We start from the raw sequence: 90,432 nt of genomic DNA, 5'->3' as shown, positions 1-90,432 counted from the left end.
CGCTATTATCTCGCTCGTTCGGAGGGGTGGCAGAGTGGTTTAATGCACCGGTCTTGAAAACCGGCGTGGGTTTATAGCCCACCTAGGGTTCAAATCCCTACTCCTCCGCCATATTTAGTCAAAAACGCCGCTAATTTATTAGCGGCGTTTTTGCATTTGTGCAGTTTGAACCCTAGGTTCCTGATTCGAGGCACAACTCCTCCACCATATTTCACGGAAAAGCCATCTGCATCGATGGCTTTTTTGCTTATCTTGAAGAAATAACAACCGATTTGCTAAATACTTTACTATCGATTCAACAAGGATTTTAGGCTGATAATGCTTGGGTTATTGCTTCGTTTTTAAACGCTTTTTATGAGTATGCTATTCTGGAATCCTTTCTTTAAATATCATCTAGTTAACAATGTTGAATTTATGCTTTGCGAAATGGGGTTGTTGGGCTAAATTAGCCTTATGAACTCGTTATCCGTCTGCTGTGTTGCTTTGTTTAACGCGCGGATCGAGCTGTAAATTGTAAAAGGTGGGTTAAGTTGATTTCGATATATTTGGTTGACGATCATGAGCTTGTGAGAACTGGGATCCGCCGCATCTTGGAAGATGAACGTGGGATCAAAGTGGTGGGCGAAGCCCCTGATGGTGAGACTGCGGTGCAGTGGGCTCGCCAAAACGAAGCTGATGTGATCTTAATGGACATGAATATGCCTGGGATGGGCGGACTGGAAGCCACTCGAAAAATTCTGCGTTATCAACCCCATGCTAAAATTATTGTGTTGACTGTGCACACGGAAGATCCATTCCCGAGCAAGGTCATGCAGGCTGGCGCTTCGGGTTATTTGACGAAAGGGGCGACGCCGCCGGAAGTATTGCAGGCAATACGTCAGGTGTCTCGCGGCCAGCGTTATTTATCCCCTGAAATTGCCCAACAGATGGCGCTGAGTCAGTTTAATCCCGCCGATGAAAACCCGTTTAAGTCTTTGTCTGAACGTGAGTTACAGATCATGTTGATGATCACCAACGGCGAGAAGGTAAACGATATTTCTGAGCAGCTGAACTTAAGCCCTAAAACCGTTAACAGCTACCGTTACCGCCTATTTGCCAAACTGGGGATCAGTGGTGATGTCGAGCTAACGCGGTTAGCTATTCGCTATAAAATGTTGGATGCTGGCCATTTTTAATAGTAAGTGAATTTCGTTGGTCGATGGCTTGAGTCGAGTGAGTTCGTGGGTTAAATGTTGCTATGTTGTCTGTGTTAAGTCTGCAAAACTGTGGGTGTAAATGATGTCGAATGAATTTAACGCCCAAAGTTTTTTACGTACGGTTTCATCCTCCGCTGGGGTTTATCGCATGTATGACGTCAAGAATGACGTCATTTATGTGGGTAAAGCCAAAGATCTCAAAAAACGGCTTACCTCGTATTTTCGTAAAAACCTCGCTAATGTTAAGACCCAAGCCTTAGTCTCGCATATTCACCATATTGATGTGACGCTGACCCACAGCGAAACCGATGCTCTGTTGCTTGAGAATGATTACATCAAGCAATACATGCCAAAATACAATGTGTTATTGCGTGATGACAAATCTTATCCTTACATACTGTTAAGCCAGCACGAACACCCAAGGCTTGCTTATCATCGTGGTCCGCAGCGGGAAAAAGGCCACTATTTTGGCCCTTATCCTAACGGCGGCGCCGTGCGTGAAAGCCTGCATTTAATGCAGAAGCTGTTTCCAATTCGTCAATGTGACGACCTTTACTACAAGTCTCGCTCACGCCCCTGTTTGCAATATCAACTTTCCCGTTGCAGCGCGCCCTGTGTGGGTAAAGTCAGCAACGCCGATTACGACGAGCAAGTGAAACTCGCCAGCCTGTTTTTAAAGGGCAAAGATCAGCAAGTGATCAGCGCCTTGGTTGACAAAATGGAGCTTGCGGCTGAGCGACAAGCTTATGAGCAAGCTGCACGATTTCGCGATCAGATCATGGCGCTGCGTAAAGTCGCCGAACAACAGGAAGTATCGAATAATAAAGGCGATATGGATGTCATCGGTGTGCATTATTCGTCGGGCATCGCCTGTTTCCATTTGCTGTTTATCCGCGAGGGTAAAATCTTTGGCAGTCGCAGCTATTATCCTTCCGTGCCCGCCCAAACCGATATGGACGAAGTGCTGCGCTCTTTCATCTTGCAGTTTTATTTAAATGCGGATATTCAACGCACGATCCCAAAGGAAGTGGTGATTAGCCACAACTTTGAAGAATTACATGAACTTGAAGCGGCGGTTTCTGAGGCGCTAGATAAAAAGTTTTCGATTAAGACCAATGTGCGCGCCGACAGGGCAAGCTTCTTGCGGTTAGCCGTGACCAATGCGACGAATGCTGTGGTTACGCGCTTGTCCCATAAAAATACGGTCGAACAGCGATTTGTGTTACTTGAGGAAATCCTAGAATTGAGTGCGCCTATTCAACGGATGGAATGTTTTGATATCAGTCATACCATGGGGGAGAGCACCGTTGCCTCTTGTGTGGTATTCAATCGGGAAGGGCCGCATAAAGGTGAATATCGTCGCTATAATATCGAGGGAATTACACCGGGCGATGATTACGCGGCAATGAAGCAAGCGGTAAGTCGCCGTTTCGATAAGATTGAGGCGGGCGGTAAAATCCCTGACATTCTGTTTATCGATGGTGGGCTTGGGCAGTTGCGTATCGCCCAGAAGATAGTGGATGAAAAGTTTGTCCATTTAGATAAAGCACCGCAGCTCATTGGGGTGGCGAAAGGTGAGGGCCGTAAACCTGGGCTCGAAACCTTGATTTTAGGGGATACAGAAACCAGCTTTTCCCTCGAAGGTGATTCGCCCGCGTTGCACCTGATTCAACATATTCGCGATGAGTCCCATCGATTCGCGATAGCTGGCCATCGTAATCGTCGCCAGAAAACCCGCAATACTTCCACATTGGAATCTATTCCAGGAATAGGCCCTAAACGCCGTAAAGCTTTGTTACAGCATTTAGGTGGGTTGCAAGAAGTGAAAGGGGCAAGTGTGGCGGAATTAGTCAAAGTACCAGGGATCAGCATAGAAATGGCACAAACCATTCATGATGCATTGCGAGGGTGATAAAATTAAGGCAAGATTGGCGCTGCTTTTGACTAACTGGTTTGATCATGCCGTTTAACTTACCTATAGCATTAACTCTTTTCAGGCTTTTTTTACTGCCCATCTTTGTGGTGCTGTTTTATTTACCCTACGACTGGACCCCTTTTGTTGCCGCCTTTACCTTTTGGCTCGCGGCGTTAACGGATGCATTAGATGGTTATGCTGCCCGTAAATTGAAGCAATTAACCCGTTTTGGTGCTTTCCTCGATCCAGTCGCTGACAAGTTGATGGTGATCACAGCCTTAGTGCTGTTAGTCGATCAATACGCCAATATCTGGCTGACGATGCCAGCACTGTTTATGATAGGCCGCGAGATTGTCATTTCAGCGTTGAGAGAATGGATGGCTGAAATTGGTAAACGTGGCACTGTCGCCGTGTCTTGGATTGGTAAATATAAGACTGCCGCGCAAATGGTGGCGATTATTGGCCTAATTTGGCAATACAATCCTTTAATGACCAATGCTGCGTTTGTGCTGTTATATATCGCTGCAGTATTAACTTTTTGGTCAATGATGAGTTACATTTTAGCCGCTTGGAAAGATCTGACTGCTGAATAGTGCAATAAAAAATCAAAGAGATTATTTAGTGTGCAAGCAGTAAGTTATCGATAAAACAGCGGTTGACACTGGGTGGTAAATCGGTAGAATGCCACCCCGTAGACAAGAGGCGATGTGAAAACAAAATCTTAACGCTACTGAATATTGAAATGTGATATTCGCTCAGTTGATAAGGTGAAATACGATACCTTATTTACTTGAGTAAATAGTAAAGCAAAATGCGACATTAGCTCAGTTGGTAGAGCGATACCTTGCCAAGGTATAGGTCATCGGTTCGAACCCGATATGTCGCTCCAATATTCTTGAAGTCTGATTCTGGTTAATCCGAGTTAGCAACTATGGCGCGATGGCAGAATGGCTATGCTGCGGATTGCAAATCCGTCGATCTCGGTTCGACTCCGGGTCGCGCCTCCATAGATTAGCGTATTAATGACACGATTCCCGTCGTTAATATAAAGAGTTTGCCCGAGTGGTGGAATCGGTAGACACAAGGGATTTAAAATCCCTCGCTGGTAACAGCGTGCCAGTTCAAGTCTGGCCTCGGGTACCATTATTTTTGATGATAATGGTAAAAATAAAATCCTAAGCTTCAATAGGCTTTTATTAAAGATTTGATTGTTGTATTAAGCGTTAGCTACATAGAGTTAATAATATTTTTGACATGATTCCCGTCATTGATATTCAGAGTTTGCCCGAGTGGTGGAATCGGTAGACACAAGGGATTTAAAATCCCTCGCTGGTAACAGCGTGCCAGTTCAAGTCTGGCCTCGGGTACCAAAAAAGAAAAAGCCTCAACGAAAGTTGAGGCTTTTTTGCATCTGGATTCCCACATTTAGTCAGTATTGTTCGCGAGAGGTTTAAGGCCAAACTTGACTGACACGCTGGGTGCGCCGTTTCCGATATAAGAGATGGTCATCAATGTGTTGGACTAATATCGCTAGCTTTAGTTAGCAGGGCTTCTTGCTGCGTTCCTCGTCAGGGGAGTGCTGAAAACCATTGCATCACGTAACAGCGGTATGTTTGAAGCTGATAGCAAGCCAGTAACTATGCTGATGTAACTCTTTGTGCAGAGAAGTCAGAGCGATAAGGCGTGAGATTATTTCGGCTGAAACGCAGGTCGTGAGTTTTTTGCCTTGGTTTAACCTATTTATGCTTGAGATAAACATAGGAATATAAAACCTATCAATAAAAATCTATCGATAAAATCCTAGGCATAAAAAAGCGCCAGTAAAGACTGACGCTTTTATTAACCCTACCTTTTTATTAACGCTATAGGGTCGGTTTATGCTCGCTAAGCAAGGGAACTAATTAAGGTCTATTGCCAATCGTCGCTATTCCAGCGGTATAACCAAGTCGCTGCGAGGGGTTTATCGTCTTTCTTCAGCTGTAATCTCAGTTCGGCTACATTGGTACTTTCTGGCTCGAAGTTGACAAATACCCGTGCACCATTGATGTCAGGGTGGGCAACAATCCGAGTAGATAGGATTTTGCCTTTGCTGATGCTGGCATCGATACTAATTTTATCAATATCTTGTGGCTTGATATTGCTGAAGTCGACGAGTAACTCTTTACCCTTGCTGAGCACTTGCCCCTTCGAACTGCGGACCACTCGAGCCTTTGACGCGATCGAAGGGCTGTCGTTTGACGCTGTCATACGATAGGAATATTTATAGGGTTGATCTTTCTTTAGGCCGCCTTGCGGCTCCCAATAGGCAACTATGTTGTCGTTGGTTTCTGCATTCGATGGGATTTCAATCAACACCAGCTGACCCTTGCCCCAATCATTGAGTGGCTCAATCCATGCGGAAGGACGAAGTTGATAGTTTGCACTCAGATCTTGATAGTCTTCGAACTTACGGTGGCGCTGGATCAGACCAAAACCTTTAATATCTTCATCGGCAAAGGCGCTGACTTGCAGTTTGTTTGGATTGTTTAATGGGCGCCATAGACGTTCGCCATTGCCGCGATCGATTTGCAAGCCGTCTGAGTTGTGTACTTCAGGGCGGTAATCGGGTTTATCCGAGTTATCTAATCCACCAAATAGGAACATAGAGGTCAGCGGTGCAAGGCCAACATGTTGAATATCTTTGCGTGGGAACAGGGTTACATCCACTTCGACACGTGATGGTGCGCCAGGGTAAATACCAAAACGATAGGCACCTGTCACACTTTGGCTGTCGAGCAGGGCATGCACCACAATCGCCGTTTGGTATTTGGATGGTCGTTCAACCCAAAAACGCTTAAACAATGGATATTCTTCGCCTTTAGGCTGGGCGACATCTATCGCTAAACCGCGATTCGACAGGCCATAGGTTTGCCCTTTAGACAGAACGCGAAAATAGCTTGCGCCTTGAAACATGATGAATTCATCTTTCACTTCATCGTCATTAATGGGGTAATGCAAACGCACGCCAGCATATTGACCCAATTGGGTGATGAGTTTTTCGATGGCGTCACTGGGTACATCGAACGAGGCCTCAGTGAGTTCAATCGGTATCGCTTTGCTATTTTCGACCACATCGATGTCGACGAGGTTTTTATAGAGAAAACCCGGAGCAAAAAGCTGTACTGAAAATTTAGTGGGTGTACCGCCCCAAATCGCGGCATTTTCTTGATAATTGATTTTGCCATAGGTGGCAAAATCAAGATCGATTAGTTCTTGAGGCGCTTTCTTGGCTTCTTTAAATGGTTTTTGCGACAGTTGTTGCGCGAGTTCGACTACAGTATCGTGGGTAAAATTTTTAGATTTTTTTTCTGGGACAGGCGCAGGTGCTGCGGTTGTCTCTGCCGCTGCGGCATTGACGTTATTCATGCCGACGACGTAGACGATGGCGGTCAAGATGAAAAAAGGTAGTTTTTTGAGTAATGCCGGATAACCGGTAGGGTAATTCATCGTATGATTCATTCGCAAAATGGAAACTCCTTACTAAAATGACGCTGATTCATAGGCACAATATATGCTTCAGTCTATCTAATCCCTAAATATTAATAACTTGTCTGCTACAAAATCCTCAGTTGTGGGATCTGACTCGCTGAGGTGAGCGGTAATTTTACCTGTGTAGCAGGATATTTGTAACATAAATTATGATTTGCGCTATTTAGGTGCTGCTCTGGATACTTTGCTGCATGGTTTAGCCATTAATAACAGTAATTGCGAATGTGCTCGGCGGTAGTAATTGCTCAGTGGTAATAAATAGCTCAGTGGTAATAAAGAGTGTGGTGAAAACGCGCTTGGCTAAGTTAACTTAGCACTGATTCAATCGAGTGGCGTTGCTACAGAGTCGAGTCACCGTTAACGTTAGGATTTGAAGAAAACAGATAAGCGTATTAGGGCTCAAGCGATAGGAAGTAATAACTTAGGCTCACCGTTTTTCCTGTGAGCCTATTTAGATGCGCTATACGGCTGCTAGCTTGAATATTAGGACTTGAGTAAATTAGGCCTTGAGTAAGTGCGACAGATCGCTGCCCACAGGGATAGGGATTTCTTGCTGTTCTCCGCAGAACAAATACGCCGGTTGGTCACCTAAGAGTGAGAGTTTGTCTCCCTGACGCCACAGGGCTGAGCCTTCAACGATGCCGACCACTGGGGTTAATGGGTCGACTTTAGTGAACTCTAATAACCGCTGGGCACGGGTTTCACCATTGTGGCCCGGTGCTTGGTAATTGGAATAATGCGGATTTAGCTGGAACGGCACTAAGTTTAATGCGTTGAACGACGGCGGCTCGATGATGGGCATATCATTCGTGGTGCGAATGCTCAGTCCCGATACGTTAGAACCCGCACTCCAGCCGATATAAGGTTTACCAAGGGCGACTTGTTCACCAATCAGCGTTACCAGATCATAGCGATATAGTTGGTGCAACAAATGAAAAGTGTTACCGCCGCCGATTAAAATCCCATCGGCATCTTTTATCGCTTGTTGAGGATCGGGATGCTGATGAATGCCACTGATATCGAGTTCAAGCTCACTTAATCCTGTCACTACAGACGCTAAATAAGTGTCATAACTCATGCTGACGCCAGCATAGGGGATAAAAATCCACTTTTGCGCGTTGGTGGTAAGCGGTTTAATAAAGGGGATCGCGTGGGCAAGATAAGGTGTATCACCGACACGAGAGCTGCTCAGTAGTAGGGCATTGATTGTCATTTTGTATCCTGAAATCTCGGAGTGTGCAGGCATGTTAACAAAGATTAATCCCGATAAACATAGAGAAATAAAGCAGAATTGCGCTGTAGCGCCGATAGCCGCTAGATTTAAGTTTCGATTAATATAGTGACCCTAGACTCTCGAACCATGAAAGACAGCGCCTTTATACGAGAAAGATAACCTAATTTAAAAACTCTTTTCTTTTACCACTTGAATTTCGATTATTTGGACATATTATGTCTTTGAACAAAGTTAAATGGCACATTCTTGCCCTAAAGGAGCTGAAATGAAGCGTATATTTTTATTGATTGCGACTAACCTAGCTGTGTTGCTAGTAGCCTCAATTGTAATGTCTATTCTAGGCGTGAACACGTCTACTATGGGTGGACTGCTGGTGTTCGCTGCCATTTTTGGATTCGGTGGGGCCTTTATCAGCTTAGCCATTTCAAAATGGATGGCGAAAAAGACCATGGGTTGTGAAGTGATCACTACCCCACGTGACAGTACCGAACGTTGGTTAGTAGAGACGGTTGCCCGTCAAGCTAAGCAAGCGGGAATTAAAATGCCAGAAGTGGCGATTTATCAATCACCCGACATGAACGCGTTCGCTACAGGCCCAAGCAAAGACAATTCATTAGTGGCTGTGAGTACGGGTCTGTTATATGGCATGAGCCAAGATGAAATCGAAGGCGTATTGGCCCACGAAGTGAGCCACGTTGCTAACGGTGACATGGTGACCTTGACACTGATCCAAGGGGTAGTTAACACCTTCGTGATCTTCGCGGCTCGTGTGGTTGCTGGCATTATTAACAACTTTGTGTCGAGCAATGATGAAGAAGGCGAAGGTTTAGGCATGTTCGCTTACATGGCCGTGGTTTTCGTGCTGGATATGTTATTCGGTATCTTGGCTTCAATCATCGTCGCTTACTTCTCACGTATTCGTGAGTACAAAGCCGATGAAGGCGCGGCCCGTTTAGCGGGTAAAGGCAAGATGATTGCTGCGCTTGAACGTTTACGCCAAGGTCCAGAAAGCACGGCAATGCCTGCACAAATGTCTGCCTTTGGTATTAACGGCAAACGTTCTATGGCGGAAATGATGATGAGTCATCCTCCATTAGAAAAACGTATTGCAGCGTTAAGAGCAAGCTAATAAAGAGTGAGTTAGTTTTAAGACTCACTTGAAATTAGATCTATGACTCTCAATATCGGGCTCAAACTTTGGTTTGAGCCCGATTTTTTTATGCCTGCCATTTAACTCACATTTGATGAAGCAAAAAGGCGCCGCTATGAGAATCATCACTCCGCGTTAAACACCATCGCGGGTAAATCGCTGAAGATTCATGCGGGTTGTGCGTTCATTCTTGATGCAACAAATCATACCTGCAGTAAATTGTGTTGCGCGGTTGCTGCAAGGGCGCGATAGACCAGTGTCGTTTGCTTCGCCTTGATATTCCAATGCTGCCAAAACAGTGGCACACGCATGCGCCGCTCTGGCGTGAGCTCAATCAGTATTCCTTGATCGATTAATGGCTTAGCTTGCAGATGACCGACGAGTCCATAACCTAAGCTCAAGTTAATCGCTTCTAAAAAGCTTTCTGAAGAGGGGATAGTATGTTGCCACCATTGCCCTGGCGTCATATTGAAATATTGGGCGAGAAACTTCTCGTGCAGCTTATCTTTGGTGGAGAACACCACTGCTGGCGCCTTCGCTAACTGGGCTTGGCTAATGCCGTTAAATGGCCGAGTGTCGCTAAGCGATAGCGAGTCTCTTGGCTCACCAAAATAGCGCGCGGCAAATTCGGGCGTGGCCACACACAAATATTCCATGGTGCCTAAAAACTCACTGCTGCAACCTGCCATCGGGACCTCAGTTGTGGTGACGCAGCCGACCGCTTCACCGTTTTTCAATAGATGATGGGTGTAAGACTCGTCATCGACAATCAATTCCAATAACCAAGCATGGCGACTGAACATGCCTGCCAGCGCAGGTAAAAACCAAGTGGCTAAACTGTCGGCATTCACAGCAATACGCACTGTGGTTGGATGGTTGGGATCGTCAGCGTCCATCTCGGCTCTTAATTCACTCTCAAGTAATTGCACCTGTGAATAGTGGCGCAGCAGGCGTTTGCCTGTGGGGGTGGCGACCACGGGATTTGAGCGAATAAGTAATGACTGACCGACTTTTTCCTCAAGCTGCCGAATGCGTTGCGATACCGCCGACTGGGTGATGTGCAGTACTTTGGCGGCGCGATCGAAACCGCCTTCCGAGACGACAACGGCGAGGGCTTTGAGATTGGCGTATTCCAGCATAATCATCCTTAATCGATGTGCATTTGATGGTTATTAATTTTACTTATGATACATAAAAAACATTAGTTATATTAATTTTGTTGTTTTGACTATGCTAGCGCCTTCTTCGAACATGAGAGGTGGTTATGCAAGCGGCATTTATACAAGGTATGGGAATTGGTGGCAGTTTGATTATTGCTGTAGGCGCGCAAAATGCCTTTGTGCTCAAGCAAGGCATTAAGCGCTCGTACACGTTACCGATTGCCTTGCTCTGCTCTATGATTGATGCGCTGATGATCACTGCGGGTGTGGCGGGGCTGGGGCACATTATTGAATCTTTCCCGACCATTAAGCATGTGGCGAGTTTCGGTGGCGCCGCGTTTCTACTCTGGTACGGTGCAAATGCGCTCAAGGCGTCGTTTGTGGCCAAGGGCATTGAGATGGAGCAGGCTGATAATGCCGATACCTTCAAAAAGGCCGTGTTGACTACGCTTGGGATCAGTCTGCTTAATCCGCATTTGTACCTCGACACTGTGGTGTTGCTCGGCAGTATCAGCACTCAATTTGATGATTTACATCGACCTTGGTTTGGCGCCGGTGCCGTATTGGCATCGTTTATTTGGTTCTTCGGCTTAAGTTTTGGTGCGCGTTTGCTGGCGCCAATTTTTACTCGCCCAGCAGCATGGCGTTATCTTGACCGTTTTATATGGCTAACCATGTGGAGTATTGCCGCCGCGATTATTTGGCCCTATGTGGCAGGATAAACCGACGCTGAGATGCCATGACATGTGGGCATGGCTGAATGGTTTTGCGGATTTTTTGCTCGGTTAGACAGTATGTTGTGATATGAAAGTGAAAATTTTTCATGAAAAAGGTCCTGATTTCAGGACCTTTTCGTTATCGATTGCCGATTATTTATTCAGCCTACCGACATCAACTGACGACGTTTACACTTTACTGCCGATTAAAGCAGCAGCTTGACGTGTCTTATTCGTCGTCATATCAGCCATTAACCCGCGATTTGCGCGAGTACGACTTCATGGTGATCTTTGGTTTTAAACTTATCGAACACGTGGGCGATAGTGCAGTCGGTATTGATAAGGAAGCTTAATCTGTGGATGCCATCATAGGTTTTACCCATGAATTTTTTCTCACCCCAGACCCCAAAAGCGTCGGCGACACTGTGGTCTTCATCGCTCAATAAGGTAAAGTTGAGCGCTTGTTTTTCAGCAAATTTGGCCAGCTTAGCCACAGGATCTGGGCTAATGCCAAATACCGTCACATTATGGCTATCGAGCGCGGTTTTGCTGTCACGTAGACCGCAGGCTTGCACTGTGCAACCCGGGGTTGCTGCCTTAGGGTAAAAGTACACTAAAACAGGACCTTGCTTAAGGCTATCCGCCAGTGAAACTGACGTGCCATGTTGATCCTGCAGGGTAAATTGAGGCGCTTTTGCCCCAGCCGTTAAGGTATTCATCTATTATCCTCTGTCCTCTAAAATGGCTGTGCCTTCCATACGACGAATAGTGCAATCTAAGGTCATATCTTGGGCGAGTTGATAGATACTCTGTTCGAGCTTTTCTAGTTCAACTTTTTCAGGAATATTAATGGTCAGCGACACGTTTTGCGTCTGCTCACTGTCAGGTAATTCTTCGGAGAAAGAGCGCACTGCAGCCAGATCTAATGACCTGTCGGCAAGGAACTGAGTAATGCGTTTTATCGTGCCACGCTGGTCTTTACCCGTGAAGCGAACTTCAAGGCGAGAAAGGTAATTTTGTGGTGTGTGTTTAGAGGTACGTTTCATCACTGTCATCAGTTCTAACTCGACACAGAGACTGGGGAGCATGCTTTCAATTTTCGTTATTGATGCCCACGAGCCTGACAACATCATTATAAGGGTAAATTCGTTACCAAATAATGCCATACGGCTGTCGACGATATCGCAGTCACAGTCACTGGCAAGACGAGCTAGTTTACTTACGAGTCCAGGACGGTCGAGACCCATCGCTGTTACGACCAGGAAATTGGTCATGAATTTTCCTCACTTTTTCGATATCATAGAGCGAAAACTCAGGGTTGAAGCTGAGTTTTTGTGCGGGATGTAATGCTACCATAACTAATTCAATTTGAGAGCCCCGTTAATGCTTGTCATTAGTGGTTGGCATCAGTACCATAGCGAATCCTGAAATCTTGGGGAAAGTCAGATGATAAACGGAAGCATCGTAGCCTTAATCACGCCAATGAACAGTGATGGCTCAGTAGATTTTGCAAGTCTTGAAAGGTTAGTCGAATTCCATATTGACCAAGGCACAGATGCCATTGTGGCCGTTGGTACTACTGGCGAGTCAGCAACTCTGCCTATGTCTGAGCATGTAACGGTCGTTTCACAAACCGTTAAATTTGCTGCGGGCCGCGTTCCTGTCATTGGTGGCAATGGTGCCAATGCCACATCTGAAGCCGTTGAGCTCACCAAGTCCTTATCTAAGGTGGGTGTTGCCGCTATGCTTGGCGTAACGCCATATTATAATAAGCCAACTCCTAAGGGATTGATTGCGCATTATAAAGCCGTGGCTGCCAGCACAGATATTCCACAAATTCTTTATAATGTCCCTGGCCGTACTGCCGTTGATATGTTGCCAGAAACCGTTGCCGAGTTAGTCAGCGTTAGCAACATTATTGGCGTAAAAGAAGCGACCGGTGACTTATCCCGTGTAAAACGTCTGCGCGAACTGTGCGGCGACGATTTCCTTTTGTATAGCGGCGATGATGCCACTGCCAGAGAGTTCTTACTCTTAGGCGGCAATGGTGTCATTTCAGTGGCGAACAACATAGTGCCACAAGCCTTTAAAGCTATGTGTGATGCGGCGCTTGCCGGCAATGCTGAGCTTGCGCTGAGCATAGACACACCGCTGCGCGGTTTATACAGCACACTCTTTTGTGAAGCCAATCCTATCCCTGTTAAATGGGCTGCCCATCGCATGGGTTTGATTGAATGTGGCCATATTCGTTTACCTTTGACTGAACTTTCTGAGCAATGTCATGGTCTGTTGATAGAAGCAATGACTCGTGCCCAGATAGAGGTTAAATAATTAATGTTAAAGAAAGTCACCCCACTGATCTTAGTTGCTGCCGTTGCAGCCTGTAGTTCGCCACTCGATCGCCGTCAAGCGAATGGTACTGAAGACTATGTTCAGGCTGAGCAAGCGCCTTTGCTTAAAATCCCTGCTGGATTAAAAACACCGCCCTACAATAAAGAATTTGATGTGCCAGCATTGGGCCCTAAAGCCAATGCGACAGTCTACGGTAAAAATTTGGATATCCGCCCGCCACTGCAAGTACTGCCTATGGCTGAAGGTACTCACGTGGAAGAGGGCAGCGACAACATTAAAATCGTGGTCGAATCTATCGATAATACGGTGGACTTGAAACAAGAAATCTTTAGCAACTTAGATGGTTTCTTGGCCCAAAAAGGTATCGCTGTTCGTAGCCGTGATTTTGATAAAGGCAACATAGAAACCGATTGGATCGAAAGTCGCGAAGTGATCGAATCAAACATGTGGGGTTCAGATAAAGTTTATCTGTTGCGCCAACGTTACCGTTTCGATGTGGAAACACGTCCACATGGCCGCACTGCCAATATCGTTATTCACTTAGTTGAACACGAAGAGTTTTACGACGATAAAGCACAAGACGTGTTATTAAGCGGCGAAGATAAGCAAAGATACACGATTGATATGCTGAACAGTGCGATTGCCTACATCAGTGTTAAACGTGACCAATCTATTCAAGCGAACCGTTTGAAGCAAACCTTAGGTATCAATGTCGATTTAGTTACACCAGAAGAAGGCAAAGCCTACTGGTCTGCTAAAGCCCCTTACAAACAAGTGTGGGATCGTCTGCGTATCGTGCTGCCAGAAATGGGCTTCGAAATTGCCGATATGGATAGCGCGAAAGGATTGTACTTTATCAAGTTTGACGATAACTCAGGTTTCTGGAGTTCATTGTGGGGCGAAGATAAGTTGGCGCTAAAAGAAGGCAGCTACCGTTTACTGCTTGAAGATGGCGATACGCCTGAAGACACTAAGATCTTCCTCCGCGATGCTGAAGATCAGCCATTGAGCGATGAAGTCGTTACCAATGTGTATCAGTCACTGTCAAACCTGATGAAAGAAGAACGCAAACTGCGTTAATTTCAACGGTTGATGAGAGAAGGGCGAATTATCGCCCTTTTTTATTGGCTGCGATTTATGGATCGGGGTTTAGCTCTGAGATGGATCAGGTTTTGATGATTATCTAAGCAAACGGTGTTTTAGGATTTAATTGTCTAGATATCAATATTTTTTGAATGGTTTTAGCAATAAGCTCCGCTATATTTATTATTTTCAGAGATAATCACTAGTAACCCTCGTTATCGTACTGCATTCTGGTCACTCCGCCATGTATATCGCCAAAGACACTTAATCACACATATTTTGCGCTATTGGCGTAATTTGTAAGAAAAAGTAAAACGTATTGATGCGATGATGTGAGTGAGTAAACTAGCCGTCATTAATGCGAGTCATCCCTTGGAAGCCCGATGAAAAAAATTATTCTAATAATCGCCCTATTGGCCGCGGCATGGTTTGGATATCAAGCCATGCAACCGCAAGAGATTGCCACTGCGCAAATGAAACTCATGCCTAACGTGGTGATTGCCACCGCCGCCATGGCACCTATTCGCGATGAAGTGGAAGCCATTGGCACCAACAAAGCCGCAGAATCTGTAACCATAACCCCTAAAGTCACTGACATGGTGATAGCGCTGAAGTTTGATGATGGCGACATAGTGAAAAAGGGTGACTTGCTAGTCCAACTGCAAAATGCCGAGCAGATCGCTAAGGTTAAAGCCGCGCAAGTTAAAGTCAGTGATAATCAACGTGAATTCAACCGTATCAGTTCGTTAGTCACCAGCCGCACTGTGGCAGAGTTAGAACGCGACAGATTACAAACCCTTATCGATACCACCCGCGCAGAGCTTGAGCAGGCGCAAGCATCACTCAATGATCGCAGTATTCTGGCGCCTTTTAATGGCCGTTTAGGTTTACGCCAAATCAGTGTCGGCAGCCTAGTATCGCCCGGCACTGCGATCACTACCTTGGATGATATCTCTAAGATTAAACTCGATTTTTCAGTGCCTGAGCGTTTTATTCAAGATTTAGCCCCAGGTAAGAAAGTTGAAGCCAAAGCTGTGGCCTTTCCTGATTTTACCTTCAAAGGCGTAGTGACCTCGATTGACAGCCGCGTAAACCCAACGACGCGCACTGTGATTGTCCGCGCCGAAATCCCTAATCCTGAGCTGCGTTTATTACCGGGCATGTTGATGAAGGTCAAACTCATCAAACGTAGCCGCGAAGCCTTGATGTTGCCAGAATCTGCCATTATCCCAATCCAAAATGATCACTTTGTTTACAGCGTTAATGCCGACAATGTGATTGAGCGTAAACAAGTCACTATCGGGATTCGTACCCGTGGTTGGGTGGAAATTTTAGACGGTTTAGCCTTGGGCGAAAACGTGGTGATCCGTGGCTTATTGAAAGTCCATCCTGGGGATAAAGTGCAAACGGAGTTCGCGGAAAAGTTTAGTTATCTTGCGGATACGAGCGCGGAGCCAAGTGTATGATCCTGACTGATCTCTCGGTAAAACGTCCCGTATTTGCCTCAGTGATCAGCTTGCTGCTGGTCGCCTTCGGGCTTGTCTCCTTTGATAAATTGCCCCTGCGTGAATACCCAAACATCGATCCGCCTGTGGTGTCTATCGACACTAACTACCGCGGCGCCAGTGCCGCCGTGGTGGAAAGCCGCATTACCCAATTGATTGAAGACAGGATCAGCGGCGTCGAAGGCATTCGGCACGTGAGCTCATCGAGCAGCGATGGCCGTTCATCCGTCACCTTAGAGTTTGATATTAGCCGTAATATTGAAGATGCGGCTAACGATGTGCGCGACCGTATTTCTGGCTTACTCGACAATTTACCCGAGGAAGCCGATCCCCCAGAAGTGCAAAAAGCCAATGGCGGCGATGAAGTGATCATGTGGCTCAATTTGGTGTCGGATCAAATGACGACCCTCGAATTGACCGATTACACTAACCGTTATTTAGCCGACCGCTTTTCTGTGGTCGATGGTGTGGCGCGGATGCGTATCGGTGGCGGTAAAGTGTATGCGATGCGGATATGGCTCGACAGACAAGCCTTGGCATCGCGCAGTTTAACGGTGGCCGATGTAGAGGCTGCGCTTAGAGCCGAAAACGTCGAGTTACCCGCAGGTTCGATTGAATCTAAGGAGCGGCACTTTACGGTGAGGCTCGAGCGGGGTTATCGCACCGCAGAAGATTTCGCGAACTTAGTGATCACCCAAGGGGAAGACGGTTATTTAGTTAAACTGGGGGATGTCGCGCGGGTGGAAATAGGCTCTGAAGAAGAGCGGATTATGTTCCGTGGTAACAAAGAGGCGATGATAGGTTTAGGCGTGTCTAAGCAGTCAACCGCCAATACCTTGGAAGTGGCACGCGCGGTGAATGCGCTGGTTGATAAAATTAACCCAACCTTGCCAGCGGGCATGTCCATTAAACGCAGCTACGATAGTTCAGTGTTTATCGAAGCCTCGATTAAAGAAGTGTACCAAACCCTGTTCACTGCGATGGTCTTAGTGATTATCGTGATTTATCTGTTCCTTGGCAGTGTGCGCGCCATGTTGATCCCCGCGATCACTGTGCCCGTGTCTTTGCTTGGCACCTTTATTGTGCTGTATGCGCTTGGCTATACCATTAACCTCTTGACCTTATTGGCGATGATCCTCGCTATTGGCATGGTGGTGGATGATGCGATTGTGATGCTGGAAAACATCCATAGACGTATCGAAGAAGGGGACTCACCGCTCAAAGCCGCTTTTCTCGGTGCGCGTGAAGTGGCCTTCGCGGTCATCGCCACCACCTTAGTCTTGGTGGCAGTGTTTATGCCAATCACTTTCCTTGAGGGCGACTTAGGTAAACTATTCAAAGAGTTTGCTGTGACCATGAGTGCAGCGGTGCTGTTTTCAAGCATAGTCGCGCTAACGCTCACGCCTATGATGTGTTCTAAGTTACTCAAGCCGAGCTCGCAGGATTCTTGGTTGGTGCGTAAGGTCGACGGCATCATGACCAAAGTGTCAAACCGCTATCAATTGTCGTTAAAATCCGCCATGGCTCACCCGTTATTGATGTCGGTTTTGGTGTTGATCGCGTTAGGCTCTAGCGCTTATTTGGTCCAAAAAGTGCCGCAGGAATTTGCGCCGCAGGAAGACCGAGGCTCGTTATTCTTGATGGTCAACGGACCGCAAGGCGCGAGTTACGAATACATAGAATCCTACATGAATGAGGTGGAAAACCGTTTGATGCCGCTGGTCGACACGGGTGATATCAAACGTCTGCTGATCCGTGCTCCCCGTGGCTTTGGCCGCGCGGCGGATTTCTCTAACGGTATGGCCATTGTCGTGCTGGAAGATTGGGGTAAACGTCGCCCGGTGAAAGAAGTGATCGCAGACATTAACAAACGTCTTGCCGATCTTGCTGGGGTGCAAGCGTTTCCTGTGATGCGCCAAGCCTTTGGGCGTGGCGTCGGTAAACCTGTGCAATTTGTGATTGGCGGCCCAAGCTACGAAGAGCTGGCCCGCTGGCGCGATATCATGATGCAAAAGGCGGCACAGAATCCTAAATTACTCGGCTTAGATCACGACTATAAAGAGACTAAGCCGCAGCTTCGTGTTGTCATCGACAGAGACAGAGCGGCAAGCCTTGGGGTGTCGATTTCAAATATTGGCCGTACGCTGGAATCCATGCTGGGCTCACGCTTAGTCACGACCTTTATGCGTGACGGTGAAGAATACGATGTGATCATTGAAGGCGAGCGCGGTAATCAAAATACCGCAGCGGATCTGCAAAACATCTACGTGCGTTCCGAGCGGACTCAAGAACTTATCCCGCTGTCGAACTTAGTGACGGTGGAAGAGTTTGCCGACGCCAGTTCGCTTAACCGTTACAACCGTATGCGCGCTATCACCATAGAAGCCAGTTTAGAAGATGGTTATAGTCTAGGTGAGGCCCTTGATTATATGAATCAATTGGCGCGTGCTTATTTGCCAGCAGAAGCGGTCATCAGCTACAAGGGCCAATCCCTGGATTATCAAGAGTCGGGTAGCTCTATGTACTTCGTGTTCTTGCTCGCGCTGGGGATTGTGTTCCTCGTGCTCGCGGCGCAGTTCGAGAGTTACATTCATCCTATGGTGATCATGCTGACTGTACCGCTGGCGACCGTGGGCGCGTTAATTGGTTTGTGGCTCACGGGGCAGAGTCTTAATATTTACAGTCAGATAGGTATTATTATGCTGGTCGGGTTGGCGGCGAAAAACGGCATCTTGATTGTCGAGTTTGCTAACCAATTGCGGGATAAAGGCGTTGATTTTGACAAGGCGATTATCCAAGCCTCAGCGCAGCGTTTACGACCCATTCTCATGACTGGCATAACTACCGCCGCTGGCGCTGTGCCTTTGGTTATGGCCGCAGGAGCGGGCGCAGAAACCCGTTTCGTGATTGGTGTAGTGGTGTTGTCGGGGATTTTACTAGCAACCCTATTCACTATCTTCGTGATCCCAGCCGCCTACGGACTGTTCGCCCGTAACAGCGGATCGCCCGAAGCCATAGCCCAACAGTTAGAAAAAGAATTAGCCGAAGACTAACGCCTCACTTAGGCTGATGTTGAAAGTACACTAAAGTCCACATATAGGCGCTTGGTATTCATCAAGCGCCTTATTTTTCGCCATTCGAACCTCGTTTTAGCCCTTGCCCTTGAAAAGCAAATTTGGAGCCCCATTTAAGTAAACACTAAGCGTTACTTTTACCAAATTGCGTAACAAATAAAGGAAAATTTCATGTCACAACAAGAAACTCATGGTTTTCAAACAGAAGTCAAACAGCTGTTGCATTTGATGATCCATTCTTTGTATTCCAACAAAGAAATTTTCTTGCGTGAACTGGTCTCCAACGCTGCGGATGCAGCGGACAAGCTGCGTTATCTGGCGTTGACCAATGACGCTCTGTATGAAGGCGACGGTGAACTGCGAGTCCGTATCAGTGCTGATAAAGAAAAAGGCACTGTGACCATCGAAGACAACGGCGTGGGTATGACCCGCGACGGCGTGATTGAGCATTTAGGCACAATTGCTAAGTCGGGCACCGCTGATTTCTTTAAGAATCTATCGGGCGAATCCTCAAAGGATTCACAGTTAATCGGCCAGTTCGGTGTCGGTTTCTATTCAGCCTTTATCGTGGCCAAGAAAGTCACGGTTCGCACTCGCGCTGCCGGTCATAAGGCCGATGAAGCCGTATTGTGGGAATCAGAAGGCGAGGGTAACTTCACCGTTGATACCATCACTAAGGCGAGCCGTGGTACTGAAATCACCCTGCACCTGCGTGATGAAGAAAAAGAATTTGCCGATGATTGGCGCCTGCGCTCGATCATCACTAAATACTCAGATCATATTTCTGTGCCGGTCGAAATGTGGCAAGAGGGTACGCCAGAAAGTGATGGTGCTGATGGCGAAAAAATTCCTGCGACCGAAGGTCAATGGAAAGTCATGAACAAAGCGACTGCTTTGTGGATGCGCAGCAAAGCTGACATCAGTGACGAAGAGTATCAAGAGTTTTACAAACACATTTCCCACGATTATACCGACGCACTACTGTGGAGTCATAATCGGGTAGAAGGTAAGCAAGAATACACTAACTTATTGTATATTCCTGCCAAAGCGCCTTGGGATATGTGGAACCGCGACCGTAAGCACGGCTTGAAACTGTTTGTGCAACGTGTGTTCATCATGGATGACGCTGAGCAATTTATGCCATCTTATCTGCGCTTCGTGCAGGGCTTAATTGACTCAAACGATTTGCCGCTGAACGTATCCCGCGAAATTCTGCAGGATAACCATGTGACCAAAGCGATGCGTACTGGTATCACCAAACGTGTGCTTGGCATGCTGGAAAAACTGGCGAAAGACGATGCGGAAAAATATCAACAGTTCTGGGCTGAATTTGGCCAAGTGTTGAAAGAAGGGCCTGCGGAAGATTTCGCCAACCGTGAACGTATCGCAGGCTTATTACGTTTTGCCTCGACCCATACGGGCAGTGCTGCGCCGACTGTGTCACTCGATGACTACATCAGCCGCATGAAAGAAGGCCAAACTAAGATTTATTATATCGTTGCCGACAGCCATGAAGCCGCCGCTAACAGCCCACATTTAGAGTTGTTACGTAAGAAAGGCATCGAAGTCTTACTGATGTCAGAGCGTATCGACGAGTGGCTAATCAACCACTTAACTGAGTACAAAGAGAAACAACTGCACTCAGTGACCCGTGGTGATTTAGAACTTGGCGAGCTGGAAGATGCCTCTGAAAAAGAAGCGCAAGAAAAGCTTGAGCAAGAATCGGTAGCTTTAGTTGAACGCATTAAAGCGGCATTAGGCTCGACGGTTGCTGATGTGAAAGTCACGTCACGCTTAACCGACACCCCAGCCTGTGTAGTGGCGGGTGAAGGCGAAATGTCGACTCAGATGATCAAGCTGATGCAAGCTGCCGGTCAACCTGTACCAGAAGTGAAGCCAACATTTGAGATCAACCCAGCGCACCCATTAGTGTCGCGCTTAAATGATCTTCAAGATGAAGCCGCCTTCGCGGATTGGTCAAATCTGCTGCTGCAACAGGCGCAATTGTCTGAAAAAGGTAGCCTTGCGGACCCATCGGCCTTTATCAAGCTGATGAACCAAATGTTACTGGCTAACATGAAGTAAATGACTATCGGGGCCCTTCTTTGAACGGCCCCGATATTGTTTCTAGTGCAGGAAGAGTGGTTTGTGCCTAGAGCACTCCACTTCCGTGTTGCATCAATTCAAAAGGTGGTCGACATTCTGACATTGATGCGCCTTGAATTGAAGCACCCTAGGCGCTCTGAAACTCGACTCTTCAGGTTGCTTGGGTATACAAGCTGTAAGACAACGATTTTAAAATAGCGCGTTGAAACTGAGTGCTAACACTTAGTTTTAAAAGCATAAGGCCTCCTATGTTTGAGGCCTTAAACGTTAAGGGAATACTATGGACAATATCCTCAGCCTGACTAAAGACAATATTCAGCAAGTGGTTGATGCCTCGATGCAGCAGATCGTGGTATTAGCATTTTGGGCACAGCCGCAGGAACAAAGTGTGGCTATGCTGCACACCTTAGAGCAAATTGCCGCGCAAAATGCGGGTCGATTCGTGCTCGCTAAAGTTGACTGTGAAGCAGAATTAGAAATTGCCAATTACTTTCGCATTCAAAGTCTACCGACCACGTTAGTATTGGATAAAGGTCAGCCTGTCGATGGTTTTGCTGGCCTGCAAGATGCGGCGCAAGTCACAGCCATGCTGGATAAACATTTACCGCCTATGTGGCAGTTACAGTTAGCACAGGCCAAAGCATTACTCGCCCTTAGTCAAGTGAGCGCAGAGGATCTTGCCACTGCTGCCGTGTTGCTTAAAGACGCGCATGCAGGCTCAAATCAAGCGGGTGAGGTGAGTTTAGTGCTCGCCGATGTGTATCTGATGCAGGGCGAATTAGTGCTAGCGCAAGCCATGCTTGAGAAAGTCGGGCTTGCCGACCAAGATGGTTACTACCAGAGTTTAAAAGCTAAGCTCGCACTTGCTCTAGATGCAGCGGATACCCCTGAAATTCGCGATTTACAGCAAAAGTTTGAGCAAAATCCAACAGATTTAGTGTTATTACTCGAGCTGAGTAAGGCATTGCATGCCGCCCACCGCGATGATGAAGCATTAGATCTGTTATTCGGTGTGCTCAGTAAAGATTTAGGTGCTGAAAATGGCACAGTAAAACAAGTATTTATGGAAGTATTAACGGCACTTGGTCAAGGTAATCCCATAGCTAATCAATACCGCCGTAAACTCTATACTTTGCTTTATTAATCATAAAAATGCCTAAGGAACGGCAGTTTATTTGCGGTTTCTGAGGCTAAAGTCGAAGCTAAAAGCCTTCTCAATGGCGGCCAGATGTGCGAAGATCGCCGCCCTAAGAAGAATATCAATGCGAAAAGAGGACTCTTGAGATGCGCATTATCCTATTGGGCGCCCCAGGTGCCGGTAAAGGTACCCAGGCCCAGTTCATTATGGAACAGTATGGTATCCCACAAATTTCCACTGGTGATATGTTACGTGCCGCGGTAAAAGCCGGCACTCCACTGGGTTTGGAAGCGAAGAAAGTGATGGATGCTGGTCAACTGGTTTCTGATGATCTGATCATCGGTCTGGTTAAAGAGCGTATCGCACAGGAAGACTGTGTTAAAGGTTTCTTGTTAGACGGTTTCCCACGTACTATTCCACAAGCGGATGCGATGGCGGCAAACGGTATTAGCATTGATCACGTGATTGAAATCGATGTGCCAGACGAAGAAATCGTTAAGCGCATGAGTGGTCGCCGTGTTCACCCAGGTTCTGGCCGTGTTTACCATGTGGTTTTCAATCCACCTAAAGTGGAAGGTAAAGACGACGTAACTGGCGAAGATTTAGCTATTCGTCCAGACGACGAAGAAAGCACAGTGCGTAAACGCCTCGCGATTTACCACGAGCAAACTAAGCCGCTGGTTGAATACTACGGTAAAGTGGCTGCAGCTGGTCAAACTCAATACAACAAGTTTGACGGTACTCAATCGGTTGCGGCCGTGAGTGAGCAGCTTGCCAGCGTGTTGAAATAACCGAAATAGCTTAATTTACGAGAACGAGTTCTCATATTAGAAAAAAGCCTGCCGATGCAGGCTTTTTTTATGGGTATCGCAATGTTAGCCTCCAAGTGAACTCCATTAACCATGAGCCTAACGTTGAATCCTTCCCCTGCTTTTGGTGTGTTATTGGTTAACCTCGGCACGCCTGATGAACCTAGCCCTAAGGCTGTAAAACGATTTTTAAGGCAGTTTTTAAGTGATCCCCGTGTCGTCGATTTATCGCCGTGGATTTGGCAACCGCTGCTGAACGGCATTATTCTCAACACCCGTCCGGCTAAAGTCGCCAAACTCTACCAAAGCGTGTGGACGCCGGAAGGCTCGCCCTTGATGGTGATAAGTGCACGCCAAGCACAAAAGCTGGCGGTGGACTTAAGCGCCACGTTTAACCAGACCATTCCTGTTGAACTGGGTATGAGTTACGGCAATCCCTCCATCGATGCGGGATTTGAACGCTTGAAAGACCAAGGGGCAGAGCGCATTATTGTGCTGCCTTTGTATCCCCAATATTCCTGCTCGACGGTGGCAAGTGTGTTCGATGCCGTTGCCAGTTATCTTAAAACCGTGCGTGACATACCTCAGGTTCGCTTTAATAAAGAATATTTCGATCATGATGCTTATATAGCGGCGCTGGCGAATTCAGTGACACGTCACTGGAAAACCCATGGGCAGGCCGACAAGTTACTCTTGTCATTTCACGGTATTCCACTGCGTTATGTGAAAGAGGGCGATCCATACCGTGAGCAGTGTTTTGTCACGGCGAAACTGTTAGCGCAAAAACTTGAGCTGAGCGAGTCGCAATGGCAAGTGTGCTTCCAATCGCGCTTTGGCCGTGAAGAGTGGCTCACGCCCTACGCCGAAAAATTATTGGCCGAGTTACCAGCGCAAGGAATCAAAAGTGTCGATGTGATTTGCCCAGCGTTTGCGACTGACTGCCTCGAAACCTTAGAAGAAATCTCCATTGGCGCTAAGGAAACCTTTTTACATGCAGGTGGCAGCGACTATCGGTTTATCCCTTGTTTGAACGACGATGAGTTACACATTGAATTATTACGGCAATTAATCCAAGAACAAGCGGTATCTTGGGCCCATACCCAAGCCACCTGAAGAGTCGAGTTTCAGAGCGCCTAGGGTGATTCAATTCTAGGCGCATCAATGACAGAATGTCGGTCACCTTTTGAATTGATGCAACACGGAAGTGAAGTGCCCTAGGCGCTCCGTCCCGGGGGCAGATGTTAAACACGAGGTAATGCACTTTATACTGTGTTGACTATTTTTAACTTAGCCCACTAGGTCTGCAAATAGCCGCAATCGCCATGGATGGCGTGAATGCCATTTATGCAGGAGCAATAAATGGCCTTGTCTGAACCATTCCGTTAAATTCCCGCTGAATCCTACATCTTCAGGTTGTTTGGGTATTGGAGCACTGGCTTCGAACTGATTTTGTGATAGAATCTGCGCCCTTCCGGCTAAGGGGTGGTTTTTTTGTCTCGCTAGCCTAGACTCAATATTTTTAGGATGCTGCTTGGCTTGACCGCCTCGGCAGACGCCAATTAGCATGGATGCCAGGAAAAGAGAGCCACTATGAAGTTTCCCGGTCAGCGTAAATCAAAACATTATTTTCCGGTTAAAACCCGAGATCCGCTGCTTGAACAGCTGACTCAACAGCCTCAGCCGTTTGCGACCTATATCAGCGGTATTGATCAAACCTTAGTGGATATCGAAGCGAAAGTGGAGGACGAATTGCTGAGCCGTTATGGCTTACCAAAAGGCAACTCGACCCTGATCAATGATGAACAGGCCCACAGACTCTACACTGAGTTAAAAATTCATGGCTTGATTAGCGATGAATTTGCTGGTGGCACGATTGGCAACACAGTGCACAATTATTCTATTCTGGCCGATGACCGTTCAGTGTTATTCGGGGTGATGAGTCAGAATATCGAAGTGGGCAGTTACGCTTATCGCTATTTATGTAATACCTCTTCTAAAGTCGACCTTAACTTTCTACAGCCTGTAGATGGCCCTATCGGTCGCTGTTTTACCTTGATTTCTGAGTGTGGCGAGCGGACATTTGCGATTAGCAAAGGCTCGATGGATAAACTCACGCCTGAATATATTGATAAAGATGTAATACAGGGCAGCTCTGCCTTAGTGCTGACCGCGTACTTGATGCGCGCCAGCGATGGCGACCGTATTACCGATGCGGCCATGTGCGCTATCGAATACGCCAAAGCCGCCGAGGTGCCCGTAGTATTGACCTTAGGCACGCGTTTTTTGATTGAAGAAGACCCGCAATGGTGGCAAAACTTCATCAAAGAACATGTCACCATTTTGGCGATGAATGAAGATGAAGGTGAAGCCTTAACCGGTTCACGGGATCCTCTGCTCGCCAGTGAAAAAGCTTTGGAATGGTGCGACATGGTATTAACCACAGCGGGTCCAATCGGGCTTTATACTGCGGGTTATACTGAAGATTCTGAAAAGCGCGAAACCGTACATACCCTGTTGCCGGGCGCGATCCCAGAATTTAACCGTTATGAGTTCTCCCGTCCAAAGCTTAAGAATGACTGTGAAACACCGATTAAAGTGTTTGCCCACATTTCACCTTATATGGGCGGTCCAGAGAAAATCGGTAACACCAATGGCGCTGGCGATGGCGCATTATCGGCGTTATTACACGATCTGGCGGCCAATACTTTCCATAAGACGAACGTGCCGGGTTCGAGTAAACATAAGCGCGATGGCCTGTGTTATTCCTCGTTTTCTCAAGTATGTAAGTACGCTAACCGCGTCGCCTATGAAGTATTAGCCCAGCATAGTCCGCGTTTATCCCGTGGTTTACCTGAGCGCGAAGACAGCTTAGAAGAATCCTACTGGGAAAGATAAGCCAGTACCTGTATTGGTATTAAGCTGACTGATTTACGCTAGGGCAATAACGGCAAACCGTTGTTGCCCTTATTTTTATGGCGTTTATCAACAATCAATCGGCCAAGCGCTAATTTTAACTACAGGCAGTTGCGAATAAATGTTAACGTTAGTCGGGTTCAGATAGTCCAAATACAGCGATTATTTAAGGTGGAATTTTCGGTGAAAGCGCAAATCTTAAGAGAAATGAAGGTACTCACGGCCATAGAGCCAGAGTTCGAAGTGCAACGTCGGGTCGCGTTTATTAAAACCAAACTAAAAGAAGCGCGCAGTAAGGCATTGGTATTAGGGATCAGCGGTGGGGTGGATTCTTCTACCGCAGGGCGTTTGTGTCAGTTGGCGGTGGACAGTTTAAACCACGAAAATAGCCAAGGCGGTTACCAGTTTATCGCCGTCCGCTTACCCTATCAGATCCAAAAAGATGAGCATGAGGCGCAATTAGCCTGTCAGTTTATTCAACCTTCTAAATTGGTCACAGTGAATGTGCATCAAGGCGTTGATGGCGTGCACAGCGCTACTGTTGCCGCGTTAGCCGAGGCTGGATTGCCTTTACCCGATGTGGCGAAAGTAGATTTTGTGAAGGGTAACGTTAAAGCCCGTATGCGGATGATAGCCCAGTATGAACTCGCTGGACTCGTGGGCGGGCTTGTGGTTGGGACAGATCACAGCGCCGAAAACATCACAGGCTTTTACACTAAGTGGGGCGATGGCGCCTGCGATTTAGCGCCATTATTTGGTCTTAACAAGCGCCAAGTTCGTCAACTTGCCGCGTATCTTGGTGCGCCAGAGTCTTTAGTGCATAAAGCGCCAACTGCGGATCTAGAAGACAATAAACCGCTACTCGAAGATGAAGTCGCACTGGGGCTAACCTATGCGCAAATCGATGATTTCCTTGAGGGAAAAGACGTCGGTAAGGCAGTTGAAGATAAGTTGATTGGTATTTATAAGGCGACGCAGCATAAGCGTCAACCTATCCCAACTATCTACGACTAACGCTAAACCGTTCTCGAATAAGCACTCGTTGAAACTCTGTTCACGAGTGCTTTTTTATGCCTTTTCTTACCTAGTGACTGAGCTTGCGGCAGCCTTTACTGCTGTTGGCGTCGCTGTAGCTCGGAAACTAGCAGCGATTGTTAATTGAAGCTGGTTATCTTGCTGAGTCATCTCACTGGAGGATGTTGCAAAGGAATGTTGCAGAGGCCTGTGACAGTGGCATCTGGTCGCGACATTTAGCTGCGGCATCTTGTTGTAGGGATTATGGAACGGCTAAGTGTTGGCGTGTCAGGGCGATCAGTTGGTTTGGGTATTGGCGATAATCCAAATAGGGCGTGAGTAAACAATGCTGCCCCTGCGAAGGTAGAAGCGTCATCGCGGTTATGGATTTGTTTTGGGCGGTTAAATGCTGCGCACGGATATCGCTTGCAGACATGGTGAGTCCTAAACACTTTGCAGCCACTTGCCCCGCGATGAGATGGACCTTCGCGTTTGCCATTAACTCAGTGCCGCCTATGCAGATCAGTTCATTTTGCTTGAGTAACACTTGGTCACGATAGCTGCGCCAATCCTCTCCGACCGCGCTGATTTTTGCCATAATAGTGAAGATCTTACGCCAATGATTGCCATTTAACGCTATCAGAGTCGCGACAGCGTCTGGTTGAGTGTAATGCCAGTTGTCAGGTATCAGCGGCGCAGTAGGAAGATAGTAGGCGAAGCTAGCGTGTGGATTACCGATTATCATCGAGAGCGTATAAGTTTCGTTGGAATAAGGCGCTTTCGATCCTAACCCAATTAGGGCTTATGCAGTTAATAAAATGGCGCGGTTTATGGCTGTGGATGTTATTACGGTAAAAAATTTGAAGGATGTTTTTATCTAACCGTATAATTGGCTTGCTCATTTTATCTTATTGTTATGTAGGAACAGCCATGAAGGCCATCATCATAGGTTCGACAAAACACCTATTCTTAGCCGCAGTGTATGCGAGCATTGGCATAGCGCTGGCGTTACTCGCGACCGGGATTTACTTTCTCAATGCGCGTCCAGAATTGTCACTTTGGCATACGGTCGAGCTAGAAAATGAGTTCCATTACAATACTAAACTCGCTAATTTTAATGAGTACTTAGCGCTAGAAGAGCGCCTATTCGCCGAAGTTGAGCGCAAAGTCGTCCAAAAGATTCCCGCCAATGAGTTTTCTCCAGTTAACCGCTATGTCAAAAATAGCTTATCCGATCCTGCACATTGGCCCCAAAATTGGAATCGCAGTTATGAATGGCCCGTAGTCGACGCCGAGTTTGGAGTATTGCTGCTCCATGGCATGTCAGACTCGCCCTATGCCTTATCCAATGTGGCAGCGCATTTTAAAGGTAAAGCCCATGTGCTGGGTTTAAGACTACCAGGACATGGCACGATTCCGAGTGGCTTGACTGAGGTTTATTGGCAAGATCTCGCCGCTGCAGTGAACTTAGCCACAGCGCATATGCGGCAATCTCTGAAGGGTAAACCGCTATTTGTTGTAGGCTTTTCGACCGGTGCCGCCGTAGCGCTTAACCATGAATTAGAACGTATTAGCCAAGATAAAAAACCAGATTATGCTGGGATGATTTTTATCTCTCCCGCCATAGGGTTAGCGCCATTAGCGGCGGCCGCGCGCTGGCAGAGTTGGATAGGCCGGTTGCTGGAACTGGATAAACTGCAGTGGAACAGCATTCAAGTGGAGTACGATCCGTTTAAATACACTTCTTTTGCGGTCAATGCGGGCGATGTGGTGTATCAATTAGCGCTACGTAACCAAGGTTTATTGGCTGGATTAACTTTGCCGCAAAGGGCGCAAGTTCCGTCGATACTCACTTTTCAGTCGGTAGTGGATGCAACCGTTTCAACCTCGGCTGTGGTGAATCATCTTTATCAGACATTGCCTGAAAATGGTCACGAACTCGTGCTGTTCGACATGAACCGACTCGATGTGAATGCTAAAATGGTGTCCAATGATCCGCTGGCGGGCTTGTTGGCGAGCATCAATAGTCCTGCGCTGCATTATCGCGGCACTGTGGTGGAAAATATCAGTCATGAAACCACGCAAGTTCAAGCGCGCAGCTTTGGTTTAGCTGCACAGGGTAAAGTGGTCACAGAAGGCAATGAACAAGTGCGTGCATTAGATCTGTATTGGCCCGCTGGCGTGTATTCCTTGTCCCATGTTGCGCTACCCTTTGGTGTGGATGATGGCCTCTATGGCGCGATCATTGAGCCTGATTTACATCGGATCCAAATCGGTGCGACGGCTTCACGGGGGGAGCGCGGTTTGTATAGTGTGTCGGCATCGGAAATGTTGCGCCAGAAATGGAATCCCTTCTTCCCGTATCTACTTGAGCGCATGGATGAGTATCGACTCGCCCATATGCACTAGGATTTTGTGATTGATTAACCGCTCAGTGTCATAACGCCTGAGCTTTCAATGATGATCACGCCATGTAAATGTGCGCTCAGGATCAAGCAGAGCCGTGCAACTTAGCCCGCTAGCATTCAGTACAATCCTGCGCAATCTAATAGTGATTGAATGCCACTCAGTTAATCTGACCTAAACCTTCTACCTTTGAACGACTGTCTCCTCAGCGGCTTTCTCTTAACCAAGTTCCAGTTAAACAATCAGGCTGCAAACAACCCGATCACGTCCCTGTTCCTTTGCCAGATACAAGTTATTGTCGGCCTGTTTAAGCCAGTACTCTAAGGAGTCGCTATAGGTGGCATTGGCAATCACAGCGCCGATACTCGCCGTGACCTTGAAGCTTCGATGATCCTGCGGATTGATGATCACTGTACCTGCGAGCTGCCGTTTAAACTCATTGAGATGTGCTTCAACTTTCAAGGCATTACACATAGGTAAAATCAGCAAAAATTCCTCGCCGCCGTAGCGGGAGATCAAATCAATATCTCGCTTGAAGAGCGAGGTTAAGAGTTCAGCAACCACTTTTAAACACTCGTCGCCGCCCAAATGGCCATAAGTATCATTGATTTGCTTAAAATGGTCTAAGTCCAATATGGCAAGTGTCATGGCATCTTGACCCCGTTCGCACATCTGTTGGATAAGTGGGAATTGGTGTTCGGTATAGCGGCGATTATAGAGATTCGTCAGCGGATCGCGCTCGGCTAAATCCTTTAATTTCACATTAGCGGCCTCTAAATCTTGGGTGCGCTGTTGTACTTTTTGTTCAAGTTCTTGTTGGTGTTCGAGTAAGGCTTGTTGGTTCGAGGCCAAACTTTCATACAAGCTATAGATTTCTTTAGGGGTGCTTTTATCGAGTAGATCATGCTCAAACTTCTCGTCACTGGCTTTTTCTTGCTTAGCGGGACCGAAATGCTGCGCTAAAAGCGACAGAGGTTCGGTCAGTAACTTACTGATGGCTTTAGTAATAAAAAAGGCACCGACTAAGGAGCAAAACAGCAAAATTACCGTGTTGACATATTGGCGTTCAGCCAGTTTTAAAAGCGGCACAAAAGGTTCTAAAACATAGAGTTGCCAACCATTGTTTAACTTATGCTGGGCATAGATGTACTCAGGAGTATTTGAATCTAGGTTATGCAGGTTCATCAGTTGAAGCCGGGCGCGATAAATCTCACTGCCTTTGCTGAATGACAAGGGGGTGAGCGGTGCTAGTCCTAACCCTTCGGAGGCATAAATCAGATTATTGTTCTCATCTGTCAGCAAAATAGATTGCTGCTCATGGTGCAGGTTTTGTTTATCTATGCTGGAAAAATAGCGTAAATCTAAGCTGCCTTCGACTATCCCTCTGGCTTGATTGGGATCAATTTGACTAAAAATCGGGGCACTAATGGCAACGATCACGTCATTACCAAAACCTCTGCCGATAAACGCGGGTGATACAAAGGTTTTATGGTTATAAAACGCTTGGACAAAATATTCCCTATCCATCACAGAAGGGATTTCTGCTAGGCGATCTAACTCAACTATATTGGCCATTGGACTGGCAGCGAGTAAGTTGCCTTGTTCATTTGCAATCAGCATTGTTTTAAAGCCTTGATTACTATCGTGTATGCTCGACAGTAATGCCTGCCACTCATTGATATCTGCATTCGACAGGCTCAAAAACTTGGCCGTGCTAGCGATGACTTGGGTGTTGTAAGCGAGATAGTTGTCGGTTGCATGGCTTAAATGGGTTGCCGTATCGTCCAGATTGCGATTAATCAACACCTGTTGTTTATCAATGAAAAAGTGATTAAAGGCTAAGGACGAAACTAATAAACTCACAGTAATGATTAAGGTAAACAAGTAACTGAGCTGCGAGCTAAAAGTGCGCCGGTTAAGATTGGTCAGCTTGCCTTTAAAATGCCATAGGCTTGGAATAGCAACCACACAGAGTTCACCAATTGCAGCGTAAATCATGCCATTAACGGCTTGTTTTATCGCAGTAAAAGGAATGTGGCTGGTGGGCATTTTAGCAATGACAGCCACATAAATGGCTAACAGCGGGATCCCCAATAACACCCAATAACTCACACTGGCATAGAGTATTTGAATATCTCGGCGCCTTGCAAAACCAAGCCATAATGCTTCGAGTAAAAACAGTAAATACACATGCGGGCTCGACCACACGATCATGAGTCCCGTTGCGGTAAATAGGGCGGTGATCAATGCATACCAAGGCCCTAAGAGTATTGCCACTATCACAACGGCCACGTTGCCGAGAATCAATTGCACATTAGCGAATAAAGGGATGGGAAAAAGATTCAGGACTAAGCCGAATACACCCAGAATAATGGCCAGTCTGAGATGGGCGGTTTGGAAGGCGGGTAAATGCAAAGAAAAGTCCCTTTGAAAATTTGCTTGTGTTAACTGTCTGTGATTATGGCACAAATAAACCCAATGCCTCTATCCCAGAGCTTCAATTGGAGCCCCCAATATAAAGCCATAACAGAAATGAATTTGTAGAAACTGATTCTGGGAACGGATTAAAGAAACTAGTTATTGGGATGAATTATTGAGACGAATAGTGCCACTGCTTTATCTAGGTAAACATAGGCTGAATTACTGGTCAGTAACAGACTGATGATTAGCAGAGTCAATGTATGAGGCCATTTCCGAACGGTTATCGACGAAAATTGTGTCATTCAGAACATAAACTAAGCAGTCGATCAAAGAGATGTAATGAAGCCCTTGCGCAGTTGCAAGGCAATTGCTACAGTTCTGGCTCACTTAAGATAAACCCCATAAACAGTATCTTAGGTGATGAGTGATTAAAAAAATTAGCTTGAAATGGCCACTAAGTTATAACGGACTAAATCAGCGCTGATAATGCTTCACTTAAAAAATTTCGGTATGTAGCGCAGCCCGGTAGCGCACTGTCATGGGGTGTCAGGGGTCGGAGGTTCGAATCCTCTCATACCGACCAAATTAAATGCTTAATTGTTAGGCTGTTTTAATTATTAAGATAAGTGACAGTTAAGTAAAAACAAAACCCCGTGGTAGCATTGCTATACGGGGTTTTGTTTTTTTATATCTTTTTTGTGGTCATGAGGACTAACGATAATCGTTTAAGCTCCAGTAGTCGACTTCATTGGTACAGTTAAGACAAAAATTCTTAACGTGAAATGACACGTTTCACATCGATATTTGCATTCGCCATTTAGCATTTAAGACATTATTGAGTAGGACATTTACCTATGCGCGCGTTTGTTTTACGAGCAAGATCAGCACCTACTGACAGTCAGTTGTTTTTGGCTTCTGTCGGCCAAGAGGCGCACACCGAGATTTTGGCTCATACCCTGATGAACACTATCTTTGTGGCTCAGTCCCATCGAAACGATGTTGTCGTTTATCTAGTGTTAGAAAGTACCCATGATTTTTCCCGCACTATTTGCTTCGATACTCGAAATATTTGCCATATTGGCGGTTTTCACGAACAAGCTTTGCTGACGAAAATTGCCAAGGCCTTAGATATTTCTCGGGGCATGACGAAAGAGCAAACTCGCGTTGTGGATGAGGGCATTACTGTGAGCACCATCAGTTTTGAAAAGCTGGTGCAGGACCTCGCGGTGGATTATCAATTGTTTATGATGGATAAGAAGGGCACCTCTATCCGTGAGCAGGAGTTTGTGGGGAATCCGTGCTTTTTGCTGACCGATCATATTCCTATGCCGAAGAAAAGTTTTAATACTTTGAAACGACTCGGCGCGCAAAAGATCAGCCTTGGGCCTAAGATGCTGTTTGCTTCCCAGTGCGTGGTGTTGATCCATAATGAATTGGATATCAATCAGTAGCCGCTGAGCCTTATGTCTCGCCGCTAACGCTGACGATTCTCGTGTTGCAGCTCGTGTAAAGCCCCATTTTAAATGGGGCTTTTTTGTTTTTAGCTACAGGTAACACCTTGGCATCGCGTTTTTAATGAGTTGCTTCAAATTGCGACACTGACACTGACACTGACACAGGCTTGGGTTTTATAAGGACTTTATCCATACAAGGAGGAGAGTAATAAATAAGCTTTTATATCTTCCCCTTTAAAAACGCGATCGCTTTTTGGGCTCTGCGTGACAAGGGCCATTCCGCGCGGTGGATAAGCCAAATGGTGTCTACAACTTGGCTGCCACATTCAACGACATAGATATCTTGTTGTCGTTCAAAGGCTTTGCGGGCGTATTGTGGTATAACTGTAAATCCTAGTCCTTTCGCGACAGGTTCGAGGATCAGGCTGATTTGGTTGGTAAATCCTTTACAGGGAATGTCTTGAATACCGGGATTACTTGGATATTTTCGGCTAAGTAACCGAGTTGCCATGGCCTCGCCATCGGGATGGGAGATAAACCCTAGCCGTTGTAAATCAACCCATTCATTTTGTTTGTGGCACGCAGGTACGACGAGCTCAAGCGGCTCTTCGGTGAAATGCGTGCTGTGAATGCGAGGATCGGAAGGTTTTAAGGTCACCATGCCGATTTCATGTTCATTGGCTAATACCGAGGCGACTATTTCACTGTCAGGGGCAAAACGGTGGCGAATGTTTAATGCCGGAAAGGCTTGTTGAAGTTCGATTAACAACGGAAAGAGTGTTAAACCAATGCTTCCCGGAGTGATGATGCTAATGTCGCCGACCTCAGCATCATCATGGATCAGTTTCTGCTGTAAGCGTTTGTGCGCGCATTCGACGTCTTTAACGTAGGTCAGCAGGTTTTCGCCAATCGGAGTGATTTCAAGTTGACGGGGGCGGCGTAAAAACAGTGTGCCGTATTCCTCTTCTAAGCGACTGATATGTTGGCTCACGGCCGCTTGGGTAATACCAATGGCTTCGGCGGTTCGGGTGAAGTTACCTTTCTCGACCAGAACAGCAAAGGTGTGTAACCACTGTGGATTTATCATAAGCAAACTTTATCAACTCTATAATCTGTGCGTGCTTTTAATTATGACACGATAAGGCTAGTCTGTCGTCATTCAGTATTCCATTCCTTTTTGATTCTATTTGACACAGGAAACACCCATGGCCGATCTATTTTCATCCTTCAAACTTAAAGACATCACCCTCAAAAATCGTATTGCCGTTGCGCCCATGTGCCAATATCAAGCCACGGACGGACTCATCAACGACTGGCATCAGGTGCATTACACTAGCCTTGCCCGTGGCGGAGCGGGTTTAGTTGTGGTTGAAGCTACCGCGGTTTCTCCTGAAGGACGCATTACCCCAAAATGCCTTGGGTTATGGAATGACGAACAAGCTCAAGGTCTCGCAAAGGTGGCTAGCGCTATTAAAAATGCCGGCGCTGTCGCTGGTATTCAGATTGGTCATGCGGGCCGTAAAGCGAGTGCCAATATCCCATGGGAAGGTGATGATCATATTCCCAATGGTGAAGGACAAGGCTGGCAACCAATTGCGCCGTCTGCTGTTGCTTTTGGCGCAAACTTACCTAAAGTACCAACTGCTATGACGATTGAGGACATTGAGCGCGTTAAAGCAGACTTTGTTGCTGCGGCAAAACGGGCTTTAGCGGCAGGATTTGAATGGTTGGAGCTGCATTTCGCCCACGGTTATTTAGCCCAAAGTTTCTTTTCAACCTATGCCAATGAACGCACCGACCAATATGGTGGCAGTGCAGAAGGGCGGGGACGCTTTTTGTTAGAAACGGTTGCGGCAGTTAGAGAAGTTTGGCCACAGCATTTGCCCTTAACGGCGCGATTTGGTGTGATTGAATTCGACCATAAAGATGAAGAAACGCTAACTGAATCAATCGCCTTGGTGAAGCAATTTAAGCAAGCGGGGCTCGATATGTTAAACGTCAGCATTTGTTTTTCAACGCCGACGGCAAATATTCCATGGAGCCCGGCATTCTTAGCGCCTATTGCTGCGCGGGTTCGCCAAGAAGTGGGTTTCCCTGTTGCGACGTCGTGGGGCATGGATAATCCGCAGCACGCCAATGCGGCCATTGAAGATGAACAAATGGATTTAGTGATGATAGGTAAAGCCTTTTTAGCGAATCCACATTGGCCATATCAAGCGGCACAAACCTTAAAGATTGCGCGCCCATCTTGGGTATTACCCGCTTCCTACGCCCATTGGTTGGAGCGTTACTCCACGGTTAAAGCCGATTGATTACGAATAGACTTGATCGTGAGTGAGTTCATTGCGAGCTAATTTTATGGTTGATTGGTTTGATTGTGACTTAGTTTTATTGTGGATTGGCGTAAGTTAAGTTCTTAATATTTAGCCCTAGTCTAAAAAGCCGTTATCTCTGGATAGCGGCTTTTTGTTTTGGGGATACGCAAACTCAGGTGGAAGGGGAATCGGTTAATCATCTTGTGATGAACTCTGATTTCTAAGCATTTCTTCTGTCGCTAGGGGAATAAAAAAAGCCCCAATCCGCAGGGCTTCTTCGGGAAGAGGATGAAGATTAGTGATTATAGAAACGTCGACCTTCGCGCATTACTTCAATCAACTCAGGCGCACTCATTTTCTTATTGAGCCTATGTTCATAGTTTTCATCGTAAATACGGTATTTGCCGTGGCGGTCAATCACTGTCACTTCCGCTTCTTGGTAGATAGCGAAGATGCGGCTATCACCAATATAGATCCACGTTTCTTTACTCGGCTGCAATAGACTGCGGCCAGCGCTGTATTCAGTGGTGTTATTGGTACAACCGAGCACATGGGTCATCAGGGTCGGCGCGATGCCGTAATGGCTAGTGCGGTATTTGACCTTAGACGCGCCCGTATTGGGCCAGTGGATTACCAAGGGTACTTTGACACTTTGTGGTGACAGATTGCGATTCGCTTCGTCACTATTACTGGTGAACATCTTGCCATTTACCCCTGTGATAATCACTAAGGTATCCTTGGGCACATTGGCCAGCATTGCCTTAAGTTGTTGATCGACAAAATACAGTGATTGGCGATATTGATTAAACAGTACCTTTTGCGCTGGCATCAGGGCGGGATCGGCTTTTACCGTTTCAATGCCAAGGAAACCCACGGGAGTATCGAAATTCTCTGGTGCTTTTAAGTTAACAAGTGCAAACCAAGGTTTATTTTGGATGCTGTGCCACTCGTTAAAACTGGCCACAGTGTGCAAGTCGGCATCGGCGCTGCCATTGGTTTCTTTAGCAATCACAGGATTAAAATCATTAAACATTGCCTGTGACGAACGCAAATTAAGATTGGTTTCAGGCAGGAAAAGCCCCAGTTCATAACCCGCTTGCTGGAAGCTTCTGGTCATTAGCGGACTGGTGCTATTAAAAATTCGCGCATCGCCATAACTGCCTTGCAGGCCGTAGAGTAGCGAAAACATACCGGTTCTAAATTGGTTGCCGCCGCTGAAATGCTGGGTAAAAGACTGATTACTTTCAGTGTATTGCTGCAAGAATGGCATGCTTTTGCCATCGACCATATCGGCACGCAAACTATCGATGGTGATCATCAACACATTGATTTTAGTGTCAGCTTGGCAGGTCAGTGGTTGCTCTGGATAATTGAGTACACTGGTATTGTGATTGACATCGTCACCTTGTGACGAGCCATCAATACCGTGACTTTCCATAAAGGAGCGCGCAGTCGCAGGGTATGATAAAGGATAAGTATCATCGAAACGGGTAATTTCAGTGATGTCGGCGGCATCAGCCCAAATGTGGATCAAGTGGCTGCTGACAAAACAGATACCCACTAAGGTGATGACTTTATTGCCTAAATTCAGCTTTTGGATTTTCTCTATTCGCTTCCACAAAAAGTTCGCTGCCGTAAGCTCAATAGCAATAATGGCGAGTGGCGTGACGATATAGGAAGTACCGTGGAGCAGGGCATTGAGATCCGCCCAGGCCAAATCGAAGGCGAAGGGGCTCAAGTGCATGCCGTAATCGGCGTAAACAATAGTATCGTACAATAAGATACAGAGACTTAGGGTCGCAATCACCGCCGCGACGCCTCTTAATATCTTCGAATAAGGCAATATCAAGGTCAGTGGGAACAGACAGATCAAATAGGCGATAAAGGCGAGAAAGCTAAACTGACCAATAGTGCTGACGCTTAGATAAACCCAGCCATACCAAGTTTCTGGATAACCCACGCTGCCAAGATATCGGCTGCCGACTATCATGGCTAATAGGCCATTGAAGAAGGCGAACCAATGTCCCCAGTTGATGAGCCGGGAAACCCGATCGCGGCTCATTTGCTTTTTTCGCTCGACCATAGTGATCCGCTTATTCCTAAAAGACCTTGTATCTTATATTCTTTTGACGATTATTACCCAGTTAACTTACTGGGATTTAACCGATTGTGCGAGTGCTTTTGCAAATTGTTCGGCCACGGCTTGGCGCGATTCGCTTGGCACTTTACGTTCTAGCAGGTTTGTCACGCAGTTACCCAATGCCATCAGGCTCAGGTCAGTCGGTGCTTTATGCTTTTCTAACACAGCCAATATTTCGGCGATTAATGATTCAACTTGGGTGTTTGAGTATTTCGATTGGATTGCCATAATCAAAAAATGTTTCACTTTGGAATGGATTAGCGGCATATAATAGCGGATTTATCCCAGTATCACTATCAGGGCTTATGAGTATTAACATCGAACACGCAATTATTCACGAGATTTCTCAGGACAGTCAGGGGCAATTACGCTGCCGTTTGCGTCCTCAACCTCTGCTGAACGGTCAGGCGGTCGAGGTGATGCTCGACGAGTTACACCAGACTTATACGGGAAAGGCCGGTAAAGGTTTTGGCTATTTTGGGATTCATGGCGACGACGGTGAGGCCAATCCTGCTTTTGCCAATGCGCTAACTCAATACCGTGGCGGCGATTTAGGATTTGTGGAATTTTCTGGCCAAGCCAGTAAATTACTGCAAGAAGAATTGTCGAAATACGATTTCAGCCAAGGCGGTTTTTTGCTGATGTCTTGCTACACCAGCATCACCAGCGATTATCTGTTTGTCGCCTTATTAAGTGCTAAGTCATCGATGACTGTGCTGGACGATATGGAACTGTCGCAAAATAATCATTTGGATTTAAACAATATCCAACTGGCGGCACGCATCGATTTAACCGAGTGGCAAGCCGATAAAGACTCGCGTAAATACATTTCCTTTATCCGTGGCCGTGCTGGACGCAAAGTTGCTGACTTTTTCCTCGACTTTATGGGCTGCGTTGAAGGCGTTAACACTAAGGCGCAAAACAAAACCTTAATGAATGCGGTTGAAGATTTTGTTGCCAGCAGTGAGTTGACGAAAGACGAGCGTCAGCAGTGCCGCAATAAAGTGTTTGAATACTGTAGTGAGCGTTTCGATGAAGGCGCTGACATTGAGATCAAAGACTTGGCCGATGAGTTAGCCGATCAAGGTATGGATTCTTTCTACGATTTTGCCCGTGGCGGCAGTTATGATCTCGACGAAGAGTTTCCGGCCGATAAATCGACCCTGCGCCAATTGAAGAAGTTTTCAGGTACTGGCGGCGGCGTAACGTTAAGTTTTGATGGCGGCCACTTAGGTCAACGGGTGATTTACGATCCCATCTCGGATACGATTTTAATCAAAGGTGTGCCAGCAAACTTAAAAGATCAGCTCGACCGTCGTCTTAAAGGCGAATAAGCCACGATAAACCTGTTGGTTTAATCAAGGTAACGAACGTGAAAAGGCCGAGAGTGTTTACTCTCGGCCTTTTTGTTGGGTCTGTTCCGTCCTAAATAGCGTTGTCGATTTAGTGACTGTTACTACTTTAATAGCTCACTGCTAACTGGCTTACTACTCATTGGATCATGGCTAAAAGGCACTGGTCGCGGTGTGTTCTTGTTGGATGGCGGCAAAATCGGCAAGGTGATCTGAGGTTGATCTCCCGTCAACGAGACGAGAAAGGCGACCATTTCTAGATTTTCTTTGTCCGACAGTTTTTGGCCTAATTGAATATCGGCCATAGTGTTCACCGCTTCTTCTAAGGTCCAGACACTGCCGTCGTGGAAGTAGGGATAGGTGAGTTCAATATTGCGCAGTGTCGGCACTTTAAAGACAAACTTATCGGCTTCTTTACCTGTGACTGCGATACGGCCTTCGGCGGGATTATTGGTGTGGAAAGGTTTAATCAATCCCATCTTCATATACATAGTGCCACCGACGGCTGGACCGTTATGGCAGCTTACACACCCTTTGCTCTTAAAGAGTTGGTAACCCGCTTTGGCATCCACACTGATCGCATCTTGCTTACCCAATAAATATTGATCGAACGGACTATTTGGCGTGACTAAGGTTTTTTCAAAGGTGGAAATCGCATCGGTTAAGCGATCAATCGTGACGTTTTCATCGCCATAGACTTTGGCAAAATGCGCCCGATAGGCAGGCATAGAGGCAATAGTTTGTGTCGCGAGTGCATGGCTATAGCCCATTTCCTTAGGATTCTCGATAGGGCCAGCGGCTTGCGCTTGTAAATCACTGGCGCGGCCATCCCAAAATTGCGCCAGCATATAATTGGCATTGAGCACTGTGGGCGAGTTAATCGGGCCTTGTTGCCAATTATGGCCAACAGAGGTTGGTAGGGCATCGACTCCGCCAGTGGCTAAATTGTGGCAAGAGTTACAGGAGATGTAGCCCGATTTGGATAGCCTTGGTTCGAAGAACAGCATTTTACCGAGTTCAACTTTCTCCGGTTCGGTAACTTTCACCGCTTTTATCACTTCGATGGGTTCAGCACTGATGGCATGGGCACTGGCGAAAATACCCGCAATGAAAATAGCAATAGATGTGAGTTTGGTCATCTTGTTTTCCCTGTATAACCTTAATTAAATTGTGGTTTACAAAGGGATGGTAGAGGTTAATGTTAATAATTGATAACACCTTGTTTCGATTGGGTCTATCGCTGTTGCGGATTAAGCTTTTGCGATCTCATTCGCTGTTTTGACTGTGTTATTTTGCTAGGTTGAATCCTGTTTCGGTTAGGGTTTTATCTGTTAATCGGCAAGGTCGATGCATAGTGACTTTTTTGTCTATCAATATCTGATGATTACCCTTTTTTCTCGATTAACATATCGCACGATTAGAGTATTGATAAACCCAAACAAGCAAAATCCTGGACGCGGGCGTGTTAAGGCGTGGGATATTGGCACCGTTAGCGTTGAAAATGGTGGACTCATTTTTGGGCAAATGCACTTTTTGTTAGAGTTAATGCAATACTTGGCTTGAGTGCGGGGCAAAAGTTTTAATGCGTTTTAATACACTGTGGGGTCTTAATAAAACGGGATCCCAATACAGCTCTGGGTTGAATACTACTCTGGGGTCGAAGAAGCTCTGGCCTTGAATGTTTATCTGGGTCTGAGCCTAGAAAGGGGCCCTAAACTAAGCATTAAGTATCATTGCTGGATTTTTGCGTACCTGATACAAAAATAGAGACTCAACCCAATACAAATTTGCGGCAGAGCTGATTCATTTGTCGCGACAAGCGGCGGAATTGATTAGAATCTCCATTCATGTTGAGTTTACTCGTTTTGGGTACTCAAGTTAGCACGCTCGGCCATCGCTAAGTGGTGCTTTCAAATTAAGTAGGTGGACTGTTTTTCTGCCGAGGAGCGTTAATGCAACTGTTTGTCAAAGATTTAACTGTGATCGATTTTTCCTATTTGTGCCCAAAGCGCGGCATGGTGGGAGAGAGTTGGATTGTCGATGTTCTGCTTGAGGGCGGATTAGACGAGCAAAACATGGTGCTCGATTTTGCTAAGGTGAAACGCACCATCAAGCAGACCATAGATGCGGTGGCCGATCATCGTTTACTTGTGCCTACGGCGTGCAGCAGTGTGCGTTGGCAGCAACAGGGCGATAGAGTGTGGATGGATTTTGATAGCCAGTTAGGTGAAATCCATTTGGCCTGTCCTTCCCAAGCCTTTGCCTTAGTGCCGACCGAACAAATTGATATTCCAAGCGTGAATGCTTTTTTACAGAAAGCGTTACGCGAAGCCTTACCTAAGAATGTCGAAGGGATCACGCTCACCTTGAGACATGAAATCCTCGATACGCCTTATTATCATTACAGCCATGGTTTACGTAAACATGATGGTAATTGCCAGCGTATCGCCCATGGACATCGTAGCCCAATTCATGTGTTTGAAAATGGCAGCCCAGCACCAAAGTGGGATGAGTATTGGGCCAAGCGCTGGCACGATATTTATTTAGGCAGTGAAGAGGATTTGGTTTCTGTTGACACCCTGAATTTATCGTCTCAGACGCGGATCACCGATGACAGTCATTATGGTTTCCATTACCAAGCGCCCCAAGGGGATTTCCAATTGGCGATGCCAAAGGAAGGCTGTGATTTAATTCCCCATGACACGACGGTTGAGTTGTTAGCCGACTATATTGCCACGACACTCGTTGCTAAAGTGCCCGGAAGTCAGTTTAAAGTGGTGGCATTTGAAGGTGTGGGTAAAGGCGCGATTGTTTCTAAGGGATAAGCGCTAAGTTTGGGTAAATAGAGTCGAGTAAATATAAATTACTTGCTGAAAGAGCCTCGGCAGATTGTCGGGGCTTTTTTGTGTCTTCATCGTATTAGAAGAATAGTGAGTGTTAGTATCTGCAATACATGAGCTATTTAACATGAGGGATTTGCGCCGCTGTAGATCGATTTTTATGACGTGTTAGGTTAACGTGGCACACATGTTTAATCGGTCAGAGTTTAGTGATTCAGTGTTAGCGATGAGTTAGTGGTGTGCTGGTGATGCGTTAGTGTCGTGCAGAACGCATTCAATGGGCCTTGGACCAAGTTGACCATCGATAAGGATTTTTGTGAAGATGTCTAAGAGTAGAATATTAGAAACTCAGATTTTGGAAACTACTGTTTTGAGAAATGTTTTGTGAAGATGTCTAAGAGTAGAATATTAGGAACTCAGATTTTGGAAACTATTGGTTTGGGAAACGTTTTGGGAAGAAATAAGATGTTGGGACATCGTTTAACGGCATGGTTAACCTTGGGCTTAGTGCTTATGGCGCCTCATGTACAAGCAGCGGTAAGTTTGCAAGGTAAGCTAGAGCAAGGTGCATTAGTGCGTGGTCAAGCGCCAGCGGGCACTCAGATTAGCTTAAATGGTGCAGCCATTAAGGTCACGCCTGACGGTCATTTTGCCTTTGGTTTTGATCGCGATGGTGAACTGAGTCAGCAGCTAACCTTAGTTTATCCCGATGGTTTGACTGAGGTTAAGCCTTTAACGTTAACCAAGCGTGAGTACAAGATTCAAAGTGTGAAGGGCATTAGCTCGAAGATTATGAAGCCCGATCCCGTCGCGCAGGAAAGAGCGGCGAAAGACACGGCGCAGGTCAAAGCGGCACGGGCCACATTTAGCGAGCAAACGGCCTTTTTACAAGAGTTTATTTGGCCTCTGACGGGGCGTATTTCAGGGGTTTATGGAAGCCAACGTATTTATAACGACGTACCCGGTAATCCACACTTTGGTGTGGATGTGGCAGCGAAAACGGGCACTGTAGTGGTGGCGCCCGCCGATGGTGTGATAAGTCTGTCTGTGCCCGACATGTTTTATTCGGGTGGGACTATGGTGATCGATCATGGTTACGGCGTGAGTTCAAGCTTTTTGCACTTGAGTAAGCTGTACGTCAACGCGGGTGAAGTGGTTAAGCAAGGTCAAGCCGTGGCTGAGGTGGGCGCAACAGGCCGTGCTAATGGCCCGCACTTAGATTGGCGAGTGAACTGGTATCAAATGCGCCTCGATCCCACGACCATAGTACCACCAATGGCAACTGTGCTGGCGAATGAGAAAGCTAACAAAGCGGCTAAAAAGGGCTAGGTACGATATACAGTTCATGCTCACTAAAATGGCGCAATGATGCGCCATTTTTTATGATTCTTATCCTTAGCACTCAGTGAGTTGGATTTTTCTAGACTCGTTTGAACTGTCCGCTTGCAGATAATGAGTTTCAATCGATTAGCTTAAAAAGATTACTTCAACAATGGATGATCGGCGGGTAGCTGGCGGGTGATCCACAAAATCAGTTTGTGTTTCATGTTTGGCCCATCTTCTTTATCTTTGGCCAGTGGCTGGATCAAGTTGTCTGTGACCAATAAACGGTAAATACATTCCACTTTGTCTTTGGGCGAGATGCCCTTGTCGAAGTCCGCATATCCGCGTTTTTTGGCATATCCAACACCGATTTCCATGGCGAACTTCAATATTTGCGCTTCGTTCTTGTGTGGCTTCATTGGCGATCCTCTGTTTGCACATCGAATCCATTAAGTGGACTCGATAATGTGTGCCTGATGGCTTCTGCGAGTTATACGTCCTAAGTTACGCTAAATATGCTGTTTTCTAGATTTAATTTTGGCAATTTTTGACAAAACGACCAAAAAACGGGCCTAAAAATAATCTGAACACTGAGTCTGATTAAATAGTCATCAGCTCAGATGTTAACTCCGTTACTATCGTAGGTTTTAGCTAAGGCAAGTGCCAATGAAAATCTAAGCTCAGTTTTATTTTCCTGCGTTTAAGTCTGACTTAACATTCAAATACTTGTTCGCTCGCGATCACCGCTTTTATGCCATGGGGATGCACTTTAATGCACACATCATCGCGTTTAAAGGCGATCGTCGGATTGGCTAAACGCTCTTTATCCCCTTTGGGCGAGCTCATCTTAATTTTTATCCCAGCAAGGGATGCTATGCCTTGTGAGTTCAAGCCTAGTGAGCTTGACGGAACAGGCTCAGCAGCCTGTTCTGATGGTAGCAAAGCGCTGAGTTTGGGACACAGGGCGAGCAAATCTTGGCTCAGGGTATCGCAATCTTTGGCTTTAGAATCAATGACTAGCTCTATGTGTTCCCAGCCTTCTTGCGGATAGACTTTGTCGCTGGGGTAGGGAAGTTCAACACAGGCAATGCTGAATTGACCGAGCGTGAGTGGGGTATCCAGTTCGATAATCAGAATCGTACGGCCATTGATGATATTGTCTGAAATGATCTTACCTACACGGCTAAAGGTATCGCGCAGGGCATCGGCACTGGCGATGGAATTGACGCGCAGCGCGACATGATCGCAAACCAGTGCTTTATCCGCTAAGCCTAAGGTTTCAAGTAAGGCTAAAATCTGTGCTTCGAAGGCGGGCCAGCTTTGGGTTAATTGCTCATAGCTGATGTTTGTGCTCTGCGGCGTGGCAGCTTCATTGGATGATGACATATAGGCTCCAAGGCATGTGTATTGCCGTTAGTTTTTATCCCTTACACAAACTAACGGGGATAATACAGCTAACGATATGATGTAAATGGTTAAATAAAAACGCCCATTAAGCTGGGCGTGTTTGATATCGTGCAATTATCTATTTGGCGTGTTGCCATCGGGAAGTTGGCTAAGGTTACGGCCAAATCTCAATCGGCGTTCCTTCATCGACGACTTTCCACACTTCATCCATTTCGGCGTTGGTAATCGCGATACAGCCGTCGGTCCAGTTGTATTGCTGGGCTTGTTCTGGCGGCAGCGGCGACTTAGGGTTCTGGCCGTGGATCATGATCATGCCACCGGGTCTAATGCCTAAAGCTTTGGCTCTAAGTTTATCTTCTTCGTTGGGATAGGAAATATGGATCGATTTATAATAGGCACTGTCTGGCTTTTTATAATCTAAGGTATAACGCCCCTGTGGTGTGCGCTGATCGCCTTCCTTTAATTTGTGTCCTGCTGGCAAGTCACCCATAGCAATGCGATATTGTTTGAGTATTTTGCCATCGCGCAATAAAGCCATACTGGATTCGGATTTTGTGATCACCACAAGATCCACTTTACCCATGCCAGAGGCATGTAATACGGGTGAAACGAGTGCCGCGATAGTCACAGTGAGGGAGGTCAATGTGGAAAGTAGGGTGGCGCGCATGAAGTCCTCGAAAATTAACACTAGTTGTTGGCTTTTTTCGGCATCATACCGCAATTTTATCCTGCTGTGAGTAGATAATTTTGAGCTGAGTGCAATTGCATGGCAGACTCGTGGGATATTTATGATGTAATACCAATCGTATTAAATATCTGTTCATTCAGCGGGAGTTCAACGCGCTTTAGACAAGGCGAAGGCTTGAAGGCATAGTGGTGCTCTGTCGAAAGCCTTAAACGCAGTATAAAGCGCGTTGAAAACCGCCCTTCGGGAGTCTCACAGGCATCCCACTCCGGTGTTGCATTGACTTAAAAGGGAATAACCATTTCTGCGTCAATACGCCTTGGATTGAGATGCCTGTGAGGCTCTGAACTGATTAGATATTTAATGTGATTGGTATCATCCCAGTGTTACGTTAGTTTGTTGCAAGGAAGTCAAAGTTTGTATGTCTGAAAATATCGAATCCGAAAGCCCATTAAAACGTCAATTACGTACCATTATTTTTGGCACTGATACCCCCGCTGGCCGCTATTTTGATATCGCCTTAATGGTGTGCATTGTGCTGAGTGTCGGTTTAGTGTTCCTCGATACGGTCGAAATGTTCCATCGTGAATATGGGCAGATTATTCGCGTCTTGGAATGGGTCTTTACTGTCATCTTTACCATTGAATATGGTCTACGTTTGTACTGTGCGACTCATCCTGTGTTATATGCCCGCAGTTTTTATGGCGTCGTCGATTTATTATCGGTATTGCCAAGTTATCTGGCGTTACTGATCCCAGGCGCCAACTTTACCTTAGTCATCCGGATACTGAGGTTATTTAGGATTTTCCGCGTACTCAAATTACTGCGTTATTTGAGTGAAGGAAATGTGCTGCTTAGGGCGATGATGCAGTCGAGCCGTAAGGTTTTTTTGTTTTTCTTCTCGGTCAGTTTGATCGTTATGGTGCTCAGTGCGGTAATGTATGTGGTTGAAGGGCCTGATAATGGTTTCAGTTCAATTCCTAAATCTGTCTACTGGACGATTGTGACGATTACCACTGTAGGTTACGGCGACATTACCCCTAAAACGGGATTAGGGCAGGCGATTGCGGCTTTTACTATGCTGATTGGTTACTCAATTATCGCGATCCCAACTGGGATTTTAACTGCGGAAATCTCCCAAGAAGTAGGGCGTCATCGAGATTTACGCTCGTGCAATCAATGCCATAAAACCGGTCACGATCTTGATGCCATGTACTGTAGCCGTTGCGGATGCGAGTTAGATAGTCTAGATACCCCCGTTGAAAAAGGCGCTTAGTCATTGCGTTGGCGGACACTTATTATTTTTTGCAGGTAAAACACACGTATGACGCAAGCCAAGTTTGTTGAAGGCCCCATATTACGCCACATCTTAGTGATGAGTTCGACCGCCGCGGTGGGGATTTCTGCCTTATTTGTGGTGGATTTACTGGATATCTTTTTCCTGAGTTTATTAGGGGAGCATGAGCTTGCTGCGGCTGTAGGTTATGCGGGCAGTATCTCCTTTTTCACTACATCCATTGGGATAGGCTTATCAATTGCTTTAGGCGCTTTAGTGTCTCGCTCGATAGGCGCAAAAGATGTGGTGCTGGCAAAGCGGTTATTACTCAATAGCGCTGTTGTGACAACGCTGATTAGTGTGCTGGTGGCCGCGGTGGTCACTACCTTCATCCCCGAGTTGGTTGCCTTAGTGGGCGCAAGTGGCCATACGGCTGAGCTTGCGGCCAGCTACTTGTATATCTTAGTGCCTTCCTTGCCCTTTATTTGTCTTGCGATGGCGCTCGGCGGGGCTTTGCGCGCCGTGGGTGATGCAAAGTTATCCATGATGTCGACCTTAGCGGGCGGCGGAGTCAATGCGGTGCTCGACCCGATTTTTATCTTCATGTTCGCAATGGGGATAGAAGGCGCAGCATTGGCATCAGTCTTAGCGCGGGTGGCGGTATTTGTGATTGCTGGTCGCGGCGTTGTGGTGAAGCATAAGTTGTTAGGTCATTTCGATAAGGCGCATTTTGTCGCCGATCTAAAACCCATTTTTGCCATTGCGGGCCCTGCGATGTTAACCAATGTGGCAACGCCTATCGGTAATGCCTTTGTGACCCGAGCCATTGCCGATTTCGGTGACGCTTATGTGGCGGGCTGGGCGGTATTAGGGCGCTTAATCCCGGTGACCTTTGGGATGATCTTTGCGCTCTCGGGCGCGATTGGACCTATTGTTGGGCAAAACTTTGGTGCGGGGCAGTTTGACCGAGTTCGTGAGAGCTTAACGCGAGCTATCCAGTTTTGTGCTGTGTATGTGTTGGTGATGTCATTAGTGCTGTTTGTGCTTAAGTCGCATCTTGTCAGTATGTTTGATATGAAGGGTGATAGCGCCGACCTTATCCACTTCTTCTGCAGTTATATCGCGGTATTCTTTATCTTTTCGGGGATTTTATTTGTGGCGAATGCGTCCTTTAATAACCTCGGCAAGGCAAAATACTCCACCCTGTTCAATGTCGGTAAAGCCACCTTAGGCACAGTGCCTTTTGTGTATTTTGGTGCACTCTGGGGCGGAGTTTACGGCGTATTGATTGGGCAAATATTAGGGTCTATTTTGTTTGGCACCTTAGGTGTGTGGGTTGCTTATCGTTTAGTGGATAAAGTGGCGGCGCAGGCCCAGTTTTCCGCGATGGCGAATGTCGGTGGCGTTAATGCTGTTCCCTGCAATGTTGCGCTGACTGAGGAAGAAGAAATCGCTAATTGTGTAGCGGAGAACTTGCCGAGCGCGACCAATCCGCTTTCATCCTCTTGCGTGCAGATGGCGCAATTAACCGAGGAGCAAGAGAGTGAGTCGGTATTGCCGATAACGTATTTGGAAGAAGGTAAAAAGCCGAACTGACTTTATAGGCTATGTGGTTTGCCAAAGCAGGCTAGCAGCGCTCCCTTAGGAATACAGAAAAACAAAATGCCACAAGATTGCTTGTGGCATTTTTGTTTGAAGCGGCGTTTACAGTTAATCTAGTCGGGTTAACAATGCACAACAATACGCCGCTAGAAAGCGTTATTCTGCGGTACGCTTATTCTTCAGTACTGCTTATTCTTCAATGCTTGGCGCGTCTTGTTGGCCTTCGACTTGTTCAGTCGTGGCTTCTAATGCCGCCATTTTTGCGCGATCGGCCTTAGAGATGTAACCTGATTTCGCTGGCGAGCCGATAGTCACGGGATCGACTTTATTCAGTCTGGCCTTAGCGCGTTTAGCTATTTTCTTGATGATCTTTTGTTTCTTGTTCATGACGTCTCTAATTTCGTTTCGCACCCGCTATGCGCAGGAATATGAGGCCAAGGGCTCAATTGAGGGCGGATTCTAACTCAATCTGAGCTAACTGACTATGTTTTGCTGAATTGTTTTATTGAAAGCTGTCGAAAAGAACCGCAACTTTTTGGTGACTAATTTGGCGGTCAATTTGGCAATCGCCCGTTTTCACGGGAGTTTGACTCAATGGGCAGTACAGGGATGAGTTCAATCGATGTCGAGTATTTTGCGCTACCTGCTGTCAGTTGGCGTTAAAAGCCATTATATTGCCCAGCATTATTAGTTCGATAAACTGACGTTAATGTCATTTTTTATTGCTCCTGTACAATCCGAGGATAAGCTGTGTTACTTAATAAAATCACTTTTTTCGAGCGTTTTGAACACGATATCTTAAGTGGCGCGAAAACCATTACCCTGCGCGATGAAGCCGAATCCCATGTGATAGCGGGGCAAATTCTGCCTGTTTCCACCTTTGAAACTGACCGCTGGTTTTGTGATATCCAGATTATCGATGTCACGCCAGTAAAGTTAACTGAGCTCACCGAGATGCATGCCAAACAAGAGAATATGACTCTGCCACAGCTACGCGATGTGATTGCTGAGATTTATCCCGGCCTTGAGCAATTGTTTATGATCCGCTTTAGGATTTTGTAGCAGTAATCTGTCACAGTAAAATGTGCAGTGAGACATTCTCGCTAAATGCGTAAATAAAAAAGGCTGCGCTGCAGCCTTTTTGTTCATTTTTTCAATGTCATGTGCTTCAAAAGCATATTCAGTTGTTTAAGCTGGCTACACTGTCCAAGGTAGTAGCTTTTGAGCTACGCGGTCGGCTTGGCCTAAACGAATGGCGGCACGATGGCGCATCCGATACAAGGCTTGATAGCACAAGGGCACTAAGTACAAACTAGTTAAAGTCGAGAACGACAAGCCACCAATAATGGCGATTGCCATGGGCGAATACGGTGGGCCGCCGCCTCCGATTTGGGTTTCACCCATCGCCAGTGGAACTAAGCCCAACACTGTGGTGCCCACTGTCATCAATACTGGGCGCAAACGCGTGATACACACATCTCGAATGGTGGCGGACAATTTGTCGAGATCCGGCGTCATCTGGTTAATTTGATCCACCAGAACGATGCCGTTATTCACCACAATTCCCATTAAAATCAATATGCCTATCATGGCCATCACAGAAATAGGCGTGCCCGTGATGAACAGCGCCCAGAATACACCTGTGATAGAAAATAGGATTGAAGTGATAATCGCCGTCGGTAATAACAGAGACTCAAACAGCGCCGCCATGACGATATAAATCATCGCGACAGCCAATAGCATATTGGTTGCCATCACATTCTGATCTTCATCTTGACGCTCAAATCCACCGCGTAATGAATAGTCGTAACCATTAGGGAAATGGATATTTTCCATCACTTGCTTGATCTTAGTTTGTGCTTCTTCCGTGGTGAGGTTTTCTAAGTTAGCGCCAATCGATAAAGAGGTTTGGCGATTAAAGTGCTTGATCGTATCGAAGCGAGGTTGGATTTCAATCTTCGCTAAGTTATCTAAGGTGTACACCCTTTGGTCGATGCGCACTATTGGTAACTGCTTGAGTTTTTCGAGCGACTTTTGCCACTCTTTCTCATAGGCCATTTCGATGCGCAGTTCGCCATTAGGATCGTGACGGAACGAGCGTAGCGGTGAACCGCGCAGTGCCATAGAGATACTCGAAGCGATTTCATTGAGTTTTAAATCTAACCGCGCCGCCATTTGCCTATCGATGCGGATAACCACTTCCTGTTGCGCACCGTTAAGCTCAGAGCGAACGTCTTGCATTCCTTTGATATTTTGCAGTAAAGGGATCACTTGTTCGCTTAAGTTAATCAGCTCAGAGGTTGAGCGACCTGTGAGCGTCACGCGCACACCAGAGTTGTCATTGCCCCAACCAAATTGCGGTTTGGCGATCGAATACTTAGGGAAGCCGCTGCGGATTTTCTTTTTCAATTCATCCAGTGGCATAGGTAAGTCTTTTTTCAGCAAGATCACCGATGAACCATCATCGGATGAGTAGTAGCTGTAGACAGAATCAATATGAAATTCCTCTTTATTTTTATAAAGATACTCTTCCATTTGATTGACCATTGCCTCAGTCACATTGAGATTATGCCGACCTTCCACTTGGTAGTTGATGTAAATCCGTTCCTTGCTCTGGCTGTCTTCTTGATCCTGTTTGACCATAGACAGCGGCAGGGCGGTAGACGCGAGAATGGCCACCGCAATAAAGCCTGAACGCCAAGGCCTCAGCAATACCCAGTTAAGCGTATTGTTGTAGAAGCGCTGTAACTTACCGGCATCCTTCTCGGGCGCGATGTCGAAGTGGAACTTAGTCAACATCAAAGGGATCAAGGTTTTAGCAACCAGTAGCGATGCCGCAAGCGAGATACAAATCGCGATGGCAACATGCTCTAGGAAAATTGTCAGCTCCACTTTCACGCCAAAAATATTGGGTAAAAATACGATGGCAGTGGTCATAGTGCCCGCCAATACGGCGAGGGACACTTTATCGACCCCAGTCATCACTGACTCTTCATTATCCTTGGGTGATTTGCCTTGTTTCTCCTGCAGCACGCTCTCGGTCACCACCACAGCGTTATCAATTAACATACCAATGGCGAGCAAGAGTCCCATCATAGAGAGGATATTTAAGCTGTAACCGAGTAAATACATGGCGGCGAGCGTCATACCGATGGAAATCGGCACAGACGACACGACCACTAAGGTCATTTTCAGATTACGCAGGAACAAGTACAGCACCACAAAGGACAGCAGGGCGCCGATTAAACCCGAAAACAGTAAGTCCATCAGGGATGATTTAACCCCAGAGGCTTGATCTTCCATGATAAACAGCCGAATACCTTGGAACTGTTGATCTTGCTTCGCCAGTTCGATGACTTTTAGTACGCGTTCAGACACTTCGACTAAGTTAGCACCTGATTCCTTAAACACATCTAAACCGACAGCATAGTGCTGATCTAAATGGCGACCTTCGATACGCTCTGGCAAGGCAAACTGCACATCTGCAATATCGCCTAAGGTCAATCCAGGGATCAGCACCAGTGCTTTGATATCTTCAAGGTTTCTAAACTCGCCCTTCGGCGACACTTGGTAAACGATGTTACTGGCCCTAAGCGTGCCAGCACTAATCACAAAGTTTTCTCTGCCGAGACGGGCTTGCAAGTCGGTGGCTGAAAATCCACTGGCGGCAAGACGGTCGGCATTGATGCGCACTTCAATCTGCTTTTGTTCAACGCCGTACAGGCTGACCTTAGAGACACCTTCGACACGTTCAAGCGGACGTTTGAGCTGTTTGTCGAGCAAATCGAATGCGCCTGACAGCTCGCGGTCGCTCGATATACGTATCGTGAGCACAGGCATGTCGGCGGTGGAGAATTGGCGGATAAAGACTCGCTCAACATCCTTTGGCAGTAAATGCCGCACCGCATCGATTTTTTCCCGCGCTTCTAGGCTCTTAGTGGCAACGTTTTCACCCCACTTCATGTTGATTTCGATTTCAGAACCTTCTTGGGAAGATTCTGATTCGAGCTCATCAATCCCACCCATAGTGGCGAGGGATTCCTCCAGCACTTTGGTGATATCGCGCTCTACTTCAGCGGGGGTTGAGCCCTTGTAGGGCACTTGCACCACAATCTGCGGAATATCGATACCGGGGAACATTTCCAGCGGTAACAAACGACTCGAGGCGAGACCAAACAGCAAGATAGCAAAGAAGAACATGCTGGTGGTCACGGGACGCTTAATGGCTAAACGGGTGAGGTTCATGGGCGAGCCTCCTCAACGTCATGCGCGATATTTGTTGCTGCAACGTCATACACTTTACGGTCGAACAGGGCGTAGAGCACTGGTAGCACAATTAAGGTCAGTAAAGTCGATAAACTCAGACCAAAGATCACTGTAATCGCCATAGGTGCACGCACCTCTGAACCATCGCCTAACCCCAGCGCCATCGGCAATAAGCCTAAGGTGGTGGTGAGCGTTGTCATCATAATGGGGCGTAGGCGCGATTTAGCGGCAGCGCGAATGGCATCGAGTTTTTCAACACCTTCGCTACGCAGTTGGTTGATGCGATCCACAAGCACAATCGCGTTGTTCACCACGATACCCGCCAACATGATAAGACCGATAAACACCACCACACTCAAATGGGTTTGGGTGATATACAGGCCCAGCACGCTGCCACCTAACGCCATGGGCACGGCGAAAAGGATAAGCAGGGGATGCAACAGTGATTCAAACTGACTTGCCATCACTAAATACACTAAGAAAATTGCTAGGATAAGGGCAATTTTGAGTGATTGGAATGAGTGCTCCATTTCCTCATTTTGACCACCAAATCGGGCTTGAACCGATGCCGGTAGCACCTGTTGCGACAGTATTTGCTGCGCCTGTGCCACCGCATCGCTTAAGTCACCGTAGGCGAGGTTAGCCGACACCAGTGCCACACGTTGCTGGCTGATACGGTTAATCGCCGAGGGGCCTAATTGTAATGACACTTCGGCAACCGCACTTAAAGCAATAGGTTGATTGCTGTTCGGGTTGATGATTAAGGCATCGATATCGCTGATTTGATCGCGCTCGGCGAGTTCACTGCGCACCAGAATATCAATCTTACGATCACGTACCGTGTATTGGCTGGCAATAGTACCGCCAACGCGCTGGGCAATGCGGTTCGCAACTGTTGGCGCATCCATTCCGAGCGCCGCTAACCTTGCATGATCGAAACGGATACTCAGCTCAGGTTGACCATCGCGCAGACTGGTATTTACGTCAGCAAAACGATCTGATGCGGATAATGCTTTGACTAGGCTATCGGCACTGCGCTTGAGCAAGTTCAAATCGTAACCCGTGAGCTCAATCTCCAGTGGCGTTTTGAAGCTGAATAACTCAGGTTGCTCGATTTTTGCTTCAAGTTCAGGAATGCGGCGCGCGGTATCACGCAGCACTTGAGTGATCGCGTTATAGGCACTGTGGTCTGTCAGTACCACTTGTAAACGGCCCCAGTTTTCACCACCGCGAGCGGTATCCGAGGTCATCAAACCACCGCTACCGGCTTGGCTATAGGCATGTTTGACTTCGGGTCTGTCCTTGATGGACAACGCGAGTTGTTGCAATACCTTGTCGGTTTCGCTCACCGCCGTACCTGGTGGCAGTAGGATCTCCACATAAAACTCGCCCTGATTCATCGGCGGAATAAGCTCCATACCTAGGCGAGGTAACAGGCTAATACATGCGCCCGTTATCGCAATGGTGAGCAGCAGTGTGGTCATTTGTTGACGCAGCGCCGAGGCTAGCAGCTTGTGATAAACCTTCTCGATACTGTGATAGACAAAGTTAAATCCTGAACTCAAAGGACGCATGATTAGACCTATAAGCCACGAGAAGAAGCGGCCTAAAATCAGCACTAAGGTCAACAATGCACTTGGTAAGTAGCTAAACATTAATAGAATAGGGAAGGAAAACACAGTCGCGCTATAGTGTTTAAACTTACCCATTTTAGTGGTGGGTTTATCCTTAGGTGTGGTTTTTATCAGTGCGGGTAAGGTTTTAAAGCCTTCGCGCGATGCCAGCATAGGGATAGAGGTTAAGGCGACTAATAGCGAGGCCAACAGGGCAAAGGTGACAGTTAGCGCTTGGTCAGAGAACAGAGCGCCGGCAATCCCATCGACAAATACTAAGGGCACAAACACCGCAAGGGTCGTCAGTGTGGAGGCGAAAATCGCGCCTGCTACTTCTTTAGTTCCAGTGACTGCTGCGTCTAACTTACTCATGCCTTCGCTGCGACAGCGGTCAATGTTCTCTAATACCACAATGGCGTTATCGACTAATAGACCAATGGCCAGCGCGATACCGCCTAATGACATGATGTTTAAGCTGATATCGGCAAAATACATCATGTTAAAGGTGGCGATGACCGAGAAGGGGATCGAGATGGAAATAATCAGCGTTGGGATGATGTTACGCAGGAACAGGTAAATCACCAGCATAGATAATAAACTGCCCATCAGCGCCGAAGAGGTGACTTCACTGACCGCACTTTCGATAAACTCGGATTGATCGTAAATCACTTCGAGTTTGTTTTGCTTAGGATCTTGATTGATTTTGACAAGTTCATCGCGCAGTTTTTGGGCGACGGCGACAGTGTTAGCATCACCTTCTTTATAAATCGCCAGTTCAATCGATTCTTGGCTACCGATGCGGGTGATATCGCTGCGCTCTTTATAGGCATCCGTAATCGTAGCGACTTCGAATAAACGTACTAAGGTTTGCTCGTCGCGATAGACGATCACTTGGCCAAGTTCATCCAATGAATTGAATTGGTTAAGTGTGCGCACTAAGTATTCGCGATCACCTTGGATCACTTTACCGGCAGAGAGGTTGATGTTTTCCTCATTAATACGACGTTTAATGTCGTCGGCATTGAGATTAAGTTGCGACAATTTTTCTTGATTGAGCTGAATGTGTACTTCTTGCTCTAAACCACCGGATAAACGCACGGCGGCGACGCCAGAAAGCGCTTCTAAGCGACGCTTAAGCTCTTCTTCTGCGTAGGTGCGCATTTGCTTAAGATCGGCTTCTGAGGCATTGGGCACAGACAACGCGAGACGCATGATTGGGTCAAGATTGGGGTTAAAGCGCAGTAATAATGGCTTTTTAACATCCAAAGGCAGGGCGATAGTGTCGAGTTTTTCGCGCACATCTAAACTCGCCATGTCCATTGTGGTGCCCCATTCAAACTCAAGCACTACATCTGACATGCCTGAGCGCGAAATAGAGCTGATTTTACGTAAGCCTTTGACCACGCCAACGGCTTCTTCAATCGGTTTAGAGACGAGCTGTTCAACTTCTACTGGCGCCGCACCGTCATACATAGTGCGAATAGTTAATGTGGGATAGCTTAAGTCTGGCAGTAACTTCACCGCTAAGCGGGAAAATCCCACCATACCGAATAAAATCACCGCTAGCATGAACATCCACACCGTGACTGGCCGTTTAACGGAAGTGCTGATAATTGACATGAAAGGCTCCTATCAGTTCTTAGCGGAAGCAAGATCGAGTGGGGTGATCACTTCGACTAAGGATTGGTCTTTCAAGTTTTGCTGGCCACGGGTCACGACTTGTTCACCTGGGTTAATGCCTGCAATCACTTCTACAGAGTCACCTTCACGGTAGCCAATTTCGACTTCACGGCGATTAGCATTAGTGCCATCGATAACATACAGAGCTTGCCTGTTATCTTGATTAATCAGGGCGCTATAGGGAACGGTAATCACGTTTTCATGGGTGTCATACTTAAGCTCAACACGGGTAAACATGCCTGCTTTTAGGCGCGCCTCTTGATTCGGTACGGCTAATGTCACTTTAAACGTGCCGCTTTGTGGGTCAACAATCGGGCTTATCCGCAGCACTTTGGCATGGATAGCATTTTTACTTTGTTGATTGCTGAACACTTGTGCCTCTTGGCCGAGTCTTAAGCTGGCAAGTTGTTGCTCTGGCAGATGGACTATACCGTGGAGTTCATCTTGATTGACTATGTAGAACAAGTCGCCAAATTCCTTCGCCATGTTGCCTGCTTTCACATAACGTTTAGCGACGACGCCGCTAATAGGGGACAGTACGCGGCTTTCTCTGACTTGTAGCTCGGCAAGATCTTTCTTGGCGATGGCGGCTTGCAAGTTATATTCAAGTTTTGCCATCGAATCTGCGCTGATAAATTCTTTGTTGCCCATTTTCTTCAGACGATTCAATTCCTGCTCAATGATTTTAACTTCGGCTTCCGAGCGGTCTAAATCGTATTGCTGTCTTTTGGCATCGATAACGGCGAGCACTTGACCCTTTTGTACGCGGTCACCTTCTTCAACGGCCAATGATTCAATGAGTCCTGAAATGCGGCTGACGACATTGGCTTCTTGAGGTGCTTCTAAGGTGGCTGTTGTGCTGTAGAAAGATGAAACGTTTCCTTGCATCACTGTGGTGGTTTCGACGGGAATGGCATATTTTTCTTCTTTTTTAGCCACTTCTTCCTTACCACAGGCTGCTAGCATTGAAATCATTAGCAGGGGTAGGGCGAATTTAGCAATGTTTGACTTTTCCATAAGTGTGTTACCTGTTGTCTTTATTGTGATGCCATTTGATAGCAGAAACCGTGCCAATATTAAATATAGCTTAATTTCATATGGTTAAGCCATATTTAAGTTAAGGCTAATGTGCGAATTCCACTAAATGTAGCTAAAAAGTTTAAAAAGTGATGAGAATAACTAAAGGCGGTTAACAGCGGTTACGCAAGTAGGCAATTGCAACAATGTATTTTGTCTAACAAGGGGAGTGTCAAAGGAGATTTTTTGATATGAAAAAAGCGCCCTTAGGCGCTTTTTAATGCGTAAGTCGTGGGACTTAGCGTTTGTCTTGTGCGACGAAATCACGCGCAGTTTCGCCAGTGTATAACTGACGTGGACGGCTGATTTTGTGGCCTGGTTGATCTAACATTTCTTTCCAGTGTGCAATCCAGCCTACAGTACGTGCCAGTGCGAACAGCACAGTGAACATACTGGTTGGAATACCAATGGCTTTCATGATGATGCCAGAGTAGAAGTCGACGTTTGGATACAGCTTCTTAGAAATGAAGTATTCGTCTTCAAGCGCAATGCGCTCAAGCTCCATTGCCACATCCAATAGTGGATCGTTAACTTTCAGTTCTTTCAGCACTTCGTGACAGGTTTCACGCATAACTTTGGCACGTGGGTCAAAGTTTTTGTAAACACGGTGTCCAAAGCCCATCAGACGGAATGGATCGTTCTTGTCTTTAGCACGTTCAATGAATTCAGGAATGCGGTCAACTGAACCGATTTCTTCTAACATTTGCAAACAGGCTTCGTTAGCGCCGCCGTGTGCAGGGCCCCAAAGAGACGCGATACCCGCTGCGATACACGCAAATGGGTTAGCACCTGAAGAACCAGCTAAACGTACGGTTGAAGTCGATGCGTTTTGTTCATGATCAGCATGTAAAATGAAGATCCTGTCCATTGCACGTTCAACGATAGGGTTAACGATGTATTCTTCACATGGCACAGCAAACATCATGCTTAAGAAGTTGCCCGCATAGCTTAAGTCATTACGTGGGTACACGAATGGCTGGCCTGAAGAATACTTGTAGCACATGGCTGCTATCGTAGGCATTTTTGAGACTAAGCGATAAGCGGCGATTTCGCGGTGACGTGGATCGTTAACATCCAGAGAGTCTTGGTAAAATGCAGATAATGCACCCGTCACACCACATAACATGGCCATAGGATGAGCATCACGACGGAAACCTCTAAAGAAGAAGGCTAGCTGCTCGTGAACCATAGTGTGGGTTTTAACTGTATGTACAAACTCAGTATATTGCGCTTTTGTCGGCAGTTCACCGTAAAGCAGCAGATAACACAGGTCTAGGTAATCGGAGTCAACGGCGAGTTGATCGATTGGATAGCCACGGTGTAACAATATACCCAGATCACCATCAATATAGGTAATTGCAGATTCACAGGAGGCAGTCGCAAGAAAACCTGGATCAAAAGTGAAGTAACCTTTGCTGCCAAGTTTACTGATGTCGATTACGTCAAAACCAGCGGTTCCCTGCTTTACTGGCAATTCTATCGAGTCGTTCCCTGGTAATTCTAATTTGGCTTTTAAATCAGCCATACCCCGTTCTCCTTACTTAGTTCTTATCTGTGAGTGCGGCATGTCAAACCGCCATTACTTTACAGCCATTCTAGATCACATTTCAATTTAAATAAGCGTTTTAATTTGTTAGACCATGGTATAAATGCCTTTACTTTCCCATGCGGAACTGGCACTTACAGTAAAAAATCGTCAAAAAAACATAATTTGCATTCTGTGATGTTTGTATTTGACATTTGCCGCGAGTATACTTGCCTCGCCCAATAAGGGCCGCAAACAACGATTATAAAGCACCCTTTGTTTACATGTTAAATGAGTGCGTGCTCAGATAGTTAACTGTTTGTTTAAACTTTGCTTTTGTGTTTACTTTTGCCGTGATTCACATCCCAGTTTAAAGTTTGTACAAAAGCGGTTCACATAACAAAAAAAATGCTCAATGGAGCTGAGTGAGCAGAACGTGAAAAAGCAAAGACCTGTCCATTTAGATCTGCAGACCATTCGCTTTCCTGCAACAGCGATTGTGTCAATTCTTCACCGTGTTTCCGGTGTCATCATGCTGTTCGCAGTTGGCATTCTCATTTGGTTGCTAAATTCATCTTTAGCATCAGCTGAAAGTTTCGCTGGCGTACAATCTCTATTCGATAACTTCGTTATGAAGTTCATCATGTGGGGCATTATGACTGCACTGGCGTATCACTTGTTCGGTGGCCTGCGCCACTTAGTAATGGATACCGGTCGTTGGGAAGAATTGTCATCGGGTGCCGCATCAGCGAAAGCTGTATTTGCCTTAACGGTAGCCTTTTCAATCATAGCGGGGATTTGGGTATGGTAACCAATGCAGCAAGTTTTGGACGCAGTGGTGTTCATGACTATATTCTACTACGCGCTAGTGCAGTGATCCTCGCCTGTTACACCATTTTCTTGGTTGGCTTTATTGCATGTAGTTCCCCTCTCACCTACGACGTCTGGCAAAGCCTTTTTAGCGCTCTGCCGATGAAAGTGTTTACACTTCTGGCGCTGGTAGCATTATTAGTACACGCTTGGATTGGTGTATGGCAAGTGCTGACAGATTACGTCAAGTGCACGTCGTTACGTGGTGTTTTACAGTTCACCTTTGTCGTTACCGTTTTTTGTTATTTAGCGGCCGGCATTGTTATTGTGTGGGGTGTCTAAGTGAGTATTCCAGTACGCGAATTTGATGCTGTAGTGATCGGTGCCGGTGGCGCTGGTATGCGTGCAGCGCTGCAGATTTCCAAAGAAGGTAAAAGCTGTGCGCTTTTATCAAAAGTATTCCCAACTCGTTCTCATACTGTATCTGCGCAGGGTGGTATCACTGTTGCGTTAGGTAACGCCCATGAAGATCATTGGGAACAGCATATGTACGATACCGTGAAAGGTTCCGATTTTATCGGTGACCAAGAAGCGATTGAATTCATGTGTAAAACCGGTCCTGAAGCCGTTATTGAACTTGAGCAAATGGGTTTGCCTTTCTCTCGTTTCGAAAATGGCACGATTTACCAACGTCCGTTTGGTGGTCAATCTAAGAACTTTGGTGGCGAGCAGGCTGCACGTACTGCGGCAGCTGCCGACCGTACTGGTCATGCTTTGCTGCACTGTTTATACCAACAAAACGTTAAGCATAAGACGCAAGTCTTCTCAGAATGGTATGCATTAGATCTCGTTAAAAACGATGATGGCGCCGTTGTGGGTTGTACTGCGATTGAAATTGAAACAGGCGATATCGTTTATTTCAAAGCCAAAGCAACGATTCTAGCGACGGGTGGAGCAGGGCGTATTTACGCTTCGACCACTAACGCACATATCAACACCGGTGACGGAGTCGGTATGGCAATGCGTGCTGGCGTGCAAATGCAAGACATGGAAATGTGGCAATTCCACCCAACTGGCATCGCCGGCGCGGGTGTACTTGTGACTGAAGGTTGTCGTGGTGAAGGCGGTTATCTGCTGAACAAAGACGGCGAGCGCTTCATGGAGCGTTATGCCCCTAACGCGAAAGATTTGGCATCACGCGACGTGGTAGCACGTTCAATGATGACTGAAATCCGCGAAGGTCGTGGTTTAGACGGTCCATTAGGTCCACACTGTTTACTCAAGCTTGATCACTTAGGTAAAGAAACATTAGAAGCACGTTTACCAGGCGTGTGTGAATTGTCTCGTACCTTTGCCCATATCGATCCGGCCGATGGTCCAATCCCAGTATTACCAACCTGTCACTACATGATGGGCGGTCTGCCAACTAAGGTCAGTGGTCAAGTTATTCGTAAGAATGAAGACGGCACTGAACAAGATGTTATCGGTCTGTTCGCTGTGGGTGAGATTGCCTGTGTATCTGTTCACGGTGCAAACCGCTTAGGTGGTAACTCATTGCTCGACTTAGTGGTCTTTGGCCGCGCAGCGGGTCAGCATTTAGGTAAAGCTTTGGATGAGACTGACGATCCAAAAGACGCAAGCGATGCGGATATTCAAGCATCTCTGGCCCGTCTGAATCGTTGGGAAAGCAATAAAGATGGCGAAGATCCAGCGCAAATCCGTAAGGATCTGCAGCTGTGTATGCAATTAAACTTCTCTGTATTCCGTCGTGGCGATGCTATGGCTGAAGGTTTAGAGCAGTTGAAAGTGATCCGCGAACGTCTTGCAAATGCTAAATTGTCTGATAACTCTCGTGAATTCAACACTCAACGTATTGAATGCTTAGAGTTAGATAACTTAATGGCAACGGCGATTGCAACGGCTTATGCGGCTAACTTCCGTACTGAAAGCCGCGGTGCTCACTCACGTGAAGATTATTTAGAGCGTGATGATGAGAACTGGTTATGCCACAGCTTATTTGACCCTGTGACTGAAACGATGGATCGTCGTGCAGTGAACATGGCACCTAAGTTACGTGAAGCATTCCCGCCGAAGAAACGTACCTACTAGGAGTTGCAAAGATGAAATTGACATTTGCAGTTTATCGCTACAATCCTGACGTAGATACTAAACCGTATATGCAGGATTACAGCTTAGAAGTGGCTGAAGGCTCTGACATGATGGTGCTCGATGCACTGATCAAGTTGAAAGAGCAAGATCCGACTCTGTCATTCCGTCGCTCATGCCGTGAAGGTGTGTGTGGTTCTGACGGCGTGAACATGAATGGTAAAAATGGTCTGGCGTGTATTACCCCAATTTCAACCTTTAAAGGCAAGAAATTAGAAATACGTCCATTACCAGGTATGCCAGTTGTTCGTGACTTAGTCGTTGATTTAACTCAGTTCTATAAGCAGTATGAGAAGATCAAGCCTTACCTCATCAATGATGAGAAACAACCTGCTCGTGAACACTTACAATCACCTGAAGAGCGTGCTCATTTAGATGGTCTGTACGAATGTATCATGTGTGCCTGTTGTTCTACGGCTTGCCCATCATTCTGGTGGAATCCTGATAAGTTTATCGGTCCAAGCGGTCTGCTTCACGCATATCGTTTCTTGATCGACAGTCGCGATACAGCAACAGAAGAACGTTTATCTGAGCTGGACGACGCCTATAGCGTGTTCCGTTGCCACGGCATCATGAACTGCGTTGACGTTTGTCCAAAAGGTCTTAATCCGACTAAAGCAATTGGTCATATTAAGTCCATGCTGTTGAAGCGAGCAGTGTAATGCGAGAACCCGAGCTGAAACCAATAATAATATAGCTCTTGAAGAGTCACTTTCTGGTAGCAGAAGGTGACTCTTTTGCGTATGTAATGGAAGACAACGCGCCGTATATCTGGACATCTAGGGGCGGCAGAAATTATGCGTCGAAGGTAATCTCTACAGACTGCATATTTAATACTATGGCTAAGCACGTGTATAAAGTTTGAAAGGAATAGAAATGCACCAAGGCATCATGAAAGCCTGGCTCGAATCATCTCACTTAAGTGGTGCAAATTCGACCTACGTAGAAGAGATGTATGAAGCCTATCAAGAAGACCCACAGTCAGTCGCTGATGATTGGCGTGCGGTATTTGATAATCTCCCTCCTGTGAACGGTGCCTCTGTTGATGCGCCTGAAGCTGCTCACTCAAAAGTACGTGATTATTTTCGCAGTTTAGCGTTAGAAGGACGCCATAAGAGCTCTGCTCGTGTGACGGATCCTGAAATGGATGCTAAGCAAGTTAAAGTCCTGCAGTTAATTAACGCCCATCGTTTCCGTGGTCACCAAGGTGCTAACCTTGACCCGCTTGAACTGTGGAAACGCGAACCCGTTGCTGATTTAGATCCTGCCTTTCACGGCCTGACTAAAGAAGACATGGATCGTGAGTTTAATACAGGTTCTTTTGCTCATGGTGGCGAAACCATGAAGCTCGCGGATTTGGTAAAAGCGCTGAAAGCCACCTACTGTGGTTCTATCGGTGCTGAATATATGCACATTACCGATACCGATGAGAAACGCTGGATCCAACAACGTCTCGAACCTTCCTTAGGTAAAGCTAACTACGATAAAAGTGTTAAGACACGCATTCTTGAAGGCTTAAACGCCGCAGAAGGCATTGAAAAATACTTAGGTGCTAAATTCCCTGGTGCGAAACGTTTCTCGTTAGAAGGCGGTGATGCGTTAGTGCCTATGATGCGCGAAATTATTTATCGTGCAGGTGAAGCGGGTACTAAAGAAATCGTTGTCGGTATGGCTCACCGTGGTCGTCTGAACGTGTTAGTGAACGTATTAGGTAAGCGTCCTGCTGAACTGTTTGACGAGTTCGCGGGTAAGCATGCTGATACCCACGGTTCGGGTGACGTTAAGTACCACCAAGGTTTCTCCTCTGATTTCGAAACGCCGGGCGGCAATGTGCATTTAGCACTGGCCTTTAACCCATCGCACCTTGAAATCGTTAACCCTGTGGTGATTGGTTCTGTACGTGCCCGTCAAGACCGTCGCGGTTGTAAGGATGGCTTACAAGTCATGCCTATTACTATTCACGGTGACTCTGCCATTGCGGGTCAAGGGATAGTACAAGAGACATTCAACATGTCTCAAACTCGCGGTTTTACCGTCGGCGGCAGCATTCGCATCGTAGTGAACAACCAAGTGGGTTTCACGACGTCTAACCATGCGGATACTCGTTCGACTGAATACTGTACTGACATCGCTAAGATGGTTCAGGCACCGATTTTCCACGTTAACTCTGATGATCCAGAAGCCGTTGCTTTTGTGTCGCAGTTAGCTGTTGATTATCGTAACGAGTTCAAACGTGATGTGGTGGTTGAATTAGTGTGTTATCGCCGTCATGGCCATAACGAAGCCGATGAGCCAAGTGCAACTCAGCCGCTGATGTATGCCAAGATCAAGAAACACCCAACGCCACGTAAGATTTATGCAGATAAGCTAATCGCTGAAAACGTGATGGCTGCTGATGATGTGACTGGTCTTATCAATAATTACCGTGATGCATTAGATCAAGGTGATTGTGTGGTGAAAGAATGGCGCCCAATGACGCTGCATTCTGTTGACTGGACACCGTATATCGGTCGTGAGTGGGACGAAGCGTATCAAGCCTCTATGTCGGCTGAGCGTTTACAAAGTCTTGCTGACAAAATGAGTTATGTGCCTGAAAGCCATCCATTGCAATCACGCGTTGCTAAGATTTATAGCGACCGTTTAGCAATGGCGAAAGGCGAGAAGCCACTCGATTGGGGCTTTGCAGAAACCTTGGCTTATGCCTCGATTCTGGAAGACAACAAGCGTGTACGTATCACAGGTCAAGATTCTGGCCGTGGCACTTTCTTCCATCGTCATGCGGTATTGCACAATCAAAACGATGGCACGACTTACATGCCACTGCGCAACATCGCCGATGAGCAAGGCCCAGTTGATATTACTGACTCAGTATTATCTGAAGCCTCAGTGCTGGCCTTTGAGTATGGTTATGCGACAGCAGAACCCGGCGGCCTGACCATTTGGGAAGCGCAGTTTGGTGACTTTGCTAACTGTGCCCAAGTGGTTATCGACCAGTTCTTGTCATCGGGTGAGCAGAAGTGGGGCCGTTTATGTGGTCTGACTATGCTGTTACCCCATGGCTATGAAGGTCAAGGCCCTGAGCATTCAAGCGCCCGTTTAGAGCGTTTCTTGCAAATGTGTGCTAACCACAACATGCAAGTGTGTGTGCCATCTACGCCGGCACAGGTTTACCATATGTTGCGCCGTCAAGTGGTGCGTCCTATGCGTCGACCACTCATCGTTATGTCGCCTAAATCATTGCTACGTCATCCATTAGCGGTTTCAAGCTTGGACGATTTAGCCAGTGGTAGTTTCCAAAACGTGATCGGTGAAATCGATACGTTGGAAGCGAGCAAGGTTGACCGCGTTGTCTTCTGTAGTGGCAAAGTGTACTTCGAGCTACTGGAAAAACGTCGTAGAGAAAATATCACTAACGTAGCGTTAATCCGTGTCGAACAGTTATATCCGTTCCCACATGATGAAATGATCGTTGCTTTGGCTGATTACCAACATGTTAAAGATTTTGTTTGGTGTCAGGAAGAGCCACAGAACCAAGGTGCTTGGTACTCTAGTCAACACCATTTCTGGGCCGCGGTTCCTGCAGGTGCACAGTTAACTTATGCCGGTCGTGAAGCGTCAGCTGCGCCAGCATGTGGTTACCCTGAGTTGCACGCACATCAGCAAGAATCTTTAGTGAACAGTGCCCTGAAACTTACAATCACACTGTAGTAATAGACATTTTATAAAAGGATAGTTTTTCATGAGTATCGAAATCAAGGTACCCGTACTACCAGAATCTGTTGCCGATGCCACGATTGCCACTTGGCATGTGAAAGTGGGCGAGCAAGTTTCTCGTGATCAAAACCTGGTTGATATTGAAACCGATAAAGTGGTTCTTGAAGTGGTTGCGCCAGAAGATGGCCACATTGGCGAGTTTTTGTTTGAAGAAGGCGCCACTGTTCTGGGTGAACAAGTGATCGCTAAATTCATCGCCGGTGCTGTATCGGGCAAAGAAGTCACTAAAGCGCAAGCTGAAGCGGCTACGCCTGCAGCTGAAACCAGCGATGAAAGCAGTGATGCGTTAAGCCCATCTGTACGCCGTTTACTGGCTGAGCACAATGTTGATGCCAGCAAAGTAAAAGGCACAGGTGTGGGTGGTCGTATTACTAAAGAAGATGTTGAAGCTTTCGTTAAGTCTGCGCCTAAAGCAGCGGCGCCAGCAGCACCTGCTGTGGCTCCATTAGCGGCTGGCCGTAGCGAGAAGCGCGTGCCAATGACACGTCTGCGTAAGACAATCGCTAACCGCTTGTTAGAAGCGAAAAACTCTACCGCTATGCTCACCACGTTTAACGAAGTGAACATGAAGCCAATCATGGATATCCGTAAGCAATACCAAGATATCTTTGAAAAGCGCCACGGTATCCGTTTAGGCTTTATGTCTTTCTACATCAAAGCTGTGACTGAAGCGCTGAAACGTTTCCCAGAAGTCAACGCGTCTATTGATGGCGATGATATCGTTTATCACAACTACTTCGACATCAGCATCGCAGTATCAACGCCACGTGGTCTGGTAACACCAGTGTTACGTGACACTGATACCATGAACTTAGCTGAAATCGAAAAAGCTGTCCGTGACTTAGCCCTTAAAGGCCGTGACGGTAAGCTGACTGTGGCTGATATGACTGGCGGTAACTTCACTGTGACTAACGGTGGCGTTTTCGGTTCACTGATGTCTACACCGATTCTTAACCTGCCACAAAGCGCGATTTTAGGCATGCATGCCATTAAAGATCGCCCTATGGCAGTCAATGGTCAGGTTGAAATCCTGCCCATGATGTACCTGGCACTCTCATATGACCATCGTATTGTTGATGGCCGTGAGTCTGTTGGTTTCTTGGTGGCGATTAAAGACTTCCTAGAAGACCCAACTCGTCTGCTGCTTGATCTATAAGCCAACTCGCTAAGAGTTTGCGCTTAAAGAAATAGCCAGACATACCCTCGTGACTGGCCCAAACGGGCCAGTTGGATTTGATTAGAAGTATACGGATAGATCATCATGAATTTGCATGAGTATCAGGCAAAATCCTTATTTGCCGAATATGGTTTACCAGTGTCAGAAGGTTTTGCATGTGATACAGCCCAAGAAGCTGTAGAAGCGGCAGGCCATATTGGCGGAAATTTATGGGTTGTTAAGTGTCAAGTACACGCAGGCGGCCGCGGTAAAGCGGGTGGCGTTAAAGTCACTGGCGATAAAGAAGAAATCAGAGCCTTTGCCGAACACTGGTTAGGCAAAAATCTGGTGACTTATCAAACTGATGAGAAAGGTCAGCCAGTTGCTAAAATTTTAGTAGAAAGCTGCACCGACATCGCTAACGAACTGTACCTAGGTGCCGTTGTTGACCGCGCGACTCGTCGCGTCGTGTTCATGGCGTCGACTGAAGGTGGTGTTGAAATTGAGAAAGTGGCAGAAGAAACGCCAGAACTCATCCACACTGCAATCATAGATCCTTTGACTGGTCCACAAGGTTATCAAGCACGTGATCTTGGCTTCAAGTTAGGTTTAAACCCAACTCAAATGAAGCAGTTCACTAAGATTTTCATGGGTCTGGCGACTATGTTCGTTGATCATGATTTCGCATTGCTTGAAATTAACCCACTGGTTATTACCACTGAAGGCAACCTACACTGCCTAGACGGTAAAATCGGTATCGACGGTAATGCACTTTACCGTCAACCAAAAATCAAAGGCATGCACGATCCATCACAGGATGATGCCCGCGAAGCTCACGCTGCTAAGTTCGAACTGAACTACGTAGCATTAGACGGTAACGTTGGCTGTATGGTGAACGGTGCTGGTCTGGCTATGGGTACTATGGATATCGTTAACTTGCACGGTGGCAAGCCAGCGAACTTCCTAGACGTAGGCGGCGGCGCGACTAAAGAACGTGTAGCAGAAGCTTTCAAAATCATTCTGTCTGACAGCAATGTGAAAGCGGTTCTGGTTAACATTTTCGGCGGTATCGTACGTTGTGACATGATCGCAGAAGGTATCATCGGCGCGGTTAAAGAAGTGGGCGTTAAAGTACCAGTTGTGGTTCGTTTAGAAGGTACTAACGCTGAACTTGGCCGTGAAGTATTAGCTAAATCAGGTCTTGATATCATTGCAGCTACCAGTCTGACTGACGCGGCTGAGCAAGTTGTTAAAGCTGCGGAGGGCAAATAATGTCTGTCTTAATCAATAAAGATACCAAGGTAATTTGCCAAGGTTTCACTGGCGGTCAAGGTACATTCCACTCACAACAAGCTATCGATTACGGTACGCAAATGGTGGGCGGTGTGTCTCCTGGTAAAGGCGGTCAAACTCACTTAGGTCTGCCAGTGTTTAACACTGTGAAAGACGCCGTTGCTGCGACTGGCGCGACTGCTTCTGTGATCTATGTACCGGCTCCTTTCTGTAAAGATGCCATTCTTGAAGCTATCGACGGTGGCATTGAGCTTATCGTTTGTATCACTGAAGGCATTCCTACACTGGACATGCTGCAAGTTAAAGTGAAGCTTGAAGAAACTGGCGTTCGCATGATCGGCCCTAACTGCCCAGGTGTTATCACCCCAGGTGAATGTAAGATCGGCATCATGCCAGGTCACATCCACTTAAAAGGCAAAGTGGGTATCGTTTCTCGTTCAGGTACTCTGACCTATGAAGCGGTTAAGCAAACTACTGATGAAGGTTTCGGCCAATCTACTTGCGTAGGTATCGGTGGTGACCCAATTCCAGGAACTAACTTCATCGACGTATTGGAAATGTTCCAAAACGATCCACAGACTGAAGCGATCGTGATGATCGGTGAAATCGGTGGTAACGCTGAAGAAGATGCGGCTGCTTACATCAAAGCACACGTAACTAAGCCTGTTGTGTCTTACATTGCTGGTGTAACTGCACCTGCTGGTAAGCGTATGGGCCACGCTGGCGCGATTATCGCTGGCGGTAAAGGTACTGCAGAAGACAAATTTGCTGCATTAGAAGCAGCTGGCGTGACGACTGTCCGCTCGCTAGCTGATATCGGCAAAGCGCTGCGTATTCGTACAGGTTGGTAAGCTAACCTCACGATGATAAAAGGCGCCTAAGGCGCCTTTTTTATTGGCTGTAAAATACTAATCGGATTGTGATAGGTATAAGCTGCGAAACACAGTAAATGATAGGAATGGGATTGAGCTAACACCATGAAGACTAGATATTTTTTCTTCTACGGGTTAGATTGATGCTTCTCTGCTCGGCAGTCGCCTGTACCATGGGCGAGCATAGCGTGAGTAGAGCCATTAACCATGAGCCAAGTGCTTATGGCTTCAGTGCTGTTTCTGCAAAATATCTTGAATTCAAATTTATATCACACGGTTGCAGCCTTTCGCTGCGAGCGTATTTGTATTATGGGGCTTACCGCATTGGGGGAGGGTAAGCCACTGAGTCGATGTTCGCCACAGTAATGGCTTGAACATCACGTTTCTTTACGAGGAAAAGACTGTGAAAACACCTAAAATCATTATTTCGGAAATCGACTTAGAAAGACTAGAGCGATTATTAGAGTCACTGCCGGCAAATGCGTTTCCGGGCAAAGCGGCATTGGAGGCTGAATTAGACAGAGCCGATATCGTACCTGCGTCGCAGATGCCAGCGAATGTGGTGACCATGAATTCGGAAGTGAAATTTAGCGTTTCATCCAGTAATGAGACCTTCTGTTTACGGTTAGTGTATCCAAAAGACGTAAACGGCGCGGGCACGATTTCAATTTTGGCGCCAGTGGGGAGCGCATTATTAGGGCTGTCCCAAGGCGATGAGATTGAATGGCCAGGCCCTGGTGGTTCCATGGTAAAAGTGCGTATTGAAGAAATCCTGTATCAGCCTGAGCGCAGCGGTGACTTCCACCGTTAAGATTTATATATTGGACATACACTGGCGTAGTGTCGTTGACCTTACGCCAATGATGACCATGCTAACGATTGGCTGATGCATCAAGCGATCCATTTTTGAAGGAGTAAAGATGATAACCCAAACTGAACGGTTAATTATTCGGCCATTTACCGAGCAAGATTGTGAAGCCCTGTATTTGATGAACAGTAATCCGGCGATGCTGAAATACATTCCCTCTGCCGCTTTTACGTCTCGAGAGCAGGCGGTTGAGTTATTTCACCAGGTGATCCAAGGCGATTATCAGCAACATGGTTTTGGCCGTTGGGCGGTAGAACACAAAGCCGACAAGCGTGTGATCGGATTTTGTGGTCCTAAATTCATTCCAGAATTTAATGAAGTCGAGTTAGGTTATCGTTATTTCCCAGAGTATTGGGGCACAGGGATTGGCACTGAGGCAGCATCTGCTGCATTAGCCGAATTTAAGCGCTTTGGGATTGAGCAGACGATTGCACTTATCTTAGAAGGGAATCTAGGCTCCGAAGGCGTGGCTAAGCGCGTAGGCATGCACTGGCGTGAGCAAAATGAGTTTATGGGACATAAAGTGAATATCTACGCCAAGGTGTTATAGCGGTTTGCCTGTTCACATCACCCAATAAAAAACCAGCCTCAGGCTGGTTTTTTGTGTCACGCTGATGAAAGCTGAAGTCGACTAAGCGTCGTTATGCTCACAGGTATCATTGGTGCAAGTGCCATACAAATATAGGCTGTGATTAGTCAGCTTAATGTTGTGTTTCATGGCAATTTCATCTTGACGACGTTCAATCATATCGTCAGAAAATTCAATTACTTTGCCACATGATAGGCAAACTAAGTGATCATGATGATGCTGAGTCGAGAGTTCGAAAACGGCTTTACCGCTTTCAAAATGGTGACGACTGACGATACCTGCATCATCAAATTGGTTTAACACACGGTAGACGGTGGCTAGACCAATTTCTTCACCCAAATCGAGCAGCTTCTTGTACAAATCTTCTGCGCTGATATGTTGGTTTTCAGGCCCTTGCATCAGTTCTAGGATCTTGACTCGTGGCAGGGTAATTTTCAAACCCGCTTTTTTTAGCGCTTGATTTCCATCTGTCATTGCTAATCTCTTGATTGCAGAACCAATAGGTTCATCCGTGGATAGTGTTTGCCATTATAGGGGCTCAGGTTGAAAACTTAAACCTTTGTTCTGGCTTTATGGGGCGATATGCAGATAAATTGTGTCAATAGGCGTTAAATCACAATATTTTACAGCAATTCAAGCATAGTTTTTGTATGGTTATACCAAGGAATAATATTCACGACCGTCAAAGTCAGTGAGAATAATTCAAATAAATAAAATAATAAGGAATCGGCATGTACCAGCAAATTGTGGTGTTAACCGGCGCAGGGATCTCTGCTGAGTCGGGATTACGCACCTTTCGCGATCAAGATGGTCTGTGGGAAGAACATCATATTGAAGACGTGGCTACGCCAGAAGGGTATGAACGTGATGCTGAGCTGGTGGAACGCTTTTACAATAGCCGTTGGCAGCAATTGCACAGTGGCACAGTTGAGCCCAATGCGGCGCACCTTGCCTTGGCAAAGTTAGAGGCAGAATTTCAAGGCCAGTTATTGATCGTGACCCAGAATATTGATGATTTGCATGAGCGTGCGGGTTCACGTCGATTGCTACACATGCATGGCGAGCTATCCAAAGGTCGCTGCCCGCGCTCACGTCAGACCTTTATTCTGCGTGAGCCTTTTGGTGTTGATAATTGTTGTACCTGCTGTATTCCTGCCCAGCGTTTACGCCCCCATGTGGTGTGGTTTGGCGAAATGCCCTTAGGGATGGACCGTATCCACGATGCGCTGGATAACTGCGACTTGTTTATTGCCATTGGCACCTCTGGCACTGTGTATCCTGCCGCAGGCTTTGTGGATACCGCTAACCATCACGGCGCGCAAACGGTTGAAGTAAATATGATGGCACCCGATAGACACAGTCAGTTCCAGTATCATTTGACGGGCAAAGCGGGGGAGTTAGTGCCTCAGTTGGTCGAGACTATTTTAGCGGGCCGAGTGATTGGCTGTGAGTCGAACACATGAGTGATAAAATCGCGATAATTATGCGTGGTTTACCGGGCAGTGGTAAGTCACATTGGGTTGAAACTTATATTCTTTCCCTTCCTTTAGAACAAGCCATTGGCGTGCGCCAACGCGGCGTATTTTCGACCGATAGCTTTTTCTATCACCAAGATGAATACCGCTTCGATGCCAAGAAGTTACCTGAGTACCATCAATGTAATTTGGCGGGGTTTATTCAGGCGCTGTCTTCAGGCGAGCCCGTGGTGATTTGCGATAACACTAATCTGTGCCGCTGGGAATACATGGCCTATGAAGCGGCGGCAAAAGCCTTAGGTTATCAAGTCCGAATTATGCTGATAGGCGAACCGAGCAATCCTGCCCATCAGTTGGAATGCGCAAAACGTAATCGTCATGGCGTGCCTTTGGCGCAAATTCAACGTATGGCAAAGGTATTTGAGGATTTTTAAAATAAGGCGCTTAGTCATCATAAGTACTGTGACGCTTTTGTCGCAGTAAATCTGATTAGGCCCTTTACTTTACCTTTGCCCTGCGATGTTTTCGCCCTGTCACTTTTCGTCTAGTCATTTTTGTCCTGTAACAAGGCTGTTGTACGCTGTTTCAAACCATTGCTTTTGCATAATGTCACTCACCATTTTCCTTATCTCTTTGACCATGAGCCTTAAGCTTGATCCTAAAGACAGTTTATCCACTTAAGTCAGCGTATGATGGTAAATGTATAATGCGCGAACTTATGTGTGGCATTGACGAGTTAATGCTCGATTGTAGTTGGCATTATATGAATTATTGCGCGCAGGCTAAGTACATCAAAGGAAGGGGCCATGCTCACTAAAATTTTACTGACAGTCTTAGTCATTGCTGGCGCTTGGTTTTTGCTGATGAAGCGCCAGCGACAAATTGTGCCTCAGGCCGCGAATATCAGCACTAAACGTTTAAATGAACCCATGTGGCGTCGTTATTTACTCACAGGCGTGTTTGTGGTGCTCGGACTGAGCGTGCTCAGTTATAGTGTTTGGTATTGGCGCGATCAGCACAAAATAGTCACGGTAAGAATCGTGTCACCCAATGCCGACAATAACGGCGAGTATCGCGTGCGCAAAGGCGATATTTCAGATTCGAAAATGGTGACGCTCGATGGCATCCATATTCGCTTTTCGACCCAAGAACGGCTGGCAATCATCGAGACCGATTAAGGCATATTTATTTTACTAAATTATCTTTCGCGCCTTTTCATTGCCAACTTATGCGGTAAACTAGCGACAATTTTTTAGCCTGCACTTAAGTGGGATCGTTAACTTAAGTTTTTTTCAGGAGGACAAATGATTACTGCTTATGTGTATGAAAATCGTCACCTTACCGTGACAGAGCTCGGCATACTGGACAGTATTCCCGCATCGACCATTTGGTTAGATCTGTATAAACCCGATGATTCGGAGCGAGAATGGTTAAGTCATTTTTCTGTTGAAGAAGTGCCTGACGAAGAAGATATCAATGAAATTGAGGCCTCTGCACGTTTTTATCAAAACAGCGATGGCCTGCATATCAATTCGTTATTCCCCCAGCGTGTCGGCCAAGATGTGCGTGGCGTTAACGTGTCCTTCAACCTTCGCACCAATTTTTTACTGACAATCCGTGAAGAAGACGTGGGTCTTATCCGCTTGCTGCGTAACTATTTACGTTTGGGCCGGTTAGATGTGTCGACGCCGCAGGAACTGTTTCTCGAATTATTTAATCTGAAAGTGGATTATCTGTCTGACTTAATCGAAGACGTTTACACAGTTCTCGAAAATGTCGGTGAGCAAGTATTTGATAACGATGAGCTTGATGATGTATTTAAGCTTATTACTCTGCAAGAGGACTCCAATGGTAAAATCCGTTTGAGTTTGCTCGATACCCAGCGTTCACTGCGTTATATGCAGCGTTACTATCGTGGCCAGCTATCCGATGAGCACTTGAAGGACTTGCGGGAAATGTTGTCGGATATCGAGTCGCTGATGCCCCACAGTCAGTTTATTTTCGATAAGTTAAACTTTTTGCTTGATGCGGCCATGGGTTTCAGTGGTCTGCAACAGAACAAAATCATTAAAATATTCTCGGTTGCCGCAGTGGTGTTTCTGCCGCCGACCTTGATTGCCAGTAGTTATGGGATGAACTTTACCAGTATGCCTGAGCTTGAGTGGCAATACGGTTACCCGATGGCGATTGTGATGATGTTAGCCAGTGCCGCCGGTACTTACTTCTTCTTTAAGCGCAAGCATTGGTTATAAGTCATGCGCTAGTAGCGTTGGTTTCTCAAATTAAAAAATAAGGGTCGAATGCAATATTCGACCCTTATTTTTATCAGTGCCATTTAACCACGTTCATTCAATGACTTTCACCAACGAGTTTGACTCGATGACTTTGAATTAATGCGTGAAATCCGTTAGGCATGAATCGCTATGCCGGTTAACTAATCAGCTATTTACGACTATCACCGCCAAAGTAGTAACTTACTCGTTCGCGGGGATTCAGGTACTCGTGGACCTTTTCGGGAAGCGCCGCAGGCGGTAAGCAGCGCACTATGCTGATCCCTTCAATCTCTAAATCAACGATAGGCGCTTGATCTTTAGGGACTAACGCATCGTAAACCAATATCTTAGGGCATAACAGTTTGCTTAAGTTAACCGACATCACCATGGCATATTGACCGCTGGATAATTCCACCACACTGCCAGGAGGATAAATGCCTAACATCTTGATCATCTTGCCAATATATTCTTGATTGAGCTTAGTCTTGTATTGCTTGTACAAATGCCCCAGAGCGGCATAGGGCATTCTGGCTTTGCCCTGTTGGCTTGGGTAACACAGGGAATCATATTCGTTCACTACCGCAATCAATTGCGATACTTTGTCTAAGGCCTCTTCCTTTAAGCCTTTGGGATAACCACTGCCATCGAGACACTCGTGGTGATTGGTGATGGGAGCCAAGGCCGCTTGGGGGAAATTATCGGCTAATTTGAGCAGTTCTATCCCAAGTAACGGATGCTGCTTGATGAAATTAAGCTCTGGCGCCGACCAAGGGGTCGATTTTTTAAGAATTTGTGGCGGGACTTTTAATTTACCCACGTCGTGGAATAGGGCACTGAGACCCACTGTTTCAATCTCACTTCTATCCCATTCGAGTTCTTTGGCGATCAACATAGAAAGAATCGCGACGTTTAAAGAATGGTAATAAATGCTTTCATCCTGCTTAGCATCGCTCATTAAGTGCAGCACTAAGTTATCTGAGTTGAGCAGCTGCTCGACTATGGTATGGACCAAATCTTTAGCGTCATCGACTGCATTTAAGGGGCGATTACGCAGCTTAGAAATGAGGCTGCGCATCATGGCGACCGAGCGGGTAAAGTTTTGCTCGGTTTTATGAATGTCGCGACGTAATTTCTTTTGCACTTCGATTTGTTCAGCTTTGTACTGATCCATGTCGTTTTTAAGCACATTGATCTCAGCACTTGGCGGCAGTTTGATTGGGTTGACCGCATCTGCATGTATCGGGGCGACGTCACTGCGCTCTAAATCGACGATGACATGTTCGATGCCCAGATTTTTAATCAACTCGATTTGCGCAGCTTGTTTAATATGAAAGCTACTGAATAGAAAGGGATGATCTTTCCAAGCCACGGGCAAACGCACAAAGTTGCCGACTTGAAGTTGATGGACTGAGACTTTACAGCTTTTTTTCATATTCTTGTTATCGTGAAGCCTAATGTGGGTTATTTTATCTCAATGATGCTGCTTTACAATTACTTAACTAACATGTCAGCATAGTAAGCCTAGAAAGTAGCCAATCCATTGAGGAAGTATGGACTTTATTGAAGTATACCCTAATGCGTTGCCGAATGACTTGTGCGACCGTCTCATTCTGGCATTTGAGCAACATGCTGGCGTTGTCGATGGACAAACGGGCAATGGCGTTGATCTGGAGAAGAAGATCAGCCGCGATTTGACCTTAGATAGTTTCGCCGACTTGCAGCCCCTCAGAAACGAACTCTTAGGTTATACCTTAAAGGGCGCGGTAGATTATTTCACAAAGTATTCAATGGCGTTAATGGGCGCGGTCGCTGTGTCTGTGAGTGATGAACAAGGACAACCTGTAACGCTAACCCCTGCTAATTTTGCGGCGCTGGGTGCATCTAGAGCTGATGGCTTAGTCAAGTATTTGTATCGCAGTGGCAGTATTAATGTTCAAAAGTATCAGCAGAATAAAGGCGGTTATCCCCACTGGCATTCGGAGCAATTCCCGCAGAATGGTCACAATGAAGCCTTGCATCGCGTCGTGCTTTATATGTTTTATTTAAATGATGTGGAAGCGGGCGGTGAAACCGAATTTTATTATCAGCAGCGTAAAATTTCCCCGAAAAAAGGCACTATGGTGATAGCACCAGCGGGATTCACTCATACGCATAGGGGTAATAAACCTGTAAGTGGTGACAAATACATTGCCACCTCTTGGATCATGTTCAATCGAGCAGAGCAGTTATACGCTGTGATTGCCTGATAAGTATGAGTATCCATATAGTTACACATCCTTGTTTTAACTATTTGTATTTGGTTATTTTGTATTTAGCCTTTGTTGTGAGTTATCCCGGTCCTTAAACAGGGATACTGATCCTAAAGAGTGCACCTTCTAAGCGGCTTTCCTCAATTTTTAAACTACCACCGTAGCTGTGAACGATTTCATCACATACGGCTAATCCGATACCTTGTCCTGGTGACTGGGTATCGGCCCGCACGCCGCGTTGGATAATCTTTTGTCTTAGGTTTTCTTCGACACCTGGGCCATCATCCTCGACAATAAGTTCAAACTCACCTTGTGAACCAATCTTAGCTGATACATGCACTTGGCTGATACATAAGCGGAAAGCGTTTTCCATCAGGTTGCCACACAGTTCCATCAAGTCGCCCTTGTTGCCGGGAAACATTAAGGAAGGGGAAATGCTCGCTGAGAACTGCACTTGCTTATCGCGGTAAATCTTAAATAGCATTTGCGCTAATTGATCGACTAAGGGCGCAATCACAGTCTGTTCTTGCTTCAGGCCTTGGCGGCCTAACATGGCGCGTTTTAATTGATATTTGACCAGCTGATCCATCTGGCTGACTTGTTCCATGATCTTTTCGCTCGCCGATTGTTTACTCAAACTGGCGTCATCTGTGATGGCATGCACAGCGGCTAAGCGGGTCTTAAGACTGTGGGCTAAGTCATTCATGGCATTTTGATAGCGTTGTTGTTGGGCGCTCGATTGTTGCAGCATTTGGTTGAGTGCTTGGGTTACCCCTTCGAGTTCAACAGGATAGCCCTCAGAAAGTGATTTACTCTTACCTTGGTTAATCGATTGCAGTTCATTCTGCATCCGTACTAAGGGTCGCATTCCCCAATAGGCGGCGCTGACCAATAGAATTAACGCTAAGGCTAATACCATGGCGAGTCGAATATAAGTGCGTTTACTGAACTTACTGTATTCCTGCTCGAGTTTGGCGGCATCTTTGAGGACGAGTAAATTGTAATGTACGCTAGCAATTTCCACCGCGAGCAAATAGACGAAGTAACCTCTGTCATCGGCCATAGTAAGATAATAGGGCGGAGAATCGTTGCGAATTTCGTTAAAACGCTCGCAAGTATCAAATAAGCCGCGGTCTACTGCGAGGGATGAAGTCCAAACTTGTTTGAATTTTTCATCGCAACTCGCAATCACATAACGTTCTTGCTTATTATTTTCCTCCAGCCACGCACTGGTATCGGGGATGAGATCGTGCTCCCGCAATTCGGCGGCGACTTGGGGAATTTCGGCAATGAGTTGTGCGGTTTCTTCGTTATAGCTATTTTGCGCATGCAGAATATTAACCATCCATGCGAGACCAAAACCCACTAAGGCAATAATCGATAGCGAGGTGAGAAACATCCGCGTCAGCAGACGTTTCTTAAATTTTAATCTTAGTTGCATGGCAGGTTAAATTTATATCCTTGGCCGCGAATGGTGACGATAGGATTGTCTATCCCATCGCGGGTCAGTTTTTTGCGCAGGCGGCTGACCATGACTTCAATCGTATTCGGATCGCCTTCTTTATCGCCATAAATCACATCGAGCAAACGTTGTTTGGCAACCACCTCATGGCAATGACGCATTAAATATTCGAGGATCAAATATTCAAAGGCGGTGACTTCCATGATTTCATCGCTCAGGGTGACTTGTTTAGCGGCGAGATCGAGTTTTAATTCTCCACTGCAAATCACAGGTTTAACAAAACCTGCACTGCGGCGTACTAAGGCATCGAGTCTCGCGACGAGTTCTTCTTTTTGAAAGGGCTTGACTAAATAGTCATCGGCACCAGCATTAAGGCCTTCGACTTTATCCTGCCAATTAACTCGGGCGGTGAGGATTAATATCGGCGCTTTAAGACCCGCTTCTCTGAGTTGTTCAATTAAGCTAATGCCATCTTGATCGGGTAAACCTAAATCGACAATAGCCACATCGATGGGATAATTCGTGGCTTGATAGAAACCTTCTTTGGCAGTGAGCGCCACTTGAACTTGATTGCCGAGATCGCTTAATTGCACTTTTAAGTGGTGGGATAAAATAGGATCGTCTTCAACAACCAAAATTCTCATAATATACATGCCTTAAAGTGGATGAGCTAAGCCTTAGTTAGCAAAGCAGTCTACGCAAAATCACACTGATAACCAAATAGAGTATCAGCATATCTTAGTTGAACTTAACCTTTGCTGACCGAGCAGAACTTGTGGTCAAAATAAGTACTCATTTATTGTTGAATATGAAAGTTTTGCCGATGGAGTGCTAGCGTATCGGTGAATTTCCCCAAGGAGACTTTTGTTTTCTGATCCGCAAAATACCGTTACCACAGATAATTGCACCTAAGGTAAATAACATCACAGCCATCATAATAAAAGACAATCTCAACCAAGGCGCTTCTTGCGCTAAACGCATTTGTATCGCTTCAATCGTCGTGACGCCCCAGACGGTAAAGACACTCATAAATAATAAAGTTTGTAATAAACGCAGTAAGTAAACCGAGTTAAAGAATAAAACTAAGGGCGCAATTGCAAAGGGGATGGCAAAGCTAATTTGTTCATAACGTACAAAGTGGGCACACAATAGCCAGCAAGCTATCAGGATCCAAAGACTTCTCCACCACATTTATTTAGCTCCATTTAACGTATTAAAATAGTAAACACAATGTAGCTAAAAACAAACTGCCATACTATTGGCATGTTCACATTTTGCTAATTGTAGAAAAATTAATTGGGCTAAGTACAGACAAAAGTGTAAACAAAAAGCGTAAACAAAAACGCCCAACACAGAGGCTGGGCGTGATTGGTATTTAACTAAGGCTAGTTAGAGCTATTTGAATGATGAACTTGCTCATCAAAATTTCTAGCAACCTTACCCGCTTGAGTGTCGTTAAACACTTGCTCGTTAAATTCACCTTCAGATTTCGCAATGACCACGGTCGCCACACAATCACCGGTGACGTTTACTGCAGTACGTACCATGTCGAGTAGGCGATCAACACCGATAATCAGTGCAATACCTTCAACCGGTAAACCAACTTGATTCAATACCATGGCCAGCATGATAAGTCCGACACCCGGTACGCCTGCGGTACCAATTGATGCCAATGTCGCTGTCACAACAACGGCGGCATAATCAGTGAGCGAGAGTTCAATGCCAAAAACCTGAGCGATAAATACAGTTGCCACACCTTGCATGATTGCGGTGCCATCCATGTTAATGGTTGCACCTAAGGGGAGCGTAAAGGCGGCAATCTTATTATCGACACCTAATCTATGCTCAGAGGCTTCTATGGTAATCGGCAAAGTGGCATTTGAACTTGCTGTTGAAAAGGCAAACAGCTGCACATCACGCATTTTACGGATAAATATTAACGGATTGAGGCCAGAGAAAAGTTTTAGAAGTGTAGGGTAAACAATAAACGCATGGACCAGTAATACACCGAGAACCACGAAGAAATATTTAACTACGCTACCAAAGGTTTCTAAACCGAGCGTTAATGCAAGTTTTGCCATCAGCGCAAACACCCCATAAGGTGCCAGCTGCATGATCAGTGTCACGACGCGCATGATGACTTCATTTAAATCTTCAAACAAAGCCGCAACGCGTTTACCTCGCTCACCAATATGGGCAATAGCAAAGCCAAAAATCACCGCAAAAATAATGATTTGCAGCATATTGCCTTCACTCAATGCTTGCATCGGATTGGTGGGGACTATATTGATAATCACGCTTGAAAGACTTGGCGCTTCTTTGGCGATGTACTCCATTTTCTCTGTAGCCAGCGAAGCGTTCCCAGGATGTATAAGGACTGCACTGACAATCGCAACCACGAGAGCAATAGCGGTGGTGAATAAATAGAAAGCGAGGGTTTTGCCCCCTAAACGGCCCAATTTTGAAGGCTCACTCAGTGAGCAAGTTCCACAGACTAATGAAATAAAGACTAAAGGAACCACTAACATTTTTAAGCTGGAGATGAAAATGGTGCCGATAACATGTAAGAAACCTTCGGTAATATAGTCTTTTACGATATCGCTTTCTGGAAAGGCATTGCGGAGTAAGAGACCTAAGGCAATACCTGTTCCCATACCGATCAGAATTTTACTTGTAAGGCCGAGTTTATTTTTTATCGAAATTGCCATGGGGAGTCCTGTGTGTTTTTTATACATTCTATTTTTTGGCGCTCACAAGACTAGCAAGAAAACGGCGAAGATGAAATGACAAATAGCGTTAAAGTATTTATGTTATTTGTGAAATAAAATAAGGTTCTAGTGGGTAAAATGCGTGAAAATTGTGTAATGTTAGCCTATAAGTAATAAGCGTCTAGCTTAAGTATCATCATCAGAGTAACAGGGAGCCTGACAATGAAGTCAGCGTATAAGGTTTTTCTCGCAGGATTGTGTTCATTTTTTTTAATTGCATGTGGTGGAGGAGGCAGCATCTCCGATGATGGTGGTACAACGCCGACGCCTGGTGTCGTCACTGTCACTCTTAGTATTTCTAATAGCGATAGTGTTTCTGTCGCTACACCTGCGGAAGTTAAAGCAACGGTTGTGGATTCCAAGACTGGACCTCTAGCAGGTGTTGTAGTTTCATTTAAATTAGATAATGACGCTTTAGGCTCTTTTACTCCCTCAACGGGGACGCAATTAACGAACTCATCTGGCGTTGCAACGGTTAAGCTTGATACTGCAACTTTAGCGGGTGCTGGAAATGTAACTGCGAGTGTTGCGAGTGGTGCTTCCATAACCAAGGGCTTTTATTCAAAAGGAGATGGTGTTGTTCAGCCTGGAACGGGGAATAAACTTAAACTATCACTACAAAATGCCCAAGGACAAACTGTAACAAAAATCAGTTCTGCAGTACCTGGTACTGTTAGTGCTATTTATACTAATGGTTCAGATGAACCATTAGTCGGTAAGGTTATCACTTTCACTTCAAACTTAGGTAAATTTTCACCGCAATCAGGCACTGCACTTACCAATGCTCAAGGACTTGCTAAAATAGCAATTACTGCTGGTTCAGTTGCTGGGGCTGGTAATATTATTGCTAAAGTTGATGAAAATATTGAGTCACTTGGATTTGAGACATCAGGAGATGAAGTTGTTGTTAAGCCAATTGATGCGTATAGCATTGCGCTAACAATTTTTGATTCACAGGGCCAAGAATTAAGAAATATTAGTCATGTTGTTCCTGGAACTGTAATTGCAACTTTATTGAAAGACGGTGCTCCGACTAGCTATCAAACAGTCGTATTCAATTTGACGGGACAAGGTACATTAAATCCTTCTTCGGGAACGGCATTAACGGACTTAAATGGTCATGCTTCTGTGACTTTAATTACTGGAACAAATGCTGGTGCAGGGTCTGTTACTGCTAGCTTCTCCCTTGATAATGAAACAATAACGGATAGCTTCAACTTTGAAGTTGCTGGCGATGCACCTGGTGGAAATGGCGAGGCTAATTCTTTATCAATTCAATTGACAAATAGCCAGACGGGTTTGCCAACCACTAATGTCAGTGCAGCACAACCGAGCAAAGTAACGGTTACTTTAGTTGATAAAGATGCCACTCCATTGGTTGGTAAAGTGGTGAGTTTTAGTAGTTCCTTAGGAAACTTCCTTCCAACGAAAGGAACCGCTTTAACAGATTCAATTGGCCGAGCTTCTATTACTTTAACCGCAGGTAGTATTGAAGGTGCTGGTGAAGTCACTGCAAGTTATGGTACTGCGAAGGCTATTGTCGGTTTTGTAACCGCTGGTGATGATATAGACCCTATAGAAGCAAGCCCTGAAATCAGTTTTGATATATATGATTGTAATGGTGTAGCTGCATGGGATAAGACACTAAAGAACTTTGAAGTTTGTAAGATAACCGACAATATTACAAACGATAAACCTGGTATTATTGGTGCTAAAGTTACGCGTTCTGGCAGTACGCAAGCTCTACAACAAGTGCTTGTTACTGCCGCGACAACCTTAGGAGCTATTAGCCCTAATTCGGGGACAGCCATCACGAATGTTGACGGTAAAGCGATTCTTGACTTGTACGCAAATGGTAACGTTGGGGCTGGCGAAGTCTCTTTAAAAGTGAAAGATGCTACCTCAACTAAAGCGTTTGAAATTGGTAGAGTAAATATTAGCCTCGATATAAAAACAAGTGTAGGCAATAACTCTTTACCAGCAGGTGGTTCTACTATTGTTGAAGTCACGGTTTTCAATCCTGATGGTTCATTATCGACAGGTCAACCTTTCACTCTAGAATTTTCATCAGAATGTGTTGCTGCTGGTAAAGCTGTCATTGATTCCCCTATAGTTACTAACGCTGGTAAAGGTTATTCGACTTATCGTTCAACAGGATGTAGTGGATTAGATACAATATCTGTTTCAGCTGTTACTGGTGGCGGCTCAGTGTCTAAGACAACTCAAATTACAGTTGATACAGTAAAAGTTGGAGCTATTGAGTTTGTTTCTGCAACACCTAATCAGTTGGCTCTGAGTGGCACTGGTGGAATTGCAGGGGTAGGTGCACGTAGTGAGACATCTGTTGTTCAGTTCAAGTTATTAAATGAAATTGGCCAACCTGCTAGCCAGCAAAGAGTTTGTTTTGAATTGAGTACCGAAGTAGGAGGTATGACGTTATCACCATCACCTCTTGCTGAGGATTATTTGGCATGTAGCAATATGCCTCAGCCTGGAGATGCTGAGTACCCTTCAGACCTGAGTTTACCTAATAAATATGCAGTGGCTTACACTGATGCATTTGGCCAAGTTTCTGTTACGGTAAAAGCTGGTGATATTCCTACACCTGTAAAAGTATTTGCTTTATGGTCTGGTAGTACTGGCAACGGTCATGATGCAACTATTTCTAATATTTCAGATGAGTTAGTTGTATCTACAGGACTTGCTGATAATGATAGTTTCTCTTTATCTGCCACCATTCTTAATCCTGAAGGATGGGATCATGATAATGAACAGTCAACAATCAATGTGTTAGCTGCGGATCATTTTAACAACCTTGTACCTTCTGGTACTCGAATCAGTTTTAGAACTGAAGGCGGTGGTATTGATAGTTCATGTGTTACTGGCTCCAAAGATAATGGTGCAGGTGTATTAATTCCTAATGGTGGTTGTTCTGTGACTTGGCGAAGTCAAGATTCTCGTCCTTTCAAAGGGACGACGGTGATTTGCCCTAATGGTGGATTTAATGGAATTATTACTCCGCCATGTACGGGTAATAGTTATGCTCGCTATCTTGACGGTACTAATTCCGTTATTGCAGAACCACGTCCAGGTAGAACGACAATTACGGCTTACGCGATAGGTGAAGAGAGTTTTGTTGATTTAAATGGAAATGGGTTATTTGATAAAGATGAAGATTTTAGTGATTTATCTGAAGCGTTCACAGATCATAACGAAGATGGTAAATATCGAGGTTCACCATTACCTGCAGGAGCGGTTAAAGAAGAATTTATTGATTACAATGTAAGCGGTTCTTTTGATAGTGCAGATGGTAAGTATACTGGTTTACTTTGTGCGCAAGGTTCTGAGGCAAACTGTACTGATACTGGGAGTGATAATTTTAAAGCTCAGTTGAATGTATTTAGAAATCTTCCATTAGTCATGTCTGGCAGTACTCCATTCATGAGACTAGTGAATATAGATGCCGTAACTGGAAATATTACCCCAGTGCAACCGATTGATTTAACAGTCGATGCACCACAAACCGTTTATTTATTCCTTTCAGATTTAAACAATAATACGCTTCCGTATGGAACTACGATAACTGGAACTGCAGATAATGGTGTATTAAGTTCAGTGACCTCAACTTATACAATAGGAAATAATACCTCTAATAAACCATTGCTATATCCTTTTACTATTGGTTTAGAAACCTCTCCAAATAAGAAAACAATTGGACAGCTAACGATTACGGTTAAAACCCCTTTGGGTGAACCATTAGCGGTGTCTGTCAACGTGATAGATGCTGGTTGATGATTTACTCTAGTTAGTTCAGCGTAAACGCCCGATTAGCATTCGGGCGTTTTACTTTGTAATGTCGGGTTAGTGTGAAATATAAAGTGCTAGCATGTTCTAACGCTGGAACTGATAAACGCTGCCTAGTTTCATGATTTGCGTGAGCTCATCTAATGCTGTACGTGATTCGATGATTAGCTGAGGGTCAGCAAGATCTTGGGTGGTTAATCTGTCACGGTAATGTTTGTCTACCCAAAGGTTTAGACGCGCAAATAAGGCATCATTCATTAAGGTGTATTGATTTACGGCCGCGACTTCCATCTCATTCATCGCAACACGCAAACGAAGGCATGCGGGACCGCCGCCATTTTGCATGCTTTGTTTTACGTCGAAGTAAAGCACTTGCTTAATGGGGGTGTTTAGTGTCAGTAGTTCATTCAAATAGGTAAATACTGCGGGATTTTCTTGGCAATCGGTTGGGGCAACAATGACCATTTCACCAGAGGGAAGCGTGATAATCTGGGTATTGAATAAGTAGCTTTTGACTGCGTCATTAATCGCCACTTTAGCGGTGGGCACTTCAATGAAATATAGTTCTGTATCAAGCTTACGTTTAATTTCATCAATTTTATGTTGGGTATTTAAGAAGGCTTGTTCATGATAGAACAGTACATTCTGGTTACCGACTGCGATAACATCGTTATGGAATACACCTTGATCAATGACATCAGGATTCTGCTGGATGAAGACGCAATTATCCTCTTCCAGCTGATGTAAGCGTGCCACTGCCATCGATGCCTCTAAGGTTTGTCTTGCTGGATACTTTTGCGGTTTAGGTGCATTGGGATTGGTGGCTTCTTGTCCATAAACGAACAATTCTACACCGGCATGGCCGTACTCGTTGCATAGCCTAGTGTGGTTCGCCGCACCTTCATCACCGAAGCTATTATGCTCAGGTAAGTGACTATGGTGATGAAAATAGTGGGGATCACTGAAAGTTGCTGTTAATATGCGCCCCGTTGTGAGGGGCTCGATGCTGCGATGCAGTTTATCGACTAAATTTGCCGGGGTGAAATGCAGTTTGCCGTCACGCGTATCTGCACTTGGTGAGACAGTTGCGGCATTGGCAGTCCACATACTGGACGCACTGCAGCAGGCATTAAGCAGCATAGGCGCTTCTTTCGCAGCCTGTTTTAATACATTGGCGTCAGAGCCGGAAAATCCAATTCGGCGCAATGTATAGAGGTCTGGGCGCTCTTGAGGGGCTAACATACCTTGAACCATGCCCATATCGGCAAGTGCTTTGGCTTTTTGGAGTCCTTGTTTCGCAGCAGCTTTGGGGTTAGAAACTAAGGCGGCATTGCTGAGTGAGGCGACATTGCCAAAAGACAACCCTGCGTAATTGTGTGTTGGTCCAACGAGTCCATCAAAATTCGCTTCAAAGTGCTTCATTGCTTATCCTTGTGATAGGGAAAGTTATTATTTGTTCATATGGTCCCTGAGGGAACCCAGTATACTGAAGCTTTTCGAGTGCACAAGCGGACGGTTTTGTGCTCAAAGCGACTTTTTCACGATAAATGCATAACTATTTCTTGCTTGCTGGCAAATAATGAAATATTAGTTTTTAATTACGCATATTATATTTTTACATTTTTTCAACTTTGATTAAAAAGTGACTCGCTGGTACATATAAAAGAGGGATTAACTTGAAACTATCAGTACAACCCTCTATATATGGTGCCAATTTCCACCTTCTTGAGATTTTTTGGCGCAAATTAAACTATGGGTAAATCGCTAGTTATTGTCGAATCACCGGCCAAAGCTAAGACTATTAATAAATATCTTGGCAAAGAATTCATCGTTAAATCGAGCGTAGGTCACATCCGTGATCTGCCGACATCATCGACTTCAGAAGGCAATGAAAAGGTTAAATCCGCTGCCGAAGTTAAGAAAATGTCGCCAGAAGAAAAAGCTCAATATAAAAAGGTGAAAGATCAGCAAGCGCTGGTGTCTCGCATGGGCGTAAACCCTGAAAAGGGCTGGGCGGCTAAGTATCAAATTTTGCCTGGCAAAGAAAAGGTTGTTAAAGAGTTACAGGTACTTGCCGATTCTGCCGACCAAATCTATCTCGCAACCGACTTAGACCGTGAGGGAGAAGCTATCGCCTGGCATTTGCAAGAGGTGATTGGCGGTGATCCTTCACGGTATCAACGTGTAGTTTTCAACGAAATTACTAAGTCTGCGATTCAAGACGCTTTTAGCAAGCCGTCGACACTCGACACTAACATGGTTAATGCCCAGCAAGCTCGTCGCTTCTTAGACAGAGTTGTCGGTTTTATGGTGTCGCCACTGCTGTGGAAAAAAGTCGCTCGCGGTTTATCCGCTGGACGAGTGCAGTCGGTTGCCGTTCGCTTAGTGGTTGAACGTGAAAGCGAAATTAAAGCCTTTGTACCGGAAGAGTTCTGGGATGTACATGCAGAGCTGAGTACGCCAGCCCAAGAAGCCTTGCGGATGGAAGTGGTTAAGCATTTAGATGCGGCCTTTAATCCCATCAATGAACAGCAAGCGATGGCGGCGGTTCAAGCGTTATCGGCGGCGAGTTTTACCGTGCTGGCCCGCGAAGACAAAGCGACCCAAAGCAAACCTTCTGCGCCCTTTATTACATCGACATTGCAACAGGCGGCGAGTACGCGCTTAGGTTTCGGTGTCAAGAAGACCATGATGATGGCTCAGCGACTTTATGAAGCTGGTCATATCACTTATATGCGTACCGACTCGACCAATTTGAGTCAAGAAGCCGTTGAAAACTTGCGTGATATGATTGCCAAAGAGTTTGGTGATAAATATCTACCCGCTGAACCCATTCGCTACGGTTCTAAGGAAGGCGCACAAGAGGCTCACGAAGCGATTCGTCCATCGAACGTTCATGTCCAAGCGGCGACCTTATCGGACATGGAGCGTGATGCTCAGCGCTTGTATGAGCTGATTTGGCGACAGTTTGTGTCATGTCAGATGACGCCAGCCCAATATGATGCTACTAAGTTGACCGTAAAAGCGGGTGACTATGAGCTGAAGGCTACTGGACGTACTTTACGTTTCGATGGTTGGACTCGCGTACAAACAGCACTCAAGAAGAAAAACGAAGAAGACAATACGTTGCCATTTGTGGCACAAGGCGATGTATTAGCGTTAAAAGAGTTGCAACCTAAGCAACACTTTACTAAGCCGCCAGCTCGATACAGCGAAGCCTCTTTAGTTAAAGAATTAGAAAAACGCGGTATTGGCCGCCCATCGACCTACGCAACTATTATTTCAACGATTCAAGATCGGGGTTATGTAAAAGTTGAGAATCGTCGTTTTTATGCCGAAAAAATGGGCGAAATTGTCAGCGAGCGATTAGTCGGCAGTTTTGCTGATTTAATGAGCTATGACTTTACCGCCAGCATGGAGCAAACATTAGATGATGTGGCTCGCGGCGAATTAGATTGGAAAAAAGTGCTCGATGGCTTCTATGCCGACTTTACTAAGCAATTAGAAAAAGCGGAGCTCGATCCCGAAGAAGGTGGCATGCGTCTCAACCAAATGGTGATGACGGATATCAAGTGCCCAACCTGTGGTCGCCCTATGGGGATCCGCACGGGAACAACCGGTGTTTTCCTTGGTTGCTCTGGTTACGAATTACCTCCCAAAGAGCGCTGTAAGACAACGATGAACCTTACGCCTGGCGTTGAGGCAATTAGCGAAAACAGTGAAGATGCTGAGACAGATGCACTGCGTGCGAAGCACCGCTGTGGTATTTGCGGCACAGCAATGGACAGTTACCTAATTGATGAGAAACGCAAGCTGCACGTCTGTGGCAACAACCCGATTTGTGAAGGCTATGAAGTCGAAGAAGGCCAATTCAAGATCAAAGGCTATGAAGGTCCGCTGATTGAGTGTGATCGCTGTGGCCACGACATGGAACTGAAAAACGGCCGTTTTGGTAAGTATTTTGGTTGTACCAATAGCGAATGTAAAAATACGCGTAAATTACTGAAGAACGGTGAGGCTGCGCCACCAAAAGAAGATCCTATCTATTTGCCTGATCTGAAATGCAGCAAATCGGATGCCCATTTCGTATTACGTGATGGTGCAGCAGGGATCTTCTTAGCGGCCAGTACCTTCCCTAAATCACGGGAAACCCGTGCCCCTCTGGTTGAAGAGCTGGTTCAATACCGCGAGCTGCTGTGGCCTAAGTATCAGTATTTAGCCGATGCACCCGTCACTGATGACGAAGGCAATAAGGCTGCGGTGAAGTTTAGCCGTAAGACGAAAGAGCAATACGTTGCGACTGAAGTCGACGGCAAAGCCACTGGTTGGTCAGCGCATTACGTTAATGGCAAGTGGGTGAGTGAGACTACCAAGAAAGCCAAGAAAAGCGCATAGAGGCGGATTGAGTTAGCTTAACGCCAAGATAATAACAAAAAAGCCAAGTCAATTATGACTTGGCTTTTTTGTTTCGATTTTCTTTAGAGACTGATTTATTGCGGTAAATAATGAGCCAAAAATGTTGCTCGCTTTACTCGCACTCACTCACCACGCCAATAACGCTGAAGAACGAGTGGAAGACGTGCCGCTAATTCAACAAGCAAACAGCAACTGATCACCATTTCTTTTTCGGTTGAAACAGCATGTCGATATCATCTTCTTCATTTTTAGGTCTTGGTGCACTGGGTTCAGATTGTTTTTGCGCGCCCATAATCTCATCAAGCAATTGTTTAGCCTCATCCACTTTACGACCAATGAAAGGGTCATTAGGCGTTTGTGCCTTAATAGCGTGCAATGTCGATAGTGCTTTAGTCACCATTTGTTTTGATGAACCATATTGCTTCATAAAACTGGCCGCTCTGGCTCGGGAAAGCATGGAGTCAACATTGATCCTGAGCTGTAAACTGTCAATACGACTTTCTTCCTGAGCAAAAATGCTCGGGTCGACTTTCCCTTTATTATGTTCGGCTCTGAGTATCGCCTTGAGCTTTTTCAAGGTTTGCACTAGCGCTAAAATTTGTTTGTCGTTATCGGGTAATCTGAAATTCTCAATCGGTGGTGATTGAGGTTGACTAGACTGTAAGGTTGTTATTTGATTGTTGATATCGGCTAGGCGGCGCTGGTAATCGGATTGTTGTTGGCTAGTACTAATAGCTGTCGCAGCCTGCAAGGCATCTTGCACGCGACGATACAAAACCAACACAATATTCGTGCTACAAGGCATCATCCCTGTGTTTGATAACACAGCTTCGGTTTCATCGATAATTGCTCTTTGACGGGCAAATTCAATGCGCCGCTCAGCCTCTGCGCGTTCTTTTTGTTGTTGTAATACGTTAATTCCGATAACAAGCAGTAAAAGCGCACCGATGAGGATCAGAACCAAGGTGAATGACATAGATGTTCCATTATTTATCCAATTGAGCTAATGCTACAATAAATCAATAAACTAGCATAGTTATCTTAGCCTAGGTTATCATTTCTGTCGTATGAATCTGCAGACTTGTGCTCTATATTCCTATTTGCTTTAAGTTTTACTATATACTATAACGATTGATTATAGCTGAGAGTGCTTTGAGGGCTCAGTTGTTAATGGCATTTTGCGTGTTTGAGACAAGGAAATAAGATGAAACTGCAACAACTCAGGTATATTGCTGAGGTCGTAAAACATAACCTCAATGTATCGGCGACAGCTGAAAACTTGTATACCTCTCAACCTGGGATCAGTAAACAAGTTCGCATGCTTGAAGATGAGTTGGGGATCCAAATATTTGGTCGTAGCGGTAAGCACTTAACCCATGTCACACCTGCGGGTTTGCAAGTGATCAGCATTGCTAATGATATCTTGGGTAAAGTTGAGAGCATTAAAAAAGTTTCTGAGGAATATACTAAGCCCGATCAAGGCGAGTTAAATATTTCCACAACAGACACTCAGGCGCGCTATGCATTGCCGACGATCATTCGCCAGTTTATTGATCGCTACCCTAAAGTGAACTTACACATGCATCAGGGGACGCCGTCACAGATCAGCGAACAGGCGGCTCGCGGTGATGCGGATTTCGCCATCGCGACCGAAGCAATGCATTTGTATTCCGACTTGATTATGTTGCCTTGTTATCATTGGAATCGCTCCATCGTCGTTCCTAAAGATCATCCCCTTGCGACCCGTAGCCCAAATAATTTGATTAGTATCGAAGATTTAGCGCGCTTCCCCTTAGTGACTTATGTCTTTGGTTTTGACCGTGCTTCTGAAATTGAGAAAGCGTTCAATCGCGCCAATTTAGAGCCGCGTGTTGTTTTTAGTGCGACCAGTGCCGATGTGTTGAAAACCTATGTCCGTTTAGGATTAGGTGTGGGCGTTATTGCCTCTATGGCGATTGACCCTAATGTCGATAAAGATTTAGTTGCGATTGATGCTGGCCATTTGTTTGCCCACAGTACGACTAAAATTGGCTTCAGGAAGGGCAGCTTCTTACGCAGTTATATGTATGATTTTATTCAGCACTTTGCGCCGCATTTAACCCGTGACGTGGTGGAGAAAGCTGTCGCCTTAAGGGATCAACAGCTTATCGATGAAATGTTTGCCGATAAAAATCTGCCAATG

General features: G+C 46.0%; 69 protein-coding genes and 6 tRNA genes (1 of these 75 cut by a window edge). 48 read left to right on the top strand and 27 right to left on the bottom strand.

All coding sequences use genetic code 11. The annotated features are described in order from the left end of the window. The first annotated feature begins 20 nt into the window (after nt 1–20). The 8 genes from BM607_RS07460 (at nt 21) to BM607_RS07425 (ending at nt 4,481) form a co-directional block, all read left to right on the top strand. Nucleotides 21–111 (top strand) — tRNA-Ser (locus BM607_RS07460). 419 nt (nt 112–530) lie between these two features. After that, nucleotides 531–1,175 (top strand): UvrY/SirA/GacA family response regulator transcription factor, encoded by a 645-nt coding sequence (uvrY, locus tag BM607_RS07455; protein WP_006082070.1) that lies wholly within the window; start codon nt 531–533, stop codon nt 1,173–1,175. A 103-nt stretch (nt 1,176–1,278) separates the two neighbouring features. Beyond that, on the top strand, nt 1,279–3,108 hold the full coding sequence (gene uvrC / locus BM607_RS07450) for an excinuclease ABC subunit UvrC (RefSeq protein WP_071939331.1): 1,830 nt from the start codon (nt 1,279–1,281) through the stop codon (nt 3,106–3,108). Between the two features lie 47 nt (nt 3,109–3,155). After that, nucleotides 3,156–3,704 carry a CDP-diacylglycerol--glycerol-3-phosphate 3-phosphatidyltransferase gene (gene pgsA / locus BM607_RS07445; protein ID WP_006082068.1) on the top strand — a complete coding sequence of 183 codons (549 nt, stop codon included), beginning with the start codon at nt 3,156–3,158 and terminating at the stop codon, nt 3,702–3,704. A gap of 220 nt (nt 3,705–3,924) precedes the next feature. Further along, nucleotides 3,925–4,000: transfer RNA gene (locus BM607_RS07440), tRNA-Gly, on the top strand. A gap of 44 nt (nt 4,001–4,044) precedes the next feature. After that, nucleotides 4,045–4,118 (top strand) — tRNA-Cys (locus tag BM607_RS07435). Nucleotides 4,119–4,167: 49 nt separating this feature from the next. Then, nucleotides 4,168–4,254, top strand: a tRNA-Leu gene (locus BM607_RS07430). A 140-nt stretch (nt 4,255–4,394) separates the two neighbouring features. Then, nucleotides 4,395–4,481, top strand: a tRNA-Leu gene (locus BM607_RS07425). Nucleotides 4,482–5,019: 538 nt separating this feature from the next. Here BM607_RS07425 and BM607_RS07420 read toward each other — a convergent pair. Both BM607_RS07420 and pepE read right to left on the bottom strand, forming a co-directional pair. Beyond that, entirely contained in the window at nt 5,020–6,609 is a 1,590-nt protein-coding gene (locus BM607_RS07420) for a glucan biosynthesis protein G (protein WP_170927453.1), read from the bottom strand. Nucleotides 6,610–7,138: 529 nt separating this feature from the next. Further along, nucleotides 7,139–7,852, bottom strand: a complete 714-nt coding sequence (pepE, locus tag BM607_RS07415; RefSeq protein ID WP_011847050.1) for a dipeptidase PepE — start codon at nt 7,850–7,852, stop codon at nt 7,139–7,141. A 286-nt stretch (nt 7,853–8,138) separates the two neighbouring features. On the opposite strand from pepE, the gene htpX reads away from it, so the two are divergent. Beyond that, entirely contained in the window at nt 8,139–9,002 is an 864-nt protein-coding gene (gene htpX / locus BM607_RS07410; protein ID WP_006082065.1) for a protease HtpX, read from the top strand. Between the two features lie 224 nt (nt 9,003–9,226). Here the strand turns inward: htpX and BM607_RS07405 are convergent, their stop codons facing one another. Continuing rightward, nucleotides 9,227–10,162 carry a LysR family transcriptional regulator ArgP gene (locus tag BM607_RS07405; RefSeq protein WP_071939333.1) on the bottom strand — a complete coding sequence of 312 codons (936 nt, stop codon included), beginning with the start codon at nt 10,160–10,162 and terminating at the stop codon, nt 9,227–9,229. A gap of 125 nt (nt 10,163–10,287) precedes the next feature. On the opposite strand from BM607_RS07405, the gene BM607_RS07400 reads away from it, so the two are divergent. After that, the gene (locus tag BM607_RS07400) at nt 10,288–10,905 is read left to right on the top strand and encodes a LysE/ArgO family amino acid transporter (protein ID WP_006082063.1); all 618 of its coding nucleotides are present in this window, start codon (nt 10,288–10,290) and stop codon (nt 10,903–10,905) included. A 245-nt stretch (nt 10,906–11,150) separates the two neighbouring features. On the opposite strand, the gene bcp is transcribed toward BM607_RS07400, so the two are convergent. Together bcp and BM607_RS07390 are read right to left on the bottom strand one after the other, a co-directional pair. Further along, nucleotides 11,151–11,618, bottom strand: a complete 468-nt coding sequence (bcp, locus tag BM607_RS07395; RefSeq protein WP_071939334.1) for a thioredoxin-dependent thiol peroxidase — start codon at nt 11,616–11,618, stop codon at nt 11,151–11,153. A 3-nt stretch (nt 11,619–11,621) separates the two neighbouring features. Beyond that, nucleotides 11,622–12,173 carry an ACT domain-containing protein gene (locus tag BM607_RS07390; protein ID WP_006082061.1) on the bottom strand — a complete coding sequence of 184 codons (552 nt, stop codon included), beginning with the start codon at nt 12,171–12,173 and terminating at the stop codon, nt 11,622–11,624. A gap of 172 nt (nt 12,174–12,345) precedes the next feature. On the opposite strand from BM607_RS07390, the gene dapA reads away from it, so the two are divergent. From dapA to nadE, 10 genes are all read left to right on the top strand, one after another. Further along, nucleotides 12,346–13,230 carry a 4-hydroxy-tetrahydrodipicolinate synthase gene (dapA, locus tag BM607_RS07385; RefSeq protein ID WP_006082060.1) on the top strand — a complete coding sequence of 295 codons (885 nt, stop codon included), beginning with the start codon at nt 12,346–12,348 and terminating at the stop codon, nt 13,228–13,230. Nucleotides 13,231–13,233: 3 nt separating this feature from the next. Then, nucleotides 13,234–14,331, top strand: a complete 1,098-nt coding sequence (gene bamC, locus BM607_RS07380; protein WP_012089476.1) for an outer membrane protein assembly factor BamC — start codon at nt 13,234–13,236, stop codon at nt 14,329–14,331. Between the two features lie 386 nt (nt 14,332–14,717). Then, the gene (locus tag BM607_RS07375) at nt 14,718–15,800 is read left to right on the top strand and encodes an efflux RND transporter periplasmic adaptor subunit (protein ID WP_006082058.1); all 1,083 of its coding nucleotides are present in this window, start codon (nt 14,718–14,720) and stop codon (nt 15,798–15,800) included. Further along, nucleotides 15,797–18,892: an efflux RND transporter permease subunit gene (locus tag BM607_RS07370; protein ID WP_071939335.1), complete on the top strand. Its 3,096-nt coding sequence runs from the start codon at nt 15,797–15,799 to the stop codon at nt 18,890–18,892. The genes BM607_RS07375 and BM607_RS07370 overlap by 4 nt, the downstream gene beginning before the upstream one ends. Nucleotides 18,893–19,084: 192 nt before the next feature. Next, nucleotides 19,085–20,998, top strand: coding sequence for a molecular chaperone HtpG (htpG, locus tag BM607_RS07365; protein ID WP_006086212.1), 1,914 nt, complete (start codon nt 19,085–19,087; stop codon nt 20,996–20,998). 301 nt (nt 20,999–21,299) lie between these two features. Next, on the top strand, nt 21,300–22,163 hold the full coding sequence (locus BM607_RS07355) for a tetratricopeptide repeat protein (protein WP_012587439.1): 864 nt from the start codon (nt 21,300–21,302) through the stop codon (nt 22,161–22,163). 140 nt (nt 22,164–22,303) lie between these two features. Next, the gene (gene adk, locus BM607_RS07350) at nt 22,304–22,948 is read left to right on the top strand and encodes an adenylate kinase (RefSeq protein WP_006082054.1); all 645 of its coding nucleotides are present in this window, start codon (nt 22,304–22,306) and stop codon (nt 22,946–22,948) included. A 111-nt stretch (nt 22,949–23,059) separates the two neighbouring features. After that, nucleotides 23,060–24,079, top strand: coding sequence for a ferrochelatase (hemH, locus tag BM607_RS07345; RefSeq protein WP_071939336.1), 1,020 nt, complete (start codon nt 23,060–23,062; stop codon nt 24,077–24,079). Between the two features lie 477 nt (nt 24,080–24,556). After that, the gene (locus tag BM607_RS07335) at nt 24,557–25,861 is read left to right on the top strand and encodes an inosine/guanosine kinase (RefSeq protein ID WP_006086215.1); all 1,305 of its coding nucleotides are present in this window, start codon (nt 24,557–24,559) and stop codon (nt 25,859–25,861) included. A 201-nt stretch (nt 25,862–26,062) separates the two neighbouring features. Further along, nucleotides 26,063–26,893 carry an ammonia-dependent NAD(+) synthetase gene (gene nadE / locus BM607_RS07330; protein WP_006086216.1) on the top strand — a complete coding sequence of 277 codons (831 nt, stop codon included), beginning with the start codon at nt 26,063–26,065 and terminating at the stop codon, nt 26,891–26,893. A gap of 262 nt (nt 26,894–27,155) precedes the next feature. Here the strand turns inward: nadE and BM607_RS07325 are convergent, their stop codons facing one another. Then, nucleotides 27,156–27,638: a hypothetical protein gene (locus BM607_RS07325; protein ID WP_071939337.1), complete on the bottom strand. Its 483-nt coding sequence runs from the start codon at nt 27,636–27,638 to the stop codon at nt 27,156–27,158. 185 nt (nt 27,639–27,823) lie between these two features. Here BM607_RS07325 and BM607_RS07320 point away from each other — a divergent pair, with 185 nt between their 5' ends. After that, entirely contained in the window at nt 27,824–29,302 is a 1,479-nt protein-coding gene (locus BM607_RS07320; RefSeq protein ID WP_071939338.1) for an alpha/beta fold hydrolase, read from the top strand. Nucleotides 29,303–29,533: 231 nt separating this feature from the next. Here the strand turns inward: BM607_RS07320 and BM607_RS07315 are convergent, their stop codons facing one another. Beyond that, complete coding sequence (locus BM607_RS07315) at nt 29,534–31,768, bottom strand: diguanylate cyclase (protein ID WP_071939339.1); 2,235 nt, start codon at nt 31,766–31,768, stop codon at nt 29,534–29,536. Between the two features lie 458 nt (nt 31,769–32,226). Here BM607_RS07315 and BM607_RS07310 point away from each other — a divergent pair. Next, nucleotides 32,227–32,303: transfer RNA gene (locus tag BM607_RS07310), tRNA-Pro, on the top strand. 271 nt (nt 32,304–32,574) lie between these two features. Then, on the top strand, nt 32,575–33,171 hold the full coding sequence (trmY, locus tag BM607_RS07305; protein WP_006086220.1) for a tRNA (pseudouridine(54)-N(1))-methyltransferase TrmY: 597 nt from the start codon (nt 32,575–32,577) through the stop codon (nt 33,169–33,171). Between the two features lie 223 nt (nt 33,172–33,394). Here trmY and BM607_RS07300 read toward each other — a convergent pair whose 3' ends face one another. Then, nucleotides 33,395–34,261, bottom strand: a complete 867-nt coding sequence (locus BM607_RS07300) for a LysR family transcriptional regulator (RefSeq protein ID WP_071939340.1) — start codon at nt 34,259–34,261, stop codon at nt 33,395–33,397. Nucleotides 34,262–34,379: 118 nt separating this feature from the next. Here BM607_RS07300 and BM607_RS07295 point away from each other — a divergent pair, with 118 nt between their 5' ends. Further along, a complete protein-coding gene (locus tag BM607_RS07295; RefSeq protein WP_071939341.1) occupies nt 34,380–35,486 on the top strand; it encodes an NADH:flavin oxidoreductase/NADH oxidase in 1,107 nt (368 codons plus the stop codon). A 298-nt stretch (nt 35,487–35,784) separates the two neighbouring features. On the opposite strand, the gene BM607_RS07290 is transcribed toward BM607_RS07295, so the two are convergent. Both BM607_RS07290 and BM607_RS07285 read right to left on the bottom strand, forming a co-directional pair. Beyond that, a complete protein-coding gene (locus BM607_RS07290; protein ID WP_006081999.1) occupies nt 35,785–37,572 on the bottom strand; it encodes a DUF3413 domain-containing protein in 1,788 nt (595 codons plus the stop codon). A 66-nt stretch (nt 37,573–37,638) separates the two neighbouring features. Beyond that, nucleotides 37,639–37,857, bottom strand: a complete 219-nt coding sequence (locus BM607_RS07285) for a YejL family protein (protein WP_011847036.1) — start codon at nt 37,855–37,857, stop codon at nt 37,639–37,641. A gap of 77 nt (nt 37,858–37,934) precedes the next feature. On the opposite strand from BM607_RS07285, the gene yejK reads away from it, so the two are divergent. Beyond that, nucleotides 37,935–38,963, top strand: coding sequence for a nucleoid-associated protein YejK (gene yejK, locus BM607_RS07280; protein WP_006081997.1), 1,029 nt, complete (start codon nt 37,935–37,937; stop codon nt 38,961–38,963). A gap of 122 nt (nt 38,964–39,085) precedes the next feature. On the opposite strand, the gene BM607_RS07275 is transcribed toward yejK, so the two are convergent. Further along, nucleotides 39,086–40,120: a cytochrome-c peroxidase gene (locus tag BM607_RS07275; RefSeq protein ID WP_012587451.1), complete on the bottom strand. Its 1,035-nt coding sequence runs from the start codon at nt 40,118–40,120 to the stop codon at nt 39,086–39,088. 813 nt (nt 40,121–40,933) lie between these two features. Here BM607_RS07275 and BM607_RS07265 point away from each other — a divergent pair. Together BM607_RS07265 and BM607_RS07260 are read left to right on the top strand one after the other, a co-directional pair. Next, the gene (locus tag BM607_RS07265; protein ID WP_006081995.1) at nt 40,934–41,806 is read left to right on the top strand and encodes a 6-carboxytetrahydropterin synthase; all 873 of its coding nucleotides are present in this window, start codon (nt 40,934–40,936) and stop codon (nt 41,804–41,806) included. Between the two features lie 480 nt (nt 41,807–42,286). Next, nucleotides 42,287–43,150 carry a M23 family metallopeptidase gene (locus tag BM607_RS07260; protein WP_071939343.1) on the top strand — a complete coding sequence of 288 codons (864 nt, stop codon included), beginning with the start codon at nt 42,287–42,289 and terminating at the stop codon, nt 43,148–43,150. A 152-nt stretch (nt 43,151–43,302) separates the two neighbouring features. Here the strand turns inward: BM607_RS07260 and BM607_RS07255 are convergent, their stop codons facing one another. The 3 genes from BM607_RS07255 to BM607_RS07245 all read right to left on the bottom strand — a co-directional run bounded on the left by BM607_RS07255 (nt 43,303) and on the right by BM607_RS07245 (nt 45,218). Beyond that, nucleotides 43,303–43,563, bottom strand: coding sequence for a DUF5062 family protein (locus tag BM607_RS07255; RefSeq protein ID WP_006081993.1), 261 nt, complete (start codon nt 43,561–43,563; stop codon nt 43,303–43,305). Between the two features lie 292 nt (nt 43,564–43,855). Further along, complete coding sequence (locus tag BM607_RS07250; protein ID WP_071939344.1) at nt 43,856–44,530, bottom strand: VOC family protein; 675 nt, start codon at nt 44,528–44,530, stop codon at nt 43,856–43,858. Nucleotides 44,531–44,705: 175 nt separating this feature from the next. Beyond that, on the bottom strand, nt 44,706–45,218 hold the full coding sequence (locus BM607_RS07245) for a L,D-transpeptidase family protein (RefSeq protein WP_049765989.1): 513 nt from the start codon (nt 45,216–45,218) through the stop codon (nt 44,706–44,708). Between the two features lie 439 nt (nt 45,219–45,657). Between BM607_RS07245 and BM607_RS07240 the strand changes: the two genes are divergently transcribed. Together BM607_RS07240 and BM607_RS07235 are read left to right on the top strand one after the other, a co-directional pair. Then, complete coding sequence (locus BM607_RS07240) at nt 45,658–46,512, top strand: ion transporter (protein WP_006086228.1); 855 nt, start codon at nt 45,658–45,660, stop codon at nt 46,510–46,512. A 48-nt stretch (nt 46,513–46,560) separates the two neighbouring features. Further along, nucleotides 46,561–48,108, top strand: coding sequence for an MATE family efflux transporter (locus BM607_RS07235; protein ID WP_071939345.1), 1,548 nt, complete (start codon nt 46,561–46,563; stop codon nt 48,106–48,108). Between the two features lie 195 nt (nt 48,109–48,303). On the opposite strand, the gene BM607_RS07230 is transcribed toward BM607_RS07235, so the two are convergent. Next, the gene (locus tag BM607_RS07230; protein ID WP_011847029.1) at nt 48,304–48,501 is read right to left on the bottom strand and encodes a DUF2986 domain-containing protein; all 198 of its coding nucleotides are present in this window, start codon (nt 48,499–48,501) and stop codon (nt 48,304–48,306) included. A gap of 363 nt (nt 48,502–48,864) precedes the next feature. Here BM607_RS07230 and yqfB point away from each other — a divergent pair, with 363 nt between their 5' ends. Beyond that, on the top strand, nt 48,865–49,176 hold the full coding sequence (yqfB, locus tag BM607_RS07225) for a N(4)-acetylcytidine aminohydrolase (RefSeq protein ID WP_071939346.1): 312 nt from the start codon (nt 48,865–48,867) through the stop codon (nt 49,174–49,176). Between the two features lie 135 nt (nt 49,177–49,311). Here the strand turns inward: yqfB and BM607_RS07220 are convergent, their stop codons facing one another. From BM607_RS07220 to BM607_RS07205, 4 genes are all read right to left on the bottom strand, one after another. After that, on the bottom strand, nt 49,312–52,359 hold the full coding sequence (locus tag BM607_RS07220) for an efflux RND transporter permease subunit (RefSeq protein ID WP_011847027.1): 3,048 nt from the start codon (nt 52,357–52,359) through the stop codon (nt 49,312–49,314). Then, nucleotides 52,356–55,613 carry an efflux RND transporter permease subunit gene (locus BM607_RS07215; protein ID WP_071939347.1) on the bottom strand — a complete coding sequence of 1,086 codons (3,258 nt, stop codon included), beginning with the start codon at nt 55,611–55,613 and terminating at the stop codon, nt 52,356–52,358. The genes BM607_RS07220 and BM607_RS07215 overlap by 4 nt, the downstream gene beginning before the upstream one ends. A gap of 12 nt (nt 55,614–55,625) precedes the next feature. Beyond that, entirely contained in the window at nt 55,626–56,690 is a 1,065-nt protein-coding gene (locus tag BM607_RS07210; RefSeq protein WP_006081984.1) for an efflux RND transporter periplasmic adaptor subunit, read from the bottom strand. A 298-nt stretch (nt 56,691–56,988) separates the two neighbouring features. Then, a complete protein-coding gene (locus BM607_RS07205; protein WP_071939348.1) occupies nt 56,989–58,275 on the bottom strand; it encodes a citrate synthase in 1,287 nt (428 codons plus the stop codon). Between the two features lie 415 nt (nt 58,276–58,690). Between BM607_RS07205 and sdhC the strand changes: the two genes are divergently transcribed. The 10 genes from sdhC to BM607_RS07155 all read left to right on the top strand — a co-directional run bounded on the left by sdhC (nt 58,691) and on the right by BM607_RS07155 (nt 69,764). After that, nucleotides 58,691–59,086, top strand: coding sequence for a succinate dehydrogenase cytochrome b556 subunit (sdhC, locus tag BM607_RS07200; protein ID WP_006081982.1), 396 nt, complete (start codon nt 58,691–58,693; stop codon nt 59,084–59,086). Continuing rightward, the gene (sdhD, locus tag BM607_RS07195; RefSeq protein ID WP_071939349.1) at nt 59,080–59,427 is read left to right on the top strand and encodes a succinate dehydrogenase, hydrophobic membrane anchor protein; all 348 of its coding nucleotides are present in this window, start codon (nt 59,080–59,082) and stop codon (nt 59,425–59,427) included. Before sdhC ends, sdhD begins: the two co-directional genes overlap by 7 nt. Further along, the gene (gene sdhA, locus BM607_RS07190) at nt 59,428–61,194 is read left to right on the top strand and encodes a succinate dehydrogenase flavoprotein subunit (RefSeq protein ID WP_063884037.1); all 1,767 of its coding nucleotides are present in this window, start codon (nt 59,428–59,430) and stop codon (nt 61,192–61,194) included. Nucleotides 61,195–61,205: 11 nt separating this feature from the next. Then, entirely contained in the window at nt 61,206–61,913 is a 708-nt protein-coding gene (locus tag BM607_RS07185; RefSeq protein ID WP_028759701.1) for a succinate dehydrogenase iron-sulfur subunit, read from the top strand. Between the two features lie 214 nt (nt 61,914–62,127). Continuing rightward, entirely contained in the window at nt 62,128–64,959 is a 2,832-nt protein-coding gene (locus BM607_RS07180; protein WP_006081978.1) for a 2-oxoglutarate dehydrogenase E1 component, read from the top strand. A 31-nt stretch (nt 64,960–64,990) separates the two neighbouring features. Further along, complete coding sequence (gene odhB / locus BM607_RS07175) at nt 64,991–66,181, top strand: 2-oxoglutarate dehydrogenase complex dihydrolipoyllysine-residue succinyltransferase (protein ID WP_006081977.1); 1,191 nt, start codon at nt 64,991–64,993, stop codon at nt 66,179–66,181. 105 nt (nt 66,182–66,286) lie between these two features. Further along, the gene (gene sucC, locus BM607_RS07170; protein ID WP_006081976.1) at nt 66,287–67,453 is read left to right on the top strand and encodes an ADP-forming succinate--CoA ligase subunit beta; all 1,167 of its coding nucleotides are present in this window, start codon (nt 66,287–66,289) and stop codon (nt 67,451–67,453) included. Beyond that, entirely contained in the window at nt 67,453–68,325 is an 873-nt protein-coding gene (gene sucD / locus BM607_RS07165; RefSeq protein WP_006081975.1) for a succinate--CoA ligase subunit alpha, read from the top strand. The genes sucC and sucD overlap by 1 nt, the downstream gene beginning before the upstream one ends. A gap of 424 nt (nt 68,326–68,749) precedes the next feature. Then, nucleotides 68,750–69,157: a nucleoside diphosphate kinase regulator gene (rnk, locus tag BM607_RS07160; RefSeq protein ID WP_006081974.1), complete on the top strand. Its 408-nt coding sequence runs from the start codon at nt 68,750–68,752 to the stop codon at nt 69,155–69,157. Nucleotides 69,158–69,266: 109 nt separating this feature from the next. Next, nucleotides 69,267–69,764, top strand: coding sequence for a GNAT family N-acetyltransferase (locus BM607_RS07155; protein WP_006081973.1), 498 nt, complete (start codon nt 69,267–69,269; stop codon nt 69,762–69,764). Between the two features lie 81 nt (nt 69,765–69,845). On the opposite strand, the gene fur is transcribed toward BM607_RS07155, so the two are convergent. Continuing rightward, on the bottom strand, nt 69,846–70,277 hold the full coding sequence (fur, locus tag BM607_RS07150) for a ferric iron uptake transcriptional regulator (RefSeq protein ID WP_006081972.1): 432 nt from the start codon (nt 70,275–70,277) through the stop codon (nt 69,846–69,848). A 257-nt stretch (nt 70,278–70,534) separates the two neighbouring features. Here fur and cobB point away from each other — a divergent pair, with 257 nt between their 5' ends. From cobB to corA, 4 genes are all read left to right on the top strand, one after another. Further along, a complete protein-coding gene (gene cobB / locus BM607_RS07145; RefSeq protein ID WP_071939350.1) occupies nt 70,535–71,266 on the top strand; it encodes a Sir2 family NAD+-dependent deacetylase in 732 nt (243 codons plus the stop codon). Next, nucleotides 71,263–71,712, top strand: coding sequence for an ATP-binding protein (locus BM607_RS07140; protein ID WP_071939351.1), 450 nt, complete (start codon nt 71,263–71,265; stop codon nt 71,710–71,712). Before cobB ends, BM607_RS07140 begins: the two co-directional genes overlap by 4 nt. Before the next feature lie 372 nt (nt 71,713–72,084). Continuing rightward, nucleotides 72,085–72,456 carry a hypothetical protein gene (locus BM607_RS07135; RefSeq protein ID WP_071939352.1) on the top strand — a complete coding sequence of 124 codons (372 nt, stop codon included), beginning with the start codon at nt 72,085–72,087 and terminating at the stop codon, nt 72,454–72,456. A 126-nt stretch (nt 72,457–72,582) separates the two neighbouring features. After that, entirely contained in the window at nt 72,583–73,530 is a 948-nt protein-coding gene (corA, locus tag BM607_RS07130) for a magnesium/cobalt transporter CorA (protein WP_006081968.1), read from the top strand. 190 nt (nt 73,531–73,720) lie between these two features. Here the strand turns inward: corA and BM607_RS07125 are convergent, their stop codons facing one another. Further along, nucleotides 73,721–74,983 carry an HD-GYP domain-containing protein gene (locus BM607_RS07125; RefSeq protein WP_006081967.1) on the bottom strand — a complete coding sequence of 421 codons (1,263 nt, stop codon included), beginning with the start codon at nt 74,981–74,983 and terminating at the stop codon, nt 73,721–73,723. A gap of 118 nt (nt 74,984–75,101) precedes the next feature. On the opposite strand from BM607_RS07125, the gene BM607_RS07120 reads away from it, so the two are divergent. Beyond that, nucleotides 75,102–75,797, top strand: a complete 696-nt coding sequence (locus tag BM607_RS07120) for a 2OG-Fe(II) oxygenase (protein WP_071939353.1) — start codon at nt 75,102–75,104, stop codon at nt 75,795–75,797. 94 nt (nt 75,798–75,891) lie between these two features. On the opposite strand, the gene BM607_RS07115 is transcribed toward BM607_RS07120, so the two are convergent. From BM607_RS07115 to BM607_RS07100, 4 genes are all read right to left on the bottom strand, one after another. Then, entirely contained in the window at nt 75,892–77,241 is a 1,350-nt protein-coding gene (locus tag BM607_RS07115) for a sensor histidine kinase (RefSeq protein WP_071939354.1), read from the bottom strand. Next, on the bottom strand, nt 77,232–77,906 hold the full coding sequence (locus BM607_RS07110) for a response regulator (RefSeq protein WP_006081964.1): 675 nt from the start codon (nt 77,904–77,906) through the stop codon (nt 77,232–77,234). Before BM607_RS07110 ends, BM607_RS07115 begins: the two co-directional genes overlap by 10 nt. Before the next feature lie 187 nt (nt 77,907–78,093). After that, on the bottom strand, nt 78,094–78,453 hold the full coding sequence (locus BM607_RS07105) for a hypothetical protein (RefSeq protein ID WP_012587462.1): 360 nt from the start codon (nt 78,451–78,453) through the stop codon (nt 78,094–78,096). Nucleotides 78,454–78,647: 194 nt separating this feature from the next. Continuing rightward, nucleotides 78,648–79,970 carry a dicarboxylate/amino acid:cation symporter gene (locus BM607_RS07100; protein WP_012089408.1) on the bottom strand — a complete coding sequence of 441 codons (1,323 nt, stop codon included), beginning with the start codon at nt 79,968–79,970 and terminating at the stop codon, nt 78,648–78,650. A gap of 222 nt (nt 79,971–80,192) precedes the next feature. Between BM607_RS07100 and BM607_RS07095 the strand changes: the two genes are divergently transcribed. Further along, nucleotides 80,193–83,822, top strand: coding sequence for an invasin (locus tag BM607_RS07095; protein ID WP_071939355.1), 3,630 nt, complete (start codon nt 80,193–80,195; stop codon nt 83,820–83,822). Between the two features lie 99 nt (nt 83,823–83,921). On the opposite strand, the gene astB is transcribed toward BM607_RS07095, so the two are convergent. Beyond that, entirely contained in the window at nt 83,922–85,256 is a 1,335-nt protein-coding gene (gene astB, locus BM607_RS07090; RefSeq protein WP_071939356.1) for an N-succinylarginine dihydrolase, read from the bottom strand. 330 nt (nt 85,257–85,586) lie between these two features. Between astB and topA the strand changes: the two genes are divergently transcribed. After that, nucleotides 85,587–88,229: a type I DNA topoisomerase gene (gene topA, locus BM607_RS07085; RefSeq protein ID WP_071939357.1), complete on the top strand. Its 2,643-nt coding sequence runs from the start codon at nt 85,587–85,589 to the stop codon at nt 88,227–88,229. A gap of 217 nt (nt 88,230–88,446) precedes the next feature. On the opposite strand, the gene zomB is transcribed toward topA, so the two are convergent. Then, entirely contained in the window at nt 88,447–89,226 is a 780-nt protein-coding gene (zomB, locus tag BM607_RS07080; protein WP_063884190.1) for a flagellar motor control protein ZomB, read from the bottom strand. Nucleotides 89,227–89,454: 228 nt separating this feature from the next. Between zomB and cysB the strand changes: the two genes are divergently transcribed. After that, on the top strand, nt 89,455–90,432 hold the 5' portion of the coding sequence (cysB, locus tag BM607_RS07075) for an HTH-type transcriptional regulator CysB (RefSeq protein WP_006081957.1). The gene runs 6 nt beyond the window's last position; the window shows 978 of its 984 coding nt (coding positions 1–978); it begins with the start codon at nt 89,455–89,457; its stop codon lies beyond the right edge, outside the window.

It is taken from the genome of Shewanella sp. SACH (assembly GCF_001887095.2).
In the GTDB taxonomy this organism is placed as follows: domain Bacteria; phylum Pseudomonadota; class Gammaproteobacteria; order Enterobacterales; family Shewanellaceae; genus Shewanella; species Shewanella baltica.
The sequence above is the reverse complement of the archived record's forward strand: the minus strand, read 5'-3'. Positions and strand labels throughout refer to the sequence as shown.

Bases quoted from the DNA above. Each gene is read 5' to 3' on its own strand.
- uvrC (WP_071939331.1), top strand. From the start codon at position 1,279: ATGTCGAATGAATTTAACGCCCAAAGTTTTTTACGTACGGTTTCATCC.
- pgsA (WP_006082068.1), top strand. From the start codon at position 3,156: ATGCCGTTTAACTTACCTATAGCATTAACTCTTTTCAGGCTTTTTTTA.
- BM607_RS07420 (WP_170927453.1), bottom strand. From the start codon at position 6,609: ATGAATCATACGATGAATTACCCTACCGGTTATCCGGCATTACTCAAA.
- pepE (WP_011847050.1), bottom strand. From the start codon at position 7,852: ATGACAATCAATGCCCTACTACTGAGCAGCTCTCGTGTCGGTGATACA.
- htpX (WP_006082065.1), top strand. From the start codon at position 8,139: ATGAAGCGTATATTTTTATTGATTGCGACTAACCTAGCTGTGTTGCTA.
- BM607_RS07405 (WP_071939333.1), bottom strand. From the start codon at position 10,162: ATGCTGGAATACGCCAATCTCAAAGCCCTCGCCGTTGTCGTCTCGGAA.
- BM607_RS07400 (WP_006082063.1), top strand. From the start codon at position 10,288: ATGCAAGCGGCATTTATACAAGGTATGGGAATTGGTGGCAGTTTGATT.
- bcp (WP_071939334.1), bottom strand. From the start codon at position 11,618: ATGAATACCTTAACGGCTGGGGCAAAAGCGCCTCAATTTACCCTGCAG.
- BM607_RS07390 (WP_006082061.1), bottom strand. From the start codon at position 12,173: ATGACCAATTTCCTGGTCGTAACAGCGATGGGTCTCGACCGTCCTGGA.
- dapA (WP_006082060.1), top strand. From the start codon at position 12,346: ATGATAAACGGAAGCATCGTAGCCTTAATCACGCCAATGAACAGTGAT.
- bamC (WP_012089476.1), top strand. From the start codon at position 13,234: ATGTTAAAGAAAGTCACCCCACTGATCTTAGTTGCTGCCGTTGCAGCC.
- BM607_RS07375 (WP_006082058.1), top strand. From the start codon at position 14,718: ATGAAAAAAATTATTCTAATAATCGCCCTATTGGCCGCGGCATGGTTT.
- BM607_RS07370 (WP_071939335.1), top strand. From the start codon at position 15,797: ATGATCCTGACTGATCTCTCGGTAAAACGTCCCGTATTTGCCTCAGTG.
- htpG (WP_006086212.1), top strand. From the start codon at position 19,085: ATGTCACAACAAGAAACTCATGGTTTTCAAACAGAAGTCAAACAGCTG.
- BM607_RS07355 (WP_012587439.1), top strand. From the start codon at position 21,300: ATGGACAATATCCTCAGCCTGACTAAAGACAATATTCAGCAAGTGGTT.
- adk (WP_006082054.1), top strand. From the start codon at position 22,304: ATGCGCATTATCCTATTGGGCGCCCCAGGTGCCGGTAAAGGTACCCAG.
- hemH (WP_071939336.1), top strand. From the start codon at position 23,060: ATGAGCCTAACGTTGAATCCTTCCCCTGCTTTTGGTGTGTTATTGGTT.
- BM607_RS07335 (WP_006086215.1), top strand. From the start codon at position 24,557: ATGAAGTTTCCCGGTCAGCGTAAATCAAAACATTATTTTCCGGTTAAA.
- BM607_RS07325 (WP_071939337.1), bottom strand. From the start codon at position 27,638: ATGATAATCGGTAATCCACACGCTAGCTTCGCCTACTATCTTCCTACT.
- BM607_RS07320 (WP_071939338.1), top strand. From the start codon at position 27,824: ATGAAGGCCATCATCATAGGTTCGACAAAACACCTATTCTTAGCCGCA.
- trmY (WP_006086220.1), top strand. From the start codon at position 32,575: ATGCGCGCGTTTGTTTTACGAGCAAGATCAGCACCTACTGACAGTCAG.
- BM607_RS07300 (WP_071939340.1), bottom strand. From the start codon at position 34,261: ATGATAAATCCACAGTGGTTACACACCTTTGCTGTTCTGGTCGAGAAA.
- BM607_RS07295 (WP_071939341.1), top strand. From the start codon at position 34,380: ATGGCCGATCTATTTTCATCCTTCAAACTTAAAGACATCACCCTCAAA.
- BM607_RS07290 (WP_006081999.1), bottom strand. From the start codon at position 37,572: ATGGTCGAGCGAAAAAAGCAAATGAGCCGCGATCGGGTTTCCCGGCTC.
- BM607_RS07285 (WP_011847036.1), bottom strand. From the start codon at position 37,857: ATGGCAATCCAATCGAAATACTCAAACACCCAAGTTGAATCATTAATC.
- yejK (WP_006081997.1), top strand. From the start codon at position 37,935: ATGAGTATTAACATCGAACACGCAATTATTCACGAGATTTCTCAGGAC.
- BM607_RS07275 (WP_012587451.1), bottom strand. From the start codon at position 40,120: ATGACCAAACTCACATCTATTGCTATTTTCATTGCGGGTATTTTCGCC.
- BM607_RS07265 (WP_006081995.1), top strand. From the start codon at position 40,934: ATGCAACTGTTTGTCAAAGATTTAACTGTGATCGATTTTTCCTATTTG.
- BM607_RS07260 (WP_071939343.1), top strand. From the start codon at position 42,287: ATGTTGGGACATCGTTTAACGGCATGGTTAACCTTGGGCTTAGTGCTT.
- BM607_RS07255 (WP_006081993.1), bottom strand. From the start codon at position 43,563: ATGAAGCCACACAAGAACGAAGCGCAAATATTGAAGTTCGCCATGGAA.
- BM607_RS07250 (WP_071939344.1), bottom strand. From the start codon at position 44,530: ATGTCATCATCCAATGAAGCTGCCACGCCGCAGAGCACAAACATCAGC.
- BM607_RS07245 (WP_049765989.1), bottom strand. From the start codon at position 45,218: ATGCGCGCCACCCTACTTTCCACATTGACCTCCCTCACTGTGACTATC.
- BM607_RS07240 (WP_006086228.1), top strand. From the start codon at position 45,658: ATGTCTGAAAATATCGAATCCGAAAGCCCATTAAAACGTCAATTACGT.
- BM607_RS07235 (WP_071939345.1), top strand. From the start codon at position 46,561: ATGACGCAAGCCAAGTTTGTTGAAGGCCCCATATTACGCCACATCTTA.
- BM607_RS07230 (WP_011847029.1), bottom strand. From the start codon at position 48,501: ATGAACAAGAAACAAAAGATCATCAAGAAAATAGCTAAACGCGCTAAG.
- BM607_RS07220 (WP_011847027.1), bottom strand. From the start codon at position 52,359: ATGAACCTCACCCGTTTAGCCATTAAGCGTCCCGTGACCACCAGCATG.
- BM607_RS07215 (WP_071939347.1), bottom strand. From the start codon at position 55,613: ATGTCAATTATCAGCACTTCCGTTAAACGGCCAGTCACGGTGTGGATG.
- BM607_RS07210 (WP_006081984.1), bottom strand. From the start codon at position 56,690: ATGGAAAAGTCAAACATTGCTAAATTCGCCCTACCCCTGCTAATGATT.
- BM607_RS07205 (WP_071939348.1), bottom strand. From the start codon at position 58,275: ATGGCTGATTTAAAAGCCAAATTAGAATTACCAGGGAACGACTCGATA.
- sdhC (WP_006081982.1), top strand. From the start codon at position 58,691: ATGGAGCTGAGTGAGCAGAACGTGAAAAAGCAAAGACCTGTCCATTTA.
- sdhD (WP_071939349.1), top strand. From the start codon at position 59,080: ATGGTAACCAATGCAGCAAGTTTTGGACGCAGTGGTGTTCATGACTAT.
- BM607_RS07185 (WP_028759701.1), top strand. From the start codon at position 61,206: ATGAAATTGACATTTGCAGTTTATCGCTACAATCCTGACGTAGATACT.
- BM607_RS07180 (WP_006081978.1), top strand. From the start codon at position 62,128: ATGCACCAAGGCATCATGAAAGCCTGGCTCGAATCATCTCACTTAAGT.
- odhB (WP_006081977.1), top strand. From the start codon at position 64,991: ATGAGTATCGAAATCAAGGTACCCGTACTACCAGAATCTGTTGCCGAT.
- sucC (WP_006081976.1), top strand. From the start codon at position 66,287: ATGAATTTGCATGAGTATCAGGCAAAATCCTTATTTGCCGAATATGGT.
- sucD (WP_006081975.1), top strand. From the start codon at position 67,453: ATGTCTGTCTTAATCAATAAAGATACCAAGGTAATTTGCCAAGGTTTC.
- BM607_RS07155 (WP_006081973.1), top strand. From the start codon at position 69,267: ATGATAACCCAAACTGAACGGTTAATTATTCGGCCATTTACCGAGCAA.
- fur (WP_006081972.1), bottom strand. From the start codon at position 70,277: ATGACAGATGGAAATCAAGCGCTAAAAAAAGCGGGTTTGAAAATTACC.
- cobB (WP_071939350.1), top strand. From the start codon at position 70,535: ATGTACCAGCAAATTGTGGTGTTAACCGGCGCAGGGATCTCTGCTGAG.
- BM607_RS07140 (WP_071939351.1), top strand. From the start codon at position 71,263: ATGAGTGATAAAATCGCGATAATTATGCGTGGTTTACCGGGCAGTGGT.
- BM607_RS07135 (WP_071939352.1), top strand. From the start codon at position 72,085: ATGCTCACTAAAATTTTACTGACAGTCTTAGTCATTGCTGGCGCTTGG.
- corA (WP_006081968.1), top strand. From the start codon at position 72,583: ATGATTACTGCTTATGTGTATGAAAATCGTCACCTTACCGTGACAGAG.
- BM607_RS07125 (WP_006081967.1), bottom strand. From the start codon at position 74,983: ATGAAAAAAAGCTGTAAAGTCTCAGTCCATCAACTTCAAGTCGGCAAC.
- BM607_RS07120 (WP_071939353.1), top strand. From the start codon at position 75,102: ATGGACTTTATTGAAGTATACCCTAATGCGTTGCCGAATGACTTGTGC.
- BM607_RS07115 (WP_071939354.1), bottom strand. From the start codon at position 77,241: ATGCAACTAAGATTAAAATTTAAGAAACGTCTGCTGACGCGGATGTTT.
- BM607_RS07110 (WP_006081964.1), bottom strand. From the start codon at position 77,906: ATGAGAATTTTGGTTGTTGAAGACGATCCTATTTTATCCCACCACTTA.
- BM607_RS07105 (WP_012587462.1), bottom strand. From the start codon at position 78,453: ATGTGGTGGAGAAGTCTTTGGATCCTGATAGCTTGCTGGCTATTGTGT.
- BM607_RS07100 (WP_012089408.1), bottom strand. From the start codon at position 79,970: ATGGCAATTTCGATAAAAAATAAACTCGGCCTTACAAGTAAAATTCTG.
- BM607_RS07095 (WP_071939355.1), top strand. From the start codon at position 80,193: ATGAAGTCAGCGTATAAGGTTTTTCTCGCAGGATTGTGTTCATTTTTT.
- astB (WP_071939356.1), bottom strand. From the start codon at position 85,256: ATGAAGCACTTTGAAGCGAATTTTGATGGACTCGTTGGACCAACACAC.
- topA (WP_071939357.1), top strand. From the start codon at position 85,587: ATGGGTAAATCGCTAGTTATTGTCGAATCACCGGCCAAAGCTAAGACT.
- zomB (WP_063884190.1), bottom strand. From the start codon at position 89,226: ATGTCATTCACCTTGGTTCTGATCCTCATCGGTGCGCTTTTACTGCTT.